Origin of the sequence: Ligaoa zhengdingensis (genome assembly GCF_014384885.1) — a bacterium.
GTDB lineage: Bacteria > Bacillota > Clostridia > Oscillospirales > Ruminococcaceae > Ligaoa > Ligaoa zhengdingensis.
The window spans coordinates 286842-400805 of sequence record NZ_JACRST010000001.1 but is presented as its reverse complement, the minus strand read 5'-3'; the positions used below and the strand labels follow the sequence as shown (position 1 = coordinate 400805).

The 113964-nt window shown below is 55.5% G+C and carries 113 protein-coding genes, 1 tRNA gene, 1 other RNA gene, 1 riboswitch and 1 other annotated feature (2 of these 117 running past the window's edge); of the genes, 75 read left to right on the top strand and 40 right to left on the bottom strand.

The window, feature by feature from the left end:
* The 4 genes from H8711_RS01880 to H8711_RS01865 all read left to right on the top strand — a co-directional run.
* Positions 1 to 1037, top strand: the 3' portion of a protein-coding gene (locus tag H8711_RS01880; RefSeq protein WP_249281832.1) for a plasmid recombination protein. Its footprint begins 226 nt before the window's first position; 1037 of the gene's 1263 nt are visible here — the last part of the coding sequence; its start codon lies off the left edge, out of view; its stop codon occupies positions 1035 to 1037.
* Between the two features lie 172 nt (positions 1038 to 1209).
* Entirely contained in the window at positions 1210 to 1527 is a 318-nt protein-coding gene (locus H8711_RS01875) for a hypothetical protein (RefSeq protein ID WP_231358147.1), read from the top strand.
* A gap of 92 nt (positions 1528 to 1619) precedes the next feature.
* The gene (locus H8711_RS01870) at positions 1620 to 2879 is read left to right on the top strand and encodes a hypothetical protein (protein WP_231358148.1); all 1260 of its coding nucleotides are present in this window, start codon (positions 1620 to 1622) and stop codon (positions 2877 to 2879) included.
* Positions 2880 to 3097: 218 nt separating this feature from the next.
* The gene (locus H8711_RS01865; RefSeq protein WP_177940390.1) at positions 3098 to 3955 is read left to right on the top strand and encodes a MerR family transcriptional regulator; all 858 of its coding nucleotides are present in this window, start codon (positions 3098 to 3100) and stop codon (positions 3953 to 3955) included.
* A 251-nt stretch (positions 3956 to 4206) separates the two neighbouring features.
* Here the strand turns inward: H8711_RS01865 and H8711_RS01860 are convergent, their stop codons facing one another.
* Positions 4207 to 4452: a DUF6061 family protein gene (locus H8711_RS01860; RefSeq protein ID WP_177662092.1), complete on the bottom strand. Its 246-nt coding sequence runs from the start codon at positions 4450 to 4452 to the stop codon at positions 4207 to 4209.
* Between the two features lie 484 nt (positions 4453 to 4936).
* Positions 4937 to 5458: a helix-turn-helix domain-containing protein gene (locus H8711_RS01855; RefSeq protein WP_249281831.1), complete on the bottom strand. Its 522-nt coding sequence runs from the start codon at positions 5456 to 5458 to the stop codon at positions 4937 to 4939.
* Positions 5459 to 5896: 438 nt separating this feature from the next.
* On the opposite strand from H8711_RS01855, the gene H8711_RS01850 reads away from it, so the two are divergent.
* The 11 genes from H8711_RS01850 to H8711_RS01800 all read left to right on the top strand — a co-directional run bounded on the left by H8711_RS01850 (position 5897) and on the right by H8711_RS01800 (position 16303).
* Positions 5897 to 6094 (top strand): MerR family transcriptional regulator, encoded by a 198-nt coding sequence (locus H8711_RS01850; protein ID WP_249281830.1) that lies wholly within the window; start codon positions 5897 to 5899, stop codon positions 6092 to 6094.
* Between the two features lie 2 nt (positions 6095 to 6096).
* Positions 6097 to 7179 carry a site-specific integrase gene (locus H8711_RS01845; protein ID WP_249281829.1) on the top strand — a complete coding sequence of 361 codons (1083 nt, stop codon included), beginning with the start codon at positions 6097 to 6099 and terminating at the stop codon, positions 7177 to 7179.
* Between the two features lie 3 nt (positions 7180 to 7182).
* On the top strand, positions 7183 to 7518 hold the full coding sequence (locus H8711_RS01840) for a plasmid mobilization protein (protein ID WP_249281828.1): 336 nt from the start codon (positions 7183 to 7185) through the stop codon (positions 7516 to 7518).
* Positions 7508 to 8665, top strand: coding sequence for an AAA family ATPase (locus tag H8711_RS01835; RefSeq protein ID WP_249281827.1), 1158 nt, complete (start codon positions 7508 to 7510; stop codon positions 8663 to 8665). Before H8711_RS01840 ends, H8711_RS01835 begins: the two co-directional genes overlap by 11 nt.
* Positions 8666 to 8751: 86 nt before the next feature.
* On the top strand, positions 8752 to 9006 hold the full coding sequence (locus H8711_RS01830; protein ID WP_249281826.1) for a complexin-2: 255 nt from the start codon (positions 8752 to 8754) through the stop codon (positions 9004 to 9006).
* Between the two features lie 360 nt (positions 9007 to 9366).
* On the top strand, positions 9367 to 10632 hold the full coding sequence (locus tag H8711_RS01825; protein WP_249281825.1) for a plasmid recombination protein: 1266 nt from the start codon (positions 9367 to 9369) through the stop codon (positions 10630 to 10632).
* A gap of 145 nt (positions 10633 to 10777) precedes the next feature.
* The gene (locus tag H8711_RS01820; RefSeq protein ID WP_249281824.1) at positions 10778 to 11077 is read left to right on the top strand and encodes a hypothetical protein; all 300 of its coding nucleotides are present in this window, start codon (positions 10778 to 10780) and stop codon (positions 11075 to 11077) included.
* A 181-nt stretch (positions 11078 to 11258) separates the two neighbouring features.
* A complete protein-coding gene (locus tag H8711_RS01815) occupies positions 11259 to 11471 on the top strand; it encodes a helix-turn-helix domain-containing protein (RefSeq protein WP_054324281.1) in 213 nt (70 codons plus the stop codon).
* Between the two features lie 15 nt (positions 11472 to 11486).
* Entirely contained in the window at positions 11487 to 13382 is a 1896-nt protein-coding gene (locus H8711_RS01810) for a Dam family site-specific DNA-(adenine-N6)-methyltransferase (protein WP_249281823.1), read from the top strand.
* 14 nt (positions 13383 to 13396) lie between these two features.
* Positions 13397 to 15409: an AlwI family type II restriction endonuclease gene (locus tag H8711_RS01805; protein WP_249281822.1), complete on the top strand. Its 2013-nt coding sequence runs from the start codon at positions 13397 to 13399 to the stop codon at positions 15407 to 15409.
* A gap of 315 nt (positions 15410 to 15724) precedes the next feature.
* Positions 15725 to 16303 carry an abortive infection family protein gene (locus H8711_RS01800; protein WP_249281821.1) on the top strand — a complete coding sequence of 193 codons (579 nt, stop codon included), beginning with the start codon at positions 15725 to 15727 and terminating at the stop codon, positions 16301 to 16303.
* A gap of 321 nt (positions 16304 to 16624) precedes the next feature.
* Here H8711_RS01800 and cysK read toward each other — a convergent pair whose 3' ends face one another.
* A complete protein-coding gene (gene cysK / locus H8711_RS01795) occupies positions 16625 to 17557 on the bottom strand; it encodes a cysteine synthase A (RefSeq protein ID WP_249281820.1) in 933 nt (310 codons plus the stop codon).
* 235 nt (positions 17558 to 17792) lie between these two features.
* Here cysK and H8711_RS01790 point away from each other — a divergent pair, with 235 nt between their 5' ends.
* Positions 17793 to 18224 (top strand): RrF2 family transcriptional regulator, encoded by a 432-nt coding sequence (locus H8711_RS01790; RefSeq protein ID WP_249281819.1) that lies wholly within the window; start codon positions 17793 to 17795, stop codon positions 18222 to 18224.
* A gap of 104 nt (positions 18225 to 18328) precedes the next feature.
* Here H8711_RS01790 and H8711_RS01785 read toward each other — a convergent pair whose 3' ends face one another.
* The 6 genes from H8711_RS01785 to H8711_RS01760 form a co-directional block, all read right to left on the bottom strand.
* Positions 18329 to 19615, bottom strand: coding sequence for an O-acetylhomoserine aminocarboxypropyltransferase/cysteine synthase family protein (locus H8711_RS01785; protein ID WP_249281818.1), 1287 nt, complete (start codon positions 19613 to 19615; stop codon positions 18329 to 18331).
* A gap of 446 nt (positions 19616 to 20061) precedes the next feature.
* On the bottom strand, positions 20062 to 21825 hold the full coding sequence (locus H8711_RS01780) for a bifunctional homocysteine S-methyltransferase/methylenetetrahydrofolate reductase (RefSeq protein ID WP_249281817.1): 1764 nt from the start codon (positions 21823 to 21825) through the stop codon (positions 20062 to 20064).
* Positions 21826 to 21828: 3 nt separating this feature from the next.
* A complete protein-coding gene (locus H8711_RS01775) occupies positions 21829 to 24189 on the bottom strand; it encodes a homocysteine S-methyltransferase family protein (protein WP_249281816.1) in 2361 nt (786 codons plus the stop codon).
* On the bottom strand, positions 24179 to 24838 hold the full coding sequence (locus tag H8711_RS01770; protein ID WP_249281815.1) for a vitamin B12 dependent-methionine synthase activation domain-containing protein: 660 nt from the start codon (positions 24836 to 24838) through the stop codon (positions 24179 to 24181). The genes H8711_RS01775 and H8711_RS01770 overlap by 11 nt, the downstream gene beginning before the upstream one ends.
* Before the next feature lie 332 nt (positions 24839 to 25170).
* A complete protein-coding gene (locus H8711_RS01765) occupies positions 25171 to 27039 on the bottom strand; it encodes a heavy metal translocating P-type ATPase (RefSeq protein ID WP_249281814.1) in 1869 nt (622 codons plus the stop codon).
* Positions 27040 to 27154: 115 nt separating this feature from the next.
* Entirely contained in the window at positions 27155 to 27430 is a 276-nt protein-coding gene (locus H8711_RS01760) for a metal-sensing transcriptional repressor (RefSeq protein WP_249281813.1), read from the bottom strand.
* A gap of 265 nt (positions 27431 to 27695) precedes the next feature.
* Between H8711_RS01760 and H8711_RS01755 the strand changes: the two genes are divergently transcribed.
* Complete coding sequence (locus H8711_RS01755) at positions 27696 to 32150, top strand: glycoside hydrolase family 97 N-terminal domain-containing protein (RefSeq protein WP_249281812.1); 4455 nt, start codon at positions 27696 to 27698, stop codon at positions 32148 to 32150.
* Between the two features lie 65 nt (positions 32151 to 32215).
* Here H8711_RS01755 and ade read toward each other — a convergent pair whose 3' ends face one another.
* From ade to H8711_RS01740, 3 genes are all read right to left on the bottom strand, one after another.
* Positions 32216 to 33937: an adenine deaminase gene (gene ade / locus H8711_RS01750; protein WP_249281811.1), complete on the bottom strand. Its 1722-nt coding sequence runs from the start codon at positions 33935 to 33937 to the stop codon at positions 32216 to 32218.
* A gap of 141 nt (positions 33938 to 34078) precedes the next feature.
* Entirely contained in the window at positions 34079 to 35257 is a 1179-nt protein-coding gene (locus H8711_RS01745; RefSeq protein WP_249281810.1) for a cation:proton antiporter, read from the bottom strand.
* Between the two features lie 36 nt (positions 35258 to 35293).
* Positions 35294 to 35629, bottom strand: coding sequence for a hypothetical protein (locus H8711_RS01740; RefSeq protein WP_249281809.1), 336 nt, complete (start codon positions 35627 to 35629; stop codon positions 35294 to 35296).
* Positions 35630 to 35859: 230 nt separating this feature from the next.
* On the opposite strand from H8711_RS01740, the gene H8711_RS01735 reads away from it, so the two are divergent.
* Positions 35860 to 36606, top strand: coding sequence for a YebC/PmpR family DNA-binding transcriptional regulator (locus tag H8711_RS01735; RefSeq protein WP_249281808.1), 747 nt, complete (start codon positions 35860 to 35862; stop codon positions 36604 to 36606).
* A gap of 89 nt (positions 36607 to 36695) precedes the next feature.
* Positions 36696 to 36953 carry a hypothetical protein gene (locus H8711_RS01730; RefSeq protein WP_249281807.1) on the top strand — a complete coding sequence of 86 codons (258 nt, stop codon included), beginning with the start codon at positions 36696 to 36698 and terminating at the stop codon, positions 36951 to 36953.
* A gap of 49 nt (positions 36954 to 37002) precedes the next feature.
* On the opposite strand, the gene H8711_RS01725 is transcribed toward H8711_RS01730, so the two are convergent.
* Positions 37003 to 37221 carry a hypothetical protein gene (locus tag H8711_RS01725; RefSeq protein ID WP_249281806.1) on the bottom strand — a complete coding sequence of 73 codons (219 nt, stop codon included), beginning with the start codon at positions 37219 to 37221 and terminating at the stop codon, positions 37003 to 37005.
* 447 nt (positions 37222 to 37668) lie between these two features.
* On the opposite strand from H8711_RS01725, the gene H8711_RS01720 reads away from it, so the two are divergent.
* The 3 genes from H8711_RS01720 to ytaF all read left to right on the top strand — a co-directional run bounded on the left by H8711_RS01720 (position 37669) and on the right by ytaF (position 40508).
* Positions 37669 to 38502, top strand: coding sequence for a bifunctional 3-deoxy-7-phosphoheptulonate synthase/chorismate mutase (locus H8711_RS01720; RefSeq protein ID WP_249281805.1), 834 nt, complete (start codon positions 37669 to 37671; stop codon positions 38500 to 38502).
* Positions 38462 to 39610 carry a RidA family protein gene (locus H8711_RS01715; protein WP_249281804.1) on the top strand — a complete coding sequence of 383 codons (1149 nt, stop codon included), beginning with the start codon at positions 38462 to 38464 and terminating at the stop codon, positions 39608 to 39610. Before H8711_RS01720 ends, H8711_RS01715 begins: the two co-directional genes overlap by 41 nt.
* Before the next feature lie 256 nt (positions 39611 to 39866).
* Positions 39867 to 40508, top strand: coding sequence for a sporulation membrane protein YtaF (gene ytaF / locus H8711_RS01710; protein ID WP_249281803.1), 642 nt, complete (start codon positions 39867 to 39869; stop codon positions 40506 to 40508).
* A 3-nt stretch (positions 40509 to 40511) separates the two neighbouring features.
* Here the strand turns inward: ytaF and H8711_RS01705 are convergent, their stop codons facing one another.
* The gene (locus tag H8711_RS01705) at positions 40512 to 41456 is read right to left on the bottom strand and encodes a GNAT family N-acetyltransferase (protein WP_249281802.1); all 945 of its coding nucleotides are present in this window, start codon (positions 41454 to 41456) and stop codon (positions 40512 to 40514) included.
* Positions 41457 to 41732: 276 nt separating this feature from the next.
* Here H8711_RS01705 and H8711_RS01700 point away from each other — a divergent pair, with 276 nt between their 5' ends.
* From H8711_RS01700 to mnmM, 3 genes are read left to right on the top strand one after another with little or no spacing between them, the layout of a single operon-like run.
* The gene (locus H8711_RS01700; protein ID WP_249281801.1) at positions 41733 to 42467 is read left to right on the top strand and encodes an alpha/beta fold hydrolase; all 735 of its coding nucleotides are present in this window, start codon (positions 41733 to 41735) and stop codon (positions 42465 to 42467) included.
* An 18-nt stretch (positions 42468 to 42485) separates the two neighbouring features.
* A complete protein-coding gene (locus tag H8711_RS01695) occupies positions 42486 to 43640 on the top strand; it encodes an alanyl-tRNA editing protein (protein WP_249281800.1) in 1155 nt (384 codons plus the stop codon).
* 12 nt (positions 43641 to 43652) lie between these two features.
* Positions 43653 to 44222 (top strand): tRNA 5-(aminomethyl)-2-thiouridylate-methyltransferase MnmM, encoded by a 570-nt coding sequence (gene mnmM / locus H8711_RS01690; protein ID WP_249281799.1) that lies wholly within the window; start codon positions 43653 to 43655, stop codon positions 44220 to 44222.
* Between the two features lie 43 nt (positions 44223 to 44265).
* Here the strand turns inward: mnmM and H8711_RS14165 are convergent, their stop codons facing one another.
* Positions 44266 to 45063, bottom strand: a complete 798-nt coding sequence (locus H8711_RS14165) for a helix-turn-helix domain-containing protein (protein WP_249281798.1) — start codon at positions 45061 to 45063, stop codon at positions 44266 to 44268.
* Positions 45064 to 45330: 267 nt separating this feature from the next.
* On the opposite strand from H8711_RS14165, the gene H8711_RS01680 reads away from it, so the two are divergent.
* Together H8711_RS01680 and H8711_RS01675 are read left to right on the top strand one after the other, a co-directional pair.
* Positions 45331 to 46383 carry a uroporphyrinogen decarboxylase family protein gene (locus tag H8711_RS01680; protein ID WP_249281797.1) on the top strand — a complete coding sequence of 351 codons (1053 nt, stop codon included), beginning with the start codon at positions 45331 to 45333 and terminating at the stop codon, positions 46381 to 46383.
* 129 nt (positions 46384 to 46512) lie between these two features.
* Positions 46513 to 47301, top strand: a complete 789-nt coding sequence (locus H8711_RS01675) for a sirohydrochlorin cobaltochelatase (RefSeq protein ID WP_343274490.1) — start codon at positions 46513 to 46515, stop codon at positions 47299 to 47301.
* Between the two features lie 48 nt (positions 47302 to 47349).
* Here H8711_RS01675 and ftsH read toward each other — a convergent pair whose 3' ends face one another.
* The gene (ftsH, locus tag H8711_RS01670) at positions 47350 to 49182 is read right to left on the bottom strand and encodes an ATP-dependent zinc metalloprotease FtsH (protein ID WP_249281796.1); all 1833 of its coding nucleotides are present in this window, start codon (positions 49180 to 49182) and stop codon (positions 47350 to 47352) included.
* Positions 49183 to 49544: 362 nt separating this feature from the next.
* Positions 49545 to 49801, top strand: a binding site (T-box leader).
* Between the two features lie 66 nt (positions 49802 to 49867).
* Here ftsH and aspS point away from each other — a divergent pair.
* The 6 genes from aspS (at position 49868) to murI (ending at position 58146) form a co-directional block, all read left to right on the top strand.
* The gene (gene aspS / locus H8711_RS01665) at positions 49868 to 51958 is read left to right on the top strand and encodes an aspartate--tRNA ligase (protein WP_249281795.1); all 2091 of its coding nucleotides are present in this window, start codon (positions 49868 to 49870) and stop codon (positions 51956 to 51958) included.
* Positions 51959 to 51980: 22 nt separating this feature from the next.
* Positions 51981 to 53432, top strand: a complete 1452-nt coding sequence (gatA, locus tag H8711_RS01660) for an Asp-tRNA(Asn)/Glu-tRNA(Gln) amidotransferase subunit GatA (RefSeq protein WP_249281794.1) — start codon at positions 51981 to 51983, stop codon at positions 53430 to 53432.
* Positions 53429 to 54856 (top strand): Asp-tRNA(Asn)/Glu-tRNA(Gln) amidotransferase subunit GatB, encoded by a 1428-nt coding sequence (gene gatB / locus H8711_RS01655; protein WP_249281793.1) that lies wholly within the window; start codon positions 53429 to 53431, stop codon positions 54854 to 54856. The genes gatA and gatB overlap by 4 nt, the downstream gene beginning before the upstream one ends.
* Positions 54857 to 54972: 116 nt before the next feature.
* Entirely contained in the window at positions 54973 to 56574 is a 1602-nt protein-coding gene (locus H8711_RS01650; RefSeq protein ID WP_249281792.1) for an MBL fold metallo-hydrolase RNA specificity domain-containing protein, read from the top strand.
* Positions 56575 to 56592: 18 nt separating this feature from the next.
* A complete protein-coding gene (locus tag H8711_RS01645) occupies positions 56593 to 57225 on the top strand; it encodes an HAD family hydrolase (RefSeq protein WP_249281791.1) in 633 nt (210 codons plus the stop codon).
* Positions 57226 to 57357: 132 nt separating this feature from the next.
* Positions 57358 to 58146, top strand: a complete 789-nt coding sequence (murI, locus tag H8711_RS01640; RefSeq protein WP_249281790.1) for a glutamate racemase — start codon at positions 57358 to 57360, stop codon at positions 58144 to 58146.
* Positions 58147 to 58223: 77 nt separating this feature from the next.
* Here murI and H8711_RS01635 read toward each other — a convergent pair whose 3' ends face one another.
* Positions 58224 to 58613, bottom strand: a complete 390-nt coding sequence (locus H8711_RS01635; RefSeq protein WP_249281789.1) for a putative ABC transporter permease — start codon at positions 58611 to 58613, stop codon at positions 58224 to 58226.
* A 162-nt stretch (positions 58614 to 58775) separates the two neighbouring features.
* Between H8711_RS01635 and H8711_RS01630 the strand changes: the two genes are divergently transcribed.
* Genes H8711_RS01630 through rsmI form a run of 3 tightly spaced genes read left to right on the top strand, consistent with a single transcriptional unit; the run spans position 58776 to position 61532 of the window.
* Positions 58776 to 59942 carry a cation diffusion facilitator family transporter gene (locus tag H8711_RS01630; protein ID WP_249281788.1) on the top strand — a complete coding sequence of 389 codons (1167 nt, stop codon included), beginning with the start codon at positions 58776 to 58778 and terminating at the stop codon, positions 59940 to 59942.
* Between the two features lie 22 nt (positions 59943 to 59964).
* Complete coding sequence (locus H8711_RS01625) at positions 59965 to 60696, top strand: tRNA1(Val) (adenine(37)-N6)-methyltransferase (protein ID WP_249281787.1); 732 nt, start codon at positions 59965 to 59967, stop codon at positions 60694 to 60696.
* Positions 60696 to 61532 (top strand): 16S rRNA (cytidine(1402)-2'-O)-methyltransferase, encoded by an 837-nt coding sequence (gene rsmI, locus H8711_RS01620; protein WP_249281786.1) that lies wholly within the window; start codon positions 60696 to 60698, stop codon positions 61530 to 61532. Before H8711_RS01625 ends, rsmI begins: the two co-directional genes overlap by 1 nt.
* 72 nt (positions 61533 to 61604) lie before the next feature.
* Here the strand turns inward: rsmI and H8711_RS01615 are convergent, their stop codons facing one another.
* Together H8711_RS01615 and H8711_RS01610 are read right to left on the bottom strand one after the other, a co-directional pair.
* The gene (locus H8711_RS01615) at positions 61605 to 61970 is read right to left on the bottom strand and encodes a DUF4180 domain-containing protein (protein WP_249281785.1); all 366 of its coding nucleotides are present in this window, start codon (positions 61968 to 61970) and stop codon (positions 61605 to 61607) included.
* Between the two features lie 83 nt (positions 61971 to 62053).
* The gene (locus H8711_RS01610; RefSeq protein ID WP_249281784.1) at positions 62054 to 62611 is read right to left on the bottom strand and encodes a TetR/AcrR family transcriptional regulator; all 558 of its coding nucleotides are present in this window, start codon (positions 62609 to 62611) and stop codon (positions 62054 to 62056) included.
* Positions 62612 to 62727: 116 nt separating this feature from the next.
* On the opposite strand from H8711_RS01610, the gene H8711_RS01605 reads away from it, so the two are divergent.
* Genes H8711_RS01605 through H8711_RS01595 form a run of 3 tightly spaced genes read left to right on the top strand, consistent with a single transcriptional unit; the run spans position 62728 to position 64020 of the window.
* Positions 62728 to 63099: a hypothetical protein gene (locus H8711_RS01605; RefSeq protein ID WP_249281783.1), complete on the top strand. Its 372-nt coding sequence runs from the start codon at positions 62728 to 62730 to the stop codon at positions 63097 to 63099.
* The gene (locus tag H8711_RS01600; protein ID WP_249281782.1) at positions 63096 to 63788 is read left to right on the top strand and encodes a hypothetical protein; all 693 of its coding nucleotides are present in this window, start codon (positions 63096 to 63098) and stop codon (positions 63786 to 63788) included. Before H8711_RS01605 ends, H8711_RS01600 begins: the two co-directional genes overlap by 4 nt.
* Entirely contained in the window at positions 63775 to 64020 is a 246-nt protein-coding gene (locus H8711_RS01595; RefSeq protein ID WP_249281781.1) for a hypothetical protein, read from the top strand. Before H8711_RS01600 ends, H8711_RS01595 begins: the two co-directional genes overlap by 14 nt.
* 297 nt (positions 64021 to 64317) lie before the next feature.
* Here H8711_RS01595 and H8711_RS01590 read toward each other — a convergent pair whose 3' ends face one another.
* The 3 genes from H8711_RS01590 to H8711_RS01580 are packed head-to-tail and all read right to left on the bottom strand — an operon-like array spanning position 64318 to position 65606.
* On the bottom strand, positions 64318 to 64845 hold the full coding sequence (locus H8711_RS01590) for a hypothetical protein (protein ID WP_249281780.1): 528 nt from the start codon (positions 64843 to 64845) through the stop codon (positions 64318 to 64320).
* Positions 64842 to 65306 carry a hypothetical protein gene (locus H8711_RS01585; protein ID WP_249281779.1) on the bottom strand — a complete coding sequence of 155 codons (465 nt, stop codon included), beginning with the start codon at positions 65304 to 65306 and terminating at the stop codon, positions 64842 to 64844. Before H8711_RS01585 ends, H8711_RS01590 begins: the two co-directional genes overlap by 4 nt.
* Positions 65307 to 65357: 51 nt before the next feature.
* Positions 65358 to 65606, bottom strand: a complete 249-nt coding sequence (locus H8711_RS01580) for a hypothetical protein (RefSeq protein WP_249281778.1) — start codon at positions 65604 to 65606, stop codon at positions 65358 to 65360.
* 136 nt (positions 65607 to 65742) lie between these two features.
* Between H8711_RS01580 and H8711_RS01575 the strand changes: the two genes are divergently transcribed.
* Positions 65743 to 66216 carry a YfcE family phosphodiesterase gene (locus tag H8711_RS01575; protein ID WP_249281777.1) on the top strand — a complete coding sequence of 158 codons (474 nt, stop codon included), beginning with the start codon at positions 65743 to 65745 and terminating at the stop codon, positions 66214 to 66216.
* A gap of 131 nt (positions 66217 to 66347) precedes the next feature.
* On the opposite strand, the gene H8711_RS01570 is transcribed toward H8711_RS01575, so the two are convergent.
* Positions 66348 to 66980 carry a helix-turn-helix transcriptional regulator gene (locus H8711_RS01570; RefSeq protein WP_249281776.1) on the bottom strand — a complete coding sequence of 211 codons (633 nt, stop codon included), beginning with the start codon at positions 66978 to 66980 and terminating at the stop codon, positions 66348 to 66350.
* A 565-nt stretch (positions 66981 to 67545) separates the two neighbouring features.
* Between H8711_RS01570 and H8711_RS01565 the strand changes: the two genes are divergently transcribed.
* Positions 67546 to 67974: a hypothetical protein gene (locus H8711_RS01565; protein ID WP_249281775.1), complete on the top strand. Its 429-nt coding sequence runs from the start codon at positions 67546 to 67548 to the stop codon at positions 67972 to 67974.
* A gap of 160 nt (positions 67975 to 68134) precedes the next feature.
* Here the strand turns inward: H8711_RS01565 and H8711_RS01560 are convergent, their stop codons facing one another.
* The 7 genes from H8711_RS01560 to H8711_RS01530 form a co-directional block, all read right to left on the bottom strand.
* Complete coding sequence (locus H8711_RS01560; RefSeq protein WP_249281774.1) at positions 68135 to 68347, bottom strand: DUF6514 family protein; 213 nt, start codon at positions 68345 to 68347, stop codon at positions 68135 to 68137.
* A gap of 265 nt (positions 68348 to 68612) precedes the next feature.
* On the bottom strand, positions 68613 to 69827 hold the full coding sequence (locus H8711_RS01555) for an ABC transporter substrate-binding protein (protein ID WP_249281773.1): 1215 nt from the start codon (positions 69825 to 69827) through the stop codon (positions 68613 to 68615).
* A complete protein-coding gene (locus H8711_RS01550) occupies positions 69824 to 70639 on the bottom strand; it encodes an ABC transporter permease (RefSeq protein WP_249281772.1) in 816 nt (271 codons plus the stop codon). Before H8711_RS01550 ends, H8711_RS01555 begins: the two co-directional genes overlap by 4 nt.
* Positions 70636 to 71445 (bottom strand): ABC transporter permease, encoded by an 810-nt coding sequence (locus H8711_RS01545; protein WP_249281771.1) that lies wholly within the window; start codon positions 71443 to 71445, stop codon positions 70636 to 70638. The genes H8711_RS01550 and H8711_RS01545 overlap by 4 nt, the downstream gene beginning before the upstream one ends.
* Before the next feature lie 5 nt (positions 71446 to 71450).
* Positions 71451 to 72500, bottom strand: coding sequence for a spermidine/putrescine ABC transporter ATP-binding protein (gene potA / locus H8711_RS01540; protein WP_249281770.1), 1050 nt, complete (start codon positions 72498 to 72500; stop codon positions 71451 to 71453).
* Positions 72501 to 73361: 861 nt separating this feature from the next.
* Positions 73362 to 73438: transfer RNA gene (locus tag H8711_RS01535), tRNA-Val, on the bottom strand.
* A gap of 155 nt (positions 73439 to 73593) precedes the next feature.
* Entirely contained in the window at positions 73594 to 73764 is a 171-nt protein-coding gene (locus H8711_RS01530) for a DUF1540 domain-containing protein (RefSeq protein WP_249281769.1), read from the bottom strand.
* A gap of 338 nt (positions 73765 to 74102) precedes the next feature.
* Here H8711_RS01530 and ptsP point away from each other — a divergent pair, with 338 nt between their 5' ends.
* The 12 genes from ptsP to H8711_RS01470 all read left to right on the top strand — a co-directional run bounded on the left by ptsP (position 74103) and on the right by H8711_RS01470 (position 86969).
* Complete coding sequence (gene ptsP, locus H8711_RS01525; RefSeq protein WP_249281768.1) at positions 74103 to 75767, top strand: phosphoenolpyruvate--protein phosphotransferase; 1665 nt, start codon at positions 74103 to 74105, stop codon at positions 75765 to 75767.
* A 265-nt stretch (positions 75768 to 76032) separates the two neighbouring features.
* Positions 76033 to 76341 (top strand): hypothetical protein, encoded by a 309-nt coding sequence (locus tag H8711_RS01520; RefSeq protein ID WP_249281767.1) that lies wholly within the window; start codon positions 76033 to 76035, stop codon positions 76339 to 76341.
* Positions 76342 to 76382: 41 nt separating this feature from the next.
* Complete coding sequence (locus H8711_RS01515; RefSeq protein ID WP_249281766.1) at positions 76383 to 77426, top strand: V-type ATPase subunit; 1044 nt, start codon at positions 76383 to 76385, stop codon at positions 77424 to 77426.
* 23 nt (positions 77427 to 77449) lie between these two features.
* Complete coding sequence (locus H8711_RS01510; protein WP_249281765.1) at positions 77450 to 79378, top strand: V-type ATP synthase subunit I; 1929 nt, start codon at positions 77450 to 77452, stop codon at positions 79376 to 79378.
* 19 nt (positions 79379 to 79397) lie between these two features.
* The gene (locus H8711_RS01505) at positions 79398 to 79832 is read left to right on the top strand and encodes an ATP synthase subunit C (RefSeq protein WP_484985965.1); all 435 of its coding nucleotides are present in this window, start codon (positions 79398 to 79400) and stop codon (positions 79830 to 79832) included.
* 33 nt (positions 79833 to 79865) lie between these two features.
* The gene (locus tag H8711_RS01500; RefSeq protein ID WP_249281763.1) at positions 79866 to 80174 is read left to right on the top strand and encodes a V-type ATP synthase subunit F; all 309 of its coding nucleotides are present in this window, start codon (positions 79866 to 79868) and stop codon (positions 80172 to 80174) included.
* A gap of 25 nt (positions 80175 to 80199) precedes the next feature.
* The gene (locus H8711_RS01495; RefSeq protein WP_249281762.1) at positions 80200 to 80808 is read left to right on the top strand and encodes a V-type ATP synthase subunit E; all 609 of its coding nucleotides are present in this window, start codon (positions 80200 to 80202) and stop codon (positions 80806 to 80808) included.
* A gap of 30 nt (positions 80809 to 80838) precedes the next feature.
* A complete protein-coding gene (locus tag H8711_RS01490; protein WP_249281761.1) occupies positions 80839 to 82587 on the top strand; it encodes a V-type ATP synthase subunit A in 1749 nt (582 codons plus the stop codon).
* Positions 82588 to 82604: 17 nt separating this feature from the next.
* Complete coding sequence (locus H8711_RS01485) at positions 82605 to 84002, top strand: V-type ATP synthase subunit B (RefSeq protein ID WP_249281760.1); 1398 nt, start codon at positions 82605 to 82607, stop codon at positions 84000 to 84002.
* Between the two features lie 16 nt (positions 84003 to 84018).
* Positions 84019 to 84639, top strand: a complete 621-nt coding sequence (locus tag H8711_RS01480) for a V-type ATP synthase subunit D (RefSeq protein ID WP_249281759.1) — start codon at positions 84019 to 84021, stop codon at positions 84637 to 84639.
* Positions 84640 to 84859: 220 nt separating this feature from the next.
* Positions 84860 to 86074, top strand: a complete 1215-nt coding sequence (locus H8711_RS01475) for a YibE/F family protein (RefSeq protein ID WP_249281758.1) — start codon at positions 84860 to 84862, stop codon at positions 86072 to 86074.
* A gap of 64 nt (positions 86075 to 86138) precedes the next feature.
* Positions 86139 to 86969 (top strand): Mrp/NBP35 family ATP-binding protein, encoded by an 831-nt coding sequence (locus tag H8711_RS01470; RefSeq protein WP_249281757.1) that lies wholly within the window; start codon positions 86139 to 86141, stop codon positions 86967 to 86969.
* A 47-nt stretch (positions 86970 to 87016) separates the two neighbouring features.
* On the opposite strand, the gene rnpB is transcribed toward H8711_RS01470, so the two are convergent.
* An RNA gene (gene rnpB, locus H8711_RS01465) (RNase P RNA component class A) lies at positions 87017 to 87363 on the bottom strand.
* Positions 87364 to 87378: 15 nt separating this feature from the next.
* Positions 87379 to 87828 (bottom strand): NINE protein, encoded by a 450-nt coding sequence (locus tag H8711_RS01460; RefSeq protein ID WP_249281756.1) that lies wholly within the window; start codon positions 87826 to 87828, stop codon positions 87379 to 87381.
* Positions 87829 to 88185: 357 nt separating this feature from the next.
* On the opposite strand from H8711_RS01460, the gene gdhA reads away from it, so the two are divergent.
* Entirely contained in the window at positions 88186 to 89538 is a 1353-nt protein-coding gene (gene gdhA / locus H8711_RS01455) for an NADP-specific glutamate dehydrogenase (RefSeq protein WP_249281755.1), read from the top strand.
* A gap of 144 nt (positions 89539 to 89682) precedes the next feature.
* Positions 89683 to 90759 (top strand): branched-chain amino acid aminotransferase, encoded by a 1077-nt coding sequence (locus tag H8711_RS01450; protein WP_249281754.1) that lies wholly within the window; start codon positions 89683 to 89685, stop codon positions 90757 to 90759.
* 145 nt (positions 90760 to 90904) lie between these two features.
* Here H8711_RS01450 and H8711_RS01445 read toward each other — a convergent pair whose 3' ends face one another.
* Positions 90905 to 91504, bottom strand: coding sequence for a sugar O-acetyltransferase (locus H8711_RS01445; RefSeq protein ID WP_249281753.1), 600 nt, complete (start codon positions 91502 to 91504; stop codon positions 90905 to 90907).
* Positions 91505 to 91584: 80 nt separating this feature from the next.
* Between H8711_RS01445 and H8711_RS01440 the strand changes: the two genes are divergently transcribed.
* From H8711_RS01440 to H8711_RS01405, 8 genes are all read left to right on the top strand, one after another.
* Entirely contained in the window at positions 91585 to 92493 is a 909-nt protein-coding gene (locus tag H8711_RS01440) for an RluA family pseudouridine synthase (RefSeq protein WP_249281752.1), read from the top strand.
* Positions 92494 to 92606: 113 nt separating this feature from the next.
* The gene (locus H8711_RS01435) at positions 92607 to 93386 is read left to right on the top strand and encodes a transporter substrate-binding domain-containing protein (RefSeq protein WP_249281751.1); all 780 of its coding nucleotides are present in this window, start codon (positions 92607 to 92609) and stop codon (positions 93384 to 93386) included.
* 75 nt (positions 93387 to 93461) lie between these two features.
* Positions 93462 to 94127 (top strand): amino acid ABC transporter permease, encoded by a 666-nt coding sequence (locus tag H8711_RS01430; protein ID WP_249281750.1) that lies wholly within the window; start codon positions 93462 to 93464, stop codon positions 94125 to 94127.
* Positions 94114 to 94836 (top strand): ATP-binding cassette domain-containing protein, encoded by a 723-nt coding sequence (locus H8711_RS01425; RefSeq protein WP_249281749.1) that lies wholly within the window; start codon positions 94114 to 94116, stop codon positions 94834 to 94836. The genes H8711_RS01430 and H8711_RS01425 overlap by 14 nt, the downstream gene beginning before the upstream one ends.
* A gap of 300 nt (positions 94837 to 95136) precedes the next feature.
* Positions 95137 to 95799, top strand: a complete 663-nt coding sequence (pyrE, locus tag H8711_RS01420; RefSeq protein ID WP_249281748.1) for an orotate phosphoribosyltransferase — start codon at positions 95137 to 95139, stop codon at positions 95797 to 95799.
* A 110-nt stretch (positions 95800 to 95909) separates the two neighbouring features.
* Positions 95910 to 96350 (top strand): CD225/dispanin family protein, encoded by a 441-nt coding sequence (locus H8711_RS01415; RefSeq protein ID WP_249281747.1) that lies wholly within the window; start codon positions 95910 to 95912, stop codon positions 96348 to 96350.
* A gap of 75 nt (positions 96351 to 96425) precedes the next feature.
* Positions 96426 to 96773 (top strand): DUF2752 domain-containing protein, encoded by a 348-nt coding sequence (locus H8711_RS01410; RefSeq protein WP_249281746.1) that lies wholly within the window; start codon positions 96426 to 96428, stop codon positions 96771 to 96773.
* A 109-nt stretch (positions 96774 to 96882) separates the two neighbouring features.
* Positions 96883 to 97824, top strand: coding sequence for an L-lactate dehydrogenase (locus H8711_RS01405; RefSeq protein ID WP_249281745.1), 942 nt, complete (start codon positions 96883 to 96885; stop codon positions 97822 to 97824).
* Positions 97825 to 97880: 56 nt separating this feature from the next.
* Here the strand turns inward: H8711_RS01405 and H8711_RS01400 are convergent, their stop codons facing one another.
* The 4 genes from H8711_RS01400 to asd are packed head-to-tail and all read right to left on the bottom strand — an operon-like array spanning position 97881 to position 101189.
* A complete protein-coding gene (locus H8711_RS01400; RefSeq protein ID WP_249281744.1) occupies positions 97881 to 98357 on the bottom strand; it encodes an ACT domain-containing protein in 477 nt (158 codons plus the stop codon).
* A 20-nt stretch (positions 98358 to 98377) separates the two neighbouring features.
* Positions 98378 to 99148: a 4-hydroxy-tetrahydrodipicolinate reductase gene (dapB, locus tag H8711_RS01395; protein WP_249281743.1), complete on the bottom strand. Its 771-nt coding sequence runs from the start codon at positions 99146 to 99148 to the stop codon at positions 98378 to 98380.
* A gap of 38 nt (positions 99149 to 99186) precedes the next feature.
* Complete coding sequence (gene dapA / locus H8711_RS01390) at positions 99187 to 100077, bottom strand: 4-hydroxy-tetrahydrodipicolinate synthase (RefSeq protein WP_249281742.1); 891 nt, start codon at positions 100075 to 100077, stop codon at positions 99187 to 99189.
* 35 nt (positions 100078 to 100112) lie between these two features.
* Positions 100113 to 101189: an aspartate-semialdehyde dehydrogenase gene (gene asd / locus H8711_RS01385; RefSeq protein WP_249281741.1), complete on the bottom strand. Its 1077-nt coding sequence runs from the start codon at positions 101187 to 101189 to the stop codon at positions 100113 to 100115.
* Positions 101190 to 101335: 146 nt separating this feature from the next.
* Positions 101336 to 101520, bottom strand: a riboswitch (Lysine riboswitch).
* A 139-nt stretch (positions 101521 to 101659) separates the two neighbouring features.
* On the opposite strand from asd, the gene queA reads away from it, so the two are divergent.
* The 6 genes from queA (at position 101660) to scfB (ending at position 106787) form a co-directional block, all read left to right on the top strand.
* Positions 101660 to 102724 (top strand): tRNA preQ1(34) S-adenosylmethionine ribosyltransferase-isomerase QueA, encoded by a 1065-nt coding sequence (queA, locus tag H8711_RS01380; protein ID WP_249281740.1) that lies wholly within the window; start codon positions 101660 to 101662, stop codon positions 102722 to 102724.
* A 34-nt stretch (positions 102725 to 102758) separates the two neighbouring features.
* Positions 102759 to 103895, top strand: a complete 1137-nt coding sequence (gene tgt / locus H8711_RS01375; protein WP_249281739.1) for a tRNA guanosine(34) transglycosylase Tgt — start codon at positions 102759 to 102761, stop codon at positions 103893 to 103895.
* A gap of 140 nt (positions 103896 to 104035) precedes the next feature.
* The gene (gene yajC / locus H8711_RS01370) at positions 104036 to 104410 is read left to right on the top strand and encodes a preprotein translocase subunit YajC (protein ID WP_249281738.1); all 375 of its coding nucleotides are present in this window, start codon (positions 104036 to 104038) and stop codon (positions 104408 to 104410) included.
* 224 nt (positions 104411 to 104634) lie between these two features.
* Positions 104635 to 105045: a TIGR04086 family membrane protein gene (locus H8711_RS01365; RefSeq protein ID WP_249281737.1), complete on the top strand. Its 411-nt coding sequence runs from the start codon at positions 104635 to 104637 to the stop codon at positions 105043 to 105045.
* A 63-nt stretch (positions 105046 to 105108) separates the two neighbouring features.
* On the top strand, positions 105109 to 105255 hold the full coding sequence (scfA, locus tag H8711_RS01360; protein WP_249281736.1) for a six-cysteine ranthipeptide SCIFF: 147 nt from the start codon (positions 105109 to 105111) through the stop codon (positions 105253 to 105255).
* A gap of 155 nt (positions 105256 to 105410) precedes the next feature.
* On the top strand, positions 105411 to 106787 hold the full coding sequence (scfB, locus tag H8711_RS01355) for a thioether cross-link-forming SCIFF peptide maturase (RefSeq protein WP_249281735.1): 1377 nt from the start codon (positions 105411 to 105413) through the stop codon (positions 106785 to 106787).
* A 53-nt stretch (positions 106788 to 106840) separates the two neighbouring features.
* Here the strand turns inward: scfB and H8711_RS01350 are convergent, their stop codons facing one another.
* Complete coding sequence (locus H8711_RS01350) at positions 106841 to 107092, bottom strand: basic helix-loop-helix domain-containing protein (RefSeq protein WP_249281734.1); 252 nt, start codon at positions 107090 to 107092, stop codon at positions 106841 to 106843.
* Between the two features lie 133 nt (positions 107093 to 107225).
* Between H8711_RS01350 and H8711_RS01345 the strand changes: the two genes are divergently transcribed.
* Complete coding sequence (locus tag H8711_RS01345; protein WP_249281733.1) at positions 107226 to 107855, top strand: stage II sporulation protein M; 630 nt, start codon at positions 107226 to 107228, stop codon at positions 107853 to 107855.
* A gap of 55 nt (positions 107856 to 107910) precedes the next feature.
* Here H8711_RS01345 and H8711_RS01340 read toward each other — a convergent pair whose 3' ends face one another.
* Both H8711_RS01340 and H8711_RS01335 read right to left on the bottom strand, forming a co-directional pair.
* On the bottom strand, positions 107911 to 109326 hold the full coding sequence (locus H8711_RS01340; protein WP_249281732.1) for a potassium/proton antiporter: 1416 nt from the start codon (positions 109324 to 109326) through the stop codon (positions 107911 to 107913).
* A gap of 78 nt (positions 109327 to 109404) precedes the next feature.
* Positions 109405 to 110535 (bottom strand): hypothetical protein, encoded by a 1131-nt coding sequence (locus tag H8711_RS01335; RefSeq protein WP_249281731.1) that lies wholly within the window; start codon positions 110533 to 110535, stop codon positions 109405 to 109407.
* Positions 110536 to 110695: 160 nt separating this feature from the next.
* Between H8711_RS01335 and H8711_RS01330 the strand changes: the two genes are divergently transcribed.
* The 5 genes from H8711_RS01330 to H8711_RS01310 form a co-directional block, all read left to right on the top strand.
* The gene (locus tag H8711_RS01330) at positions 110696 to 110995 is read left to right on the top strand and encodes a YabP/YqfC family sporulation protein (RefSeq protein WP_249281730.1); all 300 of its coding nucleotides are present in this window, start codon (positions 110696 to 110698) and stop codon (positions 110993 to 110995) included.
* 13 nt (positions 110996 to 111008) lie between these two features.
* Positions 111009 to 112193 carry a sporulation protein YqfD gene (gene yqfD, locus H8711_RS01325; RefSeq protein WP_249281729.1) on the top strand — a complete coding sequence of 395 codons (1185 nt, stop codon included), beginning with the start codon at positions 111009 to 111011 and terminating at the stop codon, positions 112191 to 112193.
* Positions 112194 to 112292: 99 nt separating this feature from the next.
* On the top strand, positions 112293 to 113261 hold the full coding sequence (locus H8711_RS01320; protein ID WP_249281728.1) for a PhoH family protein: 969 nt from the start codon (positions 112293 to 112295) through the stop codon (positions 113259 to 113261).
* 24 nt (positions 113262 to 113285) lie between these two features.
* Positions 113286 to 113789, top strand: a complete 504-nt coding sequence (ybeY, locus tag H8711_RS01315; RefSeq protein WP_249281727.1) for an rRNA maturation RNase YbeY — start codon at positions 113286 to 113288, stop codon at positions 113787 to 113789.
* Positions 113782 to 113964: the 5' portion of a diacylglycerol kinase family protein gene (locus H8711_RS01310; protein ID WP_249281726.1), read on the top strand. 318 nt of this gene lie beyond the right edge of the window; only the first 183 of its 501 coding nucleotides appear in the window; it begins with the start codon at positions 113782 to 113784; its stop codon lies off the right edge, out of view. Before ybeY ends, H8711_RS01310 begins: the two co-directional genes overlap by 8 nt.

The window sequence follows — 113964 nt, the reverse complement described above, 5'->3', positions numbered from 1 at the left end:
GACTGAAAGAGGATGCCTTTCTCTACGGCGAGCTGGTCTTTGACGTAAACACCGCCTATTTTCATAATCACGGCGGCTATGACTTCGCAAAACAATTCTACACCGACGCATACAAATCCGCAATAGAAATCGTAGGCGGAGAGCAGTACATTCTCTCTGCGGTCATGCACGCCGACGAGCGCAATCGTGCCATGTCCGACGTGCTGGGCAAGGACGTGTACCATTATCACCTTCATGTGGTCTATATCCCCGTCGTAGAGAAGAAAATTCTGTGGTCGAAGCGGTGCAAGGATAAATCGCTGGTTGGGACAGTCAAGGAAACGATACAGCAGGTCAGTATGAGTAAAAAGTGGGATTCCAAGCCCGCGCTGGACGAGCATGGGAAACCGCTGCTGAACGCAAACGGAAAAACTGTGCTCCGAAAATCCTATTCTGTTCTGCAAGATGATTTCTTCGCCGCCATGCGAAAGGCAGGGTATGACGATGTGGAGCGAGGCGAACGCGGCAGCTCGGAGGAACATCTGACGGTGACACAGTTCAAGGTGCAGCAGGAACAGGCGCGGCTGGCAGAACTCACAGAGCGGAACCGCCAGCAGGAAAAACAGGCAGCAACGCTTGGAAGCAAAATTGAAAAAATCCAGAATCAGCGGGTCGATGTGCGGTCTATCGAAAAAATCGTGGCAACGTCCATTCCCTTCTCATCCAAAGTTGTCGTGGAGCGTGAGGACTTTGACCGACTTTCCACTCTGGCAAAGAAGTACGTTACAGCAGAGAAAAAGGAATCCAAACTGCAAAAGGCGTTGGATGCGGCAAACAAACTGATTGCAAAACTCAAGGCTGAGATTGTCGGTTTGAAGCAGGAGATTTCCGATTATAAGTCTGTTCGCGGCAAGCTCCGTGCAGCAGAATTGGAGCGTGAAAATACGGAGCTGCGCGGGAAAGTCCGCAGCTATGAGGATGTGATTCAGCGCAATAATCTGTGGCGATTCTTCCATCCGCACAGAGAAAAAGCGGTCACGAGGGACGAAGCTCGCTGATTCCTGTGTAGAGCCGGAAAAAACGCATTTTATCGAATGGGAGCGCGTCAGACAGGGCAGACATCGTCCGGCGCGCTTCTGTTTGAAAATCGCCGTTTTCTTCAAGTCAAGAGCCGGAGAAAACAGCCGAAAAATGCCACTCCTGTGCGACAGAGGGCAGAAAGGAGAGTTTATGAGAACAGGGCTTACGAAGCAGGAAAAGACCACCGATATTTGGTTTGATGAGAAAGAGCCGCTTATCCATATCCGCACCCACAACACCGACCTCAAGAACAGGCTGACCGCCTATGCCGCAGCTCACCCCGGTGAGTGCCGCCAGACCGACGCAGACCCGGACACGGGCTGCATGGAATTTGAAATCCGCAAGGGGCGCTTCTCTTTCCGTCTGACCGCCCCATACAGCGAGGAACGCCGCAGGGCGGCAAGCGAGGCGGCGAAAAAGTGCGGCGTTCATAGAAAAGTTGCACATTTGTATGGAGACTGGAATTGAAAAGTTCGTGCTTTGCATGGTATAATTATATTGGATAAGTTTATCCGCACAAAGTGAAAGATGATGATATGCCCGAAAGGAGGAACACTTTTATGAAACGACTGCCAATTATTGTGCTGACGCTTGCGCTCTGCCTGCTGACAGCGGGCTGCGGCGCAAAGCCAAACGAGCCAGCCGACGGGGACTCTGCAAAAGCGGGGATCGTCGAGCGGATGGCAACGGTAAAAGCAGAGGAAATCAAATATATCTCATCATTCTTTTCTCGTGAGTATGTAAGCGCCGAAGACATGGCCTCCGTCCTCAATGCCGCAGCGGAACACCATAGCGAGCAGCCCGGTCAAGGCTTGGACCATTATACGATGGAGATATACCTCTCCGGGGGGCCTGACGCATATAACTCATCTGACGAACACTTCGTTTTCTTTGCCGGATTGGATGAAAACCATATAAACGGCATTTATTTCAACGGAAAAGGAGACAGCCATCGCATGAGCTTTGAGGACGAAACGCTCTACTGGCTGATCCGCAACGGTTACCGCACCGAAGTACAGGTAGACAAAGACGCTTATGAATACCATCAGGCCATTCTTGACCAGCGGGCGCAGCGATTGGCCGCGCAGTGCGCCTCTCCCTCCCGAACGGATATCCTCACCGGCTATGAGGTTGTGCAGTTTTATCAAAAAGAAGTCCTTACGGATGAAAGCGGCAGCTACACGGTCTATTGCTGGGAACCCGCGTTTCTGACGGCTTCTCCCGATGATATTCCGTGGGCGGGCGGAATGTATCTCGATGCGGACGGCAGGCTCTGCGCCTATGAGCAGTACACCTATTTTGTGACAAAAGGGGAACCCGGAGACTTCCCGCCCTACCGCTTCCTGCCGTTGGATTTGTATAACGGGGAAACCGAAGAAGCGGGAAAAGAGCACGCTTTGCAGCGTATCCGGCAGGCGTTTGAGCCTGCGATTCAGGCACATTGGGCGGAGGATGTGTTGGACGGCATTTCCGATTACCACGAGGTTTCCGTCAGTACGGCAGAGCCGCTGGCCAGGGTGCTGCTTTCCTGCGAGTATGCCGTAAAGGACTTCAAGGTGCTGGGAATCGAGGCTTCTATGAGCAGCAGCCTATCGTTTTCCACAGAAGAGCTGTACGCTCTGGACGAACTGTCACCGGATCGTCCGCTGCTGCTGAATATGACATTCTATGGTCTGCTGCCATATTACGGGGTATCCTACGTCGATGACAGCGGCGAAACCATAAGCTATTCCATCAATATGAGCGGCAAAGACGGCTCTGTGATTTTAACCGAGTTTTTACCGTACACACAGTGCGGTACAGCCCCGAACGGTCGATAATCAAAAACACCAAAGCGCAATCGACAAAAATCGGTTGCGCTTTTTCATTGCCTTCCCCATACAGCGCAGAACGCCGCAGGGCGGCAAGCGAGGCGGCGAAAAAGTGCGGCGTAAACGATATAGGTAGAAGCGTTCATAAAAATCTGCTATAATTCTTTGAAAAACCTATTGACTGGCACCTTGGGGAATAGCTTATCCTGTATGTGGAGGTGAGTACAATGCTCATAAATGAAGTATGCAAAGAATGTAACCTGACCAAAAAAGCAGTTGAGTATTACACAGAGCAGGGACTAATCCAACCAAGGATAACAGAAAACGGGTATCGGCAGTTCTCCGAGACAGATGCTTTGAAGCTCAAGCGAATTGCAGTTTTGCGCGGGCTTGGCTTTTCCGTTCCAGAGATTCGCACAATTCTTGAGAATGATAGCCGTACAGCAATTTACGATGTCCTCAACAGGAAAGAGTTTGAAATCGTCGAGCTGCAAACAAAGCAGGCATTGATAAAACAACTTGCGGAAAGCGGCGATTGGGAGCATATTGAAGGACAAGTGGAGGCGCTTCAAAACAAGCAATCCATATTGAACCGTATCCTTGATAAGTTTCCGGGCTTCTATGGAAAATTCGTATGCTTGCACTTCGCTCCGTTTTTGAGCGAAGCAATCACAACGAATGAGCAGAGGGAAGCGTTTGAAACGATCATCCGATACTTGGACGGCATTTCAATAGCTGTTCCCAGCGATGTGCAGCAGTATCTTGATGAGATTAGAGAAAATGCTGATGTTGCTGTGACGCAAAGCGCATCTGCTGTACTTGCGGCAGCTATGGCAGACCCGGAAAAGTATATTCACGACAACAAGGAAATGCTCGAACAATATCGAGCAGTTGCGAAATCGGAGGAATATAAGGCATCTCCCGCCTACCGACTGCAAGAATATCTAAAGCAATTCCAAAGTGAGAGCGGCTATAACGATGTATTCATTCCCGCAATGCAGAGGATTAGCCCCGCTTACCGGGAGTATCACAAATCCTTGCAAGCGGCAAATGAAGTTTTCTTGCGGCATTTCCAACAGGAGTGATTTTGTAAAAAAGTTCATAGAACAATTCCCACCCACCAAAGCGCAATCGACGAAAAGCGGTTGCGCTTTTTTCCTGCCTGCCCCATATACGGCAGGATTTATGCAAAAATTGATTTTGGCGGGCAGGCACAATCTGTGCCTGCCCGCCTTGTCTGCCCCAAAAGCGCGGCAGGCGGCGGCAGTCAATGGCGCGAAGCGTTCATCTTGACCATTGACAGACGCAACCCGTTGCGCTATATTCTTCCCGTCAGCTATCGAGGGGGGTCGTAATCTGTCACGGCGTTCAGGTAGGCTTCTGGATCGCCGTTCAGAACCAGATCGGCATACGCAAGTGGATCATTGTAGATCAGATAATCCAGCTCTGACCGCTGGAAGCGGTTGTCGGCAACTTCGTTTTCAACGGCGGTGCAGTCAATGGAAATCTGGCTTCCATCGTCAAAAACCAATTCCACGCAGGCCGTGTCTATGTTGAATTGACAGGATATAAGTTTGCTCATGGTCATACCTCCAGGATGTTTTTTGAGGTGAATCAGGCGGTCAATTTCCGGGTGATTATTGGCGGGAATCATATCGAAACCCGCTGCAAATCATTCAAAGAAAGTCGTTGCGAACGGTTAGTACGTATAAAATAACTGGCTACAAAGCGGCTACAAAATTCGTAAGAAACCTATGTACAGCCCGAAATACGTGGATTATTTGGACAAAATGCGTATCGAGAGTGCATTTTATAACCCCAAATCAAAGCCTAAGACTTGAGTGGGAATAAGAAATATTTATCCTGATGCCGTTTTTTTCGGCTCTACAGCCGGAAAAGTGGCTAAATAGGATGGATTTCTCCCCTGTTTGATAGCAGATTGATAGCACTTGTCAAAACCGCACTTGCTGATTTACAGCCGAGTTGCAAGTGGTTTACAGGTGCGCTGAAAAACTTATCTATAGAAAAAGGTCTAACCGATTTTTGCAAGTCGGTTAGACCTTTTTTCATTTGTCCTTTTTCAGTTCTTCGATCAGCATATCGCTCAATCCCTGCGGGATAACCTTCGCCCAGATACGGGGGGTATCGTACTCCGGGTAACGGTAGCGCCAGCGGTCATACTCCTCCTTGGAGATTTCGCCAGCTTCCATTTTGGCAACCTGTTCCCGCCATGCACACAGAGAACGCCAGAGTTCTTGAGCATCTCGTCCTTTGGATGGGTCAACACACAGGCAAGGCTCTCCGTCAATCTCTTTGACAGCCAGCCCATACCGATCTTCCAGAGTAAACAGGGTGTGCATCAGGCCGAGATAGGAGTCAATATCCGGCACGGACAGAGCCAGCGGCGACACATCCAAAGTATTTGCCAAAGCTGCGGTCATATCCGCTTTGGGAGTTCTCGTCCCAGTTTCATATTGAGCAAGGCGCACATCCGCAGATTTCTCCGGGAAACCCACCTGTGTGCCGAGGTATTTTTGAGTCATCCCCCGTAATTTGCGGAAGAATTGAATCCGTTCACCAATCGCCATTACAGCCAACTCCGTTCTATGGTGTTTTCATAAATAGCATAGCAGATATGCTTAGGATAGTCAAGATAAATCTAAACAAATTTATTTAATATTTATCTGCAAACCGCTTGACATAAACAAATATGTTTAGTATAATAAGAGAAAATTAAGCAAATAGGCTTAATAGCAGAAAATTGTAGATCAGACGCCCTGCTAAATGGGCAAAAAATGTCCGTTAGTAAGGTGAGAGGGGGTGAAAAACCAAATCGAGTAAAACTGAATGACCGTCCGACAGATACTTTCTCCGGGGAAGTAGGCGACGATAAGAGCCTGCCAAGGAGAGAAACCAACGGCACAGCGCCGAAAAGGGTCGCCTGTCAGAGTCTGGAAGATAGAACGGCGAAAGTAAAACCATGAAAAGGAAAATGATTACGACAAGGAAAAGAAGGAATTTTGCCTATGGCAGGACAGATTTTTATGCGAGTAGATGAGGTCGCTTCTGAGTTGGGTGTCTCTAAACCCTATGCCTATAAGCTCATCAAAAAGATGAATGAAGAATTGAAGCAAACCGGGTGTATTACGATCTCTGGTCGGATTGACCGCAAATTCTTCTATGAGAAGTTCTATGGAACCAGAGATCAGAGAAAGGAGAAGTGAGTATGGCAGCGTTCAAAAACAAGGACAACGGCACATGGTATGTGCAATTCCGTTACACAGACTGGAAGGGAGAACGGCAGCAAAAGCTCAAGCGTGGATTTGCCACAAAAAAGGAAGCCCAGGCATGGGAACGGGAGTTCCTGATGGAGAAACAGGCAGATGTCAACATGACTTTTGAGAGTTTCGTCGCCCTGTATGAAAAAGACATCAAGCCCAAATTGAAACTCAATACCTGGGTGACCAAAGACAGCATCATCCAGAAGAAAATCCTGCCCTATTTCCGCAAGCGCAAGCTCTCGGAGATCACGGCAAAAGACATTATCGACTGGCAGAACGAAATCAGGGGCTTGACCGACCACAACGGCAAACCGTTGTCTGCCACCTATCTGAAAACCGTCCACAATCAGCTCAGCGCCATTTTTAACCACGCAGTCCGCTATTATGGGCTGCAAGTCAATCCGGCACAGCAGGCTGGCAATATGGGGACGGAGGAACGGCGGGAAATGCTGTTCTGGACAAGAGAGGAATACACGAAGTTCTCCGAGGCGATGATGGACAAACCCATTTCCTTCTACGCCTTTGAAATGCTCTATTGGTGCGGCATCCGGGAGGGCGAACTGCTGGCGCTGACTCCGGCTGACTTTGATTTTGAGAAAGGAACGGTTTCCATCAATAAATCCTATCAGCGGTTGAATGGGCAGGACATTGTTACCACACCGAAAACCAAGAAAAGCAACCGAGTGATTAAAATGCCGCAGTTTCTGTGCGAAGAAATGCAGGACTATTTGAAGCAGCTTTATGGGGCAAAGCCTGACAGCCGTATTTTTCCTGTCAGCAAATATTATCTCCATCATGAGATGGACAGAGGATGCAAGGAAACCGGAGTAAAACGCATCAGAATCCACGATTTGAGACACAGCCATATCTCCCTTTTGATTGACATGGGCTTTACCGCTCTGGCAATCGCTGACCGTGTGGGGCATGAGAGCATCGACATCACTTACCGCTATGCCCACCTGTTTCCTACAAGGCAGACTGAAATGGCAAACAAACTGGATTCACTGCGAACCGAGAAAGGAGCGTAAATTATGTCGGCAAAAAATCTTGATAGTCACAACCGTTGGCGGAACAAAACCGTTGCCTTCCGGGTATCACCGGAGGAAGATGAGCAGCTTGAAGCCTTTGTGCAAATGTCCGGCCTTACTAAGCAGGACTATATCACCCGGCGACTCCTGTGCCGGGATGTGGTGGCACAGGGCAATCCGAGAGTGTATAAGGCGCTCAGAAATCAGTTTGCTTCTGTGCTGGATGAGCTGCGGCGGATTGAGGCCGGGGCTGGCGTGGATGACGAACTGCTGGACACCATTCGGTTTATGACAGAAATCATGGATGGAATGAAGGAGGACAATGCCTATGGCGAATGAGGCAAAAGAAAAGACTGCCATTGCAACATCTGTTGGCGCAGATGAAAGGCAGTCCATTCAAAAATCTACTGTGAATAGTATACCCACTTCGGAGCCGGAAATCAATGATGAAATTGAAAACTCCGAAGAAAAGCTGGAAGAAATGTACCGCAGGATACAGCGCATGACCGACCCGCATTATCTGCACACGATCTCCATGACTGAGTTGTATCAGACCCCTTACAGAAGCAGGCCCCCGATCATTGAGGGGCTGCTCTACGCCGGGACATATATCCTTGCTGGCGCTCCCAAAATTGGCAAGTCCTTTCTGGTGGCGCAGATCGCTTACCATGTCAGCACAGGCAAAAAGCTGTGGGAGTACGAAGTCCATCAGGGAACGGTGCTGTATCTCGCTCTTGAAGATGATTTCCAGCGCATCCAGAGCCGGATGTTCAAGATGTACGGCGTGGACGATACGCCCAACCTCCACTTTGCAACGGCGGCTGGAAAAATCGGCAACGGGCTGGATGAACAGCTTGCCAATTTTGTGCGGGACCATCCGGACACCAAACTCATCATCATCGACACCATGCAGAAAATCCGGGAGGTCGGCGGCGAGGCGTACAGCTATGCCAGCGACTACGAGATTATCGGTAAGCTGAAAGAGTTCGCAGACAGGTGCAGTATCTGTGTGCTGACTGTTCACCATACCCGAAAGCAGCCCGCCGGAGATGCCTTTGAGATGATCTCTGGAACCACGGGTCTGCTGGGCTGTGCCGATGGTTCTCTGCTGGTGCAGAAGAAAAAGCGGACGGCACTGGAAGCCACCATTGATGTGGTGGGGCGAGATCAGCAGGATCAGATCCTCTATCTGAAAAAAGACCCGGAAACACAGATTTGGGAGTTGGAGCGTATGGAAAACGAGCTTCACAAAGAACCACCTGACCCAATTTTGGAAACCGTGGCGAAGTTGGTAACGGAGCTGTGGAGCGGAAGCCCTACGGAGCTGGCTGCCTTCCTTCAAGTCGATATGCAGCCAAATACTCTGACGAAGCATTTGAATGTAAACGCCGGGAGGCTGTTTGAGGAATATGGCGTTCAGTATGAAAACGCCAGAAATCACGCCGGAAGAAAAATCACGCTGACCCCTGTTTCGGAGAAAGCGTGACGATGGTGACGGTCGTGACGGTAATTTTGGTGGTATCTCAAACACCGTCACCATCGTCACGACCGTCACGGAAAGGAATGGAACCGATGAAGAATGTGCAAATCCCCTATGACCTGTTCGTGGATCTGGTGCTGTACCACTTGAACGGCGAGGAAGACTTTGACGAGGACATACGGCGGGGGTTGGAGCAAAAGCTGGATGCCATGCTCAACCACCAACTCTATTCGCAGTACAAGACCTCTCCCACCGAGGAACAGCGGGAACAGGCAATGCAGGAGTATCTTAACCGCAGGGGTGTGCCGGAGAGCTACCGCTGGACTACTTCTCCTTGGGAACGATGACAGGAGCGTGCCACGCTCCTGTGGTTAGCGGACAAGGCAGAAAGGCATTGGCTGCCCCCCTACGCATCCCCCGTCCCCATCGAAAAATCCGCAGATTTGGAGATGGATGTGGGCAGAAGATTATAAGCAAATGAGGTTTGCGAACAGGCTGCTGTCCATGCTGTTTTTGCGGATTGTGGCTACACCAGCAAGCCGAAAAAACGGCAGAGGCATCCGCAGATGCCGCATACCCCCTCGGAGAGCCCACGATACTTTGCAGCCGCAGGATGAAAGTATCATAATGGGTTATTACACTTCCGCAGAAGTGTTCCCCAAACGCTACCCCGTACCACAAACCAAAATTACAGGAGGTAAATGCCTATGGCAAGAGGCGACGGTATCCATCGTACCAGCGCAAGAAATATGAGAATGACAACCGAAAAAGTAACCAACGCTCAAGGCCACAATGAGCGAGAAAAAGAGAGCTATGTCAATCAGGACATCGTGCCGGAAAGACGGGGTATGAATGTCCACTTCAAAACGCCGACAGACAGCTACACGGCTATGTTTGATCAGATGGTGACTGACGGCGTGATTTCCACCCGTGGTCTGAAAACCGATGCGGAGAAGTTCGGCGAGCTGATTTTCGATGTTAACTCTGCTTACTTCTACAACCACGGCGGTTACGACTTCGCAAAACAATTTTACGCCGATGCCTACAAAAGTGCAATCAAAATTGTAGGCGGTGAACAGTATATCCTTTCGGCAGTTATGCACGCCGATGAACGCAACCGGGCCATGTCCGAGGCTTTGGGGCAGGATGTGTACCACTACCATCTTCATGTGGTCTATGTCCCGGTGGTGGAGAAAGAAATCCGCTGGTCGAAACGATGCAAGGACAAATCTCTGGTAGGAAAAGTAAAAGAAACCATCATGCAGGTCAGCATGAGCAAGAAATGGGATTCCAAGCCCGCTCTGGATGAGAACGGTCTGCCGCTACTGACCAAGAGTGGAAAAAAAGTCCTTCGGAAGTCCTACTCTGTTTTACAGGATGACTTTTTCCAAGATATGCGTTCTGCCGGGTACACGGATGTGGAGCGAGGCGAGCATGGCAGTTCTGAGGAACATCTGACAGTTACACAGTTCAAGGTGGAACGGGAGCAGGAACGCCTTGCCGATCTCACCGAGCAGACCCAGCAGAAAGAAGCAGAAGCGGCAGCTTTGGATAAGAAAATCGAAAAGATCAAACAGAAGAAAGTGGACATCGAGAGCATTGACAAAATTGAAGCCAAGCCTGTCATGCTTTCCGCATCAAGGGTGTCTCTTGAAAAGTTCGAATATGAAATGCTGGCTATCGCCGCCAAGAAATACTATGCCCAGGAGAAGCGAGAATCCAAGCTGCAAAAGGCGCTGGATGCCGCCCATAAGGTGATCGGTGAGTTGAAAGCACAGATCGCTTCTCTGACCGCCGAGCTGTCCAAGTACAAGTCCGTCCGCAGCAAGCTGAACTCGGTTAGCTTGGAGCAGGAGAATGAGGAATTGCGAAGCAAAGTCCGGCGATATGAGAGCGTGATTGACAGGCAAAATCTGTGGCATTTATTCGGCAGAGGGCGTGTGAAAACCCATTCAAGGGATGATGCCCGTTAATTCCGTGTAGAGCCGGGAAAAACGAAAAATATCCGCTGGGAGCGTTCCAGATAAAGCCCACATCATTCGGACGACTCCCAGCAGAAAATCCGCCCATTTTTACGGTTGTTGAACCGTGAAAAAATCACGAAAATCAGGAGGTTTTATGAAAACAGGTCTTTCCAAGAAGCAAAAGACAACGAACATCTATTTTAACGAGGACAGCCCTATGATTGAGGTCTGCACCTATAACACTGATCTCAAAAACAGGCTGACCAAGTATGCCGCACAGTACCCCAGCGAGTGCAAGCTGATAGATGATGACGAGATGGGCTGCATGACCTTTGAAATCAGTAAAGGGCGGTTTGGATTCAAGTTGACCGCACCGTACAGCGAGGAACGCCGCAAGGCTGCCGGAGAACTGGCAAAAAAGCACGCCGAAAATCTGAAAGCAAAAGAAAAATAATCCTACATCCGCCACCCGTGGGAGAAATTCTGCGGGTGGCGTTTCTATTTGACTGAATGAGAGTTTACAATTTCACTATTGAGCTATGAATCAAAATGTGCTATACTATTCTTAAATTCAGCGAACGCAGAATTGTATTCAGCAAACCCGATGCGTGAGATTTGCTAATGGAGTGGAAAAGATGGCTGTTAGTTATAAGAAACTGTGGAAACTGTTGATCGACAAAGACATGAAGAAAAAAGACCTGTGTGCCGCTGCCGGAATCAGTCATGCTTCCATGGCAAAGCTCGGCAAAAACGAGAATGTTACAACTGATGTGCTGGTGAAAATCTGTACCGCACTGCAATGCGATATTGGTGATATTATGGAATTGACTCCTGAAAATTCCAAGTAAAAGGAGGCGAGTACATTGGCAGAACAAGTAGTTAGAAAATTAGCATCTGTTCAAGCCAAGCCCGTTTTGAAATGGGCTGGTGGGAAGACACAGATGTTAGGTGATCTGTTGCCTAAAGTACCAGCCTCTTATGGTCGGTATATTGAACCGTTCTTTGGGGGCGGTGCAATGTTCTTTGCATTGCAGCCGGAGAACGCAATTATTGCAGACAGCAATCCTGAACTTATCAATATGTATCGGCAAATTGCCAATCATGTTGAAGATGTTATTCGTTATTTAAGAACATACGAAAACACTTCGGAAATGTTCTATGCGGTTCGAGAACTGGACTGGACAAAACTGCCTCAGGCAGAAGCCGCTGCAAGAACGATCTTTCTGAACAGGACTTGCTTTAATGGCTTGTATCGTGTCAATAAGCAGGGCCAGTTTAATGTTCCTTACGGAAAATATAAAAATCCTAAAATTTGTGATGAAGATGGTCTGAGAGCAGCCTCAAAAGCCTTGCAGAAGGCTGACATCATTTGCGGCGATTATCTTTTGGTTCTGGAACATTATGCTCAAGCCGGAGACTTTATCTTCCTCGACCCTCCCTATCTGCCAATCTCTGAGTATGCCGATTTCAAGCGGTACACAAAGGAACAGTTTTACGAAGAAGATCATATTGAGCTTGCCAAGATGGTTATGACCTTACACGAAAGAGGTTGCCATATTATCTTGACAAACTCAAACCACCCGCTGGTACATGAACTGTATGCACCATTTACGATTGATGTTATTCAGACCAAACGCCATATTTCCTGTAATGGCAGCACTCGAAAAGGTGAAGATGTCATTGTTACGATTCCTCCGAAGCAGCGCACTTTGATTAAGTTGCTCCCACAACCATTACCCAAACAGGTTGCAGCATATCCTCCCACTCGATTTATGGGGTCTAAGAGCAAACTGCTCTCTGAAATATGGTCTGTGGCATCACAGTTTGATGTAAATACCGTTGTTGACCTTTTCTCTGGCTCTGGCATTGTTGGTTATATGTTCAAAGCGCAGGGCAAGGCAGTAGTCAGCAATGACTATATGGCGATGTCTGCCACATTTACAAAGGCAATGATCGAGAACAACTCGGTCACACTGCCAATGGATGAGGCTAAAGAATTACTTGTTGCTCATAAGGAATCCGATCATTTTGTAGCTTCAACTTTCAAAGACCTTTATTATACGGATGAAGAAAATGATTTGATCGACACCTTGCGTACAAATATCGCTGCAATCCGAGATCAATACAAGCACGCCATCGCAATGACTGCGCTGATTCGTGCTTGCACCAAAAAGCGTCCTCGTGGTATTTTTACCTACACCGGGCAGAGATATAATGATGGTCGTAAGGATTTACAGAAAACGCTTGCACAGCAGTTTTTGGAGGCTGTCGAAGCTGTCAACAAGGCCATCTTTGACAATGGAAAAATCAATCGCTCTAAGCAGGGCGATGCAATGGATTTAAGAGTGGAACAGGCAGATTTGGTATACATCGACCCCCCGTATTATTCGCCGCTCTCTGATAATGAGTATGTCCGTAGATACCATTTTGTAGAAGGACTTGCCCGTGACTGGAAAGGCGTAGAGATTCAGGAGCATACGCAGACGAAAAAATTCAAGTCTTATCCCACGCCATTCTCTACCAGAAAAGGTGCAGCAGATGCGTTTGATCGTCTGTTCAAGAAGTTTGCAAGTAGCATCCTCATTGTGTCCTATTCCTCAAACAGCTTGCCTACACAGGATGAAATGGTAGCGATCATGGCTAAATATAAATCTCATGTAGAAGTTATACCTGTAGATTACAAATATTCCTTTGGTAATCAGAATGAAGCAAAAACCCACAGGAATACCGTACAGGAATACCTTTTTGTTGGATATTGATAGGGGGCCTTCGTATGAGCGAACAAATCAAAATATGGCTGGTGGGCAATACTGGTCTGCGTAATCCCAATCGAATCCAAGAAGGTTTTTCCGTATTTGCCAACTCCGCATTTGTTGGGCATCTTCATGGCCGTGATAACGAACTTGGATTTATGAATCTGCTCGATGAAAAAGGCATTATTCAAAACGAGGAGGGCAAGGACAGATCTGGCAGCCACGCTCGTAAATGGAGGTTGATGTTTGCAAAAAACGGCCTGATCTATCCTCAGATTCAGAAGAAAGATGGTCGGCAAGAAGATTTAGGTCCACTTGACGATATTACACCTTTTGGTAGGTCGTTCTTAAAAGCAGATACATATCCTGCGGTGCAGGAATGTTATCTCCGGGCTATGAGCGTGGAGCAATTTCCCATGCCGGATGGCGTACATTACTTCTCTCCTCTGAGATGGCTCTTGGCAATCATGCTGGAACTTGAAAAGCGGACAGGTTCATCTGAACTTAGCCGAATCGAATTTGCCCTTTGGGGTCATACCACAAATCCCAGCTATAGTTTGAAAGAAGTGGTAGACAACATTCTTGATTTGCGAAAGCGTAGAGCTGCTGCTCCGGCGAAGCGCCCATTTGATAAAAAAGAGATTGCCAAACGAGGCGAAAGTTACGACAAAAAGCCAGATAATTTCTTGGATTACAGCGACATGAATATGAGATACCTCCGCATTTCTGGCGTGCTTCAGCGCAAAGGCAGAGGTCTAATAATCGTACCCACAAAGCATGTCTTGGCAGAAAAACTTGCAAAGTCTACCGCAAACGCAGAACCTATTATGGAACAGTATAAATTGCTCTGCGCTGGTGCGCCTTTGCCCACAGATAGTGTGGATGTCGCTAAATCCCTGTTGGATGATCTCATCAAACAGATGAAGGAGCGCCATATTCTCTTTGACATCTCCGATCTGCCTCTGAATACTCCTGCGGAAATCAATATTGCACGGCAGAGACTTGAAAATATCCTTGCTCAGACGGACGAAATTCAGTATGCCATCGATCAGTGCAACCAGTGGGAAGAAATCAGAGATTATATGACTCTACTGATAAAGGGCGGCGGGAAGTTAGTATATGACGAAGATAACGCCATAGAAGTTCCCAAGGATGAAACTCCCGCCTACCTCGAATGGACACTCTGGCGTGCGGCCTTGGCGATTGATCACATGGTCAATAAGCCGTATGAAGTCCGTGGATTCAAGCTGGATTCTGACTTTATGCCTGTTTCGGCTGCTGGCGGCGGCAAAGGTGATCTGTATTGCGAATTTAACGATTTCACCATTTTGACAGAAGTGACTATGTCCACATCCTCCCGTCAAGAGGCAATGGAGGGTGAGCCTGTCAGACGCCATGTATCTGACGCTGTTCTGAAATATGATAAGCCCGTCTATGGTATGTTCATTGCTGTTCGTATCGACACCAATACGGCAGAAACTTTCAGACACGGCATTTGGTATGCAAAGGGCGATGTAAAGCAACGACTGGATATTGTACCGCTGACATTGGGACAGTTCCAGAAATACTTTGTAGCAATGTTTGAAGCGGACAAGGCAACTCCAGAAAAGCTCAGAGATTTGATTGTAAAATGCGAATCCCGGAGAGATATTTTGGAGGCTCCAGCTTGGAAGCAGTATATTGACTCCACTGTTGCCGAAAAGTCGCTTGAAATCACCCACGGAATTGTTGCCCACAGCGGCTCCGAAGCACCTCTTGTTCCGGCTGGGGCCATTGTGCGCCATGTAACATTTGGAGAGGGACAAGTTGTTGCGCTTGAGGCCAATTTTCCTGAATGTCCTGCCAAAACGGTTGAGTTGCCGTATCTGAGATCGTTACCCGATGAGGTGAGTTTCTGCCCTGATGGTAAAAGTCTGCTACATGATCGGTTTGGCGATGGTACGGTTTATGCGTATGTCATTGTGTTCCAGAAAGTTATTATGAGATTGTCATACCCGGCTGCGTTTACAGACGGCTTACTTTCTATAGAATAAGCCGAAGTTTACCATGCCACTAAAGAAATGAGGCAAAATAATATCAGTACACTTTCATTCATAGAAAAACAAATAATCTGTCGGTTGTTTGGAATATCTGGTGGGTATATCTTCAAGTTTTGGAGCGATAGAGGTACTTACAACAAAAATACTACGCATCAACTGATTCTTGACTCTTGCGGTATAGATATTTACAAAGATAAACCATATAAAGATTTATCGCAGCAAAAATGTGTAGAGAAAATTTGAAGCGATTGTAACCCACAAATTGTTGCTAAGCTTTTGCGCTCATTGTCTGAATACTTTTGTTTCGCAATGGGAACTGATTATTGGAGCGATGAAGATAGTTATGACTATCGGCAGGTTGAAGATATAATTAAACGGCTCCAATCAACATCGGAAGTTTCTTTACCGGCACAAGAATCTACAGATCTAAAACTAATATTAAGTGACATAGAGTCAAATGTCCAAGCAGGAAAGCCTGAATTGGTCATAGATCAGCTCCATACATTTGCGACTAAGTATATACGAGAAATCTGCCAGAAACACGAAATTGCTATTGCTGACGAAAAAGGCGATCATTATTCGCTTGATTCTCTTGTTGCCAAACTAAAAGGATGGTATGAACGAGAGAATTACTTTGAATCCGAATTTTGTGTGGTAGCAATAAGGAATACCATCAACATCTTCACCAAATACAATGATTTAAGAAATAGCAAAAGTGCTGCTCATCCTAATCAACTTTTGCAAAAGGCAGAAGCCGAGTATGCGATTAAGGTAATTGCAAACACACTCATGTTTATTGATAACATAGAGAAGAGCAAGGCAGTCGAAACAATTCCTTGGGGAAAAGGTGAATTGTTCGTGGACCCGGACAGCGAAGTCCCATTTTAGTGATAAAGGAATACTTTGTAGAAATCGGGTTTCATCTGGAAAAGCACCTGAATATATGCTATAATACATCCAAGCCACCCGCACAGCCTTATCAAGAATAATCGTTGATAGCACCGGGGTGATAGCTTTTTGATAGCAGAATTTCGGATAGACCATAGGATAAGGATAATCTGTATCAAAATAAATAACACCGAATCAAATCCGCTATACAAAAAAGTTTAGAAAAGGATTTCATTCGGCGAGTGGGAATAATCAAAGAAACCCGCAAACCCCTGTATTATAGGGCTTTGCGGGTTTTCTTCAAAAATAAAAGAGACTTGTTTAGTCGGCAAAAAGCGGAGTAGAGAGATAACGATCACCGGTATCCGGCAGCAGAGCCACGATGGTCTTATTCTTGTTCTCGGGTCGTTTGGCAAGTTCGATGGCTGCCCACACTGCGGCGCCTGAGGAGATACCCACCAAAATGCCCTCGGCTTTACCGATTTTTTTGCCAGTGGCAAAGGCGTCATCGTTGGTTACAGGAATGATCTCATCATAGACTCCCGTGTTTAGCACATCAGGTATAAAACCTGCGCCAATGCCTTGAATCCTATGTGCACCGGCCGTCCCCTGGCTCAAAACAGGAGAATCTGCTGGTTCCACCGCTACAATTTTGATATCGGGATTTTGGCTCTTAAGGTATTCGCCTACGCCGGTAATCGTGCCACCGGTACCAACACCCGCCACAAAAATATCCACCTTGCCGTCGGTGTCTTCCCAAATTTCAGGACCGGTAGTGGCTTTATGGATAGCAGGGTTAGCGGGATTCACGAACTGACCAGGGATGAAGCTGTTGGGGATCTCTTTCGCCAGTTCATCCGCCTTGGCAATGGCCCCCTTCATGCCTTTGATGCCTTCAGTCAACACCAGTTCGGCGCCATAAGCCTTCATCAACTGGCGGCGCTCCACGCTCATGGTTTCCGGCATGACAATAATGATACGGTACCCTCGGGCAGCAGCTACAGAAGCTAGACCGATACCGGTGTTACCGGATGTGGGCTCGATAATAACGGAGCCTGGTTTCAGCTTTCCGTTGGCCTCAGCATCGTCGATCATTGCCTTGGCAATGCGGTCTTTGACGGACCCTGCAGGATTGAAGTATTCGAGCTTACCGAGAATATTGGCCTCGAGAGCTTCATTTTGTTCAATGTGGACGAGCTCCAACAGCGGGGTCTTACCGATCAGCTGGTCGGCAGAAGTGTAGATATTGCTCATTGTCAATTCCTCCTAATAGCATGCTGTTTTTGTAATTGTTAACCGCTACCCCAATGAATAACATCGAAATAGGGATAAGCAAATCATCACTTTTATACTGACTTTTCTAGTAAATTTAGCGCATGGTATGCTTAATAAACACCATTTATCAAGAAATGCAAGCCTTTTTCAGGGGATATCGTTGATTTTCCTATTAACCATGCGGTATAATAGGTTTAATGGGGGAGGTTACAAAATGCTGATTTCTACGAAGGGCCGGTATGCGCTGCGGGTTATGATTGATCTTGCGGAGCATCAGATCGAGGGATATATCCCATTGAAGGAAGTTGCCAGGCGTCAGGACATCTCAGAAAAATATCTGGAGAGTATCGTCAAGCTCCTTGTCAAAGCGAACCTCTTGAGCGGTCTGCGCGGTAAGGGGGGCGGTTATAAGCTGACGAAGTCGCCTGATTTATACACAGTGGGTGGCATTCTCCGCTTGACAGAAGATTCACTGGCGCCGGTATCCTGCATCGATCAGGGGCCGGAATCCTGTCCACATATGGCAGAATGCCGCACACTTGCGATGTGGCAGGGCCTTGCCAAGATCATTAACGAATATCTGGATGGTATTACGATTACTGACTTGATGAAATCAGGTACAGCGGGAGATTTTTATGTAATTTAGCCTTTAGGGGCAAGGGGCCAGTAGGGGAATTCTTCTACTGGCTTTTTACTGCTCTGAGAATAAACGCCCTGGTTATAAACTACCGAATAGGGCCGCTTCCGCTTTTACCCCACAGCGGCAAAGCCCTTCTCCAAGTCAGCAAGGATATCATCAATATGCTCGGTACCGATGGACAAACGGATGGTATTGGGCTTGATGCCCTGATCCAGCAGTTCTTCAGGAGAAAGCTGGGAGTGAGTGGTAGTGGCTGGATGAATGACCAGAGACTTCACGTCCGCCACATTGGCCAGCAGAGAGAAAATCTCCAAGTTGTCGATGAACTTGTGCGCCTCTTCCTGGCCGCCCTTGATCTCAAAGGTAAAGATGGAGCCGCCGCCATGTGGGAAATATTTCTGATACAGTGCGTGATCGGGGTGGTCAGGCAGGGAAGGATGGTTCACATGATCCACCTGTGGATGATTTGCCAGGAAATCCACCACCTTCTTGGTGTTTTCAGCATGGCGTTCCAGGCGCAGGGAGAGGGTCTCCACGCCCTGGAGCAGCAGGAAAGCATTGAAGGGCGAGATCGCAGCGCCGGTGTCGCGAAGCAAAATGGCGCGGATGTAAGTAACAAAAGCCGCGGGACCAGCGGCATCCACAAAGGACACGCCGTGATAGCTGGGATTGGGTTCCGCAATGGGGGCATACTTGCCGCTGGCCTTCCAGTCGAACCGGCCGGAATCCACGATGACGCCGCCCAAAGTCGTACCGTGACCGCCGATGAACTTGGTGGCGGAATGGACCACGATATCCGCGCCGTGTTCGATGGGGCGGATCAAATAGGGGGTACCAAAGGTGTTGTCAATCACCAGGGGCAAGCCGTGCTTGTGAGCGATAGCGGCAATGGCATCGATATCCGGAATATCAGAATTGGGGTTGCCCAAGGTCTCCAGGTAGATGGCCTTGGTGTTGGGTCGGATGGCGGTTTCCACCTCCGATAGGTCATGGGCATCGACAAAAGTGGCGGTGATGCCGTACTGGGGAAGCGTGTGAGCCAGCAGATTGTAACTGCCGCCGTATATGGTCTTCTGAGCCACAATGTGGTCGCCAGCACGGGCCAATGCCTCGATGGTGTAGGTGATAGCGGCAGCGCCAGATGCCAGGGCCAGGGCCGCCACGCCACCCTCTAAAGCTGCAATGCGTTTTTCCAAGACATCCTGGGTGGAGTTGGTCAGTCGGCCGTAGATGTTTCCGGAATCTGCCAACCCGAAACGAGCCGCCGCATGAGCAGAGTTGCGAAACACATAGGAAGTGGTCTGGTAAATAGGAACTGCGCGGGAATCAGTAGCGGGGTCAGGCTGTTCCTGGCCGACATGAAGCTGTAAAGTCTCGAATTTATAATTGCTACTCATGGTGGATACCTCTTTTATTTTTTATTTTTGGATACAAAAAAACCGGGGCGACACTCGCTCCCGGACAAAGAGATATGGCCATGCATGATCGTATCAAATCATAATAGAGTGAGTGACGGGTATGCCAACCCACCCGGCCAAATCCAGTGCCCGGGAGTTCAGCATTCGTCCGCATCGAAAATTGCTGCGCAGTAACAGTTCCAGAAGCGTGGCCATGCAGCATACCTCCTTTTGAATACCTACTAAATAAATTTGTTTATGGGAATTATAATAGCACTTATTTCCTATAGAGTCAATAGGTAATTTTGCTTTTTTCATCGGTGCTATCAACTTATTTCCTGGAACATCTGGTAGAATGTACAAAAGGAGCCATTCGCTCAGAATGGCCCCTTTTTACTCAATGGGACTGTCTCAAGAGAGGTTCTGCTCTTGTTTGGTCAGGCTCGCTATCGCTGAATATTCTTAATGATGCGCTCCATAAGCGCTACCCTGCGGAATGGAGTCATCAGATAAAACCCGTCGGTATACGGAAAAATCTCCTTGGCAATCCTCGTGGAAATAGTTACCGCCAGGTCTTCAGCTGCGTCGCGATCTTTACCTTCATACAGGGCGACGATCTCGTCGCATACCCGCATACCGGCAATTTCGTTGTTTAGAAAGCAGGCGTTGCGGTGGCTGACCACGGGAAAGATGCCGCCCAAGATCTTACCCTGCAAGGTCGCGTGGGCCAGCTTCAGGTTGTCCAGCGCCTCAGCAGACAGAACTGGCTGGGTCAGGAATCCAGTCACGCCGCACTCCTCTTTTTCCTGTGCCCGTCGCAGCTCCACTTCAAAATTGCGGGCGTTCAGGTTCAAAGCGCCGTAGATACGCATGGACGCACGCAGGGTACTTTCGTTCAGCACGCTGACAAAGCGGGCCAGCTTGCGGGAGTTGAAGTTGAACACGCTCTTGACCTCATCCCGGTCCTCAGTGGGGATGGGGTCTCCGGTGACCAGCAACACGTTATGTACGCCCTCCATGGATAGGCCCAACAGCAGAGCTTTGGTGGCGTTCATATTGCGGTCGCGGCAGGTCAGGTGAGGCAATGGCTCCATGCCCAGCTCCCGCTTGATTTTGCAGGCCAGCAGGCTGCTGTCCGCCCGGGGACGGCCAATGGGACAGTCTGCAATGGTTACGGTATCGGCGCCGGCATCCCGCAGGGCCTGTACGTCCTCCAGAAAGCCCTCACTGTTGTCATCCGCTGGTGGGTCCAGTTCCACGGTTATGACATGTTTGCCCGCCTCCAGCTTCTCCCAGAGGGAGTTTGACACATCCATTGTGAGTTTCGGCCGCTTTTCCGGCGCGGCAGGGCAGGCCTTAGGCAGTGGTTTTTCCAAAGCCTGCGCTGTCTGGGCGATATGCTCCGGCGTGGTGCCGCAGCAGCCGCCCACGATGGACGCGCCCGCCCGGACGATCTGAACCATCTGTCCAGCGAAATAATCGGGCTGCCCTTGGAACACCGTGCGGCGGCCCAGCACAGTGGGATAACCGGCGTTGGGCATGACGGCGAGGGGTTTGCCGCTCAGCTCCAGTGTTTTGATGTATTCCAGCAAATGGTGGGGGCCGGAAACGCAGTTGAAGCCCACAGCGTCCACCTCGGTTATCTGAGCCGTGCGGCGGTACAGGTCGCCGCCCAAGCGCCCCGCCCGGGTCAGGCCGTCATGTCCCACCGCGAACGAGACCATCAGGAACGCCTCCGGGCACTGCTTTTTCAGCCAATGGGCAAACTCCCGGATGCCCTCGTCATCGGACAGAGTCTCCGCTACAAAGTGGGTCACGCCCAGGTCCAGGAACCACTGGGCCTGCGTCTGATAAACCTCCGCCGGAGTGCGGCTGCGGTCCAGGGGCGCGGGGCCCAGATCGGCGAATACATAAGCGCCGTAAGAAGCGGCCGCCTGCAGGGCCAGACGGCAGGCGGCGTCCACGATGTCCCGCGCCGTTTCATCCATCCCATCGGCCAGGTCGGCGCTGACAGAGAAGGTGTTGGTCTTGATGGCCCTGCATCCGGCCTCCAGATAGGCGCGGTGGATATGCAGAATCTCCTCCGGGCGGGTCAGGCAAGCCCGCTCACAGCGTTCCTCCGCCCGGCCAGGCTGAGAGGCGAAATAGGTGCCCATAGCACCGTCGAACAGCAGGGGAGCACCCTGCGCGAAGTAGGTACGAATATCCATTGCTTATCCCAGAACCTTTCTGGCGATCTCCACCGATTGGCGGGCGTCTTTTGCGTAGTAGTCAGCACCCATCCGCTGGGCAAATTCCGGCGTCACCACTGCACCGCCCACAAAGGTGACCGGAGGTTTGGGCAGCTTGCGCAATAGCCGCACGGTCTCCACCATGGCGGGCAGAGTGGTGGTCATCAGGGCGGACAGGCCAACAAGGCCCACATCCTGCTCGGTGACAGCCCTGACGATGTCCTCTGGGGGCGCGTCCCGGCCCAGATCCAGCACGTCATAGCCGTAGTTTTCCAGCACCGTTTTTACGATGTTCTTGCCAATATCGTGGATGTCGCCCTGCACGGTGGCAACGATGAGTTTCCCCTTCTTCATGGGCGCGCCGCCGCTGTTGGCGATGGAGTCTCGGATCACTTCAAAAACCGCCTGGGCGGCCTGGGCAGCGCTGAGCAATTGGGGGAGGAACAACCTGCCCGCTTCGTATTCCTCGCCCACCTTGTCCAGTGCGGGAATCAGATGACCTTCCACCAAGGCCAGCTCGCTTTCGTTTGACAGAGCCCTCCGGGCCAGTTTCCCCGCCTCCGCCTTCAGGCCGCGGATGATGGCGTCGTCCAGGGTCGGTGCCCCAGGCGCCGCAGTTGGTTGAACGGCGGGCGTTTCCCCCGCGAACCGGGCCACATAGGCGCGGCATTCCCTGTCCTCTCCGGATAGCACCCGGAAGGCCGCCACCGCATCCATCATCTCCTTCTGGTTGGGATTGATGATGGGCAGGGTCAGGCCAGCGTGCATGGCCTGAATCAGAAAATTCTGGGTGATGAGGGCGCGGTTGGGCAGGCCGAAGGAGATGTTGGACACCCCCAACACCACCTGCAGCCCCAGGGTCTCCCGCACTGTTTGCACGGCCTTCAGCGTCTCCGCAGCCTGCTCCTGCTGGGCGGAGACCGTCAGGGTCAGGCAGTCGATCCACACATCCTCTTTGGGGATACCGTAGGACAGAGCGGCATCCAAAATGCGCCGGGCGATCGCCACGCGACCCTCAGCGGTCTGCGGGATGCCGTCCTTATCCAAGGTCAGGCCCACCACAGACGCGCCGTATTTTTTTACGATGGGCAGAATGCGGTCCAGCACCGCCTGTTCACCATTGACCGAATTGACCGCTGCCTTGCCGTTGTACACCCGCAGGCCAGCCTCCAGCGCGTCGGGGTTGGAGGAGTCCAGCTGCAAGGGCAGGGAAATCGCACTTTGCAGCTTCTTCACCACCCGGGGCAACATGGCCGCCTCATCCACACCGGGGTAACCCACGTTCACATCCAGAATATCCGCCCCGGCGTCCTCCTGCTGGACAGCCATATCCAGGATGTAGTCCAGATCGTCTTCCAGCAGCGCCTGCTGGAACCGTTTTTTGCCGGTGGGGTTGATGCGCTCGCCGATGACCCGCACGCCGTCCAAAATGGCGGGAGCGGAGGGCGTGCACACAAAGCCAGCAGCTCGATAGTTCCGGTTACCGGGTTCCCTGTCCTCCAGGGCGGCAGAGAGCTGGCGGATGTATTCCGGCGTGGTGCCGCAGCAGCCGCCCACGATGGAAACGCCCATTTCCACGCAGGGCAGGATCGCCTGAACAAAGGCCTCCGGCCCCATATTGTAGTGGCCGTGCACAGGGTCGGGCAGACCGGCGTTGGGCTTGGCAATAACCGGCAGGCGGGTGTTGGCGCACAGCTCTTTCAGCAGGGGGGTCAGCAGGTCGGGCCCCAGGGAACAGTTGAGGCCGATGGCGTCGGCCCCCAGCCCTTCGAGTGCGCGGGCCATGGATGCCACGGTACAGCCCGTGAAGGTCCGGCCTGACGCCTCAAAGGACATGGTGACAAGCACGGGCAGGCCGGTGTTCTCCTTGGCTGCCAGAAGAGCGGCCTTGGTCTCGTATAGGTCGGTCATGGTCTCGATGGCGATCAGGTCGGCGCCCGCCCTGCTGCCTGCCTGCACCATCGCTTGGAACAGCTCGTAGGCCCGCTCAAAGGGCAGGGTCCCCATGGGCTCCAACAGCTCGCCCAGCGGGCCCACATCCAGAGCCACCCGCGCGCCGGTGTCCGCCGCCGCGCGTTTGGCGATGGTCACAGCGGCGGTGATGATCTCCTCCACGCTGTGGCCGGTCTTTGCCAGCTTCAGGCCGTTGGCTCCGAAGGTGTTGGCGTAGATCACCCGGCTGCCCGCCTCGATGTATTCCCGATGTATGGACTCCAGCAGCTCCGGTTGGGTCAAATTCAGCAGCTCCGGCTGTCCCCCCGGGGGCAGGCCGCGCTGCTGTAGAACAGTGCCCATGCCCCCGTCCAAAATCAAAATCTTATCTTGAAACAGTTCAGTTTGCACAATGTTTTCCTCCCTTGCGCAGGGCGCAGGTTTCTCGCATAAAGCAATGGGCGCAGCCGCGTATGCGGGCGGTCTGGGGGTGGTCGGACAGGCCGATGATGGCTGTCACCGATTTGGACGGGTTCATCAGGAAATGTTCCGTCACGTGCAGTCCCAATCGCCGTGGGGTGTCCAGTACGGCACAGATTTCAGGCTGTAAAGATAGGGGCAGATCGCCGTATCCCGGGCTAAAGCGGTCGGTCAGATAACGGCCTGGCAGCCGAACTGCAAGCTCGCTTTCCACTTGGTCGCATCCGGCCTCCACCCAGGCGCTGCCGCAGGCGTCCAGGATAACCGCCTTCGCCATATCCCGGGCTTGCTCTGCGCGCAGCAAAGTTTCGAATTGTGCCCCGAGGGTGCAGGCCAACAGCACAGCTTGGTCACACTGGGCCAGCATCCTTGCCGCGTCTGCCCCCGGCAGCAGGAGGTTTACCTCGGGCAGCAAGAAACCTTGGTTTGTGCGGTGGAGGGCACACACACGGTAGGTGTACCGGGGCTGCACAGCGGATGTCAACTTTTTCGCCGTGGCCGCCACGTCGGCGCGCAGCTGCTCGGGCGCCTGCGATTTTGCGCCTAAATACCGCAAAGCCTCGTCAAGATTCAGCTCCACCAGTTTTCCCCCTTATATAAATTTCCTGTTGACATAATCTGCTCCGCTTGTTGTTCACATCGGAAAAATGGCTTTATGAAAAGGAAATAGCAAGAAATACAGCGGAGAAAAAGTACATCATTTGAATTATTTTATCACGTTGGGTCTCAGATTGCACTACTGAAAGCATCATTTTTTCGACTTTTCCTTACAGGGATAACGGCACACCACAACCGGATCAAAAATATAACGGCCCGTGCAGTCCCCATCTTTCGGGACTGTACGGGCCGTTTGCAGCGTACAACAAGGGCGTCAAGGCTGCTGGATTCGATAAATTTCAGAAACAGGGTCTGTCATTTTTCCCTCCATTGGAGCAGAAACGCCGAATTGACGATGACAAAAACCGAGCCCGCATTGTGCACCAACGCTCCAATGATCGGGTTGAGCGCCCCAGTCATGGCCAGAATGATTGACACTAAATTTAAAGCCATAGAAAAGATCAGATTGCATTTGATGGTGAACATCATCCGTTTGGCCAGGGCCAACAGGTGCGGAATTTCTTTGATATCGTCGTTCACCAGGGTGATATCGGCGGCATCCACTGCGATATCGCTGCCGATTCCTCCCATCGCAATCCCGACGAATGCCTTTTTGAGGGTCGGGGCGTCGTTGATGCCATCCCCGATCATACAGACCTGACGGCCTTCCTTTTGCATTGTCTCGATGTAATCCAGCTTGTCCCCGGGCAAACAGTTCGCACAGACCTCATCGATGCAAAGTTGATTCGCAATGTGCCGCGCCGCGTTATCATGGTCGCCTGTCAACAGAACGGGGGAAACGCCGGACCGCTTGATCTGCGCGACCATGTTGGCGGCTTCGGGGCGCAAGGTGTCGGATAAAGCGAGGAGCCCAGCGGGCCTCCCGTCGATGGCCAGATAGATCGCTGTACAGCCATCATTGAGGTATTGATTTGCGATCTCGTTCGACCGCTGGTCAAGGGGGATGTTCCGCTCCTCCAGCAATTCCGCATTACCTGCGATGACCTCTTTTCCCGAGATGACCGCCAGCACTCCGCGGCCGGGCAGCATTTGGAACCGCTCTGGTGGCTGGATTTCTTCTTTGGATGAGCTGTGATAACAGCGCACGATCGCTTTTCCCAGGGGATGTTCCGAACGCAGTTCGGCACAGGCTGCATAGGAGTAAAGCGCATCGCTTGAAAGGTCCGGCAGGAAGCTCTGGACAGCCACGACCTGCGGCGTTCCGTAGGTCAGTGTGCCCGTCTTGTCAAACGTGATCTTGGAGACGGAGGCCAGCCGCTCCAATGCGTCCCCTTCGCGCACCAGGATGCCGCGCTTGGTGGCGTTTCCGATCGCGGCCATGATGGCGGTGGGTGTCGCCAACACTAGGGCGCAGGGGCAGAATACAACCAGAATGGTGACTGCGCGTATGATCTTTCCGGTAATCAGCCAAGTCAACGCTGCCGCACTCAATGCGATCACGACGATCCAGGTCGCCCAGCGGTCCGCAAGGCCGACGATTTTTGCTTTGCCCGCATCCGCCGACTGGACAAGGCGGATCATACGCTGGATAGAGCTGTCCTCCCCGACCTTTGTAGCCTCCATATCAAAGGAACCAAATTGATTGACGGTGCCGCTGGAAACCTCGTCCCCAACCCCTTTATCCACTGGCAGGGATTCGCCGGTCATGACCGCCTGATTGATGGAGGTCTGACCCGACCGGATGACGCCGTCCACCGGGATGGTTTCACCGGGCAGCACGCGGAGCAGATCGCCCACCGCGACCTGTTCGGCAGGGATGATGTTTTCCGCTGTTCCCACGAGAACCCTCGCGGTGCGCGGCGACATATGTACGAGTTTTTCCATGCCCGCCCGTGCCTTTGCAACGGTTAAATCCTCGAGCAGAGCGCCGAGCTGCATGATAAACGCCACCTCTCCAGCGGCGAAGTCCTCACCGATGATGACGGACGCAATCAGCGCGATGGATACCAACACGTCCGCCTTGATGTCAAAGGCGGTGATCAGGCCGACGATGGCCTCCAAAATGATCGGAATGCCGCATAGGATGATCGCTACCCATGCCGCGTCAAAGGGGAGCGGCAGGAGGTGAAAGAAGCTGATGACGAGCGCCGCCGCTGAAATCGCCAAAAGTGTGACGTCCTTTTTGACACCGCCCCATTCCAAAAATTTTTCCAGTCGTTTCATAAACACGCCTCCTAATACCGTATGGGGTATAGGTATATTATACCTATGGGGGTATGGGGTGTCAAGCAGCAAAAAAGAAAACCAGCCGAATTCACGGCTGGTTATTTCCAATCTTTCAGGTCATATTTGCGAAGCGCTCCACCGCCTTGGTAAAGCTGGCGATTGTCTGATCGGCGTCGCCATGTTCAATTCCGTCCCGGACACAGTGCTTGATATGGCCTTCCAGCACCACCTGTCCCGCTTTATGGAGAGCGGATTTCGCAGCGTTGATCTGTGCCAGCACATCTTCACAGGGGACATCCTCGTCCACCATCCGGTCGATCGCCTGCACCTGTCCGATAATTTTTTTTAAGCGCCGATGCAGGTTGTCAGCGTCCATACATTGCTTCATCTTTTGAACCTCCTATATCGCTGAGGGTATAAGAATTATTATCTGGCAAAGCGCGGGGTTTGTCAAGTGACCGGCTGGAAAGCCCTCGGTTTCCGAGATGGTTGCCGGGGAAGTGGGAAAAAAGCAGGAAAACGATATTTTTTGATTGATTTCTGTAATGAATTTTTTCCTCCGATGTGATAAGATCAATTCATGGTAATAATGCGCAAAACAAACTTTGTTATTGCGCATTTTATGAGAAAAACATACGAACGGAGGAAGAAGTATGAAAATGAGATGGGGCAAAAAGTTTCTCTGCATCATTCTAGCGACTCAGCTCATGCTGGCCAGCAGCGTCTGCACTTTTGCAGAAGTCGTTGCGGTTCCAGAGGGGGTGGAGGCAAACCATCTGGAAATTCAAAGCGATGCGAATGAGAATGTGAATCTACTGACAGAAGGGGAGGACAAGATCCCCACTGCGGAGGATGTACCCCAATTTTCCGATGACGCTCTTATGCTGGCTGATTTACCCTGGATCGAAGCGACTTCTGGTACCGGCTCGGGCATCGTTCTGACAGATGGCACCAATCCGGGCGGATATCCGATCACCCTATGGAACGGTGAAGAGGCCGTCGAGTATGGACGCGGTTTTGGCGTCAACGCGCCGTCTCGCATCTCTTACGACATCTCCGATTTGAGCTACACCATCTTCCGTGCTACTGCGGGCGTTGATTATAGGGCCAAAAAAGATGACATCCCCAATGCGGGCAGCTGCAACTTTCAAATTGAGCTGGATGGGGAGATCGTCTACGACAGCGGCTTGATGCGCGCAAATACGCCGGCAGCGGAGATAGACCTTGAGATTCCCGCAGGCACCAAAAAGCTGACGCTGATTGTGACCGACGGTAAACTTGAGGGCAAGAATACCGACTGGGGCGACTGGGTGGATGCCCGCCTGGAGGGGGACACCGCCGATCCAATGGACTTTATGAAATTTTCCGCGGCTGTGGAAGAAAATATTTTGGATATCGGCGGCACCGTTTCCATCGATGTGGAAGGCACGCGCCGCAACGGCGATGTGATTGAGAATATCCTGGATTACTGCACCTTTGCGAGCGACAAAGAGGTTGTCGCCACTGTGGACGGCAACGGAACGATCACTGCGGTTGGCGCAGGAACGGCAATCATCACTGTGACCGCAGAGGTCGACGGCATCGTCAGAAGCGGGAATGTTTCCCTGACCGTGCGGCCCTCTCTGGAGGATGCTTGGTCCGTGACATCCCCTTCGGAAAATGTTGAGCTGTTGCTCACTCAAACGGCGGATGGGGGGCTCAATTTTATTACGATCTCGGATGAAAAAACAGTCATTGAGACTTCCAATCTGGGTCTCACCACCAGTCTGGGGGACTTTACAAGCGGTTTAGCATTTGAATCCCGGACTGATGCGGAGATTGACGAGACCTATCCGATGATATCGGGCAAAAAGTCTGAGTATCGCAACCACTGCAATGAATCCACCTTTGTATTCACCAAGGAGGGAGCAGATGCCGGGCTGAAGGTTATTGTGCGCGCCTACGACGACGGAATCGCGTTTCGTTACGCGATCGATGGAGATGAGTCGTTTACCATATCCTCCGAGGCGACCTCTTTTCAGGTGCCGGCCGACTCCCAGACAACAATGATGAGATATTACGGCTTAGGCCATTGTTATGAGGACGAGTATATCAACGGAAAAATTGAAGACACCGTTGGTCTGATTTATAATATGCCGCTGCTCTACCGTACCCCGGACGGCGAGTGGGCGTTGCTCACCGAGGCGGCGTTGAATGGCACCTACACCGGCTCGGTGCTGGTGGGCGCCACCGGCAATCGCTTGGATGTAAAATTCACCGAAAAGCAGGGGGACAAACCGGTAGAGGCCCAGGCGCCGTGGGCATCCCCCTGGCGTACTGCCATCATCGGCGGAGCCAAGGAGATTGTGGAAAACACCATGACTGAAAACCTGAGCGAACCCTGTAAAATTGAGGATACCTCTTGGATTAAACCCGCTACAACCGCCTGGACCTGGTATGTCACCCCGGGCAAGGAGGCGCAGGGCGACCCCGAATTGGTCAAGAAGTATATCGATGTGGCGGCCGAATTCGGCTGGAAATACTACCTGATGGATGAGGGGTGGCAGCCGCGCACAGGTTCTGCCGGCTCCGGACTCCGTTGGGAGGGCATCCCCGACTGGCTGCCCGATATGATCGAGTATGCCGATTCGAAGGGCATCGGAATTATGGCGTGGGTTGCTTCGGGTGACCTGAATACCCCTAAAAAACGGGAATTCATCAAGGAACTGGCCGACCTTGGCATCGTGGGCATGAAAATCGATTTCTTCAATAACGAATCTCAAGCGGGCATGAAACTTTACGACGATATTTACGAGGCTTGCGCAGAAAATCACATGATGCTGGACATCCATGGCTGTAACAAACCTACCGGTGAAATTCGCACCTGGCCGAATCTGCTCACCCGCGAGGGCATCAAGGCGCAGGAACACAATACCGTCAAAGCGGATCTCAACTCGATGTTTGTTTTTACAAGGGCCGCTGTTGGTCCTGCGGACTACAACCCCGCTATCGATCTCAAGTTGGGCGGCAATGTGACGGCTGGCCACAAAGTGGCGCTGAACATCCTCTATGAAACCGGTCTGCCCTGTCCCTCTGATAAAGCGGAGACTTACCACCGGCTGAAGCTTTTTACCCTGATGGAAGAGATGCCCGCACGTTGGGATGACATCCATTTCATCGAGGGCATACCCGGCGAATCAGCCACTATCGCCCGCCGCAACGGTGAGGAGTGGTATGTAGCCGCCATTACGACCCAGGCGCGCGAGGCTGAACTGCCACTCGATTTCCTCTCCGACGGAGAATACTATGCCTACCTGTACAAAGACGGCGCGGGCCGCTGGGACATCGATTTTGAGATTCAGAAGGTGACCAAGGCGGACACCCTGACGATCCCGATGAAAGAGAATGGCGGCTATACCGTCAAGCTTGTAAGAGAAACGCCCATCCTGCCGGAAGATGTGACGCTGAACCAGTCTACACTGGAAATTCAAAACGGTTCTTCCGATCAACTCAGAGTGGTGTTTGCCCCGGCTGAGAGCGAGCATATCTCTTATGTGGAGTGGACCTCTTCCAACGATTCGATCGTCAGTGTGGACAGCAACGGGATACTGACAGCCCATAAGCTGGGAACCGCCTACGTCACTGCGAAAGTAACTGTTCCGATGGACGGTGCAGAAGCCGTATACACCGCACCCTGCAAGGTCACGGTGGTGCGCAACAAGAGCTATCAGCTCACCTCTCCCTGGAAGCGCGAGCGCCCAGACCCCAAATTCCAATTGAATTCCGCTACCTCCGTGACATTATACCCGCTGAACGGAGAGATGGCCCCCAGCGGAAGTACGGTAAAGAATCTGCTCTCCTTTGAGCCTGAGGACGAGGATTTCACGCTAACGGTAAAGTGTGATTTTGCCCCTACCGGTAACTTTATGACAGCGGGCATCACCGTCATGGCCAACAGCAACCGTTATGTTGGTACCTGGCGCAGATACCATAAGGGATTTGGCGGCAATATCTTTGAAGGAATTCTGCTTGATGGCAAATTTGATGAGCCCCGCCTCCCCGATACCTATATGGGACAGCCCGCATATCTCAAGCTGGAGAAGCACGGAGACGTCTTCACACATTTTTATAGCTTGGATAATGCGACTTGGGAAAAGATTGCGGAACATACGCTGGCTCTGAAAGACGGCGAAAAGTGGACCATCACTTTGATGGCCTGCGCAGGTGCGAATACAGCGGATACCGATATCCCTGCAATTATGGAAGATTTCACCTATAATGGCGAGGTAATCCCTTTTGCCACAATAGATTCGGATGTGTTGCAGGTAAAATCTGTCGAGACATTGGACAATATTGCTGTTGCAAAGGGAACCGCAGCGGACGCGCTGGGCTTGCCTGCCACTGTCAGCGTTGACCTTGCAAATGGTGCGACCACCGACCTCGAGGTCGAATGGAATCTCAGCGCCTATCAAAAGGATATGGATGGCGCCTACACCCTGACTGGAACCCTGCTGCTGACCGACGGCCTCGCAAATGATGCTCAGTTCACCGCCTCTGTCAAAGTGGTAGTGGGCGAGGGCAAAAAACCTGACCGTAAGCCGGGAAGTTCCTCTCACAATTCTATAAGCAGCGATTACTGGAACGAGATCATCGAGAAGATCAACAACACGGCCAAAGGCGGCACAGTAAACGCGACGCTGGAGAGCGGAGCGATGACGCCGGCGACGGTGATCGATGCAGCGGCGGCGAAGGGCGTGAAGCTGAACATCGAGATCGGCGGAAAGGCATATCTGCTGAGCAATTACGCGATCGACGCATCCGCGGTGCACTACAGCGCGGCGGAGCTGATTGCGATGGCGGACGGCGAGCAAGCGGCACAGAGCGGCGCCATCAATCTGAACCCGGAGACGGGCGGCGAAGTCGGCGCGGCGGTAGCGCCTACCATCGACAGCGCGGCGGCGCCTGCCGGCGAAGCGAACAGTGCGAACGAGACGATCGGCGGCGTGCAGGCTGCGGCGGAGACCGCGGTAGGTCTTCCGGTCTGGACGATCGTTGCGATGGCGATTGCAGCGGCGGCTGTAATGGGCGGCACGGCGTTGGTTCTGCTTTGCAGAAGAAACAAAGATTAAGTTTTCTTAATTTCCCTTTTTATAAGAACGCAGGGCGGCAGATCATCTGCCGCCCCGCGTTCTTGTTAATTTTGTTTGAGGAGGAACCGCTCAGAGCCCACGTCGTAGATGCCGCGGGTGGTCAGCCGCAGCTCCGGGATCACCGGGAGCGCAGCGAACGACAGGGTGATGAACGGGTCGATATTGGGGTTGATCCCCATTTGATGGGCCTGCTGTACCATCGCACACAGGGTGGCGTTGACCGTTTCAAACCCCGCGTCGCTCATCAGCCCCATCACAGGCAGAGGCAGGGAACCCAGGACGCGGCCGCCGCTGGCGATGGCATATCCCCCCTGGGTACGCTGAAGCTCCTGTACTGCGGCGATCATATCGGCGTCGTTGTCACCCGCCACGATGATGTTGTGGCAGTCGTGCGACACGCTGGAGGCGATAGCGCCGTTTTGAATGCTGAATCCCTTGAGAACTCCGACGCCCACATGGCCAGTCGCCCTGTGGCGCTCCACCACGGCGATTTTATTGTAGACCGCATCCGGACAAAAGGATCCGCCTGCACAGGGCACGGGTTCCATCCGTTTTTGGGTGACGATCTGTCCGTCCAGGAGTTGAATGACCGGGAAAGCCTGCCCTTCAATTACGGGAAGGGCAAGGCTGTCGGCGGTCAGCGGCGCGATCTGTACGCTGTTGCGGATCGAATTTGGACAGGGGATCGGCTGATGGCCAGCTGGTCTGTTTTTTTCGCTCACGACCCGCCCCTTGTAATAAACCCGCTGTACGGCAACCGTCTCCAGATCGCCGAGCACCACCAGGTCGGCCTGATAACCGGGCGCGACCGCCCCAAGGCGCGCAAGCCCGTAACACCGGGCCGCATTGACGGTCGCCATTTGGATCGCCTGGATGGGAGAAAGGCCCAGCGCGACCGCTTTTTTTATGCAGTGGCTGATGTGCCCCTCACGCCGGATTTCCTCGATGTGCTTGTCGTCGGTGCAGAAGCAGAAGCCGGTGGTGTCCATCCCTCGCGATACAATGCCGCTCACAATCGCTTCGAGATTTTTGGCCGCAGTTCCTTCGCGGATCAAAATTTGCATCCCATTGCGCCGCTCCCGCAGCGCGTAATCGAAATCGCAGCATTCGTGGTCGGTCGATATCCCAGCGAGGGTGTACGCCGCAATTTCTTTCTCCCGCAGGAAGGGCGCGTGGCCGTCCAGCTTTTTATGGCGGAATAGCTCCAGCTTGTCGAACATGACGCGTTCGGCCGTCACTACGCTGCGGTAGTCCATAACCTCGCCCAGGCCCAAAATCCTGGGATGCTGGGCATAGGCTGCCATCTGATCCGCGCTCAGATGAAACCCGTTTTCTTCAAAGGGGGCGGAGGGGACACAGGAGGGCATCATTACATAGACATTGGCGGGCGACCGTTCAGTATCCCGCAGGATATATTCGATCCCGTCCAAACCGCAGACGTTGGCGCTTTCATGCGGGTCCGCGATGTAGGTGGTGGTGCCGAACGCCACAGCATTAGCCACCAGCTCGGATGGGGCGACCAATGTGGATTCAAAATGCAGGTGGGAGTCGATAAAACCGGGGCAGACATATTGTTCGCGCAGGTCCTCCTCCACTGTGCCGGAATATTCCCCAACACCAACGATGGTATCGCCGGAGAGGGCGACGTCCGCTTTCAGAATTTCACCGGAAAAGACGTTGACCACACGGGCATTCTTTAGGACGTAGTCCGCCTGTTCCAAGCCCAGAGCCATGCGCGTCTGGCGCGCAAACTGCTCGTATTCCATGCGATTCCCTCCTTTAAACTTATTAAAATATTACTATATAGTATAGCTTTCCTGGGGATAAAATCAATCCTCTTTTTGGCCAAAGAAAAGGACCGCCCACTGTTACGAATAACAGCGGACGGCCGGTTTTGCATGTGTGTCTTATTTTTCGGGGGTGATCTCCCCCGCCTTGGTGAGCGAGATTTTCACGATCATCGGGCCGATCAGCTCATAGATCAGGGTACCGCACAGGATGACAGCGCGGATTGTAGCGGCAAATTCGGGCACAACCGTCTGGGCCACAAAGGTCAGACCGATGGCCACACCGGCCTGCGGCAGCAGAGCTGGCCCCAGATACCGCCGCACAGTTTTTGGGGCCTTCATCACCGCGCCGCCGGCCCAGGCGCCGAACATCTTGCCCGCGACGCGCAGCACCACATAGATCACGCCGACCAAGCCGATCGACGGCAGAATCGAGATATCCAGCCCCGCGCCGGAAAGCGCAAAGAACAACAGGAACAGGGGCGGGGTGACCTGGTCGGTGACCTTCATCACGTCCACAGCGCTGTCCGACAGATTGACAAGCACTGCACCCATCGCCATGCACATCAGAAGGGAGGAGACATCCAGCATGGCTGCGGCCGCTGTGGTGGCGAACACAAACGCCACTGCCAGGCACAGCCGGTTGGCGGAGCTCTTGAAGAACCGGATGACGAAGGCGAAAGCCAGGCCCAACAGGCCGCCCACCACCACCGTGATGACGACCTCCAGAAACGGTTCCAAAATCGACAGCGCGACCGATCCGGAGGCGGAGGAGGTCAGGCTTTTGGCGATGGTCACGGCAAATCCAAAGGCGATCAGCGCCACAGCGTCGTCCAGCGCCACTACGCTGAGCAACGTCTCGGTCACAGGGCCCTTTGCCTTGTACTGTTTGATGACCATGATGGTCGCGGCCGGGGCGGTCGCCGCGGCAATGGCGCTGAGCACCAGCGAGAAGGGCAGATCAAAGCCAGCGAGCAACAGGCCGCCCAGAACAAACCACACGCCGAACAGCGCCTCCAGAATGGCGATGACGATCGGGGTGAAGCCCACGCGCTTAAAATAGCTGATCTTGAACTCTGTACCGATCGAGAAGGCGATGAAGCCCAGCGCCATATCGGATACGATTGACATGGCGGCAACCTGGTCGGCGGGAATCAGCCCCAGAATCGAGGGGCCGACCAGCAGGCCGCCCACCAGATAGCCGGTCACATTGGGGAGCTTAACCAGCTTGGCCAGCTTGCCAAAAAGCAACCCTGCGGCCATCAGGATTGCCAGATAAAAGAATATACTCAATTCCATAGCAGTGTCGATACCTTCCTTATCCGTTCTTTGTCGTTAATCCAGCTTGATTCCCTTGGTAAAATCCACGGGCACCGTAAAGACGATTCCGGTATCGGGCTTGGAAAGGTCGCCCACCACCAGCTCGATGGCGTGCAGCGCGGCTTCAACCTGCTCCTCGGGCAGCACCGTAAATAAAGTGCGGCTCTCCACGCGGTCGGGGTTCAGGATGGCGCGCAGCGACCCGAGAAACGATCCGCCGTATTCTGAGAGCGTATGCGCCATACCGTTGCTGTTGAGGATGGTGGCGCCGCTGATCCCATCGTGCGAAAAACGTTCCAGCAGCGGTTCCAGCATCTCCACCTTATTGAGCACAAACACCAGTAGCTTCATGAAAGTTACCCTCCTCCGGGTGGCCCTTGGGCCGCCCTCGCTGTTTTTTGTATTGATTAACCATAACTATTGTAACACCATTGGTAAAGCTTCACAATGTACAAAGATACGAATTGTCCTGAGAATTCACCACTTTTTTTGGAATCCAGCCGCATTGACCCTTGAATTGAAGAAAGCGGTATGATAGTATAATAAAGTATGAATTCTTTTGATGAGAGGACGATAATCAGATGTCTGGACATTCCAAGTGGAGTACCATTAAGCGGAAAAAGGAAAAAACAGACGGTGCGCGCGCCAAGGTTTTCACCAAAATTGGCAGGGAGATTTCGGTGGCGGTCAAAGAGGGCGGCGCCGATCCCAACAACAACAGCAAGCTGTATGACCTCATCGCGAAGGCCAAGGCGAACAATGTCCCCAACGATAATATCGAGCGCGCCATCAAAAAGGCGGCAAACGACGGCGATAAAAACAACTATATCGATATGGTGTACGAGGGCTACGGCCCTTGTGGTGTGGCAGTCATTGTTGAAGCCCTGACCGACAACAAAAACCGCACCGCGGGCGACCTGCGCCACTACTTCGACAAGTTCGGCGGTAACCTCGGCCAAAACGGCTGCGTTTCCTTCCTGTTTGAGAAAAAGGGCATGGTCGTCGTCGAGAACAAAAACGTCAACGAGGAGCAGCTGATGGAGGATTGCATGGAGGTGGGCGCAGACGATTTCAGCGTCGAAGGCGATGTGGTGGAGATTGCTTGCAGTCCTGCGAGCGTTCATGCGGTGAACCGCGGCCTGACCGAAAAGGGCTATGCGGTGCTTTCGGCAGATAGCCCGTTGATTCCGTCCACCTATACCACCATCGACGATCCGGAGCTGCGCGAGAAGATGAACCGCCTGCTGGATGCGCTGGAGGACAACGACGATGTGCAGGAGGTCTATCACAACTGGGAGAATCCCGACGAGGACGCGGACGAAGAATAACACAAAAATGCGATGATATGGGCGGGGGCGGCTGTGGGCTGTTTCCGCCCCTTTGCATAGAGCAATACTGTGGGGAAAGGATGCTGGAAGTGGAGCTGACAGAACATCTCTTTGATCTGCCCAGGTTGGATTATTTTGAGGCTGGAAACGGCTATTCCGGCAGCTGGGAGGGTTTTAACTACCGGATTTTCAATGAGAAGGAAAATCTGCGCGCGATCGTCTGGTACGGTCCCAACTGTTCCGACAAGAGCGAGGTGGCCGCGGAACAGAGTTTTTCGATCGATCAGGAGGGGTTGGAGCGGATTCACCAATGGCTGGAGGAACAGCAAAAGAGCGGACGATTATGAACAAAACACCGGGATGCAGCGGTTTGCATCCCGGTGTTTTTGTTTGCCGTCAGCGGCCGTCGTTTGGCCGGTAACCGATCTCCTCCAGCGTGTTGACGATCTCCTGCGCGCTGCTGAAGCGCTCGTCGAAATCCACCACGAGGCCGTTGTCGGCCGATTGGATATCCATTTCGGTTACGCCGCGCAGTGCGCTCAGACGCTGTTTCAGCGAATCGAAATCGGGTGAGGAAGAGCTATTCCAGGAAAAGGTAAGTTGTTTGGTAGCCATAGTATTCACCTCAGTGGTAGTATCTGCGCTTTTTGTAAGATCATACAGTGCTTGAAGATAAATTGAAACATTATTTTTTCATCATATTATTGACAGATTTAAAGATATGTTTTATGGTGACTATTGAATAAAATATGGTCGATCTCTTGTATAAAATAGAGAATCTGTATAGGAAGAGATGGTTTAAAATAAGAATAAAATATTAAAAAAAGTTAGAAAAAAAGCTGAAATAGAGACAAAATTCGTCTATTAAATTGATTTAATATTAACAATTGTGTTTTTAAACAAGAAAAAAATAATTTCATAGCCTCTTTTCACAAACTTGAAAAAAACTATTGAATTCATAATAATGTTATAGTAATTTATAAATATGTTACTATCTTATTGGGCCCGCCTAACTAAATCGAATGGAAGTCGACAGGCTGGTGTGGAAAGGGGGAAGTTGTCTTGAACGGAGAAAAGCTGTTGGTGCAGGAGCTCGCGTTCCCGACAATCAACGAGCTCTTTGGCCTGCCCAAAGGGAAAATCATCGTTGCGGGGCCGTGCGCGGTGGAGAGCGAAAAAGAATTGGATGCGGTGGCACGCTCCCTCAAGGAATGCGGTGTACGGTTTTTGCGCGGGGGTGCTTTTAAGCCGCGCACATCGCCTTATGATTTTCAGGGCCTGGGCGAAGAGGGGATGAAGATCATCGACCGGGTCCGCAGGCGTTACGATATGTTGGCGGTTTCAGAGATCATGGACGTGCGCGACATCGAACTGGGGATGCGCTACACCGACGTCATCCAGGTGGGTGCGCGAAATATGCAGAATTTTTCGTTGCTCAAGGAGCTCGGACGCATCGATTTTCCGGTTGTTCTCAAACGCGGCATGATGACAACCGTTCGAGAATTTTTGTTGGCCACGGAGTATATCGTATCGGGCGGAAATCAAAAGGTCATCCTCTGTGAGCGGGGAATCCGCACGTTTGAGGACAGCACCCGCAACACTCTGGATATCGCTTGTATCCCTCTGGTAAAGACGCAATCCTCCCTGCCCATCCTGGTGGATCTTAGCCATTCACTGGGCCGAAAGGATATCGCCCTGCCGGTGGCGCGGGCTGCGCTCGCCTGCGGCGCGGACGGTTTGATGTTGGAGGTGCACAACCATCCGCGGGACGCGAAATGCGACAAGGCGCAGCAGATGGATCTGACCGAATTCCGCACGTTTTTGGAACAATTGAACAAAAGGGAGGACGATGCCGATGTCATTGCAATGGAAGCGGTTTCAACAGGAGGACTGTAACAAATACTATATCAATTTGGACCTGAAATCCGCCCTCACGGAGCGGGAGCTGGAGGCGAGCTGTGATGAGCTCTACGATTTTATCCAGAAGCAGGGGATCGTGGTGGTCTATGAGAAGGCGTTCGGACAGCTTTCGCAGCGGGAAGCCCACCACGGTCGCCGCCTGCGCTGCTGCCGGGATCGCGGCATTCCGCCCGCACCGGCCGTTTACCTCCAGGGGGTACCGGTGGCAGATGCGCCGATGGCGGGGATCACGGTTTACGGTGTGACCCCACGGAAAGGAAGCGTCCGCACCGAATACTACAGCATGGACGGCCTGCCCTGGCCGGTGGCGGCCAGGCTCGATCTCGAGTCGGGCGAATGGTTGTATCTCACCGGCCTCACCGGTCGGGAAGGCGAGCTCGCCGGCATCGAAACCGAGGTGCGCTCGATGTTTCATTTCGCCAAGGAATGCCTGGAAGCAAACGGCTTTTGCGCGAAGGATATCGTGCGAAAATGGATTTATCTGAGTGAGATGGAACAGAACTACCAGGGGCTCAACGACGGGCGGCGGCAGTTCTATCAGGAGGAGGGGATCGATTATTCCGGAAGCGCCGCAGAGCTGCCCGCGAGCACCTGCATCGGCGGGGACTACGGCTGCGGCAGGTCGGTCTCTATGGATTTGGCCTGCGTGAACAAGCGGCGCCCGCACCCCGAGCTGATCCGGGTGTACAACATCCGCCAGAACGAGGCGGAGGGCGACACCTACCTGTTTAAACCCACCTTTTCCCGGGGAATGGTGATCCGGGATGAAAAGCTGGTGGAGATGCAGATTTCCGGCACCGCGAGCATCGACCGTGATGGAAAGACCGCATTTATCGGCCAGCCGTATGAACAGATCAAATGGACGCTCATCAACGTGCTGGGCCTTCTGGAGCAGCAGGGGATGACCTTTGATGATATGGTGCAGTCCAACTGTTTTTTCAAAGAAAGAGAATATTACGACCTGTTCCTGGATCTATTGCAGGAACTCAAAATCGCAGACTTTGCGCCGGTTTGCGTGGTAGGCGATGTTTGCCGCACCGACCTGTTGTTTGAGCTGGACGGTGTGGCGCTGAAGGCGCGCTGATTCATTTTACTTACCACTTCTCTTTGTTAATATCCCAAATGGCCGCGGGGCGATGTCCTTAAATTTGGACATCGCCCCGCGGCCATTTGGGCAGCTATGAATCGTCCGTGCGACAGGCACCCCGCTGTTCCCAATCGAATAGGATAGAGTGAAACCTCTGAGAAAACCGCCGTGCCGCCGCCGTTTATCTGCAAAACGGCCCGGCTGCCGCGTTTTTGCCCCGGAGGGTTCAAGCATAGAAAGGCGGTGTGTCCCTTTGCATATCACGTTACTTTCCGCCCTGGAGGCCCTCCTGCTGGTGACAGCGCTGTCCACCGACGCGTTTGTCGCCAGCTTTGCGTATGGAACCAACCAGATCGACATTCCCCGCAGCTCGGTCACTGTAATCAGCTTGATTTGCAGCGGCATCCTGGGGGTCGCCCTTGTGGCCGGTTCGGTACTCCAACCGTTCCTGCCAGCCGGCTTGACCAAGGCGGTGTGTTTCTCCATTCTGCTGATTTTGGGTTTGGTGAAACTGTTCGACAGCTCGGTCAAATCGTTTATCCGAAGGCACAAGGGAGTGCGCCGGGAGCTGAGCTTCTCGGTTTCGCAGCTGCGCTGTATCCTTTCAATCTATGCGGACCCTGAGGTGGCGGATTGGGATTGCTCCCGGCAGCTCTCACCCGGCGAGGCTTCGTCACTGGCTGTGGCGCTCTCTCTGGACGGCCTGGCCGTCGGATTTGGTGCGGGCCTGGGCGACGCAGGGGTGTTGGAAGCCGTGTTCTTTTCCCTGCTGCTCGGCGCGCTCGCGGTCAAATTGGGCTGCTGGCTGGGAAAAAAGGCTGCAAAACGGTTCCAGCTGAACCTCTCCTGGCTGGGGGGCGCAATGTTGATCGTGCTTGCCTTTTTTAAGCTCTGAAATTCAGTGTCCCAAGCTGCGTTTGCCGTGGATCGAGTCCAGCTCGACCCGGCAGATTGCCACTGAGGACAGATATTTGTTGATGACCGCGTCCCGGCGGTCCTGCCCCGGCGCGAACCGTTCGCACAGTAAGCGCAGCAGGCGGCGCTTTTCTTCCGGGTCGGAAACCAGCTCAGCGTGTCCGGAAGCGATCACGCTTTCGTAGGCGGTGGTATAGGATGCCGGAAGGATACGGCAGCCGGTCACTGCGGTGACCGATGCGCGCGGGTTTTCCGCGATGTTCTGTAGCTTGCGGCCGGTCAGGGCACAGTGGAAGAAAAGCTCCTGCTCCTCCTCCAAGTAAACAAAATGCACCGGCACGCCGTAGGGCTCGCCGTCGCCCGACGCGGTGCAAAACACCCCGTAACCGGCTGTTTCGAGCAGCAGCCGGGCGGCGGTCTCGCTGAGCTCCCCCGAGCTGATCCTCTTTTCATAGCAGTAGAAGTCCTCGTCGCGGTTGGGAAAACGCACCACACCGGCGCGTTCCAGGCCGCAGGCGGCGAACAGCGCATTCATCCGGCAGTTTTGCGAATGGGTATCGGTGCGCAAAAAGCACACCCCCTGCTGAAACGCCATCTGCTCCGCGAAGGCGATCATCCGCCGTCCAATGCCTTGGCGGCGCGCTTCGGGTGCGACCGCCATGCGGTGCAGCACCAGACAGCCGTCGCCGGTCTTCCAGTCGACCAAACGGTATTCCGGGGACTGGTCGCGGTTGATACAGACGAAGCCGAGCACCGCCCCACCCTGTTCCTGCACATAGAGTTCCCGCCGTTCGATGTCCCTTACAAAATCCGCCTCCAGCGGATAATTGTCGCCCCACTGGTGTAACCCTTCTTCGCACATGATTGCCACGGTCGCCGCGCAGATCTCCAGGACGCGCGGCAGATCGCTCCGTTTGGCCAACCTCATTTCGACTCTTCCCTTCATGTTTTTTTCTACTTTAACACAAACCGGCCGGATTCGCCACCTTTTTTGAGGGGATGCGCGCTTTCAAAAAGATAAGAGGTATGCTATAATAACCGCAAGCGGCTATTATAGTTTGATGGCCTAGGCGATCCGCACCTGCGGTACTCCCGCCTTTATAGCCAATGATACGCGCATATGCCCGCTTTGCGAGTACGCGCTTGAATTGTAAGGCCGTGTCGCCAAGGGCGGCATATCAAAACAAGTGAAGGAGATACCCAGATGAGAGAGGCGAGGCACGGTTGGGTGCCAGTGGGGGAAGCGAAGATCTATTATGAGGTGACTGGAGCGGGGGAGCCCCTGGTGTTGCTGCACGGCAACGGGGAGAACCTCTGCTATTTTGATGAGCAGGTGCCAGCCTTTTCACAGCGCTATCGGGTAATCGCAATCGACACCCGCGGGCACGGGCGTTCCACCCGGGGAAGCGGCGCATTCTGTTTTGAACGGTTCGCGGACGACGTCGCCGCGGTGATGGACGAGCTGGATGCGGAAAAGGCGCATCTTTTGGGCTTTTCAGACGGGGGCAACATTGCCCTCGCGTTTGCGCTGCGCCATCCGGCGCGCCTGCGCTCGCTGATCCTGAATGGAGCCAACCTCGATCCCTCTGGTGTGAAGCGCGCCATACAGCTCCCGGTCACGGCGGGTTATTACGCGGCGCGCGCATTAGGCGCTGTCTCCAAAGAAGCGCGCAAAAAGAGCGAGGTGTTGGGCCTCATGGTGAAATATCCCCATTTCAAGCCGTCGCGCCTGTCGGCTGTCCATGTGCCCACACTGGTGATCGCTGGAGAGCGGGATATGATCCGGCCCGAGCACACCGAGCTGATCGCGCGGTCGATCCCCGGTGCGCGGCTGGAAATCGTGCCCCGGGCCGACCACTTTGTCGCGGCCAAAATGCCGCAGATCTTCAATGCGATTGTGCTGGACTTTTTACACCGGCTGCCCACTGCGCAGCCTTAGAGAATCGAGGCGGAACGAATGACGGAAAAACTGTTTTACCGGGAGACCGGCGCGGTCGAGTTTACCGCGCGGGTAACCGGATGCGACGCGGTGAAGGAGGGGTATGCGGTCACCCTCGACCGCACCCTCTTTTATCCGGAGGGAGGCGGCCAGCCCGGCGATACCGGCCGGCTGGGGGATGCGGTGGTTCTGGATACACGCGAACAGGGCGAGGAGGTGGCGCACATCACCGACCGGCCGCTGCCGGTGGGAGAGACGGTGCAGGGCGAGATCGACTGGGCCCGCCGCTTCTCCATGATGCAGCAGCATACGGGGGAACACATCGTGTCCGGCATTGTGCACCGCCTGTTTGGGCTCGATAATGTGGGCTTTCACATCGGACGCGACGCGGTGCGGGTGGACTTCAGCGGCCCGCTGACAGATGAACAGCTCCGCGAAGTGGAGCGCCGCGCCAACGAGGCGGTGTTTGCCAACCTGCCGGTGCGCTGCGATTACCCCGACGGCGCGGCGCTCGCTGCGCTGGATTACCGCAGTAAAAAGGAGCTGACCGGCGCGGTGCGCATCGTGTCCGTGCCAGGTGTGGACGTATGCGCCTGCTGCGGCTTACATGTGTCGGCAACCGGATCGGTGGGCCCCATCAAGATCGTGAGCTCCCAGCACTATAAGGGCGGTGTGCGCATCCTGCTGCTGTGCGGCGCGCGGGCGATGGCGGATTACGCCGAAAAGACCGGCAGCGTGACCGCGATTTCCAACCTGCTTTCGGCCAAGCCCGGCGAGGTCGCGCTTGCGGTCAGGCGCGTCTGCGATGAGAACGCCGCACTGCGCCAGAAGCTGTCCGCCCTGCAAAATCAGTGGATGGAGCTGAAAGCGGCTTCCCTGCCGGAAGGGGAGAGGAACCTTTGTCTGCTCGAGGAGGGCTTGCTGCCGGATGCCCTGCGCCGGTTTTGCCTGCTGCTCACCGGCAGGTGTACCGGCGTCGCCGCGATCCTTTCAGAGCGGGAACCCGGACAGTTCCAGTTTGCCTTGGGCAGCGCCGCGCGCGACGTGCGGCCGCTGTGCAGAGAGCTCACCGCGCGTTTTTCGGGGCGCGGCGGCGGTTCGGCTGAGTTGGCCCAGGGTACGCTGGCCGGTGCGTGGAAAGAAATTGAGGCATTTATCATTGATTTGGAATAGAGGAGGGCGGATATGGCACAACAGCTCAATACCCTGGGTCTCGCCCATCGCTTTCTCGCAAAGCAGATCAAGCCGGGCGCTTTCTGTATTGATGCGACGGCCGGCCGGGGCGGGGATACCGCTTTTTTGTGCGGGTTGGTCGGTCCCACCGGGCGGGTGCTGGCTTTTGATATCCAGGAGGATGCGGTGAAAAGCACGCGCGAGCGGATCGAGACTCTGGGGTACGGGGCCGTGGCACAGGTGGTGCACGCCTGCCACAGCCGCATGGCGGATTACGCTGATCCGGGGAGTGTGGACGGCGTCGTCTTCAACTTCGGCTGGCTGCCCGGTGGGGATCACCATATTTTCACCAGGCCCGAGACCAGTATTGCGGCAATTCAGTCGGGTTTAGAGCTGCTGCGCCCAGGCGGCGTGATGTGCCTGTGCATCTATGCCGGAGGAGTTTCAGGCTATGAGGAGCGGGATGCGCTGCTGGAGTTTCTGCGCGGCATAGATCAGAGGCGTTATACCGTACTGCTCAGCCAGTTTTGGAACCGCTTGAACGATCCGCCGATCCCGGTATTTTTGTGGAAAGAGGCATGATAAAGCGAGCTCTTGGAGAAAACTTCTTCAAGGGCTCGCTTTATCAGTTGTGCTGAAAGAATTTTCGGTAACGCAGCGGCGGCAGGCCAAAGCGCTCTTTAAAGCTGCGGCTGAGGTGGAACTGGCTGGAAAAACCGAGCTGCTGCGCGATATCCTCGATGGGAAGCATGGTGTTTTCCAGCATCTGCCGCGCGGTGTCGAGGCGGATGTTGCAGATAAACTGCTTGGGGGAGATTTCCCGTGTCCGATAAAACAGATTTCTCACGGTGCGGTCATTCATCTGCAAATAGGTGCAGAGTTCCGCGACTGTCGCTGTGCGCAGGTTTTCACGGATATATTGTTCAGCCAAGCGCACGGTTTTGGCGTATTTGGAGCTGTCCTTGGAGAGATAGGCCTGGTTGAGCAGAGTGGCGGCTGAGATAAACAGGCTTGAAGCGATATCCCAGCGGCCGGTTTTGGAATTGGCAAGGCTCTGCTCAAACAGCGCCAATACAAAATCATTGGCAGGGATATTGTAGACAACGTCCCCCTCGCCCAATGAGGACGGCGGCGGGCCGGGAAATTCAAACCACCAGAAATGCCACACATCCTGTTCGCATTGGTAGGAAAAATTCTCAGTGGGCCGCATAAAGACATAGTCCCCGCGCGATACGGTGAATTCGAGCTCGTCGTAGCGAATAAGCCCGCTGCCCAGGATGGTATAGACAAAGTAGGTTTTGCCGGGGGTCACCGGCTTGCGGGGGGTGCAATAAGAGGTGTCGCCGCAGATATAAAAGATGGTGTCCACCGCGATGCTAGGCGCCGGGAGCCTTCCCTCCCCGACACAGAAGTCAAAATACACACCGTTTCCCCCTTTTGTTGAATTCTATATATTTTAAAGATATCAGAATAAGAGCGAAAAAGCAATGCGTTTTCCGCGTTCAGGATGTATTTTGGCAAAAAGAGGCTGTCAAAGTGGATAATTAGGAAATAATACACAATAAATTTTGAATATATTTGACATCGATTTTTCCGATTTCTATATTTTTTTCCGATTTGTGCATTTCCATTTTGCCAGAAATGATGTATGCTGAGACCAAACAAGTAACAGAAATGGAGTGATGATCTCATGACATCAAAAGAAAGAGTGCTGATGACCATTCACCACGAGGAGCCCGACCGTGTGCCGGTCTGTGCGACCTATGTTCCCGAGGTGGCCGAGAAGCTGGCCGCAAAATATCATCCCGATGGAGATTTGGGGGTTGCACTGGGCAACGATATGGTGAAAATTGCATCCGGGCTGGAAAACAGCTTTTATTATAAGCCCGACCCGGAATACGTCTGCCCCTACGGCATCACCTGGAAAAATATCCGCAACGAAACCGGCCATTTCACCGAGATCTACAAGAGCCCGCTTGCGGGAGATCCGCAAAAGATTTACGACTATGTCATGCCCGATCCGACCCAGGCGACCGATGTGATCGAGGCAACCAAAGACGCGATCGCGCGTTACGGCAAGGAAAAATGGATCATCGGTTCCTGCCAGTGCAGCGTGTTTGAAGCCGCCTGGTATCTGCGCGGCCTCGACACCTTTATGATGGACCTAGCGATGGAGGAGGACTATGCGATCGCCCTGCTGGACAAGGTGATGCAGTATCCCCTGCAAATGGGCCTGCAGTTTATCGACCTGGGCGTCGATATGGTCTGGCTGGGGGACGATATCGCCACCCAGCAGAACATGATGATGTCTCCCGACATGTGGCGCGAGCACTTCAAGCCGCGTTACGCCGAAATGTTTGCGGCCTTCAAGAAGCGCAACCCCAACATCAAGCTGTGCTATCACTCCTGCGGCAATCTGCAGGCTGTGGTGGACGACCTGGTGGAAATCGGGTTGGATGTGCTCAATCCCATTCAGCCGATGGCGATGAACCCGGCCGAATTCAAAAAGCGCTTTGGCAGTAAGGTGACGATGTATGGCACTTTGGATGTGCAGCAGGTGATGCCGTTCGGTTCGCCCGAGGATGTGCGCAACGAGGTGAAAAAGCTGATCCACGACTGCGCGCCCGGCGGCGGATATATCCTCTCCCCGGCGCACCACATCCAGTCGGACACCTCGGTCGAAAATATAGAGGCATTCTATCAGGCGGCCCGCGATTTCGGCGCCTATCCCATCAAAGTCTGACAGCCAGCCTACGTCCCGGCCGCGCCTCCTCCTGCGCGCCGGGGCGTTTTTTTGCAGATTGGCTGCTTTTACTGGACAAATATCCGCGATCACGGTAGAATATCAACAGAGTTATGGATGGAGGAAACGATGATGAATCAAAAAGCATTGGTTGTTGTGAGCTTCGGCACCACCTACCCCGACGCGCTCTGCGCGATTGAGCATGTGGAGGAGCGCCTGCGGCGGGAGTTTCCCGACCGCGATTTTTACCGCGCCTTCACCTCCGGCATGGTGATTCGCAAGCTGCAGCGGGTGCAAGGGGTCTCGGTGGATACCCCCGAACAGTTGTTGGAAAAGCTGGCACAGCGCGGCTATACCGAGCTGCTCTGCCAACCCACCCATGTGCTCAACGGCTTGGAATACGACAAGATGTGCGCACAGCTCTCGGCCTTTGCGGGGCGGTTCTCCAGCATCCGTCTGGGGCGCCCTCTGCTCAGCGCGCAGGAGGACTATGAAATCTGCTGCCATACAGTGATGGAGTCGTTTCCCGCACTCGGAGAAGATGAGGCCTTGGTGATGATGGGTCACGGCACCGACCACTTCGCCAATGCGGCTTACAGCCAATTGGAGAACACCTTTCGTGCGTTGGGTTACGAGCGGGTGTACGTGGGCACGGTGGAGGGATTCCCCAGCCTTGACTATGTGATGCAGCGGCTGGAGAAGCGTGGAATCCGGCGGGTGATGCTCGCCCCTTTCCTGATTGTGGCCGGGGATCACGCAAAGAACGACCTGGCGGGCGACGAGGAGGATTCGTGGAAATCGGTCCTGGAGCGGGCGGGTTACAGCACCCGTGTGGAATTGCGCGGTTTGGGCAGCCTCGACGGCATCGCCGAACGGTTCGCCGAACATCTACATTGCGCGGAGCCCTTTGCTGGATAACAAAAAATGAGCGCCCCCACTTGGAAGAGTGGGGGCGCTCGCCCTATGCTACGCCGGGTTCATCTCGTTGAGGATTTTCATAAATTCATCGCCTGTGATTGTCTCCTTTTCCAACAGATATTGCGCCAGTTGATGCAGGGCGTCCATGTTGTCCTTGAGGATGTTGATGGCCTTTTCGTGTGCCGCCTTGATGAGGTCAAGCACCTCCTCGTCCACCTTGGCTGCGGTGTCGTTCGAGCAGATGAGCGCGGTGTCGCCGCCCAGGTACTGGTTTTGCTGGGTTTCAAGCGCCATCATGTCGAAGGTTTTGCTCATACCCAGCCGCGTTACCATCGAGCGGGCGATCTTGGTCGCCTGTTCGATGTCGTTGGCAGCCCCGGAGGTAAAGGTGCCGAAGATCAGCTCCTCAGCGGCGCGTCCGCCGGTGAAGGTCGCAATCTTGTTGAACGCCTCCTCGCGGCTCATCAGGTTGCGCTCGGTGTCGTCCACCTGCATGGTGTACCCCAGCGCGCCCGAGGTGCGGGGGATGATGGTGATTTTGTGAACTGGGGCTGAGTCGGTCTGTTTGGCCGCAACCAGCGCGTGGCCGATCTCGTGGTAAGCGACGATCTGCTTCTCTTTGGGGGAGATGACCGCGCCCTTGCGCTGATATCCAGCGATAACGGTTTCCACAGCCTCCTCAAAGTCGCCCTGTTCCACCCGGTCGCGGCCCATGCGCACAGCGCGCAGGGCAGCCTCGTTGACGATGTTGGCGAGCTCAGCGCCCGAGGCGCCCGAGGTCGCGCGGGCCACCGCGTTGTAGTCGATCGTATCCACCAGCTTGATCTTCTGCGCGTGTACCCGCAGGATTGCTTCGCGGCCGGCCAGGTCGGGCAGCTCCACAGGGATGCGCCGGTCGAAGCGGCCGGGGCGAAGCAGCGCGGGGTCGAGGGTCTCGGGGCGGTTGGTGGCGGCCAGGATCACCACGCCCTTGCTGCCGTCAAAGCCGTCCATCTCGGTGAGCAGCTGGTTGAGGGTCTGTTCACGCTCGTCGTTGCCGCCGATGCCGGCTGAATCGCGCTTTTTGCCGATCGTGTCGATCTCATCGATGAATACGATACAGGGCGCTTTTTCGCCCGCCTGTTTGAACAGGTCGCGCACCTTGGCCGCACCCATGCCCACAAACATCTCCACAAATTCCGAGCCGGAGATCGAGAAAAACGGCACGTTGGCTTCGCCCGCTACAGCCTTGGCCAGCAGGGTCTTACCGGTTCCCGGAGGGCCCACCAGCAGTGCGCCCTTGGGCATCGCCGCGCCGATCGCCTCATATTTGGCGGGGTTGTGCAGGAAATCCACGATCTCGGTCAGCGCCTCCTTGGCCTCGTCCTCGCCCGCTACATCTGCAAAGGTTTTGCCGGTCTGGGCCGCCACATAGATCTTCGCGTTGCTCTTGCCGAAGGTCATGGCGTTGCCGCCGCCCATCCGCTTTTGCATCGTGCGCATGAATAGCTGCCCGATCAATGTAAAGATGACGATCGGTAGAATCCAGCTGACCAGGAAGGACACCAGCGGGGAGGTTTTTTGCTGCACCACGTTGTTAAATTTGACGTCGTGGCTGAGCAGGCGCTCCCACAGGGTGTTGTCGTTCGGCCATACACCGGTCTGATAGACTGTCGTCTTGCCCTTCTCGTCGGGGACGGTGAAATAAATGTGATCGTCCTCCATCTGCACCTCCGCAACCTTGCCGTCCTCCACCATGTTGAGAAAGGTGCCGTAGTCGGTGGTCTCGACGCGCGGCTGGAGCAGCAGCGGGAAGATGAACGCATTGAGCAGGAACATCATCAACATCACAATAATGCAATAGTATATCAGGGGTTTCTTCGGGGTTTTTTGCTCTTGCATGGGGGAATCCCTCCTTAATTTGTCGGAAAAACTAGAATAATATGATTATAAATCAAAATTCGGTGGGTTTGATAGACGGATTGTGAAGATAATATTATAATATCCTTATATTTTAATAATAAGAAGAATGGGAATGGCCGCAGGGCAAGCAGATCGACATTGGCGGCGGCAACGGAATACATCGTGTCTATTACAAATGTTGGCCGGAATACAAGCACCAGGCGGAGGAAATCGAACAAGAAGAGCGTGAAAATCAGCGAAAAGGCTAAAATATTTTTTCAAATTCAGCAAAAAGCCCTTGACAAGCGAAAATCGGGCGGTATAATAAAGCCAAAATTACACAAGATGAATTTGTCATACAGCAAACAACGATGACGGGAAGAGTATTCTGGAATGGTAGCCACAGAGATTCGGCGCAGGGTGAGAGGTCGGAGCGGATTTCCAGAGGAAGAACATCCCCGAGTTGCCAACCGAAAGCGTGAGCGAGTAGACTTGGCCGCGGCGGCGCGTTACAGCCGGCAGGCATCGGTTCGCCACAGGGCAGCCTGTGCCGGTGAGAGAACCGCGCAAGCGGTTACATTGGGTGGTACCGCGGAAAGCAGAGCTTTTCGTCCCTTGAATAGTCAAGGGACGAAAGGCTTTTTTTGTTGCTTCGGGCCACAGAGAAAAAGGGAGGTTTTGTAAGATGAAAAGAACAGGCTATTGCGGGTCCTACCGGGAGGAAAACGTGGGGGAGGCCGTCACGGTGATGGGCTGGGTGCAGACCAAGCGCGACATGGGCGGCGTCATCTTCATCGACCTGCGCGACCGCGAGGGGACGTTACAGGTGGTGTTCGATCTGGCCAACCTCAGCCGTGAGGACTTCGCCCTCGCCGAGGGCCTGCGCAACGAATCGGTGGTGGCGGTGAGCGGCGTTCTGCGCCACCGCAGCGAGGAGACCTACAACCCCCGTATCGCCACCGGGGCGATCGAGCTCAAGGCCCAGCGCCTCTCGCTGCTTTCCCAGGCGCAGCCGCTGCCCTTCGCCATCGACGACGGCGCGCCGGTGCGCGAGGAGCTCCGCCTCAAATACCGCTACCTCGACATTCGCCGGCCGCAGATGCTCGCGAACCTCCGATTCCGCCATCGGGTGCAGAAGGCGGTGCAGGATTACCTGGATGCGGACGGCTTCATCGAGGTGGAAACCCCCATGCTCTGCAAATCCACCCCCGAAGGCGCGCGCGACTATCTGGTGCCCAGCCGGGTGCACCCCGGTTCGTTCTATGCGCTTCCCCAGTCGCCGCAAATTTTTAAACAACTGCTCATGGTGGGCGGTGTCGATAAATACTACCAGGTGGCCCGCTGCTTCCGCGATGAGGATCTGCGCGCCGACCGTCAGCCGGAGTTCACCCAGGTGGATATGGAGCTCTCCTTCGTCGAGCAGGAGGACATCCTGCAGCACCTCGAACGGCTGTTTCGCCACCTGTTCCAAACGGTGCTGGGGATCACCTTCGATCAGCCCTTCCCGCGGCTGAGCTGGCATGAGGCGATGGACACCTACGGCAGCGACAAACCCGACCTGCGGTTCGGCCTGCCGATCGTCGATATCACCAAAATTGCAGCCCGCTGCGGCTTCTCGGTGTTCCGCGGCGTCGCAGACAAGGGCGGGGTGGTGCGCGCCATCAACGTCAAAGGCTGCGCCGATTTCACCCGCACCGCCATCGAGGAGCTCACCGCCAAAGCGGTGGGCTACGGGGCCAAGGGCATGGCCTGGATCGCCTACAAGCCGGATGGGGAGATCTACTCGATCCTGACCAAGTACCTCTCGCAGCGGGAGTTGGAGGAAATCTTCGCCGCGGTGGACGCCAAGCCGGGCGACTTCATCCTGTTCTGCGCGGATCAGCTCGCCACCGTGCGCCGCACGCTGGGCGGCCTGCGTCTCGACCTGGGCGACCTGCTGGGGCTGCGCCGCAGGGACGACTTCCGCTTCCTGTTTGTCACTGATTTCCCGCAGTTTGAATATTCGGAGGAGGAGAAGCGCTGGGTATCCACCCATCACCCCTTCACCATGCCCTATCCGGAGGATTTGCAGTATCTGTTTTCCGACCCGGGTCGCGTGCGGGCGCAGGCCTACGACGTGGTGCTCAACGGCATCGAGCTGGGCAGCGGCAGTATGCGCATCTACCAGCAGGAGGTGCAGCAGCAGATGTTTGAGGCGCTCGGCTTCTCGGAGGAACAGATCGAGGAACGCTTTGGGTTCCTGGTCAACGCGTTCCGCTACGGCACCCCGCCGCACGGCGGCTTTGCGTTCGGCCTGGACCGGCTGGTGATGCAGATGCTGGGGGCTGATTCGCTGCGCGAGGTGATCGCGTTCCCGAAAATGAAAGATGCCTCCTGCCCGATGACCAGCGCGCCGGACGTGGTGGACGACGCCCAGCTCGAAATTTTGGGCATCGTCACCGGCGAGGGCGGCAAGCGCGGCCAGGAGCAGCGCCGGGCGGCCAAGAGAGGGCGGACGGCTGAGATCGATGTGGACAATGTGGCGAACCTTTCCCGCCTGACCCTCACCCTTGAGGAGAAGGAGAAAATGCGCGAGGAGATGGCCGCGATCATCGGCTTTGCCAACCAGTTGAGCGAGATCGACGCCGGCGACGTGCCGGTTACCGCGCATGTGCTGCCGATGAAAAATGTATGGCGCGACGACCGTCCGGTCCCGAGCTTTGGCCGGGACGAGCTGCTGGCCAACACCCCGAGCGTCGAGGACGGCTACATTTATGTGCCGCGCGTTGTGGAATGAGATGGAACGGGAGGAATCAGATATGAGCAAAATCACCGCGATGACGGTATCGGAGCTGAGCCGGGCGCTGCAAAGCGGGGAACTGTCCTCCGCCGAGGCAACCCGGGCTTACCTCGATCGGATCGAAACAAAGGACGGCGAGATCGGGGCCTATCTCACCGTGACCGCCGAGCAGGCGATGAAGCAGGCCGAGGCGATCGACGCGCGGCGCATCGCCGGGGAGGCGCTGCCGCCGCTGGCAGGCGTCCCGGCCGGAATCAAGGACAACATCTGCACCAAGGGGACGCTGACCACCTGCGCCTCCAAAATGCTGGGTAACTTCGTGCCGCCCTACAGCGCGACCGTGATGGAGAAGCTGGCGGATACGGTGATGTTGGGCAAGTGCAATATGGACGAATTTGCGATGGGCTCCACCACCGAGAACAGCTATTACAAGACCACCCGCAACCCGCGCGGCCTCGACCGGGTGCCGGGCGGCAGCAGCGGCGGCAGCGCGGCGGCTGTGGCGGCAAACGAAGCTGCATTTGCGCTCGGGTCGGATACGGGCGGTTCCATCCGGCAGCCCGCGGCTTTCTGCGGCGTGGTGGGGATGAAACCCACCTACGGCATGGTGTCGCGCTACGGGCTGGTGGCGTTCGCCTCGTCGCTCGACCAGATCGGGCCGCTCACCAGGGATGTGCGCGACAACGCGCTGGTGCTGTCGGCCATCGCCGGGCATGACCGCCGCGATTCCACCTCGGTTGACCGCGAGTACGGCGATTTCTCCGCGGAACTCGGGCAAGGGGTGCAGGGGATGAAGGTGGCCTTGCCGCACGAATACTTCACCGAGGGGCTCTCGCCTGAAATAAAAGATGCGATTCTCGCCGCCGCCAAGCGGTTTGAAGCGATGGGCGCGCAGATCGTCGAAACCTCGATGCCCACCATCAGCGCAGCGCTGCCCGCCTACTACATCCTCTCCAGCGCAGAGGCGTCCTCCAACCTGGCACGGTTCGACGGCGTGAAGTACGGTTACCGCGCCGAACATTACGGCAGCGTGGACGAGCTGTACAAAAATTCCCGCAGCGAGGGCTTCGGCCCCGAGGTCAAGCGCCGCATCATGCTCGGTTCGTTCGCCCTCTCGTCCGGCTACTACGACGCTTATTATAAGAAGGCGCTGCAGGTGCGCACCCTGATCGTGCGGGATTTCGAGCGCATCTTCAGCACCTGTGACTTCATCCTTTCACCGGTGGCCCCCACTGTGGCCTACAAGATCGGAGAGAAGTCCCACAGCCCGCTGGAGATGTATATGGGCGACGTGTACACCGTGCCCATCAACATCGCTGGGGTGCCTTCGCTCAGTTTGCCGTGCGGATGCGACCGCGACGGGATGCCCATCGGGATGCAGTTGATCGGCAAGGCGTTTTCCGAGCCGCGCCTCTACCGCGCGGCCTACGCCTTTGAACAGGATGCCCGGAAAGGAGGGGAGCGGGTATGAACACATCCGCCTATGAGATGGTGATCGGGCTGGAGGTCCATGTGGAGCTCAAGACCAGAACCAAGATTTTTTGCGAATGCTCCACCGCATTCGGCGCCGAGCCGAACACCCAGTGTTGCCCGGTGTGCATGGGGATGCCCGGCACCCTGCCGGTGCTCAACAAACAGGTGGTGCGGTACGCGGTGAAGGCGGGCCTCGCCACCCACTGCTCGATCGCCCGCTATTCAAAACAGGACCGCAAAAACTACTTCTACCCCGACCTGCCCAAGGCCTACCAGATTTCGCAGTACGACCTGCCGCTCTGTTCGGGCGGCTGGCTGGATATCGAAGGGGAGAATGGCCCCAAGCGAATCGGCATCACCCGCATCCACATCGAGGAGGATGCGGGCAAGCTGGTGCACAAGGAGGGCGGCGGCACCTTGTGCGACTACAACCGCTGCGGCGTGCCGCTCATCGAGATCGTGTCCGAGCCGGATATCCGCAGCGCAGCCGAGGCGGCGGCTTATCTGCGCAAGCTGCGCGCCATCATGTTATATGTGGGGGTATCCGACTGCAAAATGCAGGAGGGCAGCCTGCGCTGCGACGTGAACCTCTCGGTGCGCAAAAAGGGCAGCCAGACGCTCGGCACCCGCACCGAGATGAAGAACCTCAACTCCTTCCAGTTCATCCAAAAGGCGATCGAATATGAATTCCAGCGCCAGGTGGAGGCGGTCGAGGCCGGGGAAGAAATTGTGCAGGAAACCCGCCGCTTCGACCAGGCCACCGGCAAGACCTTCTCGATGCGCAAAAAGGAGGATGCGAACGACTATCGCTACTTCCCCGATCCCGACCTCGTTCCGATTGTGCTCAGCCAGGAGGTGCTCGCGGCCATCGGGGAGGAGATCCCCGAGTTGCCCGATGCGCGCAAGCAGGAGTATGTGGAGCGCTACGGCCTGACCGCCGGAGACGCTGAGGCGCTGGTGAACGAGCGGGCGGTGGCCGATTACTTCGAGGCGGCCGCGGCCAGCACCAAGGCTCCCAAGCTGCTCGCCAACCTCATCACCTCCGAGGTGTTCCGCCTGCTCGCGCCCGAGCAGACCGACATTCCGATCGCGCCGGAGCATCTGGCCACGTTGGCCGACCTCTTGGCCGACGAAAGACTGGGCAGCGCGGCGGGCAAAAAGCTCGTCTCCCTGATGTGGCATCAGGATGCGGATCCGGTCGGGCTGGCTGAGGAGCATCAGCTCTGGCAGATCAGCGATGAAGAGGCGCTGCGGCCGGCGGCACTGCGGGCGGTTGAGGAGAACGCTAGGGCGGCGGCCGACTACAAAAAGGGTAAATCCAGCGCGATTCAAACTTTGATCGGCCAGGTGATGCGCGCCACCGGCGGGCGCGCCAACCCGGTAGTCACCCGTGCGCTGCTTGAGAAGCTGCTCGAAGAATAAGACCCTTTGTGCCCCGCCCGGTATCGGGCGGGGCGTTTTGCTCGTTTTTCCCCATTTCCGGCTTGCCCGCCGGGTGTGCGGATGGTACAATGGAACCAATAAAGGGGGACGAATTGATGTTGTTAACATTTTTGGGCGCAGACCACGAGGTGACGGGCAGCTGCCACTACCTCGAGGTGTGCGAAAGGCGCATCCTGGTCGACTGCGGCATGGAGCAGGGGCCGGATGAGTACCAGAACCAGGAGATCCCGGTCAATCCGTCGGAGATCGATTATGTGCTGCTCACCCACGCGCACATCGACCATTCCGGCCTGCTGCCGCTGCTCTACGCGCGGGGGTTCCGGGGCGAAATCCACACCACCTCGGCCACTGCGGACCTGTGCGACATCATGCTGCGCGACAGCGCGCACATCCAGATGTTTGAGGCTGAGTGGCGCAACCGCAAAGCCAAGCGCGCGGGGCGGGAGGAGTACCAGCCCCTTTACGATATCGAGGACGCGCAGGGCGCGTTGGCGCGCTTTGTCCCGCACGAATACGGCGAGACGATCGACCTGTGCGAGGGGATTCGCATCCGATTTGTGGACGCGGGCCACCTGCTGGGCTCAGCGAGCATCGAGGTATGGCTGACGGAAGGGGAGGTCCGCAGGAAGCTGGCCTTCTCGGGCGATATCGGCAACCTCGACCAGCCGCTCATCCGCGATCCACAGTACATCACCGACGCCGACTATGTCGTCATGGAATCCACCTACGGCGACCGCAACCACGGCGGCCGGCCGGATTACGTCGCGCAGCTTGCGGCGGTGATCCAGCGCACCTTAGACCGCGGCGGCAACCTGGTGATCCCCTCGTTCGCGGTGGGCCGTACACAGGAGCTCCTGTACTTCATCCGAAGGATCAAAGCGGACGGTTTGGTCAAGGGGCACGACGGTTTCCCGGTGTATGTGGACAGCCCGCTCGCTGTAGAGGCCACCAACATCTTCAAGGAAAATGTCAAGGGCTATTTCGACGAGGAAGCGCTCGACCTGGTGCGCCGGGGGATCAACCCGATCGCGTTTCTGGATCTCAAGGTATCGGTCACCAGCGACGATTCCCGCGCGATCAATTTCGATAAAGAGCCAAAGGTGATCCTGTCCGCATCGGGTATGTGCGAGGCGGGTCGAATCAAGCACCACCTCAAGCACAACCTGTGGCGGCCGGAGTGCACCGTGCTGTTCGTGGGCTACCAGGCGGCGGGCACCTTAGGCCGTGCCCTGCAGGAGGGCGCACAGGCGGTCAAGCTGTTCGGCGAGACGATCGAGGTGCGCGCCGAAATCCAGCGGATGGAGGGCATCAGCGGGCACGCCGATCGAGCGGGTTTGCTGCGCTGGATCGGCGCGTTCGCCCAAAAGCCGCAGCGGGTATTTGTGGTGCACGGTGAGGACAGCGTCTGCGATATGTTCACCGCCTGCCTCGTCAACGAGCACGGATATCGCGCAGTCGCGCCCTACACCGGAGCGCGCTTCGACCTCGCGCGCGACCTCTGCCTGGACGAGGGCGTGAAGGAGCGCATCCGCCGCGGCCAGCCTGCTGCGCGCCGGGCATCCGATGTATTCGCGCGCCTGCTCGCTGCCGGCCAGCGCCTGCTGACCGTCATCAAACGCAGCGAGGGCGGAGCCAACAAGGACCTCGCCAAGTTTGCGGATCAGATCAATTCGCTCTGCGACAAGTGGGATCGATAGACTTTTAAGGAGAAACAGATGTATCGTTATTTTGTATTTGATGTGGACGGAACCCTGCTGGATACCGAGGAGATCTGCCTGACCGCCCTGCAGCGGCTGATTCGCTCGCGGCAGGGGAGAGAGGTGGCGCTGGAGGACTGCCGCTTTTCCCTGGGGGTGCCTAGCGGGCGGGTGCTCACCATGCTCGGGTTGGAAGCGACGTCCGACCTGATGGATGAGTGGAACGGCTATTACGATAAGATGCTCCCGTATGCCAGGACTTTCGACGGGATTCCAGAGCTGTTAGAGGAGCTTTTCCGGCGCGGCGTCCCCATGGGCGTTATCACCTCCCGCACCCGCGGGGAGGTGGAGACCGATCCCAGCCTGAGAAAGCTCAGCCACTACTTCGAGGTGATGGTCACAGCGGATGACACCGCTGAGCACAAGCCGTCGCCCGCGCCGATGCTCCACTATCTTCAGCGGACCGGAGCGCTGCCCGGCGAGACGCTCTATATCGGCGACACCGCGCACGACTGGGCTTGCGCACATGGCGCGGGGGTGGATTTCGCCCTCGCGGGCTGGAGCGCGGCGGACCCGTCGGGGATTGCGGCGCGTTATATCCCGCTCACCCCGGGGGAGCTGCTGGCGTTGGCCGCATCCCTGGTGGAGTGACCCCTTGGCGGCGGGTTTCGCCGGTTTTTGCTGGATATTTCCACTCCGTTGTGCTACAATAGAAAAAGTTGTCGCCCGGCGGCTTTCCGGGAGAAAGCGGGCGAAAAAACACAGCGAAGGAAGCGTGTGCGCATGAATGAAAACCGCAAGAGAATCGGTGTGCTGGATTCCGGGGTGGGCGGCCTGACAGTGGTCAAGGAACTGGAACGGCAGCTCCCGCACGAGGACATCGTCTATTTTGGAGACAACAAGCACTGCCCCTATGGCAACCGCACCGCCGACAACATTGTGGAGATCGCCCGAAGCACCATCGGCTTCCTGCGGGAGCAGGGGATCAAAGCGGTGGTGGTGGCGTGCAATACCACCTCCTCGCTGCTGCCGCGGTTCCAGGCGGAGTACCCCTTCCCGATCTTCGGCATCATCGGGCCGGTGGCGCGCGCGGTGGCGCGGCGCGGCCTCCCCGCAGTGGGGGTGATCGCCACGGAGCTCACCATCCGCACCGGGGCTTACGAGCGCTTGATCCATGAGAACGATCCGTCCATCGCGGTTTATAGCGAGCCGAGCCACAACCTGGCGGCGTTGGTCGACTGTGGCGAGTTCGACTTAGACGCCATCCGTGCGGAGGTGAAGGGACACCTCGACCATATGTTGGCCGCCTATCCGCTGGGGCATGTCCTGTACGGCTGTACCCATTATCCCATCGTCAGCGAGGTATTTGAGCAGGCCGCGCCCGGGGTGGAATTTATCAATCCGGCCTGCGCCCAGGTGGCGGCTGCCGCGGAATATTTAAGGAACAATAACCTCCTCAACGATACCGGGGGCGGTCGGTTCGACATCTATATGAGCGGTTCCGCTCCGGTCTATCAGGCGGTGCTGGAGCGGCTCGCGATCAAGACGCCTGCGGTGATCCATTCGGTCTAAAATAATAAAACGCCCGGACAGATGAAGCGGCTGCATTCATCCCCGGGCGATTTTCTTCCCCAGTTGGAGCGGTAAGCTCAGCTCTTGTCGGTCAGCAGATGGCGGTCGAGCAGACGGCTCAGCCCCGAAACCGGGATGCAGAGCAGGCTCCACAAAAACGTGTACAGCGGGCAGACCTGGCCGAGCAGGTTGCCGCTCATGTGCGAATAGTCCCACACGTTCCAACCGAGCAGGCGGTTGACCACGCAGCCCACGGTGAATTCCACCCCGGTGATCGAGGCCGCGCCGTACACGCACTTTTTCCACAGCGGGCGGCAGCGCCGGAAGATTCCGTGCAGTACCACAAAGCAGACGCCGCCGGTCAGCGCCATCGTCCAGTGGGTATATTTGCGCCAGAGCACCTCGATCAAAGAATAGCCGCTGCTTCCAATCAAAAAGAGCAGCATTCCGTTTCGCATCCGTTTCATTTTGCAACACCTCGAAGCTACTTTGTGCAGCGGCGGTGAAGATATGCGGATGCGGAACTGCTGACAATATTTTTCAGCGGCGCACGGAAAAAAACGGTGAAATAAGGCGCAATTTATGGTATACTAAGCCTTTGAAAAATAGTTGCAGCGGAGGGGTAGCCAATGACAGATTTGTTGGTTAAGTGGTTCATCAAGGATGCGGATCAGACTGAAAACAGCCGGGTGCGCGGGCGCTACGGGGTTCTCAGCAGCGTCGTGGGAATGGTGTGCAACATCTTCCTGTTCACGGTGAAATTTGTCTTGGGCAGCCTCTCCCGCAGCATTGCGGTGACCGCCGATGCATTCAACAACCTGTCGGATGTGGGCTCCTCGCTGGTGACGCTGGTGGGCTTCAAGATGGCGTCCAAGCCGGCCGACCGCGACCATCCCTTCGGGCATGGCCGCATCGAATACCTCAGCGGCCTGCTGATATCGCTGTTCATCATGCTGGTGGGCGTTGAAATCGGCAAGACCTCGCTCGATAAAATTTTGAACCCGGAGCCGGTGCAGTTCAGCATCATCGTGGTGGTCGGCCTGCTGGTGAGCATCGCGGTTAAGCTCTGGATGGGTGCGTTCAACAAGCGCCTGGGCAGGCGGATCGGATCGGCGGCCATGGAGGCCACCGCGGTGGACAGCATCTCGGATGTGTGCGCCACCGGCGTGACGCTGGTCTCGGTGGTGGCGGCCCGCTTCACCACCCTGCCGATCGACGGCGTGATGGGTCTGATCGTCGCGGTGCTCATCCTCTACGCGGGCTATGGGGTGGCGAAGGATACCATCGACCCCCTGCTGGGAGTCAAGCCCGACCCCGACCTGGTGAAAAAGATCGGCGACATGGTGCGCGCCTACGACGGCATCCTGGGCATCCACGATCTGATCGTACACGACTACGGGCCGAGCCGCCGGTTCGCCTCGGTGCATGCCGAGGTGTCGGTGCACAGCGACATCCTCGCCTCGCACGATATCATCGACCGCGCCGAGCGCGAGATCGCTGAGAAGCTCAACGTCGAGGTGGTGATCCACCTCGACCCGATCGAGACCGACTGCGAAAAGACCAATGAGCTGCGCGTCCTCACCCGGCGGCTGGTGCAGGAGATCGATCCTTCCTTTACCATCCACGACTTTCGCGCGGTCTACGGCGGGGCCCTGACCAATTTTATCTTCGATGTCAATGTTCCGGTCGAGACAGAGCAGAGCAGCGCGGAGATCAAAGAACTGATCGCCCGGAAGCTCAAGGAGATCGATCCCAATTATTACGCAGTGGTCACGGTGGATCGCGGCTACTGCTGATTACAATAGGAGAACCCTGTATATGGAGTTTGAATCTACCTTTGAACAGCTCACCCCCGAGCTTTCGATCTGCGTCACCCCCGACCACAAGTTCGGCACGGACGCTTTTTTGCTTGCGCACTTTGCGGGGCACCGGCGCAAGGATCTGGCCTGCGACTTGGGGTCGGGCTGCGGCATCATTCCGCTGCTCTGGTTCCGGAAGGACCCGCCCAGACAGGTGTATGCGGTGGAAATTCAGCCCAAGGCGATTGAACAGCTCAAGCTCACGGTGGAGCGCAACGGGCTGCACGGGCGCCTGCTGCCGGTGCTTGCCGATCTGAAGGCGTTGGACGGCCTGCTCCCGGCGGGTCAATTCGATTTGGTCACCTGCAACCCGCCTTATAAGGTCGCCAAGACGGGAATTCTCAGCGAATTGGACAGCGAGCGCATCGCGCGCCACGAGGTGCTGTGTACCATCCGCGACGTGTGCGCATCGGCGGCGCGGTTGCTCAAATTCGGCGGCCGGCTGTGTGTCTGCCAGCGCCCAGAGCGCCTGCCCGATGTGCTGGAGGCGATGCGCCAAGCCGGGGTGGAGCCCAAGCGGCTCCGCTTTGTGCAGCAGCGCGAGGGCTGCGCGCCCTGGCTGTTTCTGGTGCAGGGCAAGCGCGGGGCCAAACCCAGCTTGCAGGTGGAAAAGCCGCTGATCATCGAAGGCGGCGGGCGCGACGGCTTCAGCGAGGAGCTGCTTGAAATTTATGGCGGGGGGAAAGTGTGATGGCTGGGACGCTGTATGTGGTGGGTACGCCCATCGGCAATTTGAACGATATGACGCCTCGCGCGGTGCAGACGCTGTGCGCGGTCGATTTTATCGCCGCGGAGGACACCCGTGTGACCCAGAAACTACTCAACCACTTCGATATCAAAAAGCACACCATGAGCTACCATCAGCACAGCCGCGAGGCGGTGAGTGAACAGATTGTGGAGCGAATTTTGGCAGGGGAGAGCTGCGCGGTGGTGACCGACGCGGGGATGCCCTGTATCTCCGACCCAGGGGAAGATCTGGTGCGCCTGTGCGCGGAACGCGGCGTGGCCGTGGTCGTGGTGCCGGGGCCGTCCGCGGTGGTGTCCGCATTGGCGGTGTCCGGGCTTTCCACCGCGCGATTTTCCTTTGAGGGGTTCCTCTCCACCAACCGCAAAAACCGGCTGGAGCACCTCGAATCGATCAAAGGGGACCGGCACACGCTGATCTTTTATGAAGCGCCCCACAAATTGGTGAATACCCTGCGGGATTTGTTGGAGGCGCTGGGCGACCGGCGCGTTTCGCTGGCGCGCGAGCTGACCAAGCTGCACGAGGAGGTCATCCGCACCACCCTTTCCGGCGCATTGGAGCTTTATGAGCAACAGCCGCCGCGGGGCGAATATGTGCTGGTGGTGGAGGGCGCCCCGGAGCCCGCTCGGACCGAGCTCAGCTTCGACGACGCGGTCGAGCTGGTTCGCACACGGGTGCGAGGCGGGGAGCCGATCACCTCGGCCGCCAAGGAGCTGGCGAAGGAAACCGGATACAAAAAGGGCGACCTCTATAAGGCCGCGCTGTCGCAGGAAAATAATTGAATACAGAAAGCAAGCAGGTCACGGAGGACTCCCGCGACCTGCTTTTTCACTAAAATGGGTACATTTTGCCGGTTATTTTTCTTTTAGTTTGTCGATGGCCTCTTCCTTTGTGCCGGTGAAAAAAATATTTTTTCCACGATTGCTTTCATAGATAAAATCTTTTAACGGCTTGCTGGTATAGCGGGAATAGTCGCCGTACATCGCCACTTTAACCTGGTAGTTGATGAATTTCTGAAGGATTTCGCCGGCCAAGCCTGTGCTTAAAATGAAAAATTCATCTCCCATCGCTTCTTTGTTGATGACAATTCGGCGTACATCTGTCTGGTAACTCACACTTAAAATTAGATCCAGGGCGGATTGGACATCCACGATGACCGGTTTCTCGCTGAAAACGACCGCAATATTCGTGTCTCCTGCCTGGATAATATCAATCTTCATAGGTTTCCTCCACAGCCGGACAAGGCGTACCAAATTCAGTTGAGGCATAAAATTATCATATATTGTCTGTTTTGTCAAGCCTATTATGTCCCTTTTGAGGGCTGTCCAGCAAAAATTTCCTCACGTCCTCGGTACTCGCTTTTTATGATTTCAAACATTTCTTCGGGCGTTTCTTTGCAGCCGTTTTGTAGCCACAGCTTGATAATTCTGGTCAGTCCGCTCTTAAAAAACTCCATGTGGTACTCAATGAAACGACCGTCAAAATGCTTCTCTGCAAGATTGTAGTCATAGGCCCAAATCCTATATTTTTCATCGTATCCCAGTTTGAAGTAAGTGCGATAAAAAAGTTGATTTTCCACTATATGTTGAAATAGTATCAGATAGTTGTTGGAGTTAAATCCCTGCGTAACTTCATCTTTATATAATTCTGCAACCTGGGCTTCCAGCTTTTCCCGTATCGCGTCGGCCAACCCATATATATCCACATAGTTGGCGTAAAAGGTACTGCGGTTTAGATTTGCCCTTTTGCATATGTCGGACACGCTGATTTGATTTAGATCTTTCGTTTGCAGAAGCTCCACTAAGACCTGCTCAATTCTCTGCATGGACGCCCGTTTGCGCCTGTTATTTTTGGTATTCATGAAAATCCCCTTTAACCCAACATCTGTGTATATATTGTTGATTGCTTTCGTTTTGCGGCTCCATTATACTATTCTTGCAATAAACAATCAACTGTTGGCTTAAAGGAGGCGTTCAAATGAAAAAAAGTAGTTTTGTTGCGATGCTCATGGGGACGGTGAGCGGGGTGCTGTTTGCGCTGGGAATGTGCATGGCGCTCATTCCAGAATGGGGAGCGTTCCAGCCGGGGATTGTGTTCGGCTGCGTGGGGCTTCTGCTGGGGTTGGTCACTGTGATTGTCTGGCGGAAGATGGAACATAAGACCCCCATCCACTTCTCGGCAAAGACAATCCTTGCGATTGCGGTCGGTGTGATTGGGGCGTTGGCGCTGGGTGTTGGCATGTGCTTCTGTATGGTCTGGGGCAAAATGATGATCGGCATTGTCATTGGTCTGGTTGGCATTGTTGTCCTGCTTTGCCTGGTCCCCTTGACAAAGGGCCTGAAAGCGTGAAAGCAAAACAAACCGTTATCCGTATGATCGAGGGGACAAAGATAGGGAGGCAATTTATCCAAGAACAGAGGTTTCGGGCGCTTTTCTCCACCGCCCTTGGCCTGTCGGTAAATCTTCTGTATGCCTTTTATCATGGTGCGCTGGGCGTAGTCAATCAATCTCTGTGGTTTGTTGCGATGTGTGCATACTATATCATTTTAAGCTCCATGCGTTTTTCCGCTGTCCTGTGTGGGTGGAAGCGTAAATCTGTGGTTCCAGAAGATACAGAATATTTTGTAGCGAAATTATGCGGTGGATTGCTGGCCTTACTAAGTTTTATTTTGGCTGTCGTTGTCTCGATCAGCCTGTCCCAAAATGTTGCTGTGAAGCACGGTGAAATTGTCATGATTACGATTGCAACCTACACGTTTTATAAAATCACAATTGCAATCATAAGGGCTATAAAACAGCGTAAAAACACCGCCCCTCTGCTCACCGTGATTCGCACAATCGGGTATGCGGAAGTGGCCGCATCACTCCTGACTTTGCAGCGCTCCATGCTTGTATCATTTGGTCCGATGGACGATACAAGTATGGACATTATGAACGGTTTGACCGGAATATCAGTATGCTTGTTTATATTGCTGCTTGGGATTTTCACAATTTCGAGAAGCAGCAAGGAAAGGAAGAAAGCGGATGGCACAGTCTAAATTTGTAAAGGAAAACGAGAAAATCGCCAAGAAAATGGTAGGCACATTTGAAAAAATTGAGGGTGCGGTTGTCGGCAGCTATACCAAAGTCCAAGATGCTGTGGTCAGCGGGTACACCAAAGTTGAGGACGCTTTCGTTGATCGCTACCTTACCATGGATGGCGAAACCGTGGAGGAAGCAAAAGCGCGGCTGAAAGAGGAACAGGAAAGAAGGGCGGAAAAAGAAAAATAACATTTGTCACGCAAATACAGAACCATTCTGTTGTACGACGGCAAAGAAAAAAGCCGTCGTATAAGCAGCAACATTGTTACGCCCGAAGCGGCGGCTTTGAGAAAATCAGAGCCGCCGTTTCCCATTCGATCCGTCCCTTTCCGTCAACATCCAAATGAAAGTTGCATATGACCCACCATCAAGTTGAACCGCTGCGATCTCCACCTGTGCAAGATTCTAAAAAACTTCTGCTAATGGGGCAACAAAAATGGCCGCTAACCCGTCTGACAGGTAAGGAGGACTGGTATACTCTTGATATCACAGCAGGATATAACAGAGTGCGAGAATCAGCTTCTTATCCGCTTGGTTGTTGAGCAGGATAAAGAGGAGGATTAAAATGAGGATTTTGTCGTTATCGATGCCCAGCGCATCCATCACGCGGCTAATCGGACCGTTCTCGCCGCCGCTGAAGATCGAACCGATTGTGTTGCCCAGCGAGCCGAGCGGCCCGCCTCCGCTGAACAGGCCGCCGGACGGATTGGTGCGGCTCTGCGGTATTTGGATGACCGGCTTTTCCTGCGGCACGCTGTAGCGCTGTTCGGGATGGCCTGGGCGCTCGGGCGACCGCGCAAAGGTGGGAAAGTTCGGCCCGCCGCCCGAGTTGTTGTTTTCGCGGTGGGGCGGAGGCTCCTGTCGGTTGGATGCGGGGGGTTCGGTGTAGCCGCCGCTGTTTTCCAGGGCCTTGCGCGAGCGCTCCTGCATCTCGCGCACCCGTTCCACCGCCTCCTGCTGCATCCGCATGAGGTCCTTGGAGGAATAGTTGCTTCCGCTGCTCCATCCGTTCATCCGCCGTCACCCCCCAACAGGTTGCCGAGCAGGCCCGACTCTTTAATGAGCGGCAGCAGGTCGAGCAGCATCAGGATGCGCACCGCTTCGTCCACCTTTTTGCGGTTTTCCTCAGCCAGATGGGGCTTGAGCGCGCGCAGCAGGGCGGTGCTGCTGTTGTCGTTCTTCTGTGACAACAGTTGTTGTACCCTGAGCAGTTTGCTGATATCGAGGTTCGGCAGTCCGCTGTTGCCGCTCGGAGCGGCAGGGCCGCCGCCGCCTCCTCCGCCCAGACCGAGCGACGAAAGCAGCGATGAGAGGTCGGGCATTCCGCCGCCCTGTTGTTGCGGCTGTTGCGGTGGGGGAGGAGGCGGTTCGGAACCACCGCCGTTCTGCCCGAGCATCGACAGCACCTGATTCACTTGTTGCTTGCCCTCCTCCGAGGACAAAAACTGTGTGAGCATTTCGGTTAGATCAGCCATGGTTTCTCCCTCCCCGGGCGGCGCGCAGCCCGCCTATGTGCTGGAATGGAATCAGCCGTTGTTGTTCATCAGGCTTTGCAGGGTTCTTTTGGCGCGGTCGGAGTTGAGCAGTTCCTCCAAACGCTTGGGATCGTTGAGAATCTGTTGAACGTTTGCTGTGTTGACCCCCTGTGGCAACTCGCCTCTCTGTAGCTGAGCTTTGAGCTTGTCGGGCGCGACTCCCATCTTTTGACTGGCCATGCGCAACAGCAGGTCGATCTGGCCTTGGGAGAGGTTTGGCATGTTGGAATTGTTTTTCATCAGCATAAGCTCCTTATCAAATTGTCGATAATATTACTGAAAGTGTATTCCATTTCCCGAATTTTTATGTTAAAGTGAAAACGGGATTGCCCCCGCGGAGGCGTCCGCGACAAGTTAAATCTGGGAGGGAAGAGCGTTGAGAATTGTTGTGATGTCCGATTCACACCGGAGCGCTGCGAGCGTGCGCAAAATTGTAGAAAAGCATGAACACGACGCTGATTTGTTCCTTCATCTCGGCGATGGGGAGCGCGATTTTGAGGACATCATGGATCTGTATCCGGATCTGCACGGGCTGCATGTCTGCGGCAACTGCGATTTTTATTCCGCAGCGCCGGGCTACGATCTGGTCAAGATCGGCGGAAAGCGTATCTTCTTCACCCATGGGCATATCTACAATGTAAAATTCGGCATCGACGAGCTGCTGCACGCGGCGCGCGGGCTGGGTGCGGACATCGTTCTGTATGGGCACACCCATGTGCCACACAACGAATACATCGACGGGCTTTATCTGGTCAACCCGGGCAGTTGTTCGGGGATGAACGGCGGCGCTACTTATGCTGTCATCGACATCACCAGGGCGGGCGTGGTGCCGATCCTCGTCAAGCTCTGATCGCCGCATCACCATAGTTTATGAGAGAAAACGCCGATTGGTGCAAAACACTTTTGCGTCTTTCTATTTCCAAGTCAAAACAGGGCCGGAATTCCACAAATGCGGAATTCCGGCCCTTGTCTGTGCGGGGGTTATTTGGCGTCGATATAGGTGTACAGCGTGTATTTCGAGATGCCGAAATATTTGCTGACCTTATCGCCGCTTTTGGTGATGAGAAAAGCGCCCGTGTTGCTGAGAAACTGAATCGCCTTGATTTTATCCTCTTTGCCCATCAGCGCCACCGGTTTGCCCACCATCCGCACCGACTGCTCAATCAGCTCATCCAGCAGCTCGTTCACATTTTTGGCGATGTGCTCCGGCCCCTTGGTGTCCGGCGCGATGGCAGTCAGCGATTTGAGGCTGTTTTCGATCATCAACAGCCCGGTGATATCGTAGTTGATCGAGAAGATACCCACAACCCCATCCTTTTCGTCGCGGATATAGATGGTGCTCGACTTCAGGACACGGCCGTCATGCGTTTTGGTGAGGTAGCAAAGGTGGTCCTGGAGTTTGGTGCGGTCGCCGTTCAGCGCCTCCAGCACCACGGGGGAGGGCCCATCGCCCGCTTTGCGCGAGGTCACCTGCCCATTTTCGATGATTACGATGGAATTTTCGGTGAAGTGATTGCTCAGATCGTGCACCACCACTTCGCAATTTTCGCCGAACTGCTGGGCGATACCCTTGGCGAGCCTCTTTAAAAAGTCGTAAGTCAAACCTGGCAGCATGGCGATCCGCCCTCCGTTGCTTCGTCCTTCGGGACGAGTTTTGTTCTTCTCGTTACCATCTTACACGGATTTGAACGGAAATTCAACGTTCTTTACGAAAAAAAATAATTCCTAAAAAATATTTTTTAGAATGCACTGACACGCGGCCTGGCGGCCAAGGGATACACCACCTCGAATAGCATTTCATAAAATAATCCTGGGGATGCCCGTGTTGGGTGTCCCTTGGGCGCTTGACAAGGGGGATTCCGGATGACGAGGCGGAGCGCCTATGTGGCCCGTCGGGAGAGTGAATATTTTTGATCTGGAGCCTTGGGCGGCAAGATGCGGAAAAGTCGCATGGCAGCGCGATTTCCGGGTTCTGTGAATTTTGTACAGGAATGCCTGTTTTGGGGTTGTCGACCTGTAAAACTTGACAAATCGCGGCAGATGCTATAGAATGATTAAGGTTTGCCAGTAATCTCTCGCACTGAGTTCACACAGTCAACACATTGGTGGACTATGGTAAGGGAGGACATGGAGCTGTAGTTGAGTTTGATGTTCATCGATAAAAACAGGGAGGGATACCTTGAAACAAATTATTTATTACTATTTGTGTCTGAAGGTTTTGTTGAAAGCCGCAGCATGCGGTTATCTTTTGATAGCGGGCGCCATGGCGATGCCGAAGATCATCTATATCCTGTGTGCGCTGTTGGTTGTTGCAGGTGTGGTTGTGGCTGTCCGGCAGTTTGTGGGCCGCGGAAAGCCCAACGAGACGACGATGTTCTTTGCGGCAGAGGGCTTTGTCACTATTTTTAACCTCGCATTTGTGAGCGCAGGCACCATTGTCGAAACCGGCTGGTTGGACATGTTGGTCACTGGCAGTGTGTTGGATATCATCCTGGCGGCTGTAATCGTGTTCGTTGCGATTCGCAGTAAGACGGCCTATATCAACATGGGGAAGCAGCGGTTTCAACAGGTGCCTCAGCAGAGCGAAGCGTCCAGCAAGCTCCGTTGACATTGTCTCAATAGGAAACGGCGGGTTCCGCTTGGCGTGGGATCCGCTGTTTTTTGCCCATCGCACAGTCCCTCCTTCGGTGTCGCCGGGAGTTGTATTTTCAATCAGATTTGGTACTCTTGCGCTCACAGGGAAGACGGAGAAGCTGACTGTCAACCGATCATATATTATCATTATTTCCTAGCCAATCCTCAATGACATCTACAGCGTGTAGAGGTGGGATTTCTAATTGGTTCATCTGCTGCACCAGTTGGGAAACGATGTCCTTATGCAGGGAGATATTTGGGATGTACAGATCGCCGCAGCGGATTCCATAAGTGCGATGGATTTCTTCTTCAATCAGGGTTTCTTCCTCGGTGGTTACAAATTTCAAGTTTTACCACTCCTTATTTTGTTGTTTTATGACTTATACGATACCACATGTTGTAGTTGAATACTATTGACATGTTACCAGAAAATATTTGGAAATTTTTTACTAATATGTAAAAAATATGAAGTGTTCTTATCGAAAACAAGCATAATTTGCGGAATATACCCGCATCAACTTTCGAAAATACAGAAAATTAGTGTAAAAAAGAACAGCTATTCCCACAGTAATTTGAGAATAGCTGTTCTTTTTTATTTTTCTGTTGTCGCCGTCAGTAGATATCCCGTTTCTTTTTTACCGAGCGCACTACATTGATGCCGATAGAGAGCACGATACATCCCAGAATCAAGATCGGGATGGTCCATTTGCTGTAGCCGACCTCAGCTGAGATCACTTCCACCCAGAGGGCGTCCATCTCTGCGCTGACTTCAGGGGGCAGATCGTAGAAGAACTCCGCTTTTGCCATGATCTCCGCGGGCGGATAGATCACAGGGTTGTTTTGGGTTTCCTCGTCCAGCAGCTCATATGCCGCCAGATTCGGGGTGGAATAGCCGATGTATTCAATATTCGCTGCGGCCACCTCCGGCTCGCACAGAAAGTTGATATACATCTCCGCGGCTTCCTTCTGCTTGCTGCCCTTGGGAATGCAGATGGAATCGACAAACTTGTTGGTTCCTTCCTGCGGCACCACAAACGCAAGGTCTGGATTCTCGTCCATCATGGTGATGGCGTCGCCCGCGTAATAAGGCGCCAGCGCGGCCTCGCCGCCTTCCATCTTGTCGAAGATTTCATCCATGACGTAGGCCTGTACCAGGGATTTCTGCGCCTTCAGCTCATCCGCTGCGTCGCGGAGCTCCTCCAGATCGTGGGTGTTCAGCGAGTAACCGAGGCGTTTCTGCGCGATGCCAAACGCGTCGCGCGGATTGGAAAACATCAAAATATCGCCCAGATAGCGGGCATCCCACAGGGAGTCCCAGCTGGTGATGTCGTTATCCACCATGGTGGTGTTGTAGATGATGCCCACTGTGCCCCAGGTGTATGGAATGGAGTACTTGTCATCGGGGTCGTATTCCATCCCCATAAATTCGGGGTTTGTGAACTTGGCGTTGGGGATGTTGTCGAGGTTGAGCTCCTCCAGCATGTCCTCGCGGATGAATCGCGCGATCATATAGTCGGAGGGGATGATGACATCGTAGCTTGCGCCGCCGCTTTTCAGGCGGGCGTACAACTCCTCATTGGAGGCGAAGGTGGTGTAGTTCACCTTGATGCCGGTCAGCTCCTCAAACTCGGCGTTGACATCGATCGATTCCTCCGCATCGTTGCTGATGTATTCTCCCCAGTTGTGCACATTAATTGAAATCCCTTGTCCGCGGAACCTCTGGTAGTAGTCGTAATCCTCGACCTCCACCTCCGCGAAGGCGGGCACCGTCAGGACCTGCAACAGCATTAGCGGCACCGCCGCCAGCAAAAACAACCGTTTTCTCACAGCCGCGGCACCACCTTTCCGATGACCTTCTTGCCTTTGCTGGAATCCACGATGTTGTAGATGACCAACACCAGGATCACGACCGCAAAGATAATGGTGGAAAGCGCGTTGATTTCGGGGCTCACCTTGCGGCGCGTCATCGAGTAGATGGTGATCGGCAAGGTCTGTGCGGTGGGGCCTGCATTGAAATAAGAGATGATGAAGTCGTCCAACGAATAGGTGAACGACATGAGCAATCCCGACATCACGCCGGGCATGATCTCAGGCAGGGTCACCTTCCAAAACGCACGAAACGGGGTGCACCCAAGGTCAAGTGCGGCTTCGTAAACAAATCTGTCCATCTGTCGCAACTTGGGTAGGACATTGAGGATCACGTATGGCACGTTGAAGGTGATATGTGCCAAAATCAGCGTGGGGTAACCGAAATCGATCGGGATGCCGATCTTATCGCGCAGGAACACGAACAGCAGCATCAACGAAACGCCGGTGACGATCTCCGGGTTGATGACCGGCAGATAGGTGACGTTCATCACCACACCGCGCAGCCACTTGTTCATCGCGTTGATGCCGATGGCGGCAGCCGTGCCGATAATCACGGCGATGATGGTCGAAACCGCCGCGATGATTAAGGTTGTCTTGAGCGAGTCCAAAATCACGCGGTTGGAAAACAGCTTGCGGTACCAGTCGAATGTAAAGCCGGTGAAATTGCTGCGACTTTTGGACTCGTTGAAAGAGAAAAAGATCAGAACGAAGATGGGCATGTACAAAAATGCCATGACCAGCCAAAAATAAACCTTGGAGAGGCGTTTCATATCATCATCCCCTCCATTTCCTCATCAAATTGGTTGGTGATACTCATACAGAGCAGGATGAGCACCATCAATACAAGCGAAATGGCTGCGCCGAGGTTGGGGTTGTAGGCATTGCCGAGGAACTGTAAATCGATCAGGTCGCCGATCATGATGTTGCCGCCGCCGCCCAACATGCGCGAGATGATAAAGGTGGAGATGGCGGGGACGAATACCATGGTGATGCCTGAGCGGATGCCCGGCATGGACAGCGGCAGCACCACCTTGGAAAACACGCCGTAGGTGTTGGCGCCGAGGTCCTGCGCCGCCTCGATGACGCGGCCGTCGATCTTGACCATGATGGAGTAGAGCGGCAGGATCATGAACGGCAGGTAGTTGTACACCATACCGAGGACAACCGCGCCTTTGGTGTTAATCATATTGAAGGGGCCCATGCCGAACAGCGCAAAAAAGCGATTGATTAGGCCGTTTTTTTCCAGCAGGGTCATCCACGCATAGGTGCGCAGCAAAAAGTTCATCCACATGGGGATGATGCAGAGCATCAACAGGGTGCGCTGCTTATTCTCCGGTTTGCGCGAGATGTAAAATGCCAGCGGGTAGGCGATGACCAAGCAGATAAATGTTGCAATAGCGGCCAGCCAGATGGAGTGCATCAGCACACCCGAATATTCCCCCACGCGGGAGATGTTGTCGATGGTGAAGGTGCCGTCCGCGGTGGTCAGCGCGAAGTAAACCACCAGGCCGAGCGGTACAATCGTGAAAATCGCCATCCAGAGCAGGTATGGCGCGGAGGGAGCTTTTGATTTCATTAATCTCACGCCTCCTCCATTTTCTTCATAATGTGGATATCCTCGGGGTTGATCACCATGCCGATGGTGTCCCCCGGCTGCTCCGCAATGGTGGAGTGGATCATCCAATTGTATCCGCAGGCGCGCACAATCATCTCATAGTGCACGCCCTTGAAGATGATGGATTCGACGATGCCCGAAAGATGCCCCTGGATGGGCGGCACCACCTTGATGTCCTCGGGGCGCACCACCACGTCGATGCGCTCGTCCGGGTCAAAGCCCTTGTCCACACAGACAAAGTCGCGTCCGGCAAACTCCACGAGGAAATCCTTGTGCATCACCCCGTCGATGATATTGCTTTCCCCGATGAAATCGGCGACAAAGGCGTTTCTAGGCTCGTTGTAGATATCGATCGGAGTGCCGATCTGCTGGATGTCGCCGTCCTTCATGACGACGACGGTATCCGACATGGTCAGGGCCTCCTCCTGATCGTGGGTGACATAGATAAATGTGATGCCCAGGCTCTGCTGAATGCGTTTGAGCTCGAGCTGCATCTCCTTGCGCAGCTTGAGGTCGAGCGCGCCCAGCGGTTCGTCCAAAAGCAGCACCTTGGGGTGGTTCACCAGGGCGCGCGCGATCGCGACACGCTGCTGCTGTCCGCCCGAAAGCTGATGGACGCTGCGCTTTTCAAAGCCGGTGAGGTTGACCAGCGCGAGCATCTCCTGAACCCGTTCTTTGATGACCTTTTCGCTCATCTTTTTCAGCCGGAGGCCGAACGCCACGTTCTCGAACACATTCAGGTGCGGAAACAGGGCGTAACGCTGAAACACTGTGTTCACCTGGCGCTTATACGGCGGCAGGCTGTTGATGCGCTTGCCCTCAAAATAAACGTCACCTTTCAGCGGCTCGATAAAACCGCCAATGATGCGCAGGGTCGTGGTTTTGCCACAGCCCGACGGACCAAGAAAGGTGACAAATTCTTTGTCGTGTATGTCGAGGTTGAGCCCCTCCAATACACGCTCGCCGTCATACTCGACAACAATGTCTTTCAGACTGATGATGATGTTATCTCCCATGATTTCTGCATCCCCCTTTGCGGATTTTAAGTCACGCACGTAAATTAGCATTGAAGCTTGCCCCGCTTCAACCGCTGCACAGACGTTTTGCCCATCTGTGCCAAACCACTGTGGACCCACACCTGCTTTTGATACCGCTTCCCGCAAAAGGCTTTTCTCTAATCGTGACCATAAGGTTCGTTTTAGGCGGTACATACGCAGGCATGTTTTGTTATTTTGCTGTAGATGCCGGCGGAGAAATTCTGCTGTCGAGCGCCCCGGCTCCCCTCACGCTTGCCGTCTGTTGGACGGAACCGCGTTGGCAGGCGGCGCGGCGGGCATCCGCACCGATTCCAGTTGGATTCCATCAAACGACGGCTGTCACCGGGCTTTTGGGCAGGCTCCGCACTTTTGTTGCCAATGGACAACGAATTAAAATATAGCACAAAAATTTTAAATGTCAATGATTTTTCGTAATTTTATCGATTTTTCAAGCATTTAATCGAATTTTTCGCTTAAAACACCGGTTTTCCATCGGAATTCTTTGAAAATACTCCGAATTTCTCTCGAATCCTTTTGTTTTCTCTTGAGGCATTTCAAGTCTTATTCCTGTATGCTTTGGTGCAGATCCAAGCGGATTGGTATGTGCGTTCGCCCCGGTACGACTTGCCCCTTATTTTTGCGCACACGCAGGCTGCTGCATTCGACAGATATGAAATGCCGGCCCCCAAAACTATATTGGCACTGGATTCGGTCCACTTGCAGAGGAAGGAAACAATGTGTCATAGACAATTTTGTGCGTGACTGGAGGACTGAGCGCGCAATATAAAACAAAAAAAGACCGTATCAGTAAGCCAAACGGCTACTGATACGGTCTTCCGGTGGTGGACGCGCCGGGGCTCGAACCCGGGACCTCCTGCGTGTGAAGCAGGCACTCTAACCAGCTGAGCTACGCCTCCATTTTCAAGTGCTTGTTTATTATAACACATCTGTCCCCATAAGATCAAGAGGGATATGAAAAAAATTTTACATATTTTATCCGAAAGAAGGAAATCCATAAAAATGTCAAAAGGCGGACGGAAATTCATCCGTCCACCTTTTGAGAATGGTAAAGTTATCTTTGCAGTTCAAAGGATTTGCAGTCGGTGCACTGGTCCATGGTGGGGTTAGTTTCATGGGTGCCAATGGTAATGCAGTCGAGCGAACAGTAGTTTTTGTCCTTGCAATGGTAAGTGCACTGTTGAACGGTGCATTTGATGCATTCATTTGCGCGGCAATTATCCATAACTTTGTACCTCCTTCTCAAAAAGTGCACTATTATATTGTCCGTTTCTCGCGGTTTTATCACGGGGTTGTCGGCCAAAACGGGAAGATATTGCCGCGTAATTAGATCAACCGGCTGTAAATAAGCGATAAAACAACGGTTTTCCAGTTATTAACAGTTTTATCGATTGAAAATGGTGTAATCGGTTGACAAAACATTTCGCCCATATTATGATAAAATCAAGATAAAGAACTATTGTTGAGTGGGTTGGAGCCTTTCTTTCAGGGGTGATCCGGCCTTTTTTTCACATGGCCCATCTGGGCAAAACAGAATATTGGATAGAGACGGGAGGAGCTCCTATGAAGGTCTTACAGGGTATCGGCGCATCCCCCGGCATTGCCATCGGCCGGTTGTTTTTTTTCATGGGTGCAATTCATCCGGTGGACCGGCAGCTGATAGAGGATCCGCCGGCAGAGATCGAACGGTTTGAAGTCGCGCGCCAGGCTTCTATCGATAGCCTTCACCAAATTTACGAGCGGGCGCTGGAGGAGATCGGCCCCAAGGATTCGGCGATTTTTCAGATTCACGCCATGTTGTTGGACGATCTCGACTATGTGGCCAGCGTTACCCAAATCATTCAGGAGGAGCATGTCAATGCGGAGTATGCCGTCTACCAGACGGCGATGCGGCTTTTTGATGTATTTTCTTCCATCGACGACGATTATATGCGCCAGCGCGGCGCGGATGTTTTGGATATTTCCAAGCGCCTGCTGCGCACACTTACCGGCGCAAAGGAACAGAACCTGGATGAGGTCAACGGGCAGGTGATTATCGCAGCCGACGACCTGATGCCGAGTGAGACGATCCGGCTGGATCAGTCGAAGGCGCTCGCGTTTGTCACCCGCGAGGGGTCGCGTCACTCCCACACCGCCATTCTGGCGCGCACTATGGGCATTCCCGCTGTGGTGGGCCTGGAGGATGCTTTTGACTGCTTGGCCGATCGCGTCGAGGTGATTGTGGACGGCATGACCGGCGAGGTGTGTGTGGAGCCGGACGCTGAGACGCTGGAGCGCTACATCGCTCGAAGAGGGCAGTATCTGGCGGCCTGCAAGCGGTTGGCAAAGCTCAGAGATCAGCCGAGCATAACCAAGGATGGAATGCGTGTGGAGATCACCGCCAATGTCGGCAGCATCGGCGATGTGGAAATTGCGGTCAAAAACGGCGCGGAGGGCATCGGACTGTTCCGCAGTGAAGGGCTCTATCTGGGGCGCAACGAGGTTCCCACCGAAGGGGAGCAGTTTGTCATCTACCGCGAGGCGCTCGAACGGATGCCCGGCAAGCGGGTTATCATCCGCACCCTCGACCTCGGCGCGGACAAGCGCGCGCCCTGCCTCGGCCTGCTGCGCGAGGATAACCCGGCGATGGGCAGCCGCGCCATCCGGTACTGTCTATCCCATCCCGCGCTGTTTTGTACCCAGCTCCGGGCGCTTCTGCGCGCCTCAGTCTACGGCCACCTGGCGCTGCTCATCCCCATGGTCACCTCGCTGGAAGAGGTGCACCGCACCAAGGCGCTGATTGAGGAGATCAAGCGGGATCTGGATAACGAGGGCATTCCCTATGCAAACAATTACGAATTCGGTGTGATGATCGAGACCCCAGCCGCCGCCATGATCAGCGACCGTTTGGCGCAGGAGGTCGACTTCTTCAGCGTGGGTACCAACGACTTGACCCAGTATACCCTGGCGACCGACCGGACCAACCGTTCGCTCTCCGCGCTGTACAGCCCGCGCCATCCGGCGGTGTTGGGCCTGGTGCGTATGGCGGTGGAGAACGGCAGACGCCACGGCGTATGGACGGGCGTGTGCGGTGAGTCGGCCACCGACCCGGATTTGATTCCAGTATTTCTTTCGATGGGCGTTGCGGAGCTCTCCGTCGCGCCGCCCGCGATTCTAGATGTGCGAGAAAAGGTGCGCGCGCTGGATCTGACCAAAGCGAGATTGGACGGAAGGACAAAAGGTTTTTGAGCTTGACAACTTAAAGCTAAAAAAAGAGTGGTACAAGGCGGAAAACTCGCTGTGATTCCAAAAATTACAGCGAGTTTTTGGTAAATATTTCAAAATTTTGCCTGATGAAAACACCTAAAAAAAACGGCGGCCCCACAAAATAATTAAAACAGTTTCACAGTTGAATCTTCCGAACATTAGGTATACTATAGATAGGAACTTTTACACAGAGGCGGCCGCGCTGGCGGTGCGGCCTTTTAATATGTGCGAAAAAGAGGTGGTCCATGTGGATGACGATATGATCAGAACTCTGATCGCTATGGATCAGCGCGCCCGTAAGCTGGTACAGGCGGAGAAGGATCGACGCAGCGCCGCAAAGGCGGAGATTGCACAAGAAAAACAGGAGCTGGCCGATTCCTACCAGCGGCACGCGCAGGAGTACATCCGGAAGATGAAGGAGAAGGCCGACCAGAAAAATGCACGGCAGTTGGCCCAGGCGGAGGAGAATTTTCGCCAGGTGGAGGCCTCGCTGGAAAAGCAATACCAACAGAACAAGGAGCGGTGGATTCGTGAGCTTGTCGACCGCTGTATCTGACAGATGTAGCGGGCACCATCCAAACAGGGGAGGGGAGAGGCGTGCTTTCATCTTTTTCGGATAAGGCCATCATGACAAAGGCCATGTCCATGTACGGCAAGCGCATCACCGAGGAACAGTATCTGGAATTGCTGCACAAAAAGTCGGTGGCCGAGATTGCGGCCTATCTGCGCGACGAGACCGGCTATGCGGCCGCCCTGTCGGGCATCCAGCCCACGGCGATCCACCGCGGGCAGGTGGAGCTTTTGCTGCGCAAGGAGCGCTTTTCGCGCTATCTGAGGCTGATCCATTACGACAATAACCAGAAGGACAGCTATTACCGGTACCTCGTGATGGAGGTGGAGATCGAGCAGATTTTGCAGATGGTGCAGTTGCTCAACTCCGGGCGCGCGGGGGAGTACATCGTGCAGTACCCCGGCTTTTTGGGGCATATCACCAGCTTCGATCTGATGGCGCTCGCCCGTGTGCGCAGCTTCGACGACCTGATCGCCGTGCTGGCCGACACCGTTTACGGGCGCTTGCTGCTCAACTGCCGCCCTCGCGCGGGCCAGCCGATCAGCTACACGCGCTGTGAGGTGATCCTCGGCGCCTATTTTTATAAACACATCGAGGATGTGATCGACCAGAATTTCCGCGGCAAAATCCGGCTGCATCTGCATGAGATTTTCCAGACCCACTTGGAGCTACTCAACATCGGTACCATCTACCGCATCAAAAAGTATTTCCCGCAGACCCCGCGCGAGAAGGTGGTCAAGTGTATCTATCCAATGTGGAAGCGCATCCCGGAGGAAGAGCTCAACCGGATGCTCGACGCGGTTACAGCGGAGGAGTTTTTGGACGCGGTCGCCGCGTCGCCCTATTCGCGCTATGTGGGCAGCGACGACTTCACGTTTATCGAGTATCACACCGATTGCATCAATTATCATATGAGCCGGAGGTTTCTGCGCTTCGCCACCGATGCGCCGACAGCTTTCACCGCTTATATGTCCCTCAGCCGCATTGAGCTGAGCAACCTCACGACCATCATCGAGGGCGTGCGTTACGGCGTGGCGCCCAGCGAGATCAAAAAAATGCTCATACTGTAAACCAACGAAAGGTGGTGCGATGGATGTCAATTGAAAAGATGACGCTGGTTCAGATTACGGGCCATGTGGATGTGCTGGACAAGGTGCTGCGGCGCTGCTCTGATATCGGGCAGTTTCACCCCGAGCAGCCCGCGCAGCTCACCGACAAGGCCGGCGGCTTCACCCAAATGATGGAGGAAAACCCCTATAAGGCCCGCTTGAACCGCATTGTTGATATTGGCGTCAACGCTGGAATCACATTGAAATACGACGCGGCAGACGTGCGCAAGGTGGCATCCGATGGGATCGACGATTTTCTAGATAGCTTTCACAAGGAGCTGCTGGAGCTCAGTGACCGCAAGCGCGAACTGACCAAGGCGATTGAGGAGGGGCAGACCGCAGAGGTGCAGCTCCGTCATCTGGATTCGCTGGATGTCAGCCTGGATGAACTGTTCGCCTGCGAATTCCTCAAGATCCGGTTCGGCCGGCTGCCGGTGGACAGCTACGGCAAGCTCGCATATTACAAGGACCGGCTGTTCTTCTTTGTCAGCCTTTCAGAGGGCAGTACCTACCACTGGGGAATGTACATCACCACAGTAGACCACGTGGCCGAGGTGGACGACATCTTCTCCTCCCTCTATTTTGAGCGCATCCGCATCCCGGAGGCACATGGCACCCCCGGCATCGCCAAGCAGATGTTCAAAGACGAGCTCGTCAAGAACAAGGCGGAGCTGGAGGAGGTGAACAATCGCCTTGCGGAGCTGATCCGCGCCAACGAGGAAAAGTTTCAGGATATCTATTCGGGCGTGCGGTTCCGCAGCGAGTCGTTCGACCTGCGCCGCTATGTGAGCGTCTATAAGGGGCAGTTCCACCTGACCGGCTTTCTGCCGACGCGCGACGAGGAGGCGTTCCGCAAGAGCATTGAATCGATCGACCGCGCGCATGTGGAGTTTAAACCCCAGGACAGCGACAAGCGGCTGGTGACCCCCACCAAGCTGAACAACTGCAAGTTGTTCCAGCCGTTTGAAATGTTTGTGGATATGTACGGGACGCCGTCTTACAATGAGATCGATCCCACCCCGTTTGTGGGCATCACCTACACGCTGTTGTACGGCATTATGTTCGGTGATCTGGGGCAGGGCCTGGTGATCGCGCTGCTGGGCGCGTTGCTTTGGAAGTTCAAAAAGATGAACCTCGGCCGCATCATGACGCGCATCGGCATCTCGGCCGCCTGCTTCGGCTTGGTTTACGGCTCGGTGTTCGGCATGGAACATCTGCTCGACCCGCTCTACACTGATCTGCTGGGGCTGCCCGGCAAGCCGGTCGAGGTGATGGATCCGTTGACCATCAACAATCTGCTGATCTTTGCCATCGGGCTCGGCGTGGTGCTTATCATCGCGTCAATGACCATCAACATCGTGATCGGCCTGAAAAATCGGGATTTTGAGAAGGCGATTTTCTCTAACAACGGTCTGGCGGGCATGGTGTTCTATGTCGCGGTTTTGCTGGGGGTGCTCTCGATGCTCTCCGGCGGGCAGAGCCTGTTCACCCCGCTCTATATCCTGGCGTTCATCGTCCTGCCGATCCTGGTCATCTTCCTCAAGCATCCGCTTGGCAAGCTGACCCGCGGCAACAGACACATCAAGCCGGAGGGCGGCATCGGAAGTTTTATCCTCGAGGGCTTCTTTGAGTTGTTCGAGGTGGTACTCAGCTTTGTCACCAACACGATGTCCTTTTTGCGCGTCGGTGGCTTCATCATCAGCCACGCCGGCATGATGGCGGTGGTGCTCACCCTCACCGAGATGATGACCGGTTCGGGCAGCATCGTGGTGATGATCCTCGGCAACGCGTTCGTTATGGCGTTGGAGGGCTTCATTGTGGGTATTCAGGGGCTGCGCCTCGAGTTCTACGAATTGTTTAGCCGTTATTTTGAGGGACAGGGCAAGCCGTTCCGTCCCGTTGTCATTCAGTGATTATAATTTGGAGGGTTACATTATGAACAGCTATTGGATTCTTCTCCCCGCGATCATCGTTGCGCTCATCGCCGTTCCCCTGGTTTCGGTTGCCAGAGGCGCCAAGACCGGCAAACATGCCCGCAACCGCATCATCGGCAACCTGTGCATGTTCTTCGGCGTTTGCTTGTGTGCAGTCCTGTTTCCGGTGGGTGCCCTGGCCGCTGAGGGCGGCGTGGTTGCCTCGATCGTAGGCACCTCCGCGCAGGGCATGGGCTTCCTGGCCGCCGCGCTGGTCACCGGGCTTGCCGCCATCGGCGCCGGTATCGCAGTGGCCGCCGCCGCGCCTGCCGCTATCGGCGCGGTGTCGGAGGACCCCAAGTCGTTCGGTAAGGCCATCATCTTCGTGGTGCTCGGCGAAGGTATCGCTATCTACGGCCTGCTGATTTCGATCCTCATCATCAACAAACTGTAATTGGAGCAATATTGTGCAAGGGGGGCGTCCGCGATGAAACTGTTTCTGCTTAGCGACAATATCGATACCTATCTGGGGATGCGTCTGGCTGGTATCGAAGGAAAGGTGCTGCACGAGCGGGACGAAGTGGAGCAGGCGGTGCGCGAAGCGGTGGATGATCCGACGGTCGGAATCCTGCTCATCACCGAAAAGCTGGCCGACCTGTGCCCCGATCTGATCCAAAGCATCAAACTCGGCCAAAAACGTATGCTGGTGACCGAGGTGCCCGACCGCCACGGCGGCAGCCGCGCGGCCGGTGCGCTGGAACGCTATGTCAGCGAGGCCATCGGCGTGAAGATGTAGCGATACAAGAAAGGGGGAAAGCGGATTGGGAACAGCCAATAAGGAGACTGAGCGCAAGCTCGGCCTGTTTGAACAGGAGATCATGGGTTCGGCGCAGCAGATTTGCAAGGAAATCGACGACGAGCTGGAGGCCTACCGCGCCAGCGAAATGGGGCGGTATAAGGATGATGCGCTGGCCGAAACCGGCCAGATGATCCAATCCGAGCTGTCTGAACTTGTGGCGGAGGGGACACGCGAGCTCTCGCGCAAGAAGATGGAGCTCAAAAAGCGGCTCTATGTCAAGCGCGACGACTACACTAAGGAAATCTTTTCCGAGGCCCGCCGCCGCCTGGAGGAGTTCGCCAAAGGCGACCGCTACCCGGATTTTTTATATGATAAAGTGAAAAAGCTGCTCTCCGGCCGGGATGTGCAGGGAGCGCGGCTGCTGGTTCGCCAGGATGATATGCGCCTGGAGTCTGAGCTCAAAAAGTTGTGCGGCGCGGTCGAGCTCGCTGCGGACGACACCATCCGGCTGGGTGGGGCGCGCCTGGTCAATGAGGCGAAGAATTATATCGCCGACGAGACGCTCGACAATGCGCTCGAGGAGCAAAAAGAATGGTTCGCGGCAAATTCGGGCTTTATCGTCACCCTGTGACGGAACCACAGTCCTGTGAGGTGAAAACGATTGAACAATGTGATCTATTCCATCAACGGCCCGGTTGTAACCGTGAGGGATACCTCCGACTTTGAGATGCTGGAAATGGTCTACGTGGGGGAGAAGCGGCTGATCGGGGAGGTCATCGGCATCACCAGCGAGGCCACCACCATCCAGGTGTATGAGACCACCACGGGGCTGCGGCCCGGCGAGCCGGTCTATTCCACCGGGTCGCCCCTGTGCGCCACCCTCGGCCCAGGCATCCTGTCCGGTATCTTCGACGGCATCGAACGGCCGCTCGACGAGATTGCCGGGCGCTCGGGGGCCTATATCGACGAGGGCTGCAACATCCCGTCGCTGGATGAACAGCGCGAGTGGGACGTCACGGTTCTGGTGAAGGAGGGCGACCGGGTGACGGGTGGCCAAATCTATGCCACCTGCCCCGAAACCGAACTGATCGAGCACCGCTGTATGGTACCCCCGTCCCTCAGCGGAACGGTGACCTTTGCGGCGCCCAGCGGGCGCTATCATGTCAACGATGTGGTGGCCAAACTGAAGGATGAAAACGGCAAGGTGTGGGAGCTCACCCTCTGCCAGCGCTGGCCGATCCGCACGGCGCGGCCGTTTCTCGAGCGCCTGCCGATCTCTATGCCGCTCATCACCGGGCAGCGTGTGATCGACACCATGTTCCCGATCGCCAAGGGCGGCACCGCCGCGGTGCCGGGCGGGTTCGGTACCGGCAAGACCATGACCCAGCACCAGCTCGCCAAGTGGTGCGACGCGGACATCATCGTCTATGTGGGCTGCGGCGAGCGCGGCAACGAGATGACCCAGGTGCTCAAGGAGTTCGGCGAGCTGATCGACCCGAAGTCGGGCAAGCGGCTGACCGCACGCACCGTGTTGATCGCCAATACCTCCAACATGCCGGTGGCCGCGCGCGAGGCGTCGATCTACACCGGCATCACCCTGGCGGAGTATTACCGCGACATGGGCTACCATGTGGCGATCATGGCCGATTCCACCTCCCGCTGGGCGGAGGCGCTGCGCGAGATCTCCGGCCGTTTGGAGGAGATGCCCGCCGAGGAGGGCTTCCCGGCCTACCTGCCGTCGCGTATCTCGCAGTTCTATGAGCGCGCGGGCTATATGAAGACCCTGTGCGGCAAGGACGGCTCGGTCTCGATCATCGGCGCGGTCTCTCCGCAGGGCGCGGACTTCTCCGAACCTGTGACGCAGAATACCAAGCGGTTTGTGCGCTGTTTCTGGGCGCTGGACAAATCGCTCGCCTACGCGCGCCACTATCCGGCCATCAACTGGAACACCAGCTACAGCGAATATCTCGACGACCTCGCGAGATGGTACGGCGAAAACGTGGATAAGAGCTTCCTCAAAAAGCGGCAGCAGATCGCGTCGCTGCTGCACGAGGAAAACGAGCTGATGGAGATCGTCAAGTTGATCGGCTCCGACGTGCTGCCCGACGACCAGAAGCTGGTCATCGAGATCGCGCGCATCATCCGCGTGGGCTTTTTGCAGCAGAATGCGTTCCACAAGGACGACACCTATGTGCCGCTGCAAAAGCAGCTCAAGATGATGGAGGTCATCCTCTATCTCTACAACAGGGCAAAAGCCGTCGTGCAGTCCGGCCGTTCCCTCACCGAGGTGCTGGAGACCGGTGTGTTCGGCACCCTGCTTAAAATGAAATACGAAGTGCCCAACGATCATCTGGAACAGTTTGACCGCTACTATCAGACGATCGACGGGGCGTTCGAGCATCTCGACTGAAAGGAGGACGCAAAGCCATGAGTTATCAATTTGTAGGGCTCAGTGAGATCAACGGCCCGCTGGTGGTGTTGGATCACGTCCCCTCGGTCGGGTTCGACGAGATGGTGGAGCTCAAGCTGAAAAACGGAGCTGTCCGCCTGGGCCGCGTGGTGCAGATCGACGGCGGCCGCTGCGTCATCCAGGTGTTCGAGGGCACCAACGGCATCTCGCTCACCAACGCCTCGGTGCAATTGCTGGGCCATCCGATGGAGATGCCCCTGTCGCCCGAGATTTTGGGTCGCACCCTGTCCGGCGCGGGCAAGCCGATCGATGGGCTGGGCGAAATTTACGCGGTTAAGCGGGCGGATATCAATGGCAAGCCGCTCAATCCGGTATCGCGCACCTACCCCAAAAACTACATCAACACCGGCGTGTCGTCCATCGACTGCCTGACCACCCTCATCCGCGGCCAGAAGCTGCCGATCTTCTCAGGTTCGGGTATGCAGCACAATAAGCTGGCGGTGCAGATTGTGCGCCAGGCCAACATCGCCGAGACTTCCGGCCAGAAGTTCGGCATCGTGTTCGCCGCGATGGGCGTCAAGAACGACGTGGCCGATTACTTCCGCCGCTCGTTTGAAGAAGCGGGCGTGATGGACAAGGTGGTCATGTTCCTCAACCTCTCCAACGACCCGATCATCGAGCGCATTCTGACGCCGCGCTGCGCCCTCACCGTGGCGGAGTACCTGGCGTTTGAGCAGGATATGCACATTCTGGTGGTCATGACCGATATGACCTCCTATTGCGAGGCGCTGCGCGAGTTTTCCTCTTCAAAGGGCGAAATCCCCGGCCGAAAGGGCTACCCGGGTTACCTCTATTCCGACCTCGCGTCGCTGTACGAGCGCGCAGGCGTCATCGATTCGGCCAAGGGCTCGGTCACGCAGATTCCGATTCTGACCATGCCCAACGACGATATCACCCACCCTGTGCCCGACCTGACCGGCTACATCACCGAGGGCCAGATCGTGCTCGACCGTTCGCTCGACCAGATGGGCGTCTATCCGCCTGTCTCGGTGCTGCCGTCCCTGTCGCGTTTGATGAAGGACGGCATCGGCGAGGGTTACACCCGCGCGGATCATTCGGCGGTTTCCAACCAGCTATTTGCGAGCTACGCCCGCGTGCAGGACGCCAAGGCGCTCGCATCGGTCATCGGCGAGGAGGAGCTCTCCGAGGTGGATAAGCAGTATATGACCTTCGGCAAGGCGTTTGAAGGCCATTTCATCAACCAGGGGTTCCAGGAGGACCGCACGATCGACCAGACCCTCGACCTGGGCTGGCAGCTCCTGTCGCTGCTGCCGCGCGAGGAGCTCGACCGCGTGGAGAGTGACCTGCTGGATCAACATTACAAGCCCGAGGAAGCGAAGAAGCTGCTGGCTTAAACGGAGGTGAGGACGCATGGCGGAACAGGTGTTTCCAACCAAGGGCAACCTGATCGCAACCAAAAAGACGCTGTCCCTTTCCACCATGGGGTTCGACCTGATGGACCGCAAGCGCAACATCCTCATCCGTGAGATGATGCTGCTGATCGACAAATCCAAAATGCTCCGCAGGGAGATCGACGGCACCTATGAGCGCGCCTATCTGGCGCTCCAGCGGGCAAACATTACCCTGGGCGTCATCGACAACATCGCGGGCGCAGTCCCGGTGGATAGCGGCGTCAAGATCCATTTCCGCAGCGTAATGGGGGTGGATATCCCGGTGGTGGAGTACCACGACGAGGAGCCCCGCATCGCTTACGGCTTTTTGGATACCAACTCTCAGCTCGATTACGCCTATCAGTGCTTCCATGAGGTCAAGCGCATGACAGTGCTGCTCGCAGAGGTGGAAAACAGCGTCTACAAGCTGGCCAATGCCATTGTAAAGACGCAGCGGCGCGCCAACGCCTTGAAAAATGTGGTGATCCCGCGCCTGGAAAGCACCGTAAAGTTCATCAGCGATTCGCTGGAGGAAAAGGAGCGGGAGGAGTTCTCCCGGCTCAAGGTCATCAAGGCGACCAAGGCAAAAAAGAAAAATTGACGGGATCCCCTTTGCAGGGGATTCCGCTGTGCGCCTTCGGCGGCGGGTGGATTGCCCGCCGTGCGGAGGCGTTTTGCATAGAGGCGGGGGTCTCTTATATTTTTCTCTCCACCGCGCCGGATTCAGATTTGATCGGCGCAAATCATTTGGTCCTTTGATTTGGTAAACCGGACAGATCGTGGTACAATAAAGGAAAACGCAGTTGAAAGGGGAATGGCCGTTGCCATTTTGGAAGGAAAAAAAATTTTGGCGCCGTGCGCTTGTCTATCTGGGCACCGTGGCCGCCTCCCTCTTGTTTCTCTATTTTGGCAACCGGTTCGCCACAACCGGCTTTGAAATTTTTCCCGGTGCGAGCATGGAAAAGCCGGTCAAGGCGCAGGTGACGCAGATTCTGGAGCGCACCACCGACCACTATTCCCTCGACAGTGAGACGCCGTTGGAGAACGTCCGCATCTCGTTTGAGGCGCGGGTGCTGGGCGGTTGGCAGAAGGGGCTGACCGTCTCCTGCGAGCAGACGATCGACGCAATCACCCCGGTGAAGAACAAGGAGGTGGAGGTGGGGGACCGCGTGCTCATCTTTAACTCCGACCCGTCCTCGGCACGGAGCACCTGGATGTTCTGGGACTACATCCGCACCGACACGCTGCTGGTGCTGGGTCTGGTGTTCGCCGTGCTGCTGCTGTTGTTCGGCCGCTTCAAAGGAGTCAATACGCTGATCTCACTGGCATTCACCTGCTTGGCGGTGTTCGCGGTGTTTATCCCGTCGCTGCTTTCGGGGCACAACGCCTATGTCTCCTCAGTCGTCATCTGCTTATTTACCATTGTCATGACATTGCTCATCGTCAACGGTGCGAATACGAAGAGCCTGGCGGCTGGCTTGGGGTGCCTGGGGGGCGTGCTGGTATCGGGCGGATTGACCCTCCTGATGGATCACCTGCTCGCGCTCACCGGCCTACTCAACGAGGAATCGGCGTTTTTGTTGTATATGGACACCCCGAAGCCGATCGACCTCAAGGCGATCATCTTCGCTTCCATCATCATCGGCGCATTGGGCGCGATCATGGATGTGGCTATGTCGATCGCGTCGTCGCTCTACGAGCTGCGCGAGCAGGTGGAGGGGGCAGGCTTTGGGCTGCTGCTTCGCTCGGGCCTGCAAATCGGCCGGGACATCATGGGAACTATGGCAAACACGTTGGTGCTCGCCTATATTGGCAGTTCACTTTCGATGGTGCTGCTGTTGATCGCATACAACACCTCGCTGCTCGGTTTGCTCAACAAGGAGATGATCGTGGTGGAAATCTTGCAGGCGCTGGTGGGAAGCCTGGGCCTGCTCATTACCATCCCGCTCACTTCGGTGATCTCCGCGTGGTTCTACAGCCGCCACCGCGGCCAAGGTGGTGGGCAGGAGGGCACAGGGGAGACCGCTGCGGGTTGACAGATGGACGGGAACGGTCTACAATAACTAGAGATTCGTATGATGTAAGGAGATGCAAATTCCAATGAGTGAGAGTTGCAATCACGATTGCGGCAGCTGTTCGCAGAACTGTTCCAGCCGCGAACAAAATCCGGCGGATTTTCTGGAACAGCCCAATGAGCTGAGCTGCATCAAAAAGGTGATCGGCGTGGTCAGCGGCAAGGGCGGCGTGGGCAAGAGCCTGGTGACCGGTATGCTGTCGGTGCTGATGCGCCGCCGCGAGTACCGCGTGGGCGTGCTCGACGCGGACATCACCGGCCCCTCGGTGCCCAAGATGTTCGGTGTGCATGAGCGCGCGCACGGCGACGAAGGCGGAATCTATCCTGTCAAAACCAAGACGGGGATCGACCTGATGTCGGTGAACCTGCTGCTCGAAAACGAAAGCGACCCGGTGGTGTGGCGCGGACCCATCATCGCCGGTACGGTCAAACAGTTCTGGACCGATGTGATCTGGAACGACATTGACTTCCTGTTTGTGGACATGCCCCCGGGAACTGGCGACGTGGCCCTGACGGTGTTCCAGTCGATCCCGGTGGATGGGATCATCATTGTAACCTCCCCGCAGGAGCTGGTTTCGATGATCGTGGAAAAAGCGGTCAACATGGCCAAGATGATGAACATTCCGATTTTGGGCGTGGTGGAAAACTACAGCTATATCCAGTGCCCCGATTGTGGTAAACGCTTCCCGGTGTTCGGCGAGAGCCACATCGAGGAGACGGCGGCCCACTATGGGCTGAAGGTGCTCGGCCGGCTGCCGGTGAACCCGCAGCTCGCCCAAAATTGCGACGACGGCGTGATCGAAGCGTTTGAAGGCGATTGGTTGGAAGGCGCAGCGGATGCGCTCGAGGCGCTATAAAGGAAAAAGAAAAGCTGTCCCAATTCAGTCGGGACAGCTTTTTTTAAAATGCGACCAAGCCTGTAAGCCGGGTTCTGTATTTGACGGCAATCTATCTACGGCGGTCGTCGCCAACCGCCTCCAGCCACCTCTATTGGGGACGCGCAGGGCGCGTATTCGTCCCCGTTACACGGTGTTGCTCCGAATAGGGTTTACAGGGCCGCGCGGTCTCCCGCGCGCCGGTGAGCTCTTACCTCGCCTTTCCACCCTTACCGCTTGACGCGGCGGTATCTCTCTGTTGCACTATCCCTAGAGTCGCCTCCGGCTGCCGTTAGCAGCTATTCTTGCCCTGTGGAGCCCGGACTTTCCTCATGCGTTCCTTTTCAAAAACGCACGCTGCCGTCTGGCTTGCTCGCAATTTTAACAGTGATTATTCCCCAAGGGGGATGCCCTCCGCATCGGTCTGGATGGAACCGGTGAAGATCTGGATGCCCTCCACGAGGCCCCAGATGCCTGAAACCATCGGGCCGAGACCGCACAGCAGGGAACCGACGGTGCCCAACAGGACCTGAACAATCGCGCGGTCGGTATATCCGAGGTAAAAGTTGTGGATGCCCAACCACCCGAGCAGGATGCCCAGCAACCCGGCGGCCAATTTGGATTTCTTCTGATAGGTGACGCCGTCCCTCACATAGACGTTGCTGGTTTTTTTATAACCGGAGCCCAGTTGTGCGCCGCAGTTGATGCAGACAACCGCCAGCTCCTCGGTGGAAGAGCCGCAATTGGGGCAGTGATGGTTGCCGAGCCCAGCGGGCACCCCACATTTCGCGCAGATGTTGGAATCCGGCGGCAACGGTTCGCCACAGTTCCGACAATACATGGGCACAGCTCCTTTCTTCAAAAGGCTTAACTGATGATATCATTGGTCATTGGGCAAGGGGCAAACGCAGTTTGCGGATCTGCCTGGTCATAAAGCGCATCACAACGGCTCTGCGGCTATTATACCACGACACCGCGGCAATGTCCATCGCGTTTGGTCATACTTTTTTGTCGCTGAGGTGTGGATGTTTTGAAACGGGTTAAATGAAAACTTGCAAAAGAGAGGACAGGGTCCGAATCGATTGGAGAAAAAAATGAAAAAAATGAAGCAGCAGATAAAAAATGCTGCATTTTGGCCTTGATTTTGCCAACAAAAGCATATATAATGGAGGGCATAAATCAGATAGGAGGAATTTTCATGCAATATCAGAGCGAATATCTCCAGCGCGTCTACGATAGCGTTGTAAAGCGCAATCCGAACGAGCCGGAATACCTGCAGGCGGTCTCCGAGGTGCTCACCAGCTTTGAGCCTGTCGTGGCCAAGCGCCCTGACCTCGAGAAATACGGCATTGTGGAGCGCATTGTGGAGCCCGAGCGCGTCATCATGTTCCGCGTCTCCTGGGTGGACGACAGCGGCAAGGTGCAGGTCAACCGCGGCTATCGCGTGCAGTTTAACTCCGCGATCGGCCCGTATAAAGGCGGCCTGCGGTTCCATCCCTCGGTCAACCTCTCGATCATCAAATTCCTCGGCTTTGAGCAGATCTTCAAAAACAGCCTGACTACCCTGCCCATGGGCGGTGGCAAGGGCGGCTGCGATTTCGACCCCAAGGGCAAATCGGATAACGAAATCATGCGCTTCTGCCAGAGCTTTATGACTGAGCTCTCCAAGCATATCGGTGCGGATACCGACGTGCCCGCAGGCGATATCGGCGTAGGCGCGCGTGAGATCGGTTATATGTTCGGTCAGTACAAGCGCCTGCGCAACGAGTTTACCGGCGTGCTCACCGGCAAGGGGCTCACCTACGGCGGTTCCCTCACCCGCAAGGAGGCGACCGGTTACGGCCTGCTGTACTTCACCGAAGAGATGCTGAATTGCATGAAAGATGATTCCATCAGCGGCAAGACCATCGTCGTTTCCGGTGCCGGCAACGTCGCCATCTATGCAGCTGAGAAAGCCACCCAGCTGGGCGGCAAGGTGGTTGCGCTGTGCGATTCCACCGGCTACATCTACGACCCCAACGGCGTCAACCTCGACGTGGTCAAACAGATCAAAGAGGTGGAGCGCGCGCGCATCAGCGAGTATGTGAAACGTGTATCCGGCGCCGAATACCACGACGGCTGCTCCGGCATCTGGGGCATCAAGTGCGATGTGGCGCTGCCCTGTGCCACCCAGAACGAGCTGGACGGCGAGTCGGCCAAGAAGCTGATCGCCAACGGCGTGATGGCGGTTGCAGAGGGTGCCAACATGCCCTGCACCCCGGAGGCGATCGAGGCGTTCCAGTCCGCCGGCGTGCTGTATGCGCCCGGCAAGGCGTCCAACGCGGGTGGCGTGGCGGTCTCCGGCCTGGAGATGAGCCAGAACTCCATGCGTTACTCCTGGTCGTTTGAAGAGGTCGATGCGAAGCTCCAGGGCATCATGAAGAGCATCTTCCATGCGGCTTTCGACGCGGCCAAGGAATACGGCGTGGACGGCAACATCATGGCGGGCGCCAACATCGCGGGCTTCCTCAAGGTAGCCGACGCGATGATCGCGCAGGGCGTTGCGTACTGATCCATTTGTTGATGAGAGGCGTGCCGGAGAGCGTTTTCCGGCACGCCCTTTTGCTTCTCAGCACTTGCATTTCCTGCGCTAAAGTGCTAAAATGAAGGTTATAGATTTTACAGATCCGAAAATTACGACAAGGTTGTGAGAAAAATGAGCAATATCAAAGTGGAACTCGCAAAGACGCTGAAGGCCAAGCCGACCGACGAAAGCAAGCTGGGCTTCGGCGAGATTTTCACCGACCATATGTTTTTGATGGATTACACCGAGGGCAAGGGTTGGCACGACGCGCGCATCGTCCCCTATGGGCCGATCCCGATGGATCCGTCGGCCATGTGCCTGCACTACGGGCAGACGGTGTTTGAGGGCATGAAGGCCTACCGCACCCCGGACAACCGCATCCTCATGTTCCGCCCCGAGGAGAACTTCAAGCGCCTCAACCAGTCCAACGACCGCCTTCAGATTCCCGCTGTGGATGAGAAGCTGCTGCTCGAGGGTCTGGAGAAGCTTGTCGAGATCGAAAAGGATTGGGTGCCCCACACCGACGGTGCGTCGCTGTACATCCGTCCGTTCATCATCGCCACCGAGCCCAAGCTCGGCGTGAAGCCTTCGGCCAACTATCTGTACATTGTGGTGCTGTCCCCCTCGGGCGCATACTATAAGAGCGGCCTCAATCCTGTCAAAATTTACATCGAGACCCAATACACCCGTGCGGTCAAAGGCGGTACCGGTGCAGCCAAGACGGGCGGCAACTATGCGTCCAGCCTGAAGGCGCAGGAGATCGCCCACGAGCAGGGCTATTCGCAGGTGCTGTGGACCGACGGCGTGGAGCATAAATACATCGAGGAAGTGGGCGCGATGAACGTCTTCTTCGTGCTTGGCGACGAGATCGTTACCCCTGAGCTGGTCGGCTCTATCCTGCCCGGCATCACCCGCAAGTCCTCCATTGAACTGCTGCGCAGCTGGGGCTACAAGGTTTCTGAGCGCCGTCTGGCGGTCGCTGAGCTGGTGGAAGCCTATCAGGCGGGCAAGGTCAAGGAGGCGTTCGGCACCGGCACCGCCGCGGTCATCTCGCCCATTGGCGAACTGAAGGTGGGCGACCTGGTGATGACCTTCAACGACAACAAAATCGGCGAGATTTCGCAGAAGCTGTACGACAATCTCACCGGCATCCAGTACGGCAAACTGCCCGATACCCACAATTGGATGGACGAGGTTTGCAAGGGCTGATTCTTTTTTCAGTGAAAAGCGACGGTCGAAGGATACCCTGCGGCGAGTGGATCGCCGCAGGGCGTCTCTGCTTTGACAATCCGCGCGGTGGGCGTGGCAATTGAAGCGGGACGCATCCCATATCCCGTCGCTTTTGCGCGTCGATTCAGGGCTCAACCGGCCGGTCTTGGAAATAGTAGGTACGGTCGCGTTCGGCGACCGGCCGCAGGACGCGGCAGGGGTTGCCGGCGGCCACCACGTTCGCCGGAATATCCCGGGTTACTACGCTGCCCGCGCCGATCACCGCGCCGTCGCCGATTGTTACCTGTGGGCAGACGGTCACGTTGCCGCCGACCCAGACGTTGTCGCCGATGGTGATGGGAAACCCGTATTCCAGCCCGGTGTTGCGAAGCTCCGCGTCGAGCGGGTGCCCGGCGGTAAACAGGCTGACGTTCGGCGCGAACAGCACATTGTCCCCGATGGTCACGGGTGCGACATCCAGGATGGTACAGTTGTAGTTGCAATAGAAATTTTCGCCGATTTGGATGTTGCAGCCGTAGTCGCAGCGGAACGGCTGGTTGATCTGGAAGGTTGTGCCGATGCGGCCGAGCAGTTCCCGCAGGATGCGCTGCTGCTCCTCCGTCTCCCACGGGAGAAGCTGATTGAAGCGGTAGGTCAATCCCAGGGCGCGCTCCCGCGCGGCGGCAAGTTCCGGGTCGGATGCGAGATAAAGCCGGCCTGAAAGCATTTTTTCCTTTTCTGTCATTGCAAGACCCCCTGTTTTGGAGTGACGATGGGTCTTATTATTTCACAAAACGGTTCAAAAAACAAGCGAAGGTTGTGTTTATGTCCAGAGAACTATCTTTTACCGTGGATTCCAAGCAGGACGGGATGAAACTTTACGACTTTTTACGCCGGGAGCAGAAGTTTTCTTACCGGCTGATCACCTCGCTCAAACATCAGCCCAACGGTATTCAGATCAACCATGTCCATGCGCGCACCATCGACCGGCTCAAAACCGGGGATTTGGTTTCGGTCGCCCTGCCGCAGAATGACAACGAGGGGGCTGCGGTCTCCGATCTCTGGGTCCCCATCGTCTACGAGGACGACGACCTGATCATCTACGACAAGCCGGCCGGGATGAACTGCCACCCGTCGCGCCGGATACAAAACGACACCCTCGCCAACGTGTTTGCGCGGCATTGCAGGGAGCGCGGCCTGGCGATCACCTTTCGTTGCCTCAACCGGCTGGATATGGACACTTCCGGCCTGGTGCTGCTGGCAAAGAACCAGTATGTCGCGGCGCGCCTGAAGTTTGCGGTACAAAAGGAGTATGTCGCGCTGCTGCACGGGGTGCCCGACCCGCGCGAGGGCACTGTGCGGGAACCGATTGTGCGGATCAACGACATCTACACCAAGCGGCAGGTGGACCCGTCCGGCCAGCCTGCGGTGACCCATTACCGCGTGCTCGCCCGCTCAGAGGATGGCGCTTACAGCATGGCGCGGATGGTGTTGGAGACAGGGCGCACTCACCAGATTCGGGTGCATCTTTCTTATATCGGCCACCCGCTGGTGGGGGATGACATGTACGGCGGCAGAACCGATCTGCTCGCCCGGCAGGCGCTTCACTGTGAGCGCATGAGTTTTGTGCATCCGGTGACGGGGGAGGCCGTCGCGATGAGCGCGCCGCTGCCCAAAGATATGCAAAAGGCACGGAATGACGCAAAAATATGCATCGAATTCCCGATAGAATGAACGAAAAATGCATATTTTTGCAAAAGACACTTGATTTTAGGGGAATTCAGTGTATAATAGGAAGCATCAAAGCGGTTCTACAAAATATTGTGATAGTTGTGGAGGAGTACCTTATGAAAAAGATAGTAGCAGCACTGTTGGCAACTGTGATGGCGGCCAGCCTGTTTGCGGGTTGCGGCAACAAGAACGCGGCGGTGAATATCACCAAAGCGGAGGACTTGGAGGGCAAAAAGATCGGTGTACAGGCCGGCACCACCGGCGAAACCTATGTCACTGAGAGTGTCAAGGACGCCAAGGTGCAGTCCTTTAAATCCGGCATGGATGCGGCGCTCGACCTCAAAAACGGTGCGATCGATGCGATCGTCCTGGATGAGCTGCCCGCGAAAGCGATTGTGGAGCAGAATCCTGACCTGACCATCCTCGACTGCGACCTGGCCACTGAAGAATACGCCATCGCCGTGAAGAAGGGCAACACCGAGCTGCTCGAGAAGATCAATGCCACTATCCAGCGCATCAAAACCGACGGCACCTATGAGAGCATGGCCAACGCCTTTATGCCCGCCGATGGCGAGATCAAAATTCCCGAGCACAAGGCGACCGGGGGTGACACCGTGATCAAGATGGGCACCAACGCCGCATTTCCCCCGTTCGAGTATGTGGAGGGCAGCGAAGTGGTCGGCTTTGATATCACCATGTCCGAGGAGATCGCCGCCGATATGGGCGCGAAGCTGCAGGTCGAGGATATGAACTTCGACAGCTTGCTTTCCGCACTTTCCTCCGATGTGATCGACTTTGCCGCGGCTGGCATGAGCATCACCGAAGAGCGTCTGAAGAGCGTGGACTTTTCCGAGCCCTACTACTCTTCTAAGCAGGTCATCATCCTGAAGAAATAAGGGTTGATCCGAGAAATCCACCACAAGGGCGGAGTCCGCAAGGCTCCGCCCACGTGTTGTATCTGGAGGTAACGCATGAACGAAATCTACCGCAACCTCATTGCCGACGACCGATGGAAGCTGATTCTCGAGGGTCTGGGCAATACCATCGTGATCGCCCTGGGCGCCATCGTGATTGGTACCATCATCGGTGCGCTCCTGGCGCTGATGCGGGTCTCAAACAACCGCCTGCTCAAAGGGATCGCGCTGACCTACATCACCATCATCCGCGGTATCCCCGTGGTAACTCAGTTGATGATTTTCTCCTTTGTCGTTTTCCCGCCGCTGGGGCTTTCCAAGCTGACCATTGCTATCATCGGCTTCGGTGTGAACTCCGGCGCATATGTCGCCGAGATTTTCCGGGCTGGAATCCAGGGCGTGGGCATCGGGCAGATGGAGGCCGGGCGGTCGCTGGGCTTCAGCAAGGCGCAAACCATGCGGTATATCATTGTGCCGCAGGCGTTTAAGGCGGTGCTGCCCACTTATACCAACGAGTTTGTCGTATTGATCAAGGAGACCTCGGTCGCCGGCTATATCGCGATCCGCGATCTCACCAAGGTCAGCGATATGATCCGCAACGCCACCTACAACGCCTGGGTTCCCCTGTTGGCGGCCGCGATCATCTATCTGATTCTCACGCTCGGCTTGTCCCAGCTGTTTGCAGCACTGGAAAGGAGGATGGCGCGCAGTGATCGAGGTTAAAAATTTGGAAAAACACTTCAAGGATGTCGAGGTGCTCAAAGGCATCACCACGACGATCAATAAAGGGGAAAAGGTGGTTGTCATCGGGCCGTCCGGCTCGGGTAAGTCCACCTTTCTGCGCTGCCTGAACCGGTTGGAGGAGCCCACTGGAGGCGAAATCTTTTTTGAGGGCTATAACATCACCGATAAAAAGTGCAACATCAACGAGCTGCGCCGCAAGATGGGCATGGTGTTCCAGCAGTTCAATCTGTTCCCGCACCTCACCGTGCGGCAGAATATCACCCTTGCGCCGGTCAAGCAGGGTCTGATGTCGCAAGCGGATGCAGACAAGCGGGCGGATGAGCTGCTCGCCCGCATCGGTCTTTCGGATAAGGCGGAGACCTATCCCAGCAAGCTGTCAGGCGGCCAGCAGCAGCGCATCGCCATTGTGCGCGCGCTGGCGATGAATCCGGATGTGATGCTGTTTGACGAGCCGACCTCCGCACTGGACCCTGAGATGGTGGGCGAAGTGCTGGAGCTGATGAAGGATCTCGCAAACGAGGGGATGACGATGGTGGTGGTGACCCACGAGATGGGTTTTGCCCGCGAGGTCGCAACCCGCGTGATGTTTATGGATGAGGGTGTCATCATGGAGGAGAACACCCCGCAGGAGTTCTTCTCCCACCCGAAAAATCCGCGCCTTCAGGATTTTCTGGCGAAGGTGCTGTAAGAAATTTTCCGGCCCGCCGTTTTTGTTGAGAAAGCTGGTGGGCCTAATTTTATTCTCAAGGCTGCCGGAGAAAGGGTCGAAAAAGAGGGTTTCTTCGGTTGTAACAACAGCTACTTTATGCTATAATAACCGCAAGCAGTTCATATAAATTGATGGCCAGGGCGGTCTGCGCGCCTCGCTCGCCACCTTTATGGCGGCGCATGATGTGCGCATGTACCCGCTGCATGGCTGTCAGCGGTACTTTACGCGATATATTTCTGCTGTTATCAGGGTAAAAAGGGAGAAAAAGGAGTTTTTCCGATGATAAGCGAATCCAAGAAGCAGTTCATTGAATTTATGATGGCGGCGGGCGTGCTCCGTTTTGGCGAATTCAAAACCAAAAGCGGCAGGCTTTCGCCATATTTTGTCAACACCGGTAACTACCGCACCGGCGCTCAGATTTCACGGTTGGGCGAGTTCTATGCCCAATGCATCCACGAAACCTGCGGCGATCGCTTTGACGCGATGTTTGGCCCTGCATATAAGGGGATTCCATTGGTCACCTCGGCGGCTGGCGCGCTGGCGCGCTGCCACGGAACGGACAAGCCGTTCTTTTTTAATCGCAAGGAGGCCAAGGATCACGGCGAGGGCGGCAATCTGGTGGGTTATCAGCCGCAGGACGGCGACCGCATCATCATCATTGAGGATGTCATTACAGCCGGTACAGCGGTGCGCGAGACAGTGCCTGTGCTGCTTTCAGCGGCTCAGGTACAGGTAAGCGACATGTTTATCTCGGTCAACCGCTGTGAGATCGGCCAGCAGTCCGACCGCACCGCAGTTATGGAAGTCAAGGAAGAATTCGGTATCGATGTGCACGCCCTGGTGGATGTGCGCGATCTGTGCGAATATCTCCGCGGCCAGGGCGGCTATGCCGAGGTTCTGGAGGCCATGGAGCGCTATATGGACCGCTACTGCAAATTTTGATGCGATTGCCGGAGATGCGGGCGGATTGTCCGCAACTCTAGTGATATTTAGAAGCATCGGTCAATAGAATGATGATAGACCGATGCGATGATTGTGAAGGAGGATTTTTTATGTTTTGTCCAAGATGTGGAGCGGAGCTGCCGGATAACGCTCTGTCCTGTAACGCATGCGGCGCATCCCTGAGAGAAGAGGCTGCGGCCCCGGAACCGGCGAGCGCTCCCGCGCCTCAGCCGATTCCCCCGCAGTACGCCTATGATACCCCCCAACAGCCGGCTGGACAGCCCGCAATCAACAGCACCACCTACCTGGTGTTCGCCATTTTGGTCACCGTTTTGTGTTGTCTCCCGCTCGGTATCCCTGCGATCGTGTTTGCGACCAAGATCAGCAGCGCGCAGGCGGCCGGCGATTTCCTGGGTGCTCAGGATGCAGCCAAGAAGTCCAAGATGTGGTCGATCATAGCGGCGGTCAGCGGCGTGGTGGCGTCGATTCTTATCATCGTATTCTATGTCGTGATTCTGGGCGCAGCTATCGGCGGCGGTTATTACTATTAATCGGTTGTGACGCCAAAGAAGAAGCGTTGGCTGCTCGCGGGTGGCATCTGTTTTGCGTTGGGGCTGTGTGCGGCTTTGCTTTATTTCGTCAGCCCGGACGGCGCGGGTATCCCCTGTCCCGTTTATCTGCTCACCGGGTTCTATTGCCCGGGGTGCGGCGCTTCGCGCGCGCTGCGCAGCCTGCTGCATCTGCAATTTTATCAGGCGTTTCGCTACAATCCGGCGCTGGTGCTGCTGCTTCCGTTTATGATTTGGTACATAGCCGCGCGTTTGATCGATTATGTCAGAACCGGCGGCAACCATGTGGATGGAAAGCTGTCCCTTCGCCTGTTGTGGTGGGTGCTGGCGCTACTGATCCTTTATGGGATTGCGCGCAACCTTCCCTTTTTCCCGTTCAATCTATTGCGGCCAACCAAACTATGACAAAAAACCTCCGGTAAATAGCCGGAGGTTTTTTCTTTACCGCAATTATTTCCCAAGGAAAGGTGCACACTAATGGCGCGAATACAAAGTAAAAACAGGGGGTATATCCATGAAGATTAATCGCAGCAAAGTGGTCATTGTTGGGGCTGGCCTGGTGGGTTCCTCAACCGCTTTTAGCCTGATTACACAGGGGGTTTGTGACGAGGTGGCGCTGATCGATATCAACGAGGAGCGCGCGCAGGGGGAAGTGATGGATCTGCGCCACGGCATCGATTATTTGAATCGAAACGTGCGGGTCAAGATCGGAGCTTACGACGAGTGCGGCGACGCAGATATTGTGGTGATCACAGCAGGGCCGCCGCCCAAGGCGGGGGAGACCCGTCTCGATACCTTGGAGGCGTCGAAAAAGATCGTGCGGTCTATCGTCGAACCGGTGATGAAAAGCGGCTTTTCCGGCCATTTCCTCATCATCTCCAACCCGGTTGATATCATCGCACAGTATGTCTGGAAACTTTCTGGGCTGCCCAAGCAGCAGGTTTTGGGTACGGGCACCGCGCTGGATTCCGCCCGGCTCAAAAGCTTCATCGGGGATATGCTGCATGTCGATCCGCGCAGCGTTCACGCTTATGCGTTGGGGGAACACGGGGACAGCCAGATGGTCGCATGGTCGCATGTCACGGTGGGGGGTAAGAGCCTTTTTGAGATACTGGACGACAACGGGCGCCGTTTTTCCAGGGTCGATCTGGATCAGCTCGCCCATGAGACGGTCAAGGCGGGCTATGAGATATTGGAGCGGAAGGGAAACACCTATTATGGAATCGCCTCCACGGCCGTGGGCATCATCAAGGCGATCCTCTACGATGAAAATCGCATCATACCGGTTTCCACACTGCTGGAAGGGGAGTATGGAGTACACGGCGTATTTTGCGGCGTTCCCGCCATCCTCAACCGGAGCGGCGTCAAAGAGGTGATCGAGCTGCACCTCACCGAGGAGGAGGCCGAGGCGTTTCATCGCTCGGCAGAAGTGCTGCGCGAGTTTGTCCAGAATTGATAGGAAGCAAAATAGAACGCCGGAGGGGATCATACCTTCCGGCGTTGTTTGTTGTTTTATCGTTCGGCGGTGATACCAAACTGCTGCTCCAACAGGCTGATCGTTTGATCCAGGTTGTAAGCGGACAACAGCAGGGAAATGTCTACCTCCGAGGTGGTGATCATCAGCACATGGGCGTCGGCCGCAGCAGCGGCGGCGATCGCCTTGCCGGCTACCCCTTCCATCTCGCGCATCTCCTCGCCAAACAGTTGAACCTTGCTGTTTCCGTTGCTTACCAGTGGTTTCACATCGGGATAGTCAGCCTTGTATTTGTTCACCAAGGCCAGCACCTTGACCAGATCGTCGCCCGAAATGGTGAACGAGATGTCCACCCGGTCGCCGGTGGGGGCGGACTGGGAGATCATATCGATATTGATCCCTTGCTCAGCAAAATCACCGAACACCGCCGAAATAAATTTCAAATCTGCACCGATGCGGTTAAAAGTGACCAGTGCAATGTCATCGCTGACTGAAATCTTGCTGACACCGTTCATAGCTTTCAAACTCCTTTCCGCTATTCGACGGAATTTTGCATTCCGACCAGATCGCCCATATCGTACAGCCCAGCCGGCCGGCCGGCCAGAAAGAGGGCTGCGTTGACCGCTCCTGTGGCGAAAATTTCCTTGGACATCGCGGTGTGCGTCAAGGTGACGATTTCGTCCTTACCCGCAAAGATCACCTCGTGTTCGCCGACGATGGTGCCGCCGCGGATCGAATGGATGCCGATTTCGTTGGGGTCACGCTTCTGCCGCAGCGAATGTCGGTCATACCGATAGAGAAAGCGGTCGCTCTCGGCGTGATTGATCGCGTCGGCCAGCATCAGGGCGGTGCCGCTGGGGGCGTCGATCTTCTGATTGTGATGTTTCTCCACAATCTCAATGTCGAAGTCGTCGCCCAGCACCGCCACCGCTTTTTTGGCGAGCTCAGCGAGCAGGTTGACCCCCAACGACATATTGAAGGAGAAAAACACGGAGATGATCTCACTCGTCTTGCGCAGCAGCGCAATCTGCTCGTCGGAAAGACCGGTGGTCGCCACCACGATTGGGGTGGAGGTGTGCACCGCATATTCCAGAATGGGGGACAATGCGGACGGATGGGAGAAATCGATGATGCAATCCGCCTTCATGTTACATTTGGCGGGGCTGTCAAAGATGGGAAAGTCGTCGTAAACAGTGGTATTGAGGTCGAGCCCCGCTGTGATCTCACAGTCAGGCTTTTCCTTCACATAGGAAGCGATCACCCGCCCCATACGGCCGTTTGCGCCGGAAAGTATCAGCTTTTTCATGGTTTATAAACATCCTTCTTTTTTGGGCTGCCGCGCTGTTACGAGAGTAGGCCGGAGGCCCGAAGCTCCGAGATCAGCCGCGCGCGGTTTGCATCGTTCAAATCGGTCAGAGGCAGGCGGCAGGCGCCGGCGGCCCAGCCGAGCAGGTTCATTGCTTCCTTTACGGGGATGGGATTCACGTCGCAGAACAGGGCGTTGATGAGCGGCAGTAACTTGAGCTGCAATGCGGCGCTCTCTGCGGTCTTGCCGTCGAACCAGAGCTGACAGATGTCGTGGGTCTGCTGGGGCATCACATTGGAGAGCACCGAGATAACCCCCTTGGCGCCCAGTGACAGCAGCGGCACAATCTGGTCGTCGTTGCCCGAATAGAGGTCGAGCGTATCGCCGCACTCTGCCATCAGGTGCACAATTTTGGAGATGTTGCCGCTCGCTTCCTTGACCGCCACGATGTTGGGGTGCTTGGCGAGCTCCGCATAGGTGGAAACCGCAATGTCGCAGCCGGTGCGGCTGGGCACGTTGTAGAGAATCACCGGCAGGTCGGTCGCGTCCGCGATCGTATAAAAGTGGCGCACCAGGCCGGCCTGGGAGGTCTTGTTGTAATAGGGGGTCACCTGCAGCAGGGCGTCTGCGCCCACAGCGGCCGCCTCCTTGGAAAGCCAGACCGCATAGGCGGTGTCGTTGCTGCCCGCGCCCGCGATGACCGGAACCCGGCCGGCCACGTGCTGCACGGTATATTCGATCGCTTTGACATGCTCCTCGTCGCTCATGGTGGAGCTTTCGCCGGTGGTGCCGCAGATCACGATGGAATCGGTGTGGTTGACCAGCTGGAACTCCAGAATGCGACCCAGCTCCTCATAGTTGATCGAGCCGTCCTCCCACATGGGGGTGATTACGGCGACCCCTGCGCCGGTAAAAATGGTTCTTTTCATGACAATTCTCCTCTCCTAGCTGTGGAAAGCATCGATCAGTCGAGATAGCCCTTGGCCGCGAGCAGTTCCGCCAACAGCACGCCGCCGCCGGCCGCACCGCGCAGGGTGTTGTGAGAAAGACAGACGAACTTGTAGTCGTATTGGGTGTCCTCGCGCAGCCGGCCGATCGAAACCGCCATGCCCTTTTCCAGCATGCGGTCCAGTTTGGCCTGGGGGCGGTCGGACTCCTCAAAGTAGTGCAGGAACTGTTTGGGGGCCAGCGGCAGGCCGAGTTTCTGCGGCTCGCCAGCGAACGAGGCCCAGCGTTCCTTCATCTGCTCGATTGTGGGCTTGCGCTCGAAGCTGACGAACACCGCCGCGGTGTGCCCGTTGGAGACGGGAACGCGCAGGCATTGGGTGGTGATGGCGGGGGAATCCGCGTTGACAATGCGGTCGCCCTCGATGTGGCCCCACACCTTCAAAGGCTCCTGCTCGCTCTTTTCCTCCTCGCCGCCGATGTACGGGTTGAGGTTATCCACCATTTCGGGCCATGTTTCAAAGGTTTTTCCAGCGCCGGAGATCGCCTGATAGGTGCAGGCGAGCACCCGCTTCACGCCGAAATCCATGAGCGGCGCAAGGGCGGGCACATAGCTTTGGATCGAGCAGTTGGATTTCACCGCGATAAAACCGCGCTTGGTCCCCAGCCGTTTGCGTTGGCTCTCGATGATCTTCAGGTGGTCGGCGTTGAGCTCGGGGATCACCATGGGGACGTCGGGCGTCCAACGGTTGGCCGAGTTGTTGGAGATAACCGGGCACTCCGCCTTGGCGTAAGTTTCCTCAAGCGCCTTGATCTCCTCTTTTTTCATATCCACTGCGCAGAATACAAAGTCTGCGCGCGAGGCGACCGCCTGCACATCCGCGGCGTCCAGAACGACCATATCCTTCACTGTCTCCGGCATGGGGGTATCCATCGCCCAACGGGAACCCACAGCTTCCGCATAGGTCTTACCAGCGGAGCGGGAGCTGGCCGCCAGCACCGAGATGTGAAACCAGGGATGGTTCTCCAGCAGTTGTATAAAGCGCTGGCCAACCATGCCGGTCGCGCCAACGACGCCTACGTGAAATTCTTTCATCGTCGAAACATTCCTTTTCTATACTATTTTGTTTGGAAACACAGCATCGGCCCGTAAGGGGGCAATAAAAAAACCGGTTGAAAACCGGCCATCATTGCAATATAATAGAGATATTGACGTCTAAATTCGCAGAATCCTGCGCAAATCCAGTCGATAGCTCTTCATCATAATACAATGATGACAGTCACAGGCTTGTTCAGCGCGGCGACCAGGCAAGTTTACTCCGATTTAAACTTCCTTCGGCGGAGGGCCCTTTCACCGATGATGCAAACGATCAGATCGGAAATCATCTCATGGACTACTCATGCAACTCCGCGCCTCTATCCGGGGGATATTCTGTTAGCACTATATTAGCATTATAACGAATCTATGTCAATTATTTTTGCATGTGCAGCGCGTTATGGGCTGCGCAAAGTCCGCTTCTGAGGCGGCGCCCCGCTTTGTTTTAGAAAGGAAGTTGCCGAAAGTATATGAAGACATCCGATTTTTGGTTCGATCTGCCGCAGGAATTGATTGCGCAGACGCCGATTGAGCCGCGCGACCATTCCCGTATGCTCTGCCTCGACGGCGACACTGGGGCGCTGTGCCACCGGCATTTTTACGACCTCATCGATCTGCTGGAGCCGGGCGATACTTTGATTCTGAACGATTCGCGGGTACTGCCTGCCCGCCTCTACGGCGAGAAGGAGGGGACCGGGGCGCACATCGAGTTTCTGCTGCTGGAGCAGAAGGAGCAGGATGTGTGGGAGATTCTGGTGCGGCCGGGCAAAAAGGCTAGGCCCGGCGCGCGCTTCGTGTTCGGTGGCGGGCTGCTCGCCGGTGAAATCCTCGATACTGTGGAGGGCGGTAACCGCCTGGTGCGGTTTACCTATCCGCAGGGGGAAAACTTCTACGCCATCCTGGAGCGGATTGGCCAGATGCCGCTGCCGCCCTACATCACCCGGAGGTTGGAGGATAAGGAGCGCTATCAGACGGTCTATTCCAAGGAGCTGGGCTCGGCTGCTGCCCCCACAGCTGGACTGCACTTCACCCAAGAAATGCTCGCCGCCCTGCGGGAAAAGGGGGTTCGCATCGGCTATGTGACGCTGCATGTCGGGCTCGGCACCTTCCGTCCGGTGAAGGTGGACAACGTGCTAGAACACCATATGCACTCGGAACACTACCATATCCCGCCTGAGACCGCCGAGTTGATCGCCGCTACTCGGGCAGCGGGGCGGCGGGTGATCGGGGTGGGCACCACCGCCTGCCGCACGGTCGAATCGGTCGCTACCAAGTACGGCGAGGTGCGGGCCGACGAGGGCTATACCGATATTTTTATCTACCCGGGCTACCAGTTTAAGGTGCTCGACGGATTGATTACCAATTTCCACCTGCCGGAAAGCACGCTCATCATGCTGGTTTCTGCCTTTGCGGGTTACCGCCATATCATGGACGCCTACCGAGTGGCGGTGGAGGAGCGGTACCGCTTCTTCAGCTTTGGCGACTGCATGTTTCTTACCCGCTGCCACGGCGACACCTTGAATGGGTTGGAGTGAAGCGGCGGAAAATAAAATAGATGAGAGGAAACAAATGGCAAAGTATACATTATTAAAACAGGAGGGGACAGCCCGGCGGGGGCAGTTCGAGACGGTACACGGGACGATTCAGACCCCGGCGTTTATGAATGTGGGCACCGCGGCCGCCATCAAGGGGGGAGTCTCTTCCTACGATCTGGTGGACCTCAAATGCCAGGTGGAGCTGTGCAACACCTACCATCTGCACCTGCGGCCGGGCGACGACCTGATCCATGAGCTCGGTGGCCTGTACAAATTCATGGGTTGGCGCGGCCCCATCCTCACCGACAGCGGCGGCTTTCAGGTGTTCTCGCTGGCACAGCTGCGCACGATAAAGGAAGAAGGCGTCACCTTCAACTCCCATATCGACGGCAAGCGTATCTTTATGGGGCCAGAGCAGAGTATGCAGATTCAGTCCCACCTGGCGTCGACCATCGCCATGGCCTTCGACGAGTGCATCGAGAACCCGGCCACGCGCGAATACACCCGCCAGTCGATCGACCGCACCACCCGCTGGCTGGTGCGCTGCCAGAAGGAGATGAACCGCCTCAACTCGCTGGAGAGCACCATCAACCGCGATCAGTTGCTGTTCGGCATCAACCAGGGCAGCACCTTCCACGACCTGCGCATCGAGCATATGAAGCAGATCGCCGATCTCGGCCTCGATGGCTACGCGATCGGCGGGCTGGCTGTGGGGGACACCGCCGAGGAGATGTACGGCGTCATCGAGGCGATCGAGCCGCATATGCCCGCGGATAAAATCCGTTATCTGATGGGAGTGGGCACCCCGGTCAACATCATCGAGGCGGTCTACCGCGGGGTCGATCTGTTCGACTGCGTGATGCCCAGCCGCAACGCGCGCCACGGGCATCTGTTCACCTGGAGCGGCATTCGCAACATCCTGAACGAGAAGTATGCCCGCGACGACGCCCCGCTCGACGATCAGTGCGGTTGCCCCTGCTGCCAGCGGCATTCGCGCGCCTATCTGCGCCACCTGTTCAAGGCGGGGGAGATACTGGGGATGCGGCTCGCCGTGCAGCACAACCTGTATTTTTACAATACCCTGATGGAAAAAATTCGCGAGGCCCTGGATGCGGGGCGGTTCGAGCAGTTCCGTGCCCAGATGCTGCCCATTCTGGGAAGGCGCGTCTGATATTTCACCGCTTGTTTACAAATAGAGGCTTAGAACCGCTTGCAACCGCATGGAATTCGCGCTATAATATTTTATACTGTGTATTCGGCGGCGGAATTTTCCGCCATTGGAAATTGAAAAGTAATCGGAGGTAAATTGGTATGTCATTTGCAAATTTGCTGGATACCGCTGCGTCGGGCGCAGATCAGGCCGCGCAGGGCGGTATAGCACCGTATTCTTCGCTCATTATGTTGGTGTTGATGTTTGTGGTCTTTTACTTCATCCTGATTCGTCCACAGAAAAAGCGCGAGAAGGAAACCGCAAAGATGAGAAGCAATTTGGAGATCGGCGATGAGGTCGTCACCATCGGCGGTATTGTGGGCATCGTGGTCAGCCTGAAGGAGGATACTGTCGTCATCGAGACCGGTTCTGACCGCAGCAAAATCCGCTTCCTGCGCGCTGCGATCCAGCAGAACAACACGCCGCACGAGGATTTGACCCCGGTGAAATCCACCGAGGAAAGCAGCAGCAAATAAACGAGCCTGAAAACACCGGGAGGAAGCCCGCGCGGATTTGCGCTGGTTCCGCCCGGTTTTTTTCGACTGTTCCCCTGCGGGAATAAACAGGGCCGCGCCTGAATATCCTTTTGGTGTGGAGACCCGGTTCGCCGGGGACAATTCCGGCTGTTTGGAAGCCGCGCACAGCCGGAGAACCGACTCAAATGATACGCCGTCGCGCGGCGGCAGAATGGGGCTTTGCAATGAAACAGAGCAAATCCAGACACGAAATGGATGGAACCATGAAATACTTGAAGCCAATTCTGGTTGGAACCGCGGTGGGCGCTGTAGCCATCACCGTGGTGCTGATGGTGCTCTCGTTGCTGCTTTCGCTGCAAAACATTCCGCAGATGCTGATCACCCCGATGGTGTTGGTCGCCTTGGGCGTCGGCGCGTTTTTGGGCGGAAATTTCGCCGCCAAGCTCACGAGGGAAAAAGGGCTACTGGTGGGCCTGTGCTGCGGCGCGCTGCTGTTTTTGGCGCTTTGGCTGTTCGGTCAGGCGATCCATGGCGGCGGTTTCGGCGCCATCGGCATCGTGAAGCTGGCGGTTGCGCTGGGTCTTTCCGCATTGGGCGGCGTTATGGGAGTCAATGCAAAAAAACGCAGGAAATAATTGAATACAGCGGCAGATTATGCTATAATATGAGTACATTCGATGATTTGGGAGGATAGATTGATGAATCACGTCAAGACATTGAACAAAGCGAACCTGAAAGAGTCCGCGGTCAAGGGTGGTTGCGGCGAATGCCAGGCTTCCTGCCAGTCCGCCTGCAAAACGTCCTGCACGGTCGCGAACCAGAAATGTGAGAACAAAAATCGCTGAGGTCCGACTGCCCGGCGGTGATGGCGCGGCGAAAAGGCGCGCCGGATGAGAAGAAGGGATAGCGGTGAGAGGACGCGATGGCATCGGGCCGCGCGCCGTGCTCCCCGGCTGTCCCTTTCTTTTGGTCAAAACTTCAAAAAGATGGAGAATCACCTATGATACATAAATTTTACCAGAACGGATACCACATTGTTCTGGATGTGAACAGCGGCGCGGTGCATGTGGTGGACCGCCTGATCTACGACATGCTCGACCTCGTTGAACTTCCACTGGCACAGGACTGCCCGGAGGAGCTTCTGGAGCGCTTTGCGGGCGAATATTCCCGCGAAGAGATCGCCGAGGCGTACGGGGAGATTTCCGCACTCTGCGACGCGGGCCAGTTGTTCACCGCCGACGAATACGAGCAGTTTGCCAACCTGATGGTATCCGCTCCGATCAAGGCGATGTGCCTGCATGTGGCGCACGACTGCAACCTGCGCTGCAAATATTGCTTTGCGTCCACGGGCGAATACGGCGAGGGCAGGGGCCGCAAGCTGATGCCGGTTGAGATCGGCAAAAAGGCGATCGACTTCCTGATCGAGCAGAGCTACGGGCGCAAGAATCTGGAGCTCGACTTCTTCGGCGGCGAGCCGCTGATGAACTTTGAGATGGTCAAGGAGACGGTGCGCTACGCGCGCGAGCGGGAAAAGGAGACCGGCAAGAACTTCCGCTTCACCATCACCACCAACGGAATGCTGCTGGACGACGACAAGATCGATTTCATCAACCGAGAGATGTCCAACGTCGTCCTGTCGGTGGACGGCCGCCCGGAGGTCAACGACCGGATGCGCCCCACCCCCAACGGCAAGGGTTGTTACGACATCATCATGCCAAAGTTTAAGCGCCTGGTGGAGAAGCGCGGCCAGGATCAGTACTATGTGCGCGGGACCTTCACCAAATACAATCTCGACTTCGGCAACGACGTGCTGCACTTTGCGGACGAGGGCTTCGACCAGATCTCGGTGGAGCCGGTGGTGTCCCCGGCCGATCAGCCGTATGCGCTCACACCGGCCGATCTGCCTGCGATCTACGCGGAATACGAACGGCTCGCAAAGCTGATTATTGAGCGGAAAAAGGCGGGCAAAGGGTTCAACTTTTTCCACTTCATGCTCGATCTCGACCAAGGCCCCTGCGCCATCAAGCGTCTGCGCGGCTGCGGCTGCGGCAACGAATATGTCGCGGTCACCCCGGACGGGGACATCTATCCCTGCCACCAATTTGTGGGGCAGGAGGAGTGGAAGATGGGAAGCCTGCTGGACGGTTCCCTCGACCTCAAGATGAAGGACCGCTTTGCCAAGGCGAATGTCTATGCCAAGGAGGATTGCCGCAACTGTTGGGCAAAATTCTATTGCAGCGGCGGCTGCAACGCGAACAGCGCCCAATACGAGGGCGATATCCTCAAGCCGCATAAAATTTCCTGCGATACTGAGAAAAAGCGCCTGGAATGCGCCATCATGATCCGCGCAGCCATGGCCGATACAGAAGAAGAATAGAAAGAGTCCCCGTCTCCCGGCGCAGTTTGGCGCGGTGAAACGGGGGCTTTGTGTTATTCTTCGCCAGGGGCCGGCATCCCGGCGGTTTCTCCGGCCGGCTGATGTCCGGCGACATACAGCTTGGATGCCTTTTGAATCTCCGGAAGCGCCTGCTGTAAATCGTCCATACAGCGCATCAGCTTGTTGTGCAGGCGCCGCTCCGCCGCGTTGGAGAGGATGACCGTAACCACCGAAACGATGGTGGAGACCAGGACGACGGCGACGGACATCCGGCCCAACCCTATTTTGGAGCCTTTGCGTTTCATTGCGCAGCCCACCTTCCCAAATTGTTTTCTCCAGTATAGCGCATTTGGCGCGGCTATACAATCGCCCGGACACATATTTCCTCGCTTTTTTTCATATCTATTGGCAAAGTGAACTGCAAAGGAATGATCAAGAATGGGGACAATCCGGGTAAGCTCGCCCACTATGCGCATGATGCTGCGCTATTTTCACGCCTACCGGCAGATTTTTCTCTACGCCGTGCTGTTTCTGGCCGGGATATTGACGGGGGCGCTGTTTTTGAAGTCAGCCGATACGCAGACCCTGCAAAGCCTTTCGACGCTGATAGGGCACTTTGCAGTGCGGCGCGGCGAACAGAATATCCTCACCACCTTTGTTTCATCGTTTACATCCACCGCCCTGATGCTCGCCATCCTGTTTGTGTGCGGTTTTTGCGCTGTGGCCCAGCCGGTGATCGTGCTGCTGCCCTTCTTCCGGGGGCTCGGCTTCGGATATCAGGCGGGCTATCTCTACGCGCAGAACGGGTTTCTCGGGGTGGGCTATGTGGCGCTGGTGCTGCTGCCCAATATGCTGCTTTCCACGCTGATTTTGATTTACGGCTGCGGCGAGGCGTTTTCCATGTCCACCGCTTATTACCGCAGCACCAAACAGGAGGGCGGTTCGCACCTGATCCAGCCGAAGGCATACTGCGTCAAATTCATGCTGCTGCTGTTTTTGTCGCTGGCCTCCGCCCTGATCGATGCGCTGTGCAACGCGCTGTTCAGCGGCCTGTTTCCCATGATCTGACGAAAAATATCCCCGGCTGAAACCGCACTGCGCGGCCAGCCGGGGATTTCTCTTGTTACAGCGGGATGCGGTCGAAGCAGTTGCCCGAGAGAACCAGCACATCCCCCTCCAGAATGGGGGTGGAGCCCTTGGGGACGATCACCTCGTTGCCGCGTTTGATCATCACCACCAGGATTTCCTCCGGAATGCCCGCATCCATCACGTTTTTGCCCGCCCAGGGGTTGCCGGGTCCCACGGTCAGTTCCAGCAGGTTGGTGAGCGCTTCGTCCTGATAATCGTTGAAGGTTTTGAACACCGATCCCTCCGGCTCGACCAGGTGCAGTTTTTTGGCCACAGTGGGGATGAGCGAGCCTTGAAGGGTGACCGAAAAGAGCGCGACCAGGAACACGATATGAAAGATGTCGTTGTTGACCAGCGCCCCGGAGTTGACTGCAAAGATGGCGAACACGATGGAGGCTGCGCCGCGCAGGCCCACCCAGGAAACCAGCAACTGCGCTTTGAACGGCACCTTGAACCACGAGAGGATCGAGAAGGTGGCGGCGGGCCGGGCTACGAACATCATAAACAGCGAGATCAGGATGCCGGGCACCAACACATTGTGCAGCTGTGAGGGGAAGGAAAGCAACCCCAGGGTGAAAAACAGAAGAATTTGCATCAGCCAGGAGATGCCGTCGTAGAAGTGTACCAGGCTGCGCTTGTGCAGGATGCGGCTGTTGCCCAGGATGATGCCGATGAGGTAGACGCACAGATAGCCGTTGCCGCCCACCGATTCGCTGGCCGCGTAGCCGAGCATCACCACAGCCATCACCAGGATGGGGTAGAGTCCGTCGATTTCCAGGTCGATGCGGCGCAGGGCGAAGGCGGTGATCTTAGCCAGTACCACGCCGATGATGAGTCCGTAAAACACCTGCCCAAACAGCATCATCGGAAGGGAACCGCTGTTTTGTCCAGTCATCAGCGAGATCACGATGATGGTACACATGTAAGCGAATGGGTCGTTGCTGCCGCTCTCGATCTCCAAAAGTGAGGCAAGTCCCCCCTTGAGGTTGAGTTTACGCGAGCGCAGCACTGAAAAGACCGACGCGGCGTCGGTGGAGGCCAATACCGAGCCGATCAACAGGCCCTCGAGCAGGGATGTTTTCAGCACGAGCTGGCAAAACAGGCCGGTGAGCAGCGCGGTCAGCCAGACGCCAACGGTGGAAAGCAGCACGGCGCGGACAGCCACCGGCCGTGCAGCCTCCCAATTGGTTCCAAATCCGCCGTAAAACATGATGAAGATGAGGCCTACAGAGCAGATCTGGCTGGCCAGTTCAAAGCTGTCAAACTGGATGCCCACCAGCCCGTCCGAGCCGAACAGCATACCCAGCAGCAAAAAGAGCAGCAGGGCGGGTACTCCAAACCGGTAGAAGATTTTACTTGACGCGATGGCGAGCAGAAGGATCAGCGAACCGATCATGAGAAGTTGCAGCATTGCATTTCTCCTTTCCGTATTATTTTATCTTATTATTATAGTACCATCGCGCGGTGCGTCTGGCAATTCCGAAAGTCGTTAAGATTTCTTTATGTGCTGTGCCGGTCCCTGAAAACCGATCAAAAAGACGGCGCACATCAGCAGCAGACTGGCTGAACCGCCGAGCGGGCCCGCGGTGACCTGCGCCGGATGGGAGAGGCCGCTCCAAACCGTCAGAGCTTGCGGGAACAGCCGGAGCAACAGGCAGAACAGCCCCAGCGTGACCGCCGCGTGAACCGGTCGAGAGATCAGAAAGGGCCTGGTGTCGATCCCGCTGCCGTGAACCGCGGCCAACACCTGAAAGATCACCGACAGCCCTGAAAAGGAGAGCAGCGCGGCGGCGGCGAGCAGCCCGGCGTGGCCGTGCGCAGCGAGCGCCCGGCACCCGGTGGTAACCTCCAAAACGCCGAAAAAAGCCGATTCCAGAAAGCCCGCATCTAGCGCGGGGAACCACTGGGTCAGCAGTTGTCCGGCCGTCTCAACCGCGCCTGAAGCGGAGAGCAGCGCAGTGATAGCGGAAAACAGCACCACAAATGCACAGATGTTGATCATGCCGCTGCATCCGTCGGTGACCGACTGTACAAAGCAGACGCTGTAAGGGCGGAATCCCTCCCGCGCGCCGCCGCTGTCCTCGCCCTGCCTCCGGGCGAACAGGCCCATCGCAAGGCCGATGAGCAGCGACGAGCCCACCTGCGCTGCGAGCAGCAGGGCGCCCAACTGGAGGGAACCGAACATCCCCACGCCCACTGCGCAGAGCAAAAAGGGCGGGCCTGCATTGACGCAAAAGCAGAGCAGGCGGGACGCATCCCGCTGGGAGATGCGGCGCTGACTCACCATGACCGACAGGGTGCGCGCGCCCACGGGATAGCCGCCGATCAGCCCCATGAGCAGGGGGGAGGCGGCCTGTGTCGGCAGGCGCAGCAGCTTGGTGAGGGGCAACAGGACCTGGTTGAGCACCACCGAGGCCCGGCTGGTGGCCAGAAATCCCGCCAGCACCATAAAGGGGAACAGCGACGGGATGACCACATCGGCGCACAGGCGCAGCCCCTCACGCACACCCTCTCCGGCCACCTGCGCACCGCGCAGCAGCGCCACGGCCAAAAGGGCGCATCCGCCGGTCAGCAGAAGCGCGCCCAGACGGCCATGTTCCTTGGTTTTTTCCAATCGCATGTGATCACCCTCCTGCTATCAGAATATGAGCGTGGGAGGTTGTCTTATTTGAAAACTTTCGGGGTGTGCGGATAAACCGGTCGGGGTCGCGTCCTATCCGCCGCATTTGCCGCATATGTATGAATACTACAAGATTTTGCAGACAGAAAGGACGAACCGTATGAGAAAAAAGCGGAACAGGGCGCAGGAGCCCGAAGCGGAAAAGCCGTCGCTTCTGGCGCGCGCCTTTGATATGCCTGAGGGAGTCTTTTCCGATTTTTCACAGATATCGCTCTCCAGCAACCGCGAGGCGGTGGTGGAGGGATGCGGCGGCGTGTTGGAGTATGATTCCAGCCTGATCCGGCTGAACCTCAACCAGATGATGGTGCAGTTCACAGGGCGCAATCTCGAGATCAAGTGCATGACGGGTGAGAGCGTGATTGTGCAGGGGTTCATCTTGGGCATCGAATTTATCGTGTGAGGGGAAGTTTGCATTGTTTATCGTCAAGCTGCTGCGCTATTTCAAGGGATATGTCCGGTTCACCGCCACCGGCGTGTTTTTGGAGCGGTTTCTCAACATGGTGGTGCGCAAGGGGGTCAACATCTGGGATGTGCACCGGCGCGAGACTACGTTGACCGCCTGTACCGATGTGCGCTCCTACAAGAGCCTGCGTCCCTATGCCAAAAAGACCGGGGTGCGGCTGCGGGTGCGCGAACGCCACGGCGCGCCCTTCAAGGTCAAGCGCTACCACCGGCGGGTTGGCCTGCTGGCGGGCGTGGTGTTTTTCCTGTTGTTCCTGTGTGTGATGGGCCAGTTTATCTGGCGCATCGAGGTGGTGGGCAACGAGGAGGTTCCGACTGAGCAGATCCTTTCAACCTTGGACGAATTGGGGCTCAAAACCGGTACCTTCCGGGGCAAGATCGACGTGCGGGAGACCGAGCGGTCCGCCCTGCTGCGCATCCAGCAGCTTTCTTGGATTGCGGTGAACATCGACGGCAGCACCGCGACGGTCGAGGTGCGCGAGCGGGTGATGGCGCCTGAGATGTTCCCCGACCACGACGTGCCCTGCAATGTGGTGGCCAAGCGCACCGGACTGATTACCTACATGGAGGTGTACGAGGGGCAGAGCGTGCTCCGGGTCGGCGACACAGTCAAAGAGGGCGATGTGATCGTCAGCGGCATCATCGAGGACAAAAAGGGGCAGGCTACTTATAAGCACGCACGAGCCAAGATCATCGCACAGACCGATTACGAGATCACAATCGAACAGCCAATGGTGAAGGAGATCAAAACGCCGACCGGCAAGGTGAGCCACCGGCGCTATCTGCGGATGTTCGGTGTCGATCTGCCGTTGTTCATCTATCACCCCTACAAGGTGGCATACGATTTGCAGCGTGAGACCGTCCCGCTTTCCCTATTCGGCATCCCGCTCCCTATGACGCTGATCGACGAAACTTACAATTTTTATGTGATGGAACAGGAGCCTTTGACCGAGGAACAGGCGCTCATTGAGGCACAAAAAACACTGGAGGAACGGGAAAAGGAGGAGCTGGAGGGCGCTGAAATCGTTGAACGGGAGATAGAAGGACAGATTTTGGACAATTGCTATAAATTATCGACGAAATATCTGTGCAATATTGATATCGCAAAAGAACAAGAAATTTTAATAAATCAATAGAACTTTAGACATAAAAATGCTATAATATGTGTTGTATAGCAAAAAGTACAAAATTTTTATTAAATTTTGTGGATAAACAAGAAAAAGGATTTGGAATGTATGATCGAACAATTCGTCGATGTCGACCGGATGGAGCACACGCTGGAGCTGTTTGGCAGCTTCGATGAAAACATCCGGATTTTGGAGCAGGAGTACCACGTCGATATCATCAACCGTGGCACCCAGGTAAAGGTGAGCGGCGAACCGGAGGGGGTAGCGGCGGCGCAGCGGGCCATCCGCAGCCTGCTGGAGCTGCTCAACAAAGGGGAAGCGCTCACCAGCCAGAATGTGCGCTATATCATCGACCTGGTGGCGGAGGGCAACGAGGGGCAGGTGGCCAATCTGGCCGACGACCTCGTGTGCATCACCGCCAAGGGCAGGCCGATCAAGGCCAAAACGTTGGGTCAGAAGCACTATGTGGAGGCCATTCGCAAGAACACCATCACCCTGGGGGTGGGGCCGGCCGGCACCGGCAAGACCTACCTCGCGGTGGCCATGGCGGTCAAGGCGTTCCGCGCGAATGAGATCAATAAGATCATTTTAACCCGCCCGGCGGTGGAGGCCGGTGAAAAATTGGGCTTCCTGCCGGGCGACCTGCAAAACAAGGTGGACCCGTACCTGCGGCCGCTGTACGACGCTCTGTTCGACATGCTGGGCGCGGACCACTACCAAAAGTATGTGGAGCGCGGCAACATCGAGGTGGCGCCGCTCGCGTATATGCGCGGGCGCACCCTGGATGACAGCTTTATCATTTTGGACGAGGCGCAGAACACCACCCCAGAGCAGATGAAAATGTTTTTGACCCGTCTCGGGTTCAACTCCAAGGCGATCATCACGGGCGACGTCACCCAAATCGACCTGCCGGACAGCCGGAAATCCGGATTGGTTGAGGCGACAAAAATCCTGAAAAACATCGATGATATCGCCATCATCCGTTTCACCGAGAAGGATGTGGTGCGTCACCGTCTGGTGCAACAGATCATCAAGGCCTATGAAAAATATTATGAGGAGGGAAAAAGGTTTCGATAACCTGCAATTATCGGGGCCAAGCCTATGGATAGTGTTAAAGTGTACATCACCAACCGCCAGAAAGAAGTCAAAATCCCCACCGGCACCCGCCTGCTGATCCGCCGCTGCTGCCATGCGGTGCTGGATTTGGAGGGCATGACCGGGTCCGCTGAGGTGAGCGTCAGCTTCCTCAACAACAAGCAGATTCGGGAGCTCAACGCGGAATACCGCAACATCGACCGCGAAACCGACGTGCTCTCCTTCCCGATGGGGGAGAACGGCGTATTCGATACCAACCAGGAGACCGGCGCGGCCATTCTGGGCGACATCGCCATTTCAGTGGAGAAGGCGGTGGAGCAGGCCAAGAATTACGGCCATTCCTTCAGCCGCGAGATCGGGTTTCTCACGGTGCATTCGATGCTGCATCTGCTGGGCTACGACCACGAGCAGGGCGGCCTGGAGGCGGTGCGGATGCGCGAGAAGGAAGAAGAGGTGCTCTCCCGGTTGGGCCTACAGCGGGACGCCAGCTATGTGATGGGGAATGAGTAACCAGGTAAAAAGCCTGATTGCGAGCTTTCGCTACGCGGCCCGCGGGGTGGCCTACTGCGTCAACAATGAGCGCAATATGCGCATCCACCTTGTCACCGCGGCTTATATCGTGGTGTTCAGCCGGTTTTACGACCTGTCGGTGGCGCAGTTTGCATTGATGATCTGCGCCATCGCC

Bases quoted from the DNA above. Each gene is read 5' to 3' on its own strand.
- H8711_RS01875 (WP_231358147.1), top strand. From the start codon at position 1,210: ATGAGAACAGGGCTTACGAAGCAGGAAAAGACCACCGATATTTGGTTT.
- H8711_RS01870 (WP_231358148.1), top strand. From the start codon at position 1,620: ATGAAACGACTGCCAATTATTGTGCTGACGCTTGCGCTCTGCCTGCTG.
- H8711_RS01865 (WP_177940390.1), top strand. From the start codon at position 3,098: ATGCTCATAAATGAAGTATGCAAAGAATGTAACCTGACCAAAAAAGCA.
- H8711_RS01860 (WP_177662092.1), bottom strand. From the start codon at position 4,452: ATGAGCAAACTTATATCCTGTCAATTCAACATAGACACGGCCTGCGTG.
- H8711_RS01855 (WP_249281831.1), bottom strand. From the start codon at position 5,458: ATGGCGATTGGTGAACGGATTCAATTCTTCCGCAAATTACGGGGGATG.
- H8711_RS01850 (WP_249281830.1), top strand. From the start codon at position 5,897: ATGGCAGGACAGATTTTTATGCGAGTAGATGAGGTCGCTTCTGAGTTG.
- H8711_RS01845 (WP_249281829.1), top strand. From the start codon at position 6,097: ATGGCAGCGTTCAAAAACAAGGACAACGGCACATGGTATGTGCAATTC.
- H8711_RS01840 (WP_249281828.1), top strand. From the start codon at position 7,183: ATGTCGGCAAAAAATCTTGATAGTCACAACCGTTGGCGGAACAAAACC.
- H8711_RS01835 (WP_249281827.1), top strand. From the start codon at position 7,508: ATGGCGAATGAGGCAAAAGAAAAGACTGCCATTGCAACATCTGTTGGC.
- H8711_RS01830 (WP_249281826.1), top strand. From the start codon at position 8,752: ATGAAGAATGTGCAAATCCCCTATGACCTGTTCGTGGATCTGGTGCTG.
- H8711_RS01825 (WP_249281825.1), top strand. From the start codon at position 9,367: ATGGCAAGAGGCGACGGTATCCATCGTACCAGCGCAAGAAATATGAGA.
- H8711_RS01820 (WP_249281824.1), top strand. From the start codon at position 10,778: ATGAAAACAGGTCTTTCCAAGAAGCAAAAGACAACGAACATCTATTTT.
- H8711_RS01815 (WP_054324281.1), top strand. From the start codon at position 11,259: ATGGCTGTTAGTTATAAGAAACTGTGGAAACTGTTGATCGACAAAGAC.
- H8711_RS01805 (WP_249281822.1), top strand. From the start codon at position 13,397: ATGAGCGAACAAATCAAAATATGGCTGGTGGGCAATACTGGTCTGCGT.
- H8711_RS01800 (WP_249281821.1), top strand. From the start codon at position 15,725: ATGGGAACTGATTATTGGAGCGATGAAGATAGTTATGACTATCGGCAG.
- cysK (WP_249281820.1), bottom strand. From the start codon at position 17,557: ATGAGCAATATCTACACTTCTGCCGACCAGCTGATCGGTAAGACCCCG.
- H8711_RS01790 (WP_249281819.1), top strand. From the start codon at position 17,793: ATGCTGATTTCTACGAAGGGCCGGTATGCGCTGCGGGTTATGATTGAT.
- H8711_RS01785 (WP_249281818.1), bottom strand. From the start codon at position 19,615: ATGAGTAGCAATTATAAATTCGAGACTTTACAGCTTCATGTCGGCCAG.
- H8711_RS01780 (WP_249281817.1), bottom strand. From the start codon at position 21,825: ATGGATATTCGTACCTACTTCGCGCAGGGTGCTCCCCTGCTGTTCGAC.
- H8711_RS01765 (WP_249281814.1), bottom strand. From the start codon at position 27,039: ATGAAACGACTGGAAAAATTTTTGGAATGGGGCGGTGTCAAAAAGGAC.
- H8711_RS01760 (WP_249281813.1), bottom strand. From the start codon at position 27,430: ATGAAGCAATGTATGGACGCTGACAACCTGCATCGGCGCTTAAAAAAA.
- H8711_RS01755 (WP_249281812.1), top strand. From the start codon at position 27,696: ATGAAAATGAGATGGGGCAAAAAGTTTCTCTGCATCATTCTAGCGACT.
- ade (WP_249281811.1), bottom strand. From the start codon at position 33,937: ATGGAATACGAGCAGTTTGCGCGCCAGACGCGCATGGCTCTGGGCTTG.
- H8711_RS01745 (WP_249281810.1), bottom strand. From the start codon at position 35,257: ATGGAATTGAGTATATTCTTTTATCTGGCAATCCTGATGGCCGCAGGG.
- H8711_RS01740 (WP_249281809.1), bottom strand. From the start codon at position 35,629: ATGAAGCTACTGGTGTTTGTGCTCAATAAGGTGGAGATGCTGGAACCG.
- H8711_RS01735 (WP_249281808.1), top strand. From the start codon at position 35,860: ATGTCTGGACATTCCAAGTGGAGTACCATTAAGCGGAAAAAGGAAAAA.
- H8711_RS01725 (WP_249281806.1), bottom strand. From the start codon at position 37,221: ATGGCTACCAAACAACTTACCTTTTCCTGGAATAGCTCTTCCTCACCC.
- H8711_RS01715 (WP_249281804.1), top strand. From the start codon at position 38,462: ATGTCATTGCAATGGAAGCGGTTTCAACAGGAGGACTGTAACAAATAC.
- H8711_RS01705 (WP_249281802.1), bottom strand. From the start codon at position 41,456: ATGAGGTTGGCCAAACGGAGCGATCTGCCGCGCGTCCTGGAGATCTGC.
- H8711_RS01700 (WP_249281801.1), top strand. From the start codon at position 41,733: ATGAGAGAGGCGAGGCACGGTTGGGTGCCAGTGGGGGAAGCGAAGATC.
- H8711_RS01695 (WP_249281800.1), top strand. From the start codon at position 42,486: ATGACGGAAAAACTGTTTTACCGGGAGACCGGCGCGGTCGAGTTTACC.
- mnmM (WP_249281799.1), top strand. From the start codon at position 43,653: ATGGCACAACAGCTCAATACCCTGGGTCTCGCCCATCGCTTTCTCGCA.
- H8711_RS01680 (WP_249281797.1), top strand. From the start codon at position 45,331: ATGACATCAAAAGAAAGAGTGCTGATGACCATTCACCACGAGGAGCCC.
- H8711_RS01675 (WP_343274490.1), top strand. From the start codon at position 46,513: ATGATGAATCAAAAAGCATTGGTTGTTGTGAGCTTCGGCACCACCTAC.
- ftsH (WP_249281796.1), bottom strand. From the start codon at position 49,182: ATGCAAGAGCAAAAAACCCCGAAGAAACCCCTGATATACTATTGCATT.
- aspS (WP_249281795.1), top strand. From the start codon at position 49,868: ATGAAAAGAACAGGCTATTGCGGGTCCTACCGGGAGGAAAACGTGGGG.
- gatA (WP_249281794.1), top strand. From the start codon at position 51,981: ATGAGCAAAATCACCGCGATGACGGTATCGGAGCTGAGCCGGGCGCTG.
- gatB (WP_249281793.1), top strand. From the start codon at position 53,429: ATGAACACATCCGCCTATGAGATGGTGATCGGGCTGGAGGTCCATGTG.
- H8711_RS01650 (WP_249281792.1), top strand. From the start codon at position 54,973: ATGTTGTTAACATTTTTGGGCGCAGACCACGAGGTGACGGGCAGCTGC.
- H8711_RS01645 (WP_249281791.1), top strand. From the start codon at position 56,593: ATGTATCGTTATTTTGTATTTGATGTGGACGGAACCCTGCTGGATACC.
- murI (WP_249281790.1), top strand. From the start codon at position 57,358: ATGAATGAAAACCGCAAGAGAATCGGTGTGCTGGATTCCGGGGTGGGC.
- H8711_RS01635 (WP_249281789.1), bottom strand. From the start codon at position 58,613: ATGAAACGGATGCGAAACGGAATGCTGCTCTTTTTGATTGGAAGCAGC.
- H8711_RS01630 (WP_249281788.1), top strand. From the start codon at position 58,776: ATGACAGATTTGTTGGTTAAGTGGTTCATCAAGGATGCGGATCAGACT.
- H8711_RS01625 (WP_249281787.1), top strand. From the start codon at position 59,965: ATGGAGTTTGAATCTACCTTTGAACAGCTCACCCCCGAGCTTTCGATC.
- rsmI (WP_249281786.1), top strand. From the start codon at position 60,696: ATGGCTGGGACGCTGTATGTGGTGGGTACGCCCATCGGCAATTTGAAC.
- H8711_RS01615 (WP_249281785.1), bottom strand. From the start codon at position 61,970: ATGAAGATTGATATTATCCAGGCAGGAGACACGAATATTGCGGTCGTT.
- H8711_RS01610 (WP_249281784.1), bottom strand. From the start codon at position 62,611: ATGAATACCAAAAATAACAGGCGCAAACGGGCGTCCATGCAGAGAATT.
- H8711_RS01605 (WP_249281783.1), top strand. From the start codon at position 62,728: ATGAAAAAAAGTAGTTTTGTTGCGATGCTCATGGGGACGGTGAGCGGG.
- H8711_RS01595 (WP_249281781.1), top strand. From the start codon at position 63,775: ATGGCACAGTCTAAATTTGTAAAGGAAAACGAGAAAATCGCCAAGAAA.
- H8711_RS01590 (WP_249281780.1), bottom strand. From the start codon at position 64,845: ATGAACGGATGGAGCAGCGGAAGCAACTATTCCTCCAAGGACCTCATG.
- H8711_RS01585 (WP_249281779.1), bottom strand. From the start codon at position 65,306: ATGGCTGATCTAACCGAAATGCTCACACAGTTTTTGTCCTCGGAGGAG.
- H8711_RS01580 (WP_249281778.1), bottom strand. From the start codon at position 65,606: ATGAAAAACAATTCCAACATGCCAAACCTCTCCCAAGGCCAGATCGAC.
- H8711_RS01570 (WP_249281776.1), bottom strand. From the start codon at position 66,980: ATGCTGCCAGGTTTGACTTACGACTTTTTAAAGAGGCTCGCCAAGGGT.
- H8711_RS01550 (WP_249281772.1), bottom strand. From the start codon at position 70,639: ATGAAACGCCTCTCCAAGGTTTATTTTTGGCTGGTCATGGCATTTTTG.
- H8711_RS01545 (WP_249281771.1), bottom strand. From the start codon at position 71,445: ATGAAATCAAAAGCTCCCTCCGCGCCATACCTGCTCTGGATGGCGATT.
- potA (WP_249281770.1), bottom strand. From the start codon at position 72,500: ATGGGAGATAACATCATCATCAGTCTGAAAGACATTGTTGTCGAGTAT.
- H8711_RS01530 (WP_249281769.1), bottom strand. From the start codon at position 73,764: ATGGATAATTGCCGCGCAAATGAATGCATCAAATGCACCGTTCAACAG.
- ptsP (WP_249281768.1), top strand. From the start codon at position 74,103: ATGAAGGTCTTACAGGGTATCGGCGCATCCCCCGGCATTGCCATCGGC.
- H8711_RS01510 (WP_249281765.1), top strand. From the start codon at position 77,450: ATGTCAATTGAAAAGATGACGCTGGTTCAGATTACGGGCCATGTGGAT.
- H8711_RS01500 (WP_249281763.1), top strand. From the start codon at position 79,866: ATGAAACTGTTTCTGCTTAGCGACAATATCGATACCTATCTGGGGATG.
- H8711_RS01485 (WP_249281760.1), top strand. From the start codon at position 82,605: ATGAGTTATCAATTTGTAGGGCTCAGTGAGATCAACGGCCCGCTGGTG.
- H8711_RS01480 (WP_249281759.1), top strand. From the start codon at position 84,019: ATGGCGGAACAGGTGTTTCCAACCAAGGGCAACCTGATCGCAACCAAA.
- H8711_RS01470 (WP_249281757.1), top strand. From the start codon at position 86,139: ATGAGTGAGAGTTGCAATCACGATTGCGGCAGCTGTTCGCAGAACTGT.
- H8711_RS01460 (WP_249281756.1), bottom strand. From the start codon at position 87,828: ATGTATTGTCGGAACTGTGGCGAACCGTTGCCGCCGGATTCCAACATC.
- gdhA (WP_249281755.1), top strand. From the start codon at position 88,186: ATGCAATATCAGAGCGAATATCTCCAGCGCGTCTACGATAGCGTTGTA.
- H8711_RS01450 (WP_249281754.1), top strand. From the start codon at position 89,683: ATGAGCAATATCAAAGTGGAACTCGCAAAGACGCTGAAGGCCAAGCCG.
- H8711_RS01445 (WP_249281753.1), bottom strand. From the start codon at position 91,504: ATGACAGAAAAGGAAAAAATGCTTTCAGGCCGGCTTTATCTCGCATCC.
- H8711_RS01440 (WP_249281752.1), top strand. From the start codon at position 91,585: ATGTCCAGAGAACTATCTTTTACCGTGGATTCCAAGCAGGACGGGATG.
- H8711_RS01435 (WP_249281751.1), top strand. From the start codon at position 92,607: ATGAAAAAGATAGTAGCAGCACTGTTGGCAACTGTGATGGCGGCCAGC.
- H8711_RS01430 (WP_249281750.1), top strand. From the start codon at position 93,462: ATGAACGAAATCTACCGCAACCTCATTGCCGACGACCGATGGAAGCTG.
- pyrE (WP_249281748.1), top strand. From the start codon at position 95,137: ATGATAAGCGAATCCAAGAAGCAGTTCATTGAATTTATGATGGCGGCG.
- H8711_RS01415 (WP_249281747.1), top strand. From the start codon at position 95,910: ATGTTTTGTCCAAGATGTGGAGCGGAGCTGCCGGATAACGCTCTGTCC.
- H8711_RS01405 (WP_249281745.1), top strand. From the start codon at position 96,883: ATGAAGATTAATCGCAGCAAAGTGGTCATTGTTGGGGCTGGCCTGGTG.
- H8711_RS01400 (WP_249281744.1), bottom strand. From the start codon at position 98,357: ATGAACGGTGTCAGCAAGATTTCAGTCAGCGATGACATTGCACTGGTC.
- dapB (WP_249281743.1), bottom strand. From the start codon at position 99,148: ATGAAAAAGCTGATACTTTCCGGCGCAAACGGCCGTATGGGGCGGGTG.
- dapA (WP_249281742.1), bottom strand. From the start codon at position 100,077: ATGAAAAGAACCATTTTTACCGGCGCAGGGGTCGCCGTAATCACCCCC.
- asd (WP_249281741.1), bottom strand. From the start codon at position 101,189: ATGAAAGAATTTCACGTAGGCGTCGTTGGCGCGACCGGCATGGTTGGC.
- queA (WP_249281740.1), top strand. From the start codon at position 101,660: ATGAAGACATCCGATTTTTGGTTCGATCTGCCGCAGGAATTGATTGCG.
- tgt (WP_249281739.1), top strand. From the start codon at position 102,759: ATGGCAAAGTATACATTATTAAAACAGGAGGGGACAGCCCGGCGGGGG.
- yajC (WP_249281738.1), top strand. From the start codon at position 104,036: ATGTCATTTGCAAATTTGCTGGATACCGCTGCGTCGGGCGCAGATCAG.
- H8711_RS01365 (WP_249281737.1), top strand. From the start codon at position 104,635: ATGAAACAGAGCAAATCCAGACACGAAATGGATGGAACCATGAAATAC.
- scfA (WP_249281736.1), top strand. From the start codon at position 105,109: ATGAATCACGTCAAGACATTGAACAAAGCGAACCTGAAAGAGTCCGCG.
- scfB (WP_249281735.1), top strand. From the start codon at position 105,411: ATGATACATAAATTTTACCAGAACGGATACCACATTGTTCTGGATGTG.
- H8711_RS01350 (WP_249281734.1), bottom strand. From the start codon at position 107,092: ATGAAACGCAAAGGCTCCAAAATAGGGTTGGGCCGGATGTCCGTCGCC.
- H8711_RS01345 (WP_249281733.1), top strand. From the start codon at position 107,226: ATGGGGACAATCCGGGTAAGCTCGCCCACTATGCGCATGATGCTGCGC.
- H8711_RS01340 (WP_249281732.1), bottom strand. From the start codon at position 109,326: ATGCTGCAACTTCTCATGATCGGTTCGCTGATCCTTCTGCTCGCCATC.
- H8711_RS01335 (WP_249281731.1), bottom strand. From the start codon at position 110,535: ATGCGATTGGAAAAAACCAAGGAACATGGCCGTCTGGGCGCGCTTCTG.
- H8711_RS01330 (WP_249281730.1), top strand. From the start codon at position 110,696: ATGAGAAAAAAGCGGAACAGGGCGCAGGAGCCCGAAGCGGAAAAGCCG.
- H8711_RS01320 (WP_249281728.1), top strand. From the start codon at position 112,293: ATGATCGAACAATTCGTCGATGTCGACCGGATGGAGCACACGCTGGAG.
- ybeY (WP_249281727.1), top strand. From the start codon at position 113,286: ATGGATAGTGTTAAAGTGTACATCACCAACCGCCAGAAAGAAGTCAAA.